107 protein-coding genes, 2 tRNA genes, 1 pseudogene and 1 riboswitch (2 of these 111 cut by a window edge) are annotated in these 112,221 nt (G+C 55.6%); of the genes and pseudogenes, 50 read left to right on the top strand and 60 right to left on the bottom strand.

All coding sequences use genetic code 11. From position 1 onward, the window contains the following. Nucleotides 1–210: the 5' portion of a TenA family protein gene (locus tag AC1RKC_RS09745; RefSeq protein WP_493092324.1), read on the bottom strand. The gene continues 471 nt to the left of window position 1, outside the view; the window shows 210 of its 681 coding nt (coding positions 1–210); it begins with the start codon at nucleotides 208–210; its stop codon lies beyond the left edge, outside the window. Nucleotides 211–275: 65 nt separating this feature from the next. Beyond that, a riboswitch (TPP riboswitch) is annotated at nucleotides 276–378 on the bottom strand. 157 nt (nucleotides 379–535) lie between these two features. Here AC1RKC_RS09745 and AC1RKC_RS09740 point away from each other — a divergent pair. The 3 genes from AC1RKC_RS09740 to gap all read left to right on the top strand — a co-directional run bounded on the left by AC1RKC_RS09740 (nucleotide 536) and on the right by gap (nucleotide 3,690). Then, on the top strand, nucleotides 536–1,558 hold the full coding sequence (locus AC1RKC_RS09740; protein WP_046373166.1) for an LLM class flavin-dependent oxidoreductase: 1,023 nt from the start codon (nucleotides 536–538) through the stop codon (nucleotides 1,556–1,558). Nucleotides 1,559–1,626: 68 nt separating this feature from the next. Beyond that, nucleotides 1,627–2,601, top strand: coding sequence for a GlxA family transcriptional regulator (locus AC1RKC_RS09735; RefSeq protein WP_176984310.1), 975 nt, complete (start codon nucleotides 1,627–1,629; stop codon nucleotides 2,599–2,601). A 78-nt stretch (nucleotides 2,602–2,679) separates the two neighbouring features. Then, nucleotides 2,680–3,690, top strand: a complete 1,011-nt coding sequence (gene gap / locus AC1RKC_RS09730; protein ID WP_044552338.1) for a type I glyceraldehyde-3-phosphate dehydrogenase — start codon at nucleotides 2,680–2,682, stop codon at nucleotides 3,688–3,690. Between the two features lie 237 nt (nucleotides 3,691–3,927). On the opposite strand, the gene AC1RKC_RS09725 is transcribed toward gap, so the two are convergent. The 4 genes from AC1RKC_RS09725 to AC1RKC_RS09710 form a co-directional block, all read right to left on the bottom strand. Next, on the bottom strand, nucleotides 3,928–4,716 hold the full coding sequence (locus tag AC1RKC_RS09725; RefSeq protein ID WP_197821119.1) for an inositol monophosphatase family protein: 789 nt from the start codon (nucleotides 4,714–4,716) through the stop codon (nucleotides 3,928–3,930). 24 nt (nucleotides 4,717–4,740) lie between these two features. Further along, the gene (locus tag AC1RKC_RS09720) at nucleotides 4,741–5,802 is read right to left on the bottom strand and encodes an ABC transporter ATP-binding protein (protein WP_122079807.1); all 1,062 of its coding nucleotides are present in this window, start codon (nucleotides 5,800–5,802) and stop codon (nucleotides 4,741–4,743) included. Next, nucleotides 5,799–8,027 carry an ABC transporter permease gene (locus AC1RKC_RS09715; protein WP_020827658.1) on the bottom strand — a complete coding sequence of 743 codons (2,229 nt, stop codon included), beginning with the start codon at nucleotides 8,025–8,027 and terminating at the stop codon, nucleotides 5,799–5,801. Before AC1RKC_RS09715 ends, AC1RKC_RS09720 begins: the two co-directional genes overlap by 4 nt. Nucleotides 8,028–8,133: 106 nt before the next feature. Next, a complete protein-coding gene (locus tag AC1RKC_RS09710; protein WP_020827657.1) occupies nucleotides 8,134–9,162 on the bottom strand; it encodes an ABC transporter substrate-binding protein in 1,029 nt (342 codons plus the stop codon). Between the two features lie 207 nt (nucleotides 9,163–9,369). Between AC1RKC_RS09710 and AC1RKC_RS09705 the strand changes: the two genes are divergently transcribed. Then, nucleotides 9,370–10,422 carry a LacI family DNA-binding transcriptional regulator gene (locus tag AC1RKC_RS09705; protein WP_081667707.1) on the top strand — a complete coding sequence of 351 codons (1,053 nt, stop codon included), beginning with the start codon at nucleotides 9,370–9,372 and terminating at the stop codon, nucleotides 10,420–10,422. Nucleotides 10,423–10,626: 204 nt separating this feature from the next. Here AC1RKC_RS09705 and AC1RKC_RS09700 read toward each other — a convergent pair whose 3' ends face one another. Continuing rightward, nucleotides 10,627–11,511 carry a LysR family transcriptional regulator gene (locus tag AC1RKC_RS09700; protein WP_020827655.1) on the bottom strand — a complete coding sequence of 295 codons (885 nt, stop codon included), beginning with the start codon at nucleotides 11,509–11,511 and terminating at the stop codon, nucleotides 10,627–10,629. Nucleotides 11,512–11,685: 174 nt separating this feature from the next. On the opposite strand from AC1RKC_RS09700, the gene AC1RKC_RS09695 reads away from it, so the two are divergent. The 3 genes from AC1RKC_RS09695 to AC1RKC_RS09685 all read left to right on the top strand — a co-directional run bounded on the left by AC1RKC_RS09695 (nucleotide 11,686) and on the right by AC1RKC_RS09685 (nucleotide 14,867). Next, nucleotides 11,686–12,822: an alpha/beta hydrolase gene (locus tag AC1RKC_RS09695; protein ID WP_201896241.1), complete on the top strand. Its 1,137-nt coding sequence runs from the start codon at nucleotides 11,686–11,688 to the stop codon at nucleotides 12,820–12,822. Nucleotides 12,823–12,965: 143 nt separating this feature from the next. Next, nucleotides 12,966–14,159 carry an MFS transporter gene (locus AC1RKC_RS09690; protein WP_041415494.1) on the top strand — a complete coding sequence of 398 codons (1,194 nt, stop codon included), beginning with the start codon at nucleotides 12,966–12,968 and terminating at the stop codon, nucleotides 14,157–14,159. 333 nt (nucleotides 14,160–14,492) lie between these two features. Next, complete coding sequence (locus AC1RKC_RS09685; protein WP_071888909.1) at nucleotides 14,493–14,867, top strand: cell envelope integrity TolA C-terminal domain-containing protein; 375 nt, start codon at nucleotides 14,493–14,495, stop codon at nucleotides 14,865–14,867. Nucleotides 14,868–14,964: 97 nt separating this feature from the next. On the opposite strand, the gene AC1RKC_RS09680 is transcribed toward AC1RKC_RS09685, so the two are convergent. Next, a complete protein-coding gene (locus tag AC1RKC_RS09680) occupies nucleotides 14,965–16,161 on the bottom strand; it encodes an MFS transporter (RefSeq protein ID WP_493092325.1) in 1,197 nt (398 codons plus the stop codon). A gap of 103 nt (nucleotides 16,162–16,264) precedes the next feature. On the opposite strand from AC1RKC_RS09680, the gene AC1RKC_RS09675 reads away from it, so the two are divergent. Together AC1RKC_RS09675 and AC1RKC_RS09670 are read left to right on the top strand one after the other, a co-directional pair. Next, on the top strand, nucleotides 16,265–17,182 hold the full coding sequence (locus AC1RKC_RS09675) for a LysR family transcriptional regulator (protein ID WP_020827651.1): 918 nt from the start codon (nucleotides 16,265–16,267) through the stop codon (nucleotides 17,180–17,182). A gap of 407 nt (nucleotides 17,183–17,589) precedes the next feature. Then, complete coding sequence (locus AC1RKC_RS09670) at nucleotides 17,590–18,207, top strand: dTMP kinase (RefSeq protein WP_261157236.1); 618 nt, start codon at nucleotides 17,590–17,592, stop codon at nucleotides 18,205–18,207. A 193-nt stretch (nucleotides 18,208–18,400) separates the two neighbouring features. Here AC1RKC_RS09670 and AC1RKC_RS09665 read toward each other — a convergent pair. After that, nucleotides 18,401–18,476, bottom strand: a tRNA-Asn gene (locus AC1RKC_RS09665). Between the two features lie 101 nt (nucleotides 18,477–18,577). Beyond that, nucleotides 18,578–19,366, bottom strand: coding sequence for a DgsA anti-repressor MtfA (mtfA, locus tag AC1RKC_RS09660; RefSeq protein ID WP_046373175.1), 789 nt, complete (start codon nucleotides 19,364–19,366; stop codon nucleotides 18,578–18,580). 92 nt (nucleotides 19,367–19,458) lie between these two features. Here mtfA and AC1RKC_RS09655 point away from each other — a divergent pair. After that, nucleotides 19,459–19,548 (top strand) — tRNA-Ser (locus tag AC1RKC_RS09655). A gap of 85 nt (nucleotides 19,549–19,633) precedes the next feature. Here the strand turns inward: AC1RKC_RS09655 and AC1RKC_RS09650 are convergent. Beyond that, entirely contained in the window at nucleotides 19,634–20,596 is a 963-nt protein-coding gene (locus AC1RKC_RS09650; protein WP_046373176.1) for a GlxA family transcriptional regulator, read from the bottom strand. Nucleotides 20,597–20,758: 162 nt separating this feature from the next. Between AC1RKC_RS09650 and AC1RKC_RS09645 the strand changes: the two genes are divergently transcribed. The 6 genes from AC1RKC_RS09645 to AC1RKC_RS09620 all read left to right on the top strand — a co-directional run bounded on the left by AC1RKC_RS09645 (nucleotide 20,759) and on the right by AC1RKC_RS09620 (nucleotide 27,214). Then, a complete protein-coding gene (locus AC1RKC_RS09645; protein ID WP_046373177.1) occupies nucleotides 20,759–21,445 on the top strand; it encodes a cysteine hydrolase family protein in 687 nt (228 codons plus the stop codon). Nucleotides 21,446–21,715: 270 nt separating this feature from the next. After that, entirely contained in the window at nucleotides 21,716–22,696 is a 981-nt protein-coding gene (locus tag AC1RKC_RS09640; protein ID WP_041414736.1) for an AraC family transcriptional regulator, read from the top strand. A gap of 331 nt (nucleotides 22,697–23,027) precedes the next feature. Beyond that, nucleotides 23,028–24,050 (top strand): DUF1254 domain-containing protein, encoded by a 1,023-nt coding sequence (locus AC1RKC_RS09635; RefSeq protein ID WP_115058534.1) that lies wholly within the window; start codon nucleotides 23,028–23,030, stop codon nucleotides 24,048–24,050. Nucleotides 24,051–24,266: 216 nt separating this feature from the next. Continuing rightward, nucleotides 24,267–25,094 carry an acid phosphatase gene (locus tag AC1RKC_RS09630; RefSeq protein WP_493092326.1) on the top strand — a complete coding sequence of 276 codons (828 nt, stop codon included), beginning with the start codon at nucleotides 24,267–24,269 and terminating at the stop codon, nucleotides 25,092–25,094. Nucleotides 25,095–25,101: 7 nt separating this feature from the next. Then, on the top strand, nucleotides 25,102–25,908 hold the full coding sequence (locus AC1RKC_RS09625) for a hypothetical protein (RefSeq protein ID WP_493092327.1): 807 nt from the start codon (nucleotides 25,102–25,104) through the stop codon (nucleotides 25,906–25,908). Nucleotides 25,909–26,344: 436 nt separating this feature from the next. After that, nucleotides 26,345–27,214, top strand: a complete 870-nt coding sequence (locus AC1RKC_RS09620; protein ID WP_020827642.1) for a MipA/OmpV family protein — start codon at nucleotides 26,345–26,347, stop codon at nucleotides 27,212–27,214. Nucleotides 27,215–27,273: 59 nt separating this feature from the next. On the opposite strand, the gene lptG is transcribed toward AC1RKC_RS09620, so the two are convergent. The 7 genes from lptG to AC1RKC_RS09585 all read right to left on the bottom strand — a co-directional run bounded on the left by lptG (nucleotide 27,274) and on the right by AC1RKC_RS09585 (nucleotide 34,232). Beyond that, nucleotides 27,274–28,353: an LPS export ABC transporter permease LptG gene (lptG, locus tag AC1RKC_RS09615; protein ID WP_128865326.1), complete on the bottom strand. Its 1,080-nt coding sequence runs from the start codon at nucleotides 28,351–28,353 to the stop codon at nucleotides 27,274–27,276. After that, complete coding sequence (gene lptF / locus AC1RKC_RS09610) at nucleotides 28,350–29,420, bottom strand: LPS export ABC transporter permease LptF (RefSeq protein WP_493092328.1); 1,071 nt, start codon at nucleotides 29,418–29,420, stop codon at nucleotides 28,350–28,352. The genes lptG and lptF overlap by 4 nt, the downstream gene beginning before the upstream one ends. Before the next feature lie 70 nt (nucleotides 29,421–29,490). Beyond that, a complete protein-coding gene (locus AC1RKC_RS09605; RefSeq protein ID WP_260628089.1) occupies nucleotides 29,491–30,057 on the bottom strand; it encodes a YtfJ family protein in 567 nt (188 codons plus the stop codon). 62 nt (nucleotides 30,058–30,119) lie between these two features. Then, a complete protein-coding gene (locus tag AC1RKC_RS09600; RefSeq protein ID WP_082144857.1) occupies nucleotides 30,120–30,956 on the bottom strand; it encodes a hypothetical protein in 837 nt (278 codons plus the stop codon). Next, on the bottom strand, nucleotides 30,953–32,290 hold the full coding sequence (locus AC1RKC_RS09595) for a lipopolysaccharide biosynthesis protein (protein WP_046375017.1): 1,338 nt from the start codon (nucleotides 32,288–32,290) through the stop codon (nucleotides 30,953–30,955). The genes AC1RKC_RS09600 and AC1RKC_RS09595 overlap by 4 nt, the downstream gene beginning before the upstream one ends. 445 nt (nucleotides 32,291–32,735) lie before the next feature. Continuing rightward, nucleotides 32,736–33,491 carry a nucleoside/nucleotide kinase family protein gene (locus tag AC1RKC_RS09590; protein ID WP_046373183.1) on the bottom strand — a complete coding sequence of 252 codons (756 nt, stop codon included), beginning with the start codon at nucleotides 33,489–33,491 and terminating at the stop codon, nucleotides 32,736–32,738. A 30-nt stretch (nucleotides 33,492–33,521) separates the two neighbouring features. Further along, on the bottom strand, nucleotides 33,522–34,232 hold the full coding sequence (locus tag AC1RKC_RS09585) for a nucleoside/nucleotide kinase family protein (RefSeq protein ID WP_218167484.1): 711 nt from the start codon (nucleotides 34,230–34,232) through the stop codon (nucleotides 33,522–33,524). 373 nt (nucleotides 34,233–34,605) lie between these two features. Between AC1RKC_RS09585 and AC1RKC_RS09580 the strand changes: the two genes are divergently transcribed. After that, the gene (locus AC1RKC_RS09580) at nucleotides 34,606–35,337 is read left to right on the top strand and encodes a nucleoside/nucleotide kinase family protein (protein ID WP_129983846.1); all 732 of its coding nucleotides are present in this window, start codon (nucleotides 34,606–34,608) and stop codon (nucleotides 35,335–35,337) included. 127 nt (nucleotides 35,338–35,464) lie between these two features. Here the strand turns inward: AC1RKC_RS09580 and spt are convergent, their stop codons facing one another. The 4 genes from spt to AC1RKC_RS09560 are packed head-to-tail and all read right to left on the bottom strand — an operon-like array spanning nucleotide 35,465 to nucleotide 39,567. Next, the gene (gene spt / locus AC1RKC_RS09575; protein ID WP_046373186.1) at nucleotides 35,465–36,637 is read right to left on the bottom strand and encodes a serine palmitoyltransferase; all 1,173 of its coding nucleotides are present in this window, start codon (nucleotides 36,635–36,637) and stop codon (nucleotides 35,465–35,467) included. Continuing rightward, nucleotides 36,624–36,884 carry an acyl carrier protein gene (locus tag AC1RKC_RS09570; RefSeq protein WP_020827632.1) on the bottom strand — a complete coding sequence of 87 codons (261 nt, stop codon included), beginning with the start codon at nucleotides 36,882–36,884 and terminating at the stop codon, nucleotides 36,624–36,626. The genes spt and AC1RKC_RS09570 overlap by 14 nt, the downstream gene beginning before the upstream one ends. A 32-nt stretch (nucleotides 36,885–36,916) precedes the next feature. Further along, complete coding sequence (locus tag AC1RKC_RS09565) at nucleotides 36,917–37,831, bottom strand: NAD-dependent epimerase/dehydratase family protein (RefSeq protein WP_260628100.1); 915 nt, start codon at nucleotides 37,829–37,831, stop codon at nucleotides 36,917–36,919. Beyond that, nucleotides 37,828–39,567 carry a fatty acyl-AMP ligase gene (locus AC1RKC_RS09560; protein WP_237142388.1) on the bottom strand — a complete coding sequence of 580 codons (1,740 nt, stop codon included), beginning with the start codon at nucleotides 39,565–39,567 and terminating at the stop codon, nucleotides 37,828–37,830. The genes AC1RKC_RS09565 and AC1RKC_RS09560 overlap by 4 nt, the downstream gene beginning before the upstream one ends. Nucleotides 39,568–40,357: 790 nt before the next feature. Here AC1RKC_RS09560 and AC1RKC_RS09555 point away from each other — a divergent pair. The 3 genes from AC1RKC_RS09555 (at nucleotide 40,358) to AC1RKC_RS09545 (ending at nucleotide 43,682) form a co-directional block, all read left to right on the top strand. Next, nucleotides 40,358–41,482 (top strand): hypothetical protein, encoded by a 1,125-nt coding sequence (locus tag AC1RKC_RS09555; RefSeq protein ID WP_044552281.1) that lies wholly within the window; start codon nucleotides 40,358–40,360, stop codon nucleotides 41,480–41,482. Between the two features lie 228 nt (nucleotides 41,483–41,710). Further along, nucleotides 41,711–42,073 carry a diacylglycerol kinase gene (locus AC1RKC_RS09550; RefSeq protein ID WP_020827628.1) on the top strand — a complete coding sequence of 121 codons (363 nt, stop codon included), beginning with the start codon at nucleotides 41,711–41,713 and terminating at the stop codon, nucleotides 42,071–42,073. 145 nt (nucleotides 42,074–42,218) lie between these two features. After that, nucleotides 42,219–43,682: an EmmdR/YeeO family multidrug/toxin efflux MATE transporter gene (locus AC1RKC_RS09545; protein WP_046373189.1), complete on the top strand. Its 1,464-nt coding sequence runs from the start codon at nucleotides 42,219–42,221 to the stop codon at nucleotides 43,680–43,682. A 3-nt stretch (nucleotides 43,683–43,685) separates the two neighbouring features. Here AC1RKC_RS09545 and AC1RKC_RS09540 read toward each other — a convergent pair whose 3' ends face one another. After that, nucleotides 43,686–44,543 carry an AraC family transcriptional regulator gene (locus tag AC1RKC_RS09540; RefSeq protein WP_020827626.1) on the bottom strand — a complete coding sequence of 286 codons (858 nt, stop codon included), beginning with the start codon at nucleotides 44,541–44,543 and terminating at the stop codon, nucleotides 43,686–43,688. A 200-nt stretch (nucleotides 44,544–44,743) separates the two neighbouring features. Between AC1RKC_RS09540 and AC1RKC_RS09535 the strand changes: the two genes are divergently transcribed. Both AC1RKC_RS09535 and AC1RKC_RS09530 read left to right on the top strand, forming a co-directional pair. Beyond that, complete coding sequence (locus tag AC1RKC_RS09535; protein ID WP_234530331.1) at nucleotides 44,744–46,051, top strand: alpha-glucosidase/alpha-galactosidase; 1,308 nt, start codon at nucleotides 44,744–44,746, stop codon at nucleotides 46,049–46,051. A gap of 81 nt (nucleotides 46,052–46,132) precedes the next feature. Continuing rightward, nucleotides 46,133–47,389: an MFS transporter gene (locus AC1RKC_RS09530; protein ID WP_020827624.1), complete on the top strand. Its 1,257-nt coding sequence runs from the start codon at nucleotides 46,133–46,135 to the stop codon at nucleotides 47,387–47,389. Nucleotides 47,390–47,401: 12 nt separating this feature from the next. Here AC1RKC_RS09530 and AC1RKC_RS09525 read toward each other — a convergent pair whose 3' ends face one another. Together AC1RKC_RS09525 and AC1RKC_RS09520 are read right to left on the bottom strand one after the other, a co-directional pair. After that, on the bottom strand, nucleotides 47,402–47,596 hold the full coding sequence (locus AC1RKC_RS09525) for a hypothetical protein (protein WP_116690216.1): 195 nt from the start codon (nucleotides 47,594–47,596) through the stop codon (nucleotides 47,402–47,404). A gap of 321 nt (nucleotides 47,597–47,917) precedes the next feature. Next, nucleotides 47,918–50,293: a glucose/quinate/shikimate family membrane-bound PQQ-dependent dehydrogenase gene (locus AC1RKC_RS09520; protein ID WP_020827622.1), complete on the bottom strand. Its 2,376-nt coding sequence runs from the start codon at nucleotides 50,291–50,293 to the stop codon at nucleotides 47,918–47,920. Nucleotides 50,294–50,751: 458 nt separating this feature from the next. Between AC1RKC_RS09520 and AC1RKC_RS09515 the strand changes: the two genes are divergently transcribed. Both AC1RKC_RS09515 and AC1RKC_RS09510 read left to right on the top strand, forming a co-directional pair. Next, a complete protein-coding gene (locus AC1RKC_RS09515) occupies nucleotides 50,752–51,741 on the top strand; it encodes an aldo/keto reductase (protein WP_046373192.1) in 990 nt (329 codons plus the stop codon). 120 nt (nucleotides 51,742–51,861) lie between these two features. Then, complete coding sequence (locus AC1RKC_RS09510; protein ID WP_046375018.1) at nucleotides 51,862–52,272, top strand: (R)-mandelonitrile lyase; 411 nt, start codon at nucleotides 51,862–51,864, stop codon at nucleotides 52,270–52,272. A gap of 12 nt (nucleotides 52,273–52,284) precedes the next feature. Here the strand turns inward: AC1RKC_RS09510 and AC1RKC_RS09505 are convergent, their stop codons facing one another. Next, entirely contained in the window at nucleotides 52,285–52,653 is a 369-nt protein-coding gene (locus tag AC1RKC_RS09505; RefSeq protein WP_020827619.1) for a glyoxalase superfamily protein, read from the bottom strand. 81 nt (nucleotides 52,654–52,734) lie between these two features. Beyond that, on the bottom strand, nucleotides 52,735–54,210 hold the full coding sequence (gene gabD / locus AC1RKC_RS09500) for an NADP-dependent succinate-semialdehyde dehydrogenase (RefSeq protein ID WP_142814943.1): 1,476 nt from the start codon (nucleotides 54,208–54,210) through the stop codon (nucleotides 52,735–52,737). Nucleotides 54,211–54,438: 228 nt separating this feature from the next. On the opposite strand from gabD, the gene AC1RKC_RS09495 reads away from it, so the two are divergent. Beyond that, the gene (locus AC1RKC_RS09495; RefSeq protein ID WP_020827617.1) at nucleotides 54,439–54,654 is read left to right on the top strand and encodes a glycogen synthase; all 216 of its coding nucleotides are present in this window, start codon (nucleotides 54,439–54,441) and stop codon (nucleotides 54,652–54,654) included. 30 nt (nucleotides 54,655–54,684) lie between these two features. On the opposite strand, the gene AC1RKC_RS09490 is transcribed toward AC1RKC_RS09495, so the two are convergent. Both AC1RKC_RS09490 and AC1RKC_RS09485 read right to left on the bottom strand, forming a co-directional pair. Further along, nucleotides 54,685–55,605 carry a pyridoxamine 5'-phosphate oxidase family protein gene (locus tag AC1RKC_RS09490; RefSeq protein WP_493092329.1) on the bottom strand — a complete coding sequence of 307 codons (921 nt, stop codon included), beginning with the start codon at nucleotides 55,603–55,605 and terminating at the stop codon, nucleotides 54,685–54,687. Between the two features lie 5 nt (nucleotides 55,606–55,610). Continuing rightward, nucleotides 55,611–56,228, bottom strand: a complete 618-nt coding sequence (locus AC1RKC_RS09485) for a glutathione S-transferase (RefSeq protein ID WP_493092330.1) — start codon at nucleotides 56,226–56,228, stop codon at nucleotides 55,611–55,613. A gap of 98 nt (nucleotides 56,229–56,326) precedes the next feature. Between AC1RKC_RS09485 and AC1RKC_RS09480 the strand changes: the two genes are divergently transcribed. The 6 genes from AC1RKC_RS09480 (at nucleotide 56,327) to AC1RKC_RS09455 (ending at nucleotide 62,235) form a co-directional block, all read left to right on the top strand. Beyond that, nucleotides 56,327–57,226, top strand: coding sequence for a LysR family transcriptional regulator (locus tag AC1RKC_RS09480; protein WP_493092331.1), 900 nt, complete (start codon nucleotides 56,327–56,329; stop codon nucleotides 57,224–57,226). 161 nt (nucleotides 57,227–57,387) lie between these two features. Then, nucleotides 57,388–58,182: an alpha/beta hydrolase gene (locus AC1RKC_RS09475; protein ID WP_493092332.1), complete on the top strand. Its 795-nt coding sequence runs from the start codon at nucleotides 57,388–57,390 to the stop codon at nucleotides 58,180–58,182. 3 nt (nucleotides 58,183–58,185) lie between these two features. Further along, a complete protein-coding gene (locus AC1RKC_RS09470; RefSeq protein WP_020827612.1) occupies nucleotides 58,186–58,557 on the top strand; it encodes a RidA family protein in 372 nt (123 codons plus the stop codon). Between the two features lie 59 nt (nucleotides 58,558–58,616). Further along, nucleotides 58,617–59,804, top strand: a complete 1,188-nt coding sequence (locus AC1RKC_RS09465; RefSeq protein WP_020827611.1) for an amino acid aminotransferase — start codon at nucleotides 58,617–58,619, stop codon at nucleotides 59,802–59,804. Between the two features lie 17 nt (nucleotides 59,805–59,821). Next, nucleotides 59,822–61,222, top strand: coding sequence for an amino acid permease (locus AC1RKC_RS09460; protein WP_493092333.1), 1,401 nt, complete (start codon nucleotides 59,822–59,824; stop codon nucleotides 61,220–61,222). 140 nt (nucleotides 61,223–61,362) lie between these two features. Further along, entirely contained in the window at nucleotides 61,363–62,235 is an 873-nt protein-coding gene (locus tag AC1RKC_RS09455) for a DMT family transporter (protein WP_261135706.1), read from the top strand. Nucleotides 62,236–62,260: 25 nt separating this feature from the next. On the opposite strand, the gene pdxR is transcribed toward AC1RKC_RS09455, so the two are convergent. From pdxR to paaA, 14 genes are all read right to left on the bottom strand, one after another. Further along, a complete protein-coding gene (gene pdxR, locus AC1RKC_RS09450; protein ID WP_493092334.1) occupies nucleotides 62,261–63,742 on the bottom strand; it encodes a MocR-like pyridoxine biosynthesis transcription factor PdxR in 1,482 nt (493 codons plus the stop codon). A gap of 81 nt (nucleotides 63,743–63,823) precedes the next feature. Continuing rightward, nucleotides 63,824–64,420 (bottom strand): phenylacetic acid degradation protein PaaY, encoded by a 597-nt coding sequence (paaY, locus tag AC1RKC_RS09445; RefSeq protein ID WP_020827607.1) that lies wholly within the window; start codon nucleotides 64,418–64,420, stop codon nucleotides 63,824–63,826. Nucleotides 64,421–64,432: 12 nt separating this feature from the next. Next, a complete protein-coding gene (gene paaX, locus AC1RKC_RS09440; RefSeq protein WP_020827606.1) occupies nucleotides 64,433–65,371 on the bottom strand; it encodes a phenylacetic acid degradation operon negative regulatory protein PaaX in 939 nt (312 codons plus the stop codon). Nucleotides 65,372–65,449: 78 nt separating this feature from the next. Next, on the bottom strand, nucleotides 65,450–66,757 hold the full coding sequence (gene paaK, locus AC1RKC_RS09435) for a phenylacetate--CoA ligase PaaK (RefSeq protein ID WP_041414726.1): 1,308 nt from the start codon (nucleotides 66,755–66,757) through the stop codon (nucleotides 65,450–65,452). A gap of 15 nt (nucleotides 66,758–66,772) precedes the next feature. Then, entirely contained in the window at nucleotides 66,773–67,978 is a 1,206-nt protein-coding gene (pcaF, locus tag AC1RKC_RS09430) for a 3-oxoadipyl-CoA thiolase (protein ID WP_493092335.1), read from the bottom strand. After that, nucleotides 67,975–68,415, bottom strand: coding sequence for a hydroxyphenylacetyl-CoA thioesterase PaaI (gene paaI, locus AC1RKC_RS09425; RefSeq protein WP_493092437.1), 441 nt, complete (start codon nucleotides 68,413–68,415; stop codon nucleotides 67,975–67,977). Before paaI ends, pcaF begins: the two co-directional genes overlap by 4 nt. Then, nucleotides 68,415–69,935 (bottom strand): 3-hydroxyacyl-CoA dehydrogenase, encoded by a 1,521-nt coding sequence (locus tag AC1RKC_RS09420; protein ID WP_493092336.1) that lies wholly within the window; start codon nucleotides 69,933–69,935, stop codon nucleotides 68,415–68,417. The genes paaI and AC1RKC_RS09420 overlap by 1 nt, the downstream gene beginning before the upstream one ends. A 2-nt stretch (nucleotides 69,936–69,937) precedes the next feature. Further along, entirely contained in the window at nucleotides 69,938–70,729 is a 792-nt protein-coding gene (paaG, locus tag AC1RKC_RS09415) for a 2-(1,2-epoxy-1,2-dihydrophenyl)acetyl-CoA isomerase PaaG (protein ID WP_046373204.1), read from the bottom strand. A gap of 3 nt (nucleotides 70,730–70,732) precedes the next feature. Further along, on the bottom strand, nucleotides 70,733–71,506 hold the full coding sequence (gene paaF / locus AC1RKC_RS09410; protein ID WP_020827600.1) for a 2,3-dehydroadipyl-CoA hydratase PaaF: 774 nt from the start codon (nucleotides 71,504–71,506) through the stop codon (nucleotides 70,733–70,735). A gap of 9 nt (nucleotides 71,507–71,515) precedes the next feature. Next, nucleotides 71,516–72,574, bottom strand: a complete 1,059-nt coding sequence (gene paaE, locus AC1RKC_RS09405; RefSeq protein WP_116690227.1) for a 1,2-phenylacetyl-CoA epoxidase subunit PaaE — start codon at nucleotides 72,572–72,574, stop codon at nucleotides 71,516–71,518. Between the two features lie 14 nt (nucleotides 72,575–72,588). After that, a complete protein-coding gene (gene paaD, locus AC1RKC_RS09400) occupies nucleotides 72,589–73,086 on the bottom strand; it encodes a 1,2-phenylacetyl-CoA epoxidase subunit PaaD (RefSeq protein ID WP_020827598.1) in 498 nt (165 codons plus the stop codon). A 9-nt stretch (nucleotides 73,087–73,095) separates the two neighbouring features. Then, complete coding sequence (gene paaC, locus AC1RKC_RS09395) at nucleotides 73,096–73,857, bottom strand: 1,2-phenylacetyl-CoA epoxidase subunit PaaC (RefSeq protein WP_128865346.1); 762 nt, start codon at nucleotides 73,855–73,857, stop codon at nucleotides 73,096–73,098. A gap of 8 nt (nucleotides 73,858–73,865) precedes the next feature. After that, nucleotides 73,866–74,153, bottom strand: coding sequence for a 1,2-phenylacetyl-CoA epoxidase subunit PaaB (gene paaB / locus AC1RKC_RS09390; protein ID WP_020827596.1), 288 nt, complete (start codon nucleotides 74,151–74,153; stop codon nucleotides 73,866–73,868). Between the two features lie 10 nt (nucleotides 74,154–74,163). After that, the gene (paaA, locus tag AC1RKC_RS09385) at nucleotides 74,164–75,102 is read right to left on the bottom strand and encodes a 1,2-phenylacetyl-CoA epoxidase subunit PaaA (protein ID WP_020827595.1); all 939 of its coding nucleotides are present in this window, start codon (nucleotides 75,100–75,102) and stop codon (nucleotides 74,164–74,166) included. 318 nt (nucleotides 75,103–75,420) lie between these two features. Between paaA and paaZ the strand changes: the two genes are divergently transcribed. Then, nucleotides 75,421–77,493 (top strand): phenylacetic acid degradation bifunctional protein PaaZ, encoded by a 2,073-nt coding sequence (gene paaZ / locus AC1RKC_RS09380; RefSeq protein ID WP_493092337.1) that lies wholly within the window; start codon nucleotides 75,421–75,423, stop codon nucleotides 77,491–77,493. 62 nt (nucleotides 77,494–77,555) lie between these two features. Further along, complete coding sequence (locus AC1RKC_RS09375; RefSeq protein WP_493092338.1) at nucleotides 77,556–78,650, top strand: AAA family ATPase; 1,095 nt, start codon at nucleotides 77,556–77,558, stop codon at nucleotides 78,648–78,650. Here the strand turns inward: AC1RKC_RS09375 and kdoO are convergent. Next, the gene (gene kdoO, locus AC1RKC_RS09370; protein ID WP_262259168.1) at nucleotides 78,647–79,543 is read right to left on the bottom strand and encodes a Kdo hydroxylase KdoO; all 897 of its coding nucleotides are present in this window, start codon (nucleotides 79,541–79,543) and stop codon (nucleotides 78,647–78,649) included. The two genes, AC1RKC_RS09375 and kdoO, sit on opposite strands and share 4 nt — an antisense overlap. 342 nt (nucleotides 79,544–79,885) lie before the next feature. Further along, nucleotides 79,886–81,436, bottom strand: a complete 1,551-nt coding sequence (locus tag AC1RKC_RS09365; protein WP_262258764.1) for a sensor domain-containing diguanylate cyclase — start codon at nucleotides 81,434–81,436, stop codon at nucleotides 79,886–79,888. 165 nt (nucleotides 81,437–81,601) lie between these two features. On the opposite strand from AC1RKC_RS09365, the gene AC1RKC_RS09360 reads away from it, so the two are divergent. Then, nucleotides 81,602–81,796, top strand: a complete 195-nt coding sequence (locus AC1RKC_RS09360; RefSeq protein ID WP_020827590.1) for a hypothetical protein — start codon at nucleotides 81,602–81,604, stop codon at nucleotides 81,794–81,796. Nucleotides 81,797–81,850: 54 nt separating this feature from the next. Here AC1RKC_RS09360 and yjdN read toward each other — a convergent pair whose 3' ends face one another. Then, nucleotides 81,851–82,267, bottom strand: a complete 417-nt coding sequence (gene yjdN / locus AC1RKC_RS09355; RefSeq protein WP_115058559.1) for a VOC family metalloprotein YjdN — start codon at nucleotides 82,265–82,267, stop codon at nucleotides 81,851–81,853. A gap of 267 nt (nucleotides 82,268–82,534) precedes the next feature. Between yjdN and AC1RKC_RS09350 the strand changes: the two genes are divergently transcribed. The 4 genes from AC1RKC_RS09350 (at nucleotide 82,535) to AC1RKC_RS09335 (ending at nucleotide 85,515) form a co-directional block, all read left to right on the top strand. Continuing rightward, on the top strand, nucleotides 82,535–83,308 hold the full coding sequence (locus AC1RKC_RS09350) for an SDR family oxidoreductase (RefSeq protein ID WP_046373211.1): 774 nt from the start codon (nucleotides 82,535–82,537) through the stop codon (nucleotides 83,306–83,308). Between the two features lie 53 nt (nucleotides 83,309–83,361). Beyond that, nucleotides 83,362–84,264, top strand: coding sequence for a LysR family transcriptional regulator (locus tag AC1RKC_RS09345; RefSeq protein WP_048760360.1), 903 nt, complete (start codon nucleotides 83,362–83,364; stop codon nucleotides 84,262–84,264). 523 nt (nucleotides 84,265–84,787) lie between these two features. Continuing rightward, entirely contained in the window at nucleotides 84,788–85,036 is a 249-nt protein-coding gene (locus AC1RKC_RS09340) for a GlsB/YeaQ/YmgE family stress response membrane protein (RefSeq protein WP_017893301.1), read from the top strand. 92 nt (nucleotides 85,037–85,128) lie between these two features. After that, nucleotides 85,129–85,515 carry a YidB family protein gene (locus AC1RKC_RS09335; protein WP_020827585.1) on the top strand — a complete coding sequence of 129 codons (387 nt, stop codon included), beginning with the start codon at nucleotides 85,129–85,131 and terminating at the stop codon, nucleotides 85,513–85,515. 3 nt (nucleotides 85,516–85,518) lie between these two features. Here AC1RKC_RS09335 and AC1RKC_RS09330 read toward each other — a convergent pair whose 3' ends face one another. Further along, nucleotides 85,519–86,451, bottom strand: coding sequence for a LysR family transcriptional regulator (locus AC1RKC_RS09330; protein WP_493092339.1), 933 nt, complete (start codon nucleotides 86,449–86,451; stop codon nucleotides 85,519–85,521). Nucleotides 86,452–86,564: 113 nt separating this feature from the next. Here AC1RKC_RS09330 and AC1RKC_RS09325 point away from each other — a divergent pair, with 113 nt between their 5' ends. Continuing rightward, complete coding sequence (locus AC1RKC_RS09325; RefSeq protein WP_493092340.1) at nucleotides 86,565–87,617, top strand: SDR family oxidoreductase; 1,053 nt, start codon at nucleotides 86,565–86,567, stop codon at nucleotides 87,615–87,617. 112 nt (nucleotides 87,618–87,729) lie between these two features. Beyond that, on the top strand, nucleotides 87,730–88,809 hold the full coding sequence (locus tag AC1RKC_RS09320) for an endonuclease/exonuclease/phosphatase family protein (protein WP_493092341.1): 1,080 nt from the start codon (nucleotides 87,730–87,732) through the stop codon (nucleotides 88,807–88,809). Nucleotides 88,810–88,843: 34 nt separating this feature from the next. On the opposite strand, the gene AC1RKC_RS09315 is transcribed toward AC1RKC_RS09320, so the two are convergent. The 3 genes from AC1RKC_RS09315 to AC1RKC_RS09305 all read right to left on the bottom strand — a co-directional run bounded on the left by AC1RKC_RS09315 (nucleotide 88,844) and on the right by AC1RKC_RS09305 (nucleotide 91,102). After that, nucleotides 88,844–89,851 (bottom strand): NAD(P)H-quinone oxidoreductase, encoded by a 1,008-nt coding sequence (locus AC1RKC_RS09315; protein ID WP_048760352.1) that lies wholly within the window; start codon nucleotides 89,849–89,851, stop codon nucleotides 88,844–88,846. Nucleotides 89,852–90,008: 157 nt separating this feature from the next. Further along, nucleotides 90,009–90,221, bottom strand: coding sequence for a hypothetical protein (locus AC1RKC_RS09310; protein ID WP_041415483.1), 213 nt, complete (start codon nucleotides 90,219–90,221; stop codon nucleotides 90,009–90,011). Between the two features lie 512 nt (nucleotides 90,222–90,733). Next, nucleotides 90,734–91,102 carry a hypothetical protein gene (locus AC1RKC_RS09305; RefSeq protein WP_041414720.1) on the bottom strand — a complete coding sequence of 123 codons (369 nt, stop codon included), beginning with the start codon at nucleotides 91,100–91,102 and terminating at the stop codon, nucleotides 90,734–90,736. Nucleotides 91,103–91,255: 153 nt separating this feature from the next. Between AC1RKC_RS09305 and AC1RKC_RS09300 the strand changes: the two genes are divergently transcribed. From AC1RKC_RS09300 to dsrB, 3 genes are all read left to right on the top strand, one after another. Then, on the top strand, nucleotides 91,256–92,122 hold the full coding sequence (locus tag AC1RKC_RS09300) for an ion transporter (protein ID WP_493092342.1): 867 nt from the start codon (nucleotides 91,256–91,258) through the stop codon (nucleotides 92,120–92,122). Between the two features lie 284 nt (nucleotides 92,123–92,406). Beyond that, complete coding sequence (gene cspE, locus AC1RKC_RS09295) at nucleotides 92,407–92,619, top strand: transcription antiterminator/RNA stability regulator CspE (RefSeq protein WP_004946278.1); 213 nt, start codon at nucleotides 92,407–92,409, stop codon at nucleotides 92,617–92,619. A 332-nt stretch (nucleotides 92,620–92,951) separates the two neighbouring features. Then, complete coding sequence (dsrB, locus tag AC1RKC_RS09290; protein WP_020827577.1) at nucleotides 92,952–93,152, top strand: protein DsrB; 201 nt, start codon at nucleotides 92,952–92,954, stop codon at nucleotides 93,150–93,152. A 233-nt stretch (nucleotides 93,153–93,385) separates the two neighbouring features. On the opposite strand, the gene rcsA is transcribed toward dsrB, so the two are convergent. Next, a complete protein-coding gene (rcsA, locus tag AC1RKC_RS09285; protein ID WP_044552189.1) occupies nucleotides 93,386–94,015 on the bottom strand; it encodes a transcriptional regulator RcsA in 630 nt (209 codons plus the stop codon). Between the two features lie 747 nt (nucleotides 94,016–94,762). Continuing rightward, nucleotides 94,763–96,178: a pyridoxal phosphate-dependent decarboxylase family protein gene (locus AC1RKC_RS09280; protein ID WP_115058566.1), complete on the bottom strand. Its 1,416-nt coding sequence runs from the start codon at nucleotides 96,176–96,178 to the stop codon at nucleotides 94,763–94,765. Between the two features lie 100 nt (nucleotides 96,179–96,278). Between AC1RKC_RS09280 and AC1RKC_RS09275 the strand changes: the two genes are divergently transcribed. Further along, on the top strand, nucleotides 96,279–97,151 hold the full coding sequence (locus AC1RKC_RS09275) for a LysR substrate-binding domain-containing protein (protein ID WP_115058567.1): 873 nt from the start codon (nucleotides 96,279–96,281) through the stop codon (nucleotides 97,149–97,151). Nucleotides 97,152–97,153: 2 nt separating this feature from the next. On the opposite strand, the gene AC1RKC_RS09270 is transcribed toward AC1RKC_RS09275, so the two are convergent. Next, on the bottom strand, nucleotides 97,154–98,539 hold the full coding sequence (locus tag AC1RKC_RS09270) for a CoA transferase (RefSeq protein ID WP_493092343.1): 1,386 nt from the start codon (nucleotides 98,537–98,539) through the stop codon (nucleotides 97,154–97,156). Between the two features lie 63 nt (nucleotides 98,540–98,602). Then, complete coding sequence (locus AC1RKC_RS09265) at nucleotides 98,603–100,786, bottom strand: glycoside hydrolase (protein WP_493092344.1); 2,184 nt, start codon at nucleotides 100,784–100,786, stop codon at nucleotides 98,603–98,605. 513 nt (nucleotides 100,787–101,299) lie between these two features. On the opposite strand from AC1RKC_RS09265, the gene AC1RKC_RS09260 reads away from it, so the two are divergent. After that, nucleotides 101,300–101,998 (top strand): MgtC family protein, encoded by a 699-nt coding sequence (locus tag AC1RKC_RS09260; RefSeq protein ID WP_044552178.1) that lies wholly within the window; start codon nucleotides 101,300–101,302, stop codon nucleotides 101,996–101,998. Between the two features lie 199 nt (nucleotides 101,999–102,197). Next, complete coding sequence (gene mgtA, locus AC1RKC_RS09255) at nucleotides 102,198–104,897, top strand: magnesium-translocating P-type ATPase (protein WP_046373219.1); 2,700 nt, start codon at nucleotides 102,198–102,200, stop codon at nucleotides 104,895–104,897. Nucleotides 104,898–104,933: 36 nt separating this feature from the next. On the opposite strand, the gene AC1RKC_RS09250 is transcribed toward mgtA, so the two are convergent. The 4 genes from AC1RKC_RS09250 to AC1RKC_RS09235 form a co-directional block, all read right to left on the bottom strand. Further along, the gene (locus tag AC1RKC_RS09250; protein WP_261139257.1) at nucleotides 104,934–105,707 is read right to left on the bottom strand and encodes a DUF3307 domain-containing protein; all 774 of its coding nucleotides are present in this window, start codon (nucleotides 105,705–105,707) and stop codon (nucleotides 104,934–104,936) included. A 2-nt stretch (nucleotides 105,708–105,709) separates the two neighbouring features. Beyond that, nucleotides 105,710–106,306, bottom strand: coding sequence for a SatD family protein (locus AC1RKC_RS09245; RefSeq protein ID WP_046373221.1), 597 nt, complete (start codon nucleotides 106,304–106,306; stop codon nucleotides 105,710–105,712). A 114-nt stretch (nucleotides 106,307–106,420) separates the two neighbouring features. Further along, nucleotides 106,421–106,885, bottom strand: a complete 465-nt coding sequence (locus AC1RKC_RS09240; protein WP_046373222.1) for a DMT family transporter — start codon at nucleotides 106,883–106,885, stop codon at nucleotides 106,421–106,423. Between the two features lie 5 nt (nucleotides 106,886–106,890). Continuing rightward, nucleotides 106,891–107,346, bottom strand: a complete 456-nt coding sequence (locus AC1RKC_RS09235; protein WP_020827566.1) for a DMT family transporter — start codon at nucleotides 107,344–107,346, stop codon at nucleotides 106,891–106,893. A 105-nt stretch (nucleotides 107,347–107,451) separates the two neighbouring features. Between AC1RKC_RS09235 and AC1RKC_RS09230 the strand changes: the two genes are divergently transcribed. Next, nucleotides 107,452–108,369: a LysR family transcriptional regulator gene (locus tag AC1RKC_RS09230; RefSeq protein WP_020827565.1), complete on the top strand. Its 918-nt coding sequence runs from the start codon at nucleotides 107,452–107,454 to the stop codon at nucleotides 108,367–108,369. A gap of 80 nt (nucleotides 108,370–108,449) precedes the next feature. Here AC1RKC_RS09230 and AC1RKC_RS09225 read toward each other — a convergent pair whose 3' ends face one another. Then, nucleotides 108,450–108,629, bottom strand: a complete 180-nt coding sequence (locus AC1RKC_RS09225) for a hypothetical protein (protein WP_020827564.1) — start codon at nucleotides 108,627–108,629, stop codon at nucleotides 108,450–108,452. Between the two features lie 252 nt (nucleotides 108,630–108,881). Between AC1RKC_RS09225 and AC1RKC_RS09220 the strand changes: the two genes are divergently transcribed. The 3 genes from AC1RKC_RS09220 (at nucleotide 108,882) to arsC (ending at nucleotide 111,017) form a co-directional block, all read left to right on the top strand. Continuing rightward, nucleotides 108,882–109,211, top strand: a complete 330-nt coding sequence (locus tag AC1RKC_RS09220; RefSeq protein WP_020827563.1) for a metalloregulator ArsR/SmtB family transcription factor — start codon at nucleotides 108,882–108,884, stop codon at nucleotides 109,209–109,211. A gap of 69 nt (nucleotides 109,212–109,280) precedes the next feature. Then, the gene (locus AC1RKC_RS09215; RefSeq protein ID WP_488765103.1) at nucleotides 109,281–110,564 is read left to right on the top strand and encodes an arsenic transporter; all 1,284 of its coding nucleotides are present in this window, start codon (nucleotides 109,281–109,283) and stop codon (nucleotides 110,562–110,564) included. A 21-nt stretch (nucleotides 110,565–110,585) separates the two neighbouring features. Then, a complete protein-coding gene (arsC, locus tag AC1RKC_RS09210; protein WP_020827561.1) occupies nucleotides 110,586–111,017 on the top strand; it encodes a glutaredoxin-dependent arsenate reductase in 432 nt (143 codons plus the stop codon). Nucleotides 111,018–111,055: 38 nt separating this feature from the next. Here arsC and AC1RKC_RS09205 read toward each other — a convergent pair. After that, nucleotides 111,056–111,319, bottom strand: a pseudogene (locus tag AC1RKC_RS09205) (arsenical resistance protein ArsH); the annotation flags it as partial. Nucleotides 111,320–111,394: 75 nt separating this feature from the next. Continuing rightward, nucleotides 111,395–112,221: the 3' portion of a Dyp-type peroxidase gene (locus tag AC1RKC_RS09200; RefSeq protein ID WP_149572739.1), read on the bottom strand. It continues 130 nt past the right edge of the window; the window shows 827 of its 957 coding nt (coding positions 131–957); the start codon falls outside the window, past its right edge; the stop codon is at nucleotides 111,395–111,397.

Here is a 112,221-nt window from a genome sequence, read left to right as displayed (position 1 = left end):
GCGCAGTTTGCTGACCAGCAGGGCATAGGCGCGGGCAAAGTGGATCAGGAACAGATAATCCTGCGTCAGGTAGCGGCGAAAAGCGGGTTCCGGCAGCGTACCGGCGGCCAGTTGCTGAATAAAGGGGTGTGCGACATAGTCCTGCCAGTAACCGCCGGCCTGTTGGCGCAGCTTGCCGTAAAGACCGTTATCGAATAAGGGAGTAAACATGGGACCTCCAAAAGTGAGTGGAGATCCGGGCGCGCTGAGGTGAGGTATGAACAGGCAACCGCCGTGAGGGGATTGCCGACCGTCCCTTCGCTGGCATGACCCAGATCAGGTTCAAAGGGTTCGGCTTGCGCCATCTCAGCCCGTAACAGGACACCCCTCGGAGGAGCCTGTTATACGATATTTACTTTTTGATTACAATGCTCAGGCAGTGTGGCGTTGTGGCGTAAAAGGATCCGTTTAGTGCGATCGGCCACGATATTTCTGGCCGGAAGGGGGCGATTTTTGTCACTGTAATCCGGTCATTAATGAATCTAAGGATCACCCCATGAAGAAAATCGGCTTCCTTTCTTTCGGCCACTGGACGCCTTCGTCGCAGTCGGGCACCCGTTCGGCGGCAGATGCGCTGCTGCAATCCATTGATCTTGCCGTTGCGGCAGAAGAGCTGGGGGCGGATGGGGCTTATTTTCGCGTACACCACTTTGCCCGCCAGCTTGCCTCGCCATTCCCGCTGTTGGCGGCCATCGGCGCCAAAACCCAGCGTATTGAGATCGGCACCGGCGTGATCGACATGCGCTATGAAAATCCGCTTTATATGGTCGAAGATGCCTGCGCCGCCGACCTGATTTCCGGCGGGCGGCTGCAACTGGGCATCAGCCGCGGTTCTCCCGAACAGGTGATTGATGGCTGGCGTTATTTTGGTTACACGCCTGCCGAAGGCGAGACCGAAGCCGATATGGCGCGCCGCCATACCGACGTCCTGTTGGAGGCGCTGCGTGGCGAAGGCTTTGCTGAACCTAACCCGCAACCGATGTTCCCGAACCCGCCGGGCTTGCTGCGGGTAGAACCTTTCTCCGCCGGGCTGCGCGATCGCATCTGGTGGGGCGCCAGCTCAAACGCCACGGCGATCTGGGCGGCGAAGCTGGGCATGAATCTGCAAAGCTCGACGCTGAAAAACGACGAAACCGGCGAGCCCTTCCACGTGCAGCAGGCCAAGCAGATCCGCGCTTATCGCGATGCCTGGAAGGCCGCGGGTCATGCACGCCAGCCGCGGGTGTCGGTCAGCCGCAGCATCTTTGCGCTGATGAACCAGCAGGATCGCAGCTATTTCGGCAACAGCGGTCAGGACAGCGATCAGGTGGGGTATATCGATCAGCAGACTCGCGCGGTATTCGGCCGTAGCTATGCCGCCGAGCCGGAACTGCTGATCAAGCAGTTGGCGCAGGACGAAGCGATTGCCGAAGCCGATACCTTGCTGCTGACCGTGCCCAACCAGTTGGGCGTTGACTACAACGCCCACGTGATTGAGTCGATCCTGACCCATGTCGCCCCGGCGCTGGGCTGGCGCTGATGAGAGAAAACGCTTCTCAAACCGGGAAGCGTTATTGACTTATTTTGTCGATTTTGTATTTTAAGGCCATGCATACATTTCTGATTATCGTCCCCGAAGGGGGCATGCTGTTCGAATCGGCGGGGATCGCCGACATCCTGATGCAGGCCAACCGCTTGCGGCCCGATGACGCGCCGCTCTACCAGATGGCGATAGTCACCACGCAAACTCACCGGGTGGTGCATGGCTTGTCCGGTTTGAATCTGTTGGCCGATCATCGCCTGGCGGATCTCGACCCTGAGGTGGAACGCGATACCATTATCGTTACCGGCAAAGGGGCGACCGAGGAAGAAAGCGCCTTTGTGGTGGATTGGCTCCGCCGTGCGGCCCCCAAAGCGCGGCGCGTGGCCTCCGTTTGCGGTGGGGCGATGCTGCTGGCCGAGGCCGGTCTGCTGGACGGCCGCCGGGCGACCACCCATTGGCGACTGCTGGAAACCTTGCAGGCCCGTTTCCCCAAAGTGAAGGTCGAAAATGGGCCGATTTACGTACAGGATGGTGCGGTCTGGACCTCTGGCGGCGTCAGCTCCGGGTTTGATCTCACGCTGGCGCTGGTGGAGGACGATTACGGTTTCGTGCAGGCCCGCGAAGTGGCGCAGGATTTGGTGATGTTTTTGCGCCGCCCCGGCGGGCAGGCGCAGTTCAGCCGTTACCCACTGAATCAGGCCAAAACACCGGGCCCTATCCGCGATCTGCAGAGCTGGATCCTGGAGAATCTGGCCGAGGATCTTTCCGTTGAGAAACTGGCCGAACGGGTTGCCATGAGTCCGCGCAACTTTACGCGCGTGTTCACGCGTGAAACCGGCATTTCACCCGCCAAATTTGTCGAAGAAGGGCGCTTGTACATCGCCCGTCAGCGTCTGGAACAGAGCTCACAAGGCATTGAACAAATCGCCACCAGCAGCGGTTTCGGCAATGCGCTCAATCTGCGCCGCGTTTTCGAACGGCATCTGCAACTGACCCCAACCGAATACCGCGATCGCTTCCATTCACGCACTTTGGCATAAATTGATCTATAAACGTCATTTACGACATGCTCCCTGCGGCTTAAATTTACACCAGAGCCAATAACGAAGGAGTAGATCATGGTCAAAGTAGGCATTAATGGATTCGGCAGAATCGGCAGGAATGTTTTGCGTGCTGCGTTAGGTCGCAGCGACTTTGAAGTTGTGGCGATCAATGATTTGACCGACAGCAAAACCCTGGCGCATCTGCTGAAATACGATTCGCTCTCGGGCCGGCTGGCGGCCAGCGTCGAGGCCGGTGAAAACCAGCTGCTGCTGGACGGCAGGCCAATTCATGTCTTCTCTGAAAGAGATCCGGGCGCCATTCCATGGAAAAGCGTGGGCGTAGACGTGGTGATCGAAGCGACCGGTTTTTTTGCCGACAAAGCCAAGGCGGAAGTGCACATCACGCGTGGTGGCGCCAAGCGAGTGATTATCTCTGCGCCGGCAAAAGACGACGACATTACGATAGTGATGGGTGTTAACCAGGATCAGTACGATCCGGCCAAGCATCGGGTGGTCAGCAACGGCAGTTGTACCACCAACGGTTTGGCGCCCGCCGCGCAGGTGCTGCATCAAGCCTTTGGTATTGAGTACGGCCTGATGAACACCACCCATGCCTACACCAACAGCCAGGCGCTGCACGATCAGCCGGAAAAAGATTTACGGGGCGCCCGTGCCGCCGCGGAGTCGATTGTGCCTTACTCCAGCGGTGCGGCGAAAGCGCTCGGTAAGGTGATCCCGAGCCTGGATGGCCGCCTGACCGGTTATTCGCTACGAGTGCCGGTGCCGGTGGTCTCTATCGTCGACCTGACGGTCACGCTGAAACGCGAAGTGACCAGCGAAGAAATCAACGCCGCTTTCCGCCAGGCTGCGGAGTCAGGGCCACTGAAGGGCATTCTCGGTTACAGCGATGAGCCTTTGGTGTCGAGCGATTATAAAGGCGACCCGCGCTCGTCGATTATTGATGGGCTTTCCACGCTGGTGATCGGCGGCAAGTTGGTCAAGGTGCTTGCCTGGTACGACAACGAGTGGGGGTTCTCTAACCGCCTGGTCGATCTGGCGGTGCTGATGGAAAAACGCGGGTTGTAAATGCCTCGCGGTCGAACATGTTCGTCCTTTCACTCAGGCAATAGCCCCCATCAGGGGCTATTAAGGCCGTTGACAAAGTGCTGTGTTGTTTAATGGTAGGGGCGCTGCATGCTGCGCCCGATAGCATAATCAATGCGTTAAATCGGGTCGAACATGTTCGACCCCTACCGGTTTAGCCTTTTCGAGTGTTTGTCAGTAGTCTGAATAGCCCCCTCCAGGGGGCTATTCAACGTCAATTCAGAGCTGTGCAATACGCATTAACTCTTCTTTCGCCCCAGGGGCCACCGCCAGCACCGGCCCGCCGCGCAGTAAACGTTCCCCTTCGGTATTGAACGGGTGGGTCCAGCCACCGGCTTCGTTCACCAGACAGTAACCTGCCAGACAGTCCCAGGCGTGCATGTAGGGTTCGTAATAGCCCACCAGCCGTCCTGCCGCCACCCAGGCCAACATCATGGCGCCGGAACCGTTGCGGAAGAAACTGCCGCCCACGGCGGTGATTGCGGCGGCAATTTCGCCGACGCGTTCCGGTTTAACATAGCTGTTGGCACCAAAACCGGTGACGTGGTTTTGCATGGTGCGCTTGGGATCCACCCGCAGTGGTTTGCCGTTGAGGGTAGCCCCCGCGCCGCGCGCGGCCTTAAAACACTCCTGCTGGCAGGGGGCAACAATTACGCCGATCACCGGCTCGCCCAGATGGATCACCGCCACGGACACGCACCAGTTCGGCATGCCGTTAACGAATGGGCTGGTGCCGTCGATCGGATCCACCACCCAGGTGTAACCGGAATCGCCGGGTTGCAGGCCAAACTCTTCGCCCAGAAAACCGTCTTGCGGGAATTGGCGGGCGATGTGTTCACGGATCAGCAGTTCAACCTCGCGATCGGCAATCGAAACCACGTCTTGCGCATCGCGTTTGGTTTCAATCACCAGGCTCTCGCGGCGGTTAAAATAATCCAGCGCCTTGGCTCCGGCTTCGCGGGCCGCCTGTTCTGCCAGCGTCAGGCGCTGAGTAATCTGTTCGTTCATCTTCATTCCTTAACGTTGTTAGGATCACTGGGCAATCAGTGCCAGACCCTGAGTTTTGAAGTCAATGGCCACACGGGTGGTCGGTGCCAATTGGCGTTCCATCTGCACATCGACAATAAACAGCGCGCCGAGATCGGTTTTTACTTCATATTCGATATGGTCCCCAAGCCAGGTGCTATGGGTGACTTCGCCGTTCAAGGCGCCGCTTTGCTCCGGCAGTAGGGTGATAAACTGCGGGCGTACCGACAGTTGCGCTGCGCCGGGACGCGCCTTGCCACCCGGTACCCGGTACTGGCGGCTGCCGAGGGTGATCAGCGCTTCGCCGCCGACCACTTGTTGTATGTCACAGGGCAGGATATTGGCCTCGCCCATAAAGTCGGCGATAAACACCGACGCCGGCGAATGGTAAAGCTCCTGCGGCGCGCCCTGTTGGGCAATATGCCCTTCTTTCATGACGATAATCTTATCGGAGACCGCCAGGGCTTCTTCCTGATCGTGGGTCACATAGACCGCCGTGAAGCCGAGGCGCTGCTGCAAATCGCGGATCTCGGTGCGGACGCGGCGACGCAGCCGTTCGTCAAGGTTGGATAAGGGTTCGTCGAGCAGCAGCACCTGCGGTTCCAGCACCAGGGCACGCGCCACGGCGATGCGCTGTTGCTGGCCGCCGGAGAGCTCAGAGGGCAGGCGTTGGCCCATGCTTTCCAGACCGACCAATTTCAGCCCTTCACGTGCCCGATCCTGTGCCTCTTTGCGCGACAGGCCGCTGGCGAGCAGGCCGTACATCACGTTATCCAGCGAGTTCATGTGCGGGAACAGCGCGTAGGATTGAAACACCATCGCGACGTCGCGCTCGTTGGCGGGCAGATGCGTGACCTCCTTGCCGCCAATCAGAATACGGCCTGAGGTCGGGTGTTCCAGACCGGCCAGCAGGCGCAGGGTAGTGGTCTTGCCGCAGCCGGAAGGGCCAAGCAGCGTCACCAGCGTGCCGGGCTCGACGGTGAGTGAAAGCCCGGGCAAGGCGGTGAAATCGGCAAACTGTTTGGTGACGTTCTCAAACACCACCGAGCCGGAACGAATGGCAGTCATACGGCATTCTCCTGATGTAAGGCCGGTGGTGGCGTCACCGGCGGTGTGGTAATACGGATGGCACGGCGCAGGCGACGTTCGCCCACCAGCAGTTGGAAAGTGAGGATCACCGCCAGCATCACCACGATAAGCACGGAGGAGTAGGCGATGGCCACGCCGTATTCCCCGTTTTCGACCAGCCCGACGATGTAGGAGGTGGCCATGTTGTACTGGGCGCTGACCAGGAAAATCACCGCGCTGATGGAGGTGATCGCGCGCACAAAGGCGTAAACCAGTGCCGCGCTGATGGCCGGTTTCAACAGCGGCAGGATCACTTTGCGCAGGGTGCGGAAACTGCTGGCGCGCAGGGTCAGCGAGGCTTCATCCAGGCTGCGATCCAACTGACTCATGGCGGCGATCCCACCCCGAACGCCGACCGGCATATTGCGGAACACAAAGCAGGCGACCAGGATCAGGGCGGTGCCGGTGATTTCCAGCGGCGGCAGGTTGTAGGCCATGATGTAACTGACGCCGATCACCGTGCCGGGGATGGCAAAGCTGAGCATCAACATAAACTCGAAGGTCTGGCGGCCGGCAAACTTCTGCCGCACGATCAGCCAGGCGGTGAGCAAGCCGACGATGGCCGTGAGCGGGGCGGCGATCAGCGCGATTTCCAACGTGGTCCAGAACGAGTTCCAGGCGACGCCGGTCCAGACGATCTGGCCGCTGTTCCAGTGGAAACCGAAGGCGCGAGCGTAATGGCCCAGCGTCAGGCTGCTGTCGAGTCCCCATGACTGCACGAAGCCGCCGATCAGGATCATGCCGTAGATAACCAGCGTGAACAGGCCCCAGGGGATCACCAACGCGTACACGCCGTAGCGCAAGCCCCGCGGCAATCCACAGTGGGTGCCGGAATCCCCTTTGCCGGTAACGGTGGCGAAGCTTTTCCCTGCCAACCACAGGCGCTGCAAAATAAAGGCGCTGAGGGTAAAGCACAGCAGGATAATCGCCAGCACGGCGGCGCGGCTCGGATCGTTTTGCGCGCCGACCACCGAGAAGAAGATTTCGGTCGACAGCACGCCGTGGCTGCCGCCCAGCACCATCGGGTTACCGAAGTCCGCCATGCTTTCGATAAAGCTGATCAGGAAGGCGTTGGCCAACCCGGGCGCCATCAGCGGCAGGGAAACGTAGCGGAAAGTGCGCCAGCGGTTGGCGCGCAGCGTTTGCGAAGCTTCTTCCAGCGAGGGGCTGACGCCTTCCACCACGCCAATCAACACCAGAAAGGCAATCGGGGTAAAGGAGAGCACCTGAGCAATCCAGATACCGGTCAGGCCATAAAGCCAGCGGCCGGGTTCAATGCCGAACACCCCGGCGAGCAGCTCGGTCACCACCCCGGCACGGCCAAACAGCAGCATCAACGCCAGGCCGATCACGAACGGCGGCGTAATGATCGGCAGCACCGTCAACATGCGCAGCCCTTTTTTGAACGGCAGTGGCGTGCGAGTGGCAGCCAGGGCAAAAGCCAGGCCGAGCAGCGTGGATCCGCTGGCGGTCATCAGCGCCAACGTCAGGGTGCGCCAGGCGGTACCGCAGCTGCCGCCCTTCAGGCAGCTCAGGCTCCAAATGGCCGGATCCTGCATATTAGCGATCAGGCCGTCGGGCTTGAACGATCCGTCCACGTCCTGCACCGAGGCGACAAACATGCTCAGCACCGGGTAAAGCACGAAAGTGGTGACCAGCGCGACCAGCAGCACAATGGCGGCGACCACAAAGGCATCTCCCTTCAGCACGCCGCGTTCGGCCAGCGCGAAAGAGAACAGCAGCAAAAATGTGGTGATCAGTAAAATAGCGCCGGCGCCAAAAGCGGGCTGGCCGTCGCTGAGTGCGCCGAACAGGTGTTCGCTCCACTGCCAGTTCCAGCCGCTATAACCAATGGCATGGCCTTCAAACAGCAGAAACACCACGCCGACCAGGCTGGCAGCGATCAGCAACTGCGAGCGAAAACGGCCAATTTTCAGCAGGCGAGCCAGTGCGCAAACCAGCAGCATCAGCAGGGCAATCGCCAGCCAGGGGCGTTGAAACGTCAGTATTTGCCACAGAGCGGGTGCACTCGCCTGATCCTGCCACAGCGTAGTTAGCCAGCCAAAGTCGAAGAACCCGGCTTCCTGGCTGTACCAGGGCAGCAACAACAGTGCCAGTGCGCCCAGCACGAGGGCCCCGTCAAGGCGGCGGTTTTGAGCATTCATCTTAACCTCGAGAGTTCATATGTCCTTCACCGCGCCCTGCATGGGCGAGCGTGACCTCGCCCGGTTTATTACAGAGCGCATCGCATGCGGGAGGGAAGGGCTTGAATTACTGGGCGCTGGCGCCGATCTCTTTATCCCAACGGCTGAGCAGGGCCTTGCGTTTTTCTGTCGCACCGTAGGTTTTAAAGTCGTAGTCGATCAGCTTGATGTTTTCGAAGCGCGGTGCGTATTCGGAAATTGCCGCGTTGCGATTTGACGGCAACTGGAAGGATTTGGCGTCTTTCATGTGCGATTGGGCGTCAGCGCTGAGCGCCCAGTCGTACCACACCTTGGCTTCCTTGAGGTTGCGCGCGCCTTTCACGATCGACATGGAGCCAATTTCAAACCCGGTCCCTTCGCAAGGTGCAACCGCCTTGATCGGGAAGCCATCGACCTGCATCGCGACGGCATCGTGCATAAAGACGATGCCGACGGTGGTTTCGCCGCGTGCCGCCGCTTTCACCGGTGCCGAGCCGGATTTGGTGTACTGCGAGATGTTGGCGTTAAGCTTTTTCAGGTAGTCGAAGGCCGGTTCTTCCCCCATGATTTGCACCAGCGTGGCGAGGGTGTTGTACGCGGTGCCGGAAGAGTTTGGGTTGGCCATTTGGATTTCGCCTTTGTAAGCCGGATCCAGCAGATCGCTCCAGCAGGCGGGCACCTTGAGTTTTTTCTCTGCCAGCAGTTTGGTGTTGTAGCCCCAGCCCAGTGCCCCGGCGTAGACGCCAACGGTACGGTAGCCGGCACTTTCGGCCTGTTTGCGCGCCCAGTCGTGCTGCTGATCCAGCAGCGGTGACTGGTAAGGCTGGGTTAACCCCTCGTCGGCGGCCTGCATATGCGGATCGCCAGTGCCTGCCCACCAAATATCGGTGCGCGGGTTGCGGGCTTCGGTACGAATACGTGCATAGGCTTCCCCGGCGGAGAGGCGCACCATACTGACTTTGATATCCGGGTGCTGTTTCTCAAACAGATTGGTCATTTGCTCACAGACCACCACGTCGGCGGAGCAGATCATATTCAGTTTCCCGGCAGCCTGAGCTGGCAGGGCAGAGAGTGCTGTGCCGGCGGCGAGGACCGCCATCAGAGTAACGCGTTGCATGGTGTTCTCCTTGGTTGTGTAGGGTGGCGATACGTTGTCGCCTATTCTTTTTGCACGTGTGTGCAAATAACTAGAGGATAAAAATTGCGCTGTCAATCGCGTGATGAAACAATTCAACCTACTCGTCACAAAAATGAAACAAATTGACCGCTAAAAATTTGCACAGCTTTGCAAAATGCGGCAAACTTTTCTCAGGGCGCGTAACGGATGGAAGTGAAGATGGCGATGGACAAGGCGATGATCAGTGCGAAAGACGTAGCGGAACTGGCCGGGGTCTCCCGTTCGGCGGTCTCGCGGACTTATACGCCCGGCGCAAGCGTGTCGGCGACAACCCGCGAAAGGGTGATGCGAGCGGCCGAAGAGCTGGGTTATCACGTTAATCATTTGGCGCGGGGACTGGTGCGCAACCGCAGTGGCATTGTCTGCCTGATCGTTTCGGAGCTGGCGACGCCTTATCGGGCCAGCCTGGTGCGATTACTGACCCAGCATCTGCAGGATGCGGGAAAAATCGCCATGTTGATTAACACCGATCGCTCCGATGACAGCGTGTCCCAGGCATTGCAGCAGGCGATTAACTTCCGCGCAGATGCTTCTTTTGTACTCTCCGGCATGCCGGACAGCGGCATCGCCCGCCTGTGTCACAAACACGGCCAGCGGCTGGTGCTGATCAACCGTAACGATACCTTGCCCGGCTCGCTCAGCATCCGGCTGGATAACGAAGAGGCGGCCGGCAGGGTGGTGATGGCGTTTGCCCGTGCGGGCTGCCGACGCATTGCATTCGCCAACTCATTGGCCGGTACACCAAGCCTGATGGCGCGTGAGCGCGGTTTTCTGCAGGCGGCGGAAGCTGCGGGGCTGGAGGTGAGCGTCGAGCGTTTTGGCACCACCTCTTATGAGAGCGGCCAGATCCTGGCGCACCGCTTGCTGACCCGGCGTGAACGCCCTGATGCGGTATTCTGCGTCACCGATTTGCTGGCCTGCGGTTTTATGGACGAGGCGCGCCATCGTTTTGGGCTACGTATTCCGCAAGATCTATGCGTCGCGGGCTACGACGATATTCCGCAGGCGGCGTGGTCCTCTTATAACCTCACCACCTTTACCCAGCCGGTGGCGTTATTTGCTCAGGATGCGGTTTCCTGGCTGATGGCGGAAGAGCAGAAGGAAGAAAATACGATGCCGACGCTGGGCCAGGAGATACCGGGTGAAACCCGGCTGTATCATGCCGATTTCGTCTGGCGCGGCACCATTCGCGGTGCCTGACACAAATCCGTTACCCATTCGGGCTTGTCATCTGTCGATCGTTCTACAATGTTCTCTGCATGCGAAGGGTAGCTAGAACGAGCCTCAAAAAGTTTGCGCGGAGTGGGATCGTATTCAAAGGGCTCTGACAGTCTGCTCGGTGCCAGGAGCGGGTGCTGTTTTCCAACTCTTACCCCAGCCTGCGTGTAACCTTATCTTCATCCCTTAAATTCTCAACGTATCGATAACTGCTCGCAGAGCGGGCGACACATTGCGGTGCGGATAATAGAGAAATGAGCCCTCCAGTCGCTGACTGTAGCGTTGTAAAACTCTGATGAGTGAACCCTGTTCTAAATCGTCTGACACTAACTCTTCCGGGACATAAGCCAGCCCCAAGCTCAGCCTGGCGGCTTTGGCTTCCATATAGCTGTCAGAAAACGCCCATTGACCCTGCGGCCGATGCGTGATTTTTTTGCCGCCCTGATTAAGTTCCCATGCGTACAGGCTGCCGTCGCCGAACTGATAAGCTATACAGGGATGAACAACTAAATCTGCGGGGACTTGCGGAAAGCCATAGCGACGAAAGTGATCTGGCGTACCGACAATGGTCATCTCCATGTCAGGGGAAATACGAACAGCAATCATGCCACTCCCAACTTCTGGCCCCAGACGTACACCGGCATCGAATCGCTCAGCGATAATATCGACAAACCGGCTTTCACTAATGAGTTCCAGTCGGATGTCGGGGTAGTGCTGCTTAAATATCGCAAGCTTCGGCAGGAGCACCTTATCAATCGCGTGCTGACTGGCATTGATGCGTACCGTACCTGATAGGGACTGGCGATAATTGGCCAGCGTGGCGAGTCCCATATCTAAAGCATCGAATCCTGACTCAAGGGTCCGGTAGAGTTGTTCACCGGCATGGGTAAGCGATAATCTGCGCGTGGTGCGCACCAGAAGTTGAACGCCCAGTCGTTCTTCAAGTTCGCGTACAGAGCGGCTGATTCCTGATTGTGCCAGGCCAAGGCGTTGTGCCGCGGCGGTAAAACTCCCTTCCCGCACCACCTGCATGAACAGGTATAAATCGTTATAGTTTCCCCGTTTAGCCATCATCCCTCCCTCGCTACCGGCGTTAATATTTAGAACAAAATGGTATTAATCTTAGCATTTTTCACCCCCTAATCAGCACTATTACTGCTAACTATAATGTGCGCATTAGCAGCAAAGCACAGCAGCGCTGTCCGTATGACACCTGTATCTATTACGTTTTATGAGGGGATTTTGATGACTGCTTTCACCAAAAAACTGACAGCCGCGATACCCGCCATGCTGCTATGCGCATCATTAAGTGGAGTCACAAATATGAGTTATGCCGATACAACTAATCCTAACGCGCCTGTTTCGCTGATCGTTAAATGGGATAAAACCTTTGCTGAAAGCACGAAAGTTGATCACCGTAAAGTGACCTTTCAGAACCGCTACGGGATCACCTTGGTCGGAGATCTCTACATTCCGAAGGATCGTGGCGAACGTAAGCTGTCGGCTATTGCCGTCAGCGGCCCCTTCGGTGCGGTGAAAGAGCAGTCCAGCGGCCTGTATGCGCAGACGCTGGCGGAACAGGGGTTTGTTACCCTGGCGTTCGACCCTTCTTATACGGGCGAGAGCGGTGGCTACCCGCGCAATGTCGCGTCTCCCGATATCAACACCGAGGATTTCAGCGCGGCGGTTGATTTCTTAGGCCTGCAAAATGAGGTGGATCGCCATCGTATCGGGCTGCTAGGTATTTGCGGCTGGGGCGGCATGGCCTTAAACGACGCCGTGATGGATACCCGCGTCAAAGCGGTGGCGACCAGCGTGATGTATGACATGAGCCGCGCGATGGGGCATGGCGTGGGCGATGGCAAAGACCGTTATACCACCGCCGATCGCCGTGCCGTTCTGCAATACCTGAACGCCCAGCGCTGGAAGGATGCGGAAAATGGTGCTTTCGCGCCCGGCGGGCATGATATCTATGTGGATGAGAAGGGCAACGTCAGTGCGTCGGATCGTATTTTGCCGGAAACGTTACCCGCCAATCCCAATCCTGTTCTGAAAGAGTTCTTCGATTATTATCGCATGCCTCGCGGTTTTCATCCGCGTTCGGTCAACTCAACCGGTGCCTGGAATGCAACCATGCCGCTGTCATTTATGAGTATGCCGCTGCTGAGTTATGCGAATGAAGTCACTATCCCTACACTCATCGTGACCGGCGAAAAAGCCCATTCACGCTATTTTGCTGAAGATGCCTTTAAGGCGATCGGCAGCAAAGAGAAAGAGTTAGTGATTGTCCCTGGGGCAAACCACGTCGATCTGTACGACAACGTTGCGGGTAAGATCCCGTTTGCTAAATTTGAGCACTTTTTCAAAACAAACTTAAGATAATGGCCTGAAGCCGTCTGATATTTGCAGGCGACTGTTCATCGCCCGCACTTCATTCTTAACCACGTTTTTGTCGTTATTCTCTGAATAACGTCTGTCCCGGCTGCGGCTGTATCTCGCCGGGGCGATATAAAGAGATGCTGATAATGTCCATAGTAAGTCTGAAAAAATCACCCAATAAAACAGATGCATACTGGGGGGGCGTATTTGCCATGACGCTTTGCGTGTTTGTGCTGATCGCTTCCGAGTTTATGCCGGTCAGTCTGCTTACGCTCATTGCCAGTGATTTACACATTACTGAAGGGCTGGCAGGGCAAGGAATTGCCATATCTGGCGCGCTGGCGGTACTGACCAGCCTGACTATCTCCCATGTTGCCGGAGATCTGAATCGAAAATATCTTCTGCTGGGGCTGACGGTCTTAATGGCCATATCGGGAATAGTTATCGCCATGGCGCCTAACTATCCGGTTTATATGCTGGGGAGGGCTCTGATTGGCGTCGTCATCGGTGGATTCTGGTCAATGTCGGCTGCAACTGCCATTCGGCTCGTGCCGCAGCACCAGGTTACCCGCGCGCTGGCGATTTTTAACGGCGGCAACGCGCTGGCTACCGTTGTGGCTGCCCCACTTGGTAGCTACCTGGGGACGACCGTCGGTTGGCGTGGGGCCTTTTTGTGCCTCGTCCCCCTTGCGATGGCCGCGTTCATATGGCTATGGGTCAGCCTACCTATGATGGATATCGATAAAAAACAAAAGCCACAGAGATCTGTGCTTCGTCTGTTCAGAGTTTCTATCGTACCAACGGGACTGATGGCCTGCGGACTGTTTTTCATGGGACAATTTGCCTTATTTACCTACGTGCGTCCCTTTCTTGAGACCGTAGCCCGCGTAGGTCCTTCCGGGCTCTCTCTGATTTTGCTCGCAATAGGCGTAGCAGGTTTTGTCGGTACAATGTTTGTATCGACGTTCCTGAACGCCAGGTTTTATCAGACCTTAATCATGATCCCCCTGCTTATGGCAGCGACTGCCGGCACGTTACTGTTGGTTGGACACAGCATCTGGGCTGTTGCCATTTTGCTAAGCCTGTGGGGGCTGCTGGCGACGGCTGCGCCAACGGGATGGTGGACGTGGATTGCACGGGCGTTGCCCGAAGATGCAGAGGCGGGTGGTGGTCTCATGGTTGCGGTGATCCAGTTCTCGATTGCGCTTGGTTCAACGGCTGGAGGTCTGATATTCGACAGTCTGGGATGGCGAAGTACTTTTGGTTTGAGTGGTTTTTTACTTCTGGGGGCGGTCGCGATGACATTTGTCACATCCCGTCAAAGCAGTAAAGCGTACTAGCATAATCCATTTATTTCTGGCGTGCTCTTTGTCATGGGATATGGCAGAGAGCCGAATGTCTGCTCTCGCTCATAGCAGACGCCATGTCCCTCGGGCCAGACCGTTTGGTACCTGGGCGGAGGTAAAAACCGGTTGTACTAATCATTAGGGAACAATCACAGCTTATTAGCCCCCTCTACATGCTCAGAAGACGCATTTGAAACATCCAGTTGATATAGATAAATACTGGTTGAAAAGGTGCCAGGAATGTCTGAATAATATTCCTGTTCTATTGATATTTAGGTGAATTTGGAGCAATAAGTGGGAGCGTCTGAAACAGTAAATAAAATCGTTATGCTGGTAGTTGTGGGCAGCCTTGCTACGGGGTGCGTGCCGTTACATCCTTCCGGCTGCCATAAGACTACGGCGACGGGAAGTTGCAGTTCTGGCCGCTGGGATGATCAGGATGAATGGGGCGCGCAAGCGCGTGCAATCAGGGCTGCAGTTAATGCCAAACTTGTTGAGCCAGAAAAGTGGAAGGGAAGGAAATGCCGGTTGCATATAGAATTTGAACAGGATGGCTCGGCTTCAAACATATCAACTAGTAACGGCGATAAAGCATATTGCGAGGCGGTAAAATCAGCGGCCCAAAATGCAAAATTCCCAGTTTTCACCAACCCGGAGCTATATCGAGATTTTCAAAAATCCGGCTTCGATATGCGTGGTTAACCACATAATGATCATCTCAATGTCCGCTCCTCGCTCTCACCAGACCTTCAGCGTCACGTGTTTGTCTGCCGCGTGCCAACAGCGGACATTATGCTAATCAATGATCAGGTTGGAGCGTGCGTTTAGCCAGTTTCTTTTGCAGAATGATAACGATAATTGGGAGCCCTGATGCGGAAATTGCACATATCGCCAGCAACGTGTTTATATTTTGTGGCGTCATGCCTTGATCAGGTAATAGAAAAGCGGACAGGAAAAATGCGACAGTTGTAATCAGATACATTATTGATGTCTGTAATGAAGAGAATCCCGCTCGATGCCCGTCATCAGGAAACTGAATCGTAACCGCCGAAGATGAAACCAGGCGACTGTAAGATGCGCCGAGAAACAAAGTGATAAATAGCGCCGCATGCGGATAGCCAAGGATGGGTATTAGCAAGCTCAGTATAAAGACGATGGTTGACCCTGTAGCCAGAATCAAAGTAGAAACACGGGAGGTTAACGCGCCTGTCATTTTTGTAGACAGGTACCCTGTAACACCTCCGCCGAAGAACAGCCAAGGCAACAGGTCTTGAGAAGCGCCCAATTGCTGTGTCATTAATGGTACCAGAATGGGAATGACCAGCATTGGACTAAACTGTACCAGCGCATTACTGGAAGCAAACAGTAAAGTATCCGCATCGAGAGGCAGCGCGTGGTGTGTGTCGAAATAGACTGGGTCTTTAGGGATGATGGAGACAATCAGTGGTAATGCCAAAAAACACAGTGTGCTGATTAACCACAAAGCGACATGCCAACCATAATGAGTGCACAAAAATAATATAGTGGGCATTCCTACAATGCTTACCATCGAAAATGACGCAATCACCGTTGCCAACATTTTTCCGCGCAAGTTAGTCGGTGCGTGATTTATCAATATACTGATACCCACACCCATAGTCGTACCTCCAACCAATCCTGCACAGAATCGTAATGTAAGCAGAAGACTAAAATTGGAGGTGAATGTAGTCAAAAGTGTCAGCAGGCCGAGTAGTGCCATATTGGCGATTAAAAAACGTTTCTTATTGAAACCACCAATCCAGTAAAAGGCGATAATTCCCGACAGGACTGCCCCTGATGTGTACATACCAGATACATAGCCTGAGAATGATACAGGAACTGAGAAATCTGCTGCCATAAAAGCAAAAACAGGGTTGAACATCATATATTCCAGCGCATTAGTGAACTGGATAAAAGCCATTACAATAGCTATCCGTATGAGGGTTTTATGATTCAATGGCTTTGAGAGCAGTAGCATAGCAAGCGACCTATAGATGAAAGATATCCGAGTTTAACTGCTATCAATAGTGCTCATTAGATGGTAAAAATGGCATTTATTATTATCATATATGGGATAATTAATGCGGTCGGCTCTTGATTTTAATACCCTCAAAGTGTTCATTGCTGTGGTTGAAAGAGAAAGTTTTGTTGGGGCAGCGAAAGTCCTTGAAATGCCGACATCCAATGTGAGTCGTTGTATTTCTCAGTTAGAAGAAAAACTGAATCTTCAGCTCATTGAGCGCAGCACCCGACATATGAAACTCACCCAGGCGGGGCACTTGCTCTATACCCGAGCGAAGCCATTACTGGAGGCGCTTGAGCAAACTGAGACAGAATTAACCTTGCGGCAAATGCAACTCAAGGGTCCATTACGCATCTGTATTCCCAATGAAATAGGTCCTGCATTGCTGGGTTCTGTTGTTGCCGATTTCGCCTGTCTGTACCCGGATCTGGAGATCAGCTGCGTTACAAATTTGTCCGGTTTTGAATCCCTGCGAGATGATCTGGATTTAGCTATCATTGTCAGCCGTGGTCAGATGGACGACAGTGACTATATAGCCCGTCATCTGGTGACTATCCCTTGCAGCATCGTTGCAGCCCCCTCCGTCATTGAGCGTTATGGCACCCCTTCGCGTATACAGCAATTTGAAGAATTACCCTGTATTACAACGGTAAGTGCACTGAAAGGTGCTCCCTGGCAGTTTGTTAATAACAAGGGGGGATTCGAGACTATTAAGGTCAAAAGCCATTATCGGGTAAACAGCGGAGAGATGGCAGGACGAGCGGCGATATCAGGTGTCGGCTTTGCCATTCTATCGAAACAAGCATGCCAACCCTACATCAACGATGGACGGTTAATCGAGATTGATTTTGAACAATCGGCAGCCCCATTGCAATTGTTCGCACTTTATTCAGATCGGCGTTACTTACCCGCTAAAACAAGAGCGCTCATTGATTTCATGCATCAGAAATTGAGTAACATATCCTTCGCAACATAAGGCCGCATTGAATAGTCACAGAGAGCCCCGTTGGCGCAATGAGCCTCAAAACACAGAACGCCTGCTTCCCCTCAAATTGCACATCAACGTCCGTCTGCTTTAAAAACAGGCTTGGCGGGGGATGCTTTCCGTTTTGTCAGCGGATCCCTTAAACTACCTTGCGCAGGTCACAACCTATGGGCTATGACCATGCACGGCCGTAATTCTGGGTTTTTAAACGGGTGAGTTAGCGCCATTGCCGGAATGTTCATCGGTGTCTGTTGATAGAATCCCTCGATCCGATTCGCGCTGACGCGCCAGGTGCCCCGACGAACCAAGAGGGAGGGCAGCTATTCATACCAAGGAAGTAAGATGTTTTTGCCAGATTCAAGCTTTACAAAAACCGTATATCAATCGTCATTTGCAGAATGAGTCGTCAGCTGTTTGTTGCTCTGGATGGGCCCAAGGGCGCCGGTAAAACCACACTGTTGGAAGCCATTACGAAAAGACTAAGGGCAGACAACAAGAAGGTGATCCGACTTTGTGAGAAAAAAAGCGATCCCTACAGGGCGGAAACCATGGCCCTTGTTAACAAACTCGCCAGAAATCCCACTCTGGATTTGGAACTGGAGGTCTGTGCGCGCTTTGCGGATAGCCGTGCATGGATTTCCCGGCATGTGCTGACTAAACAGCCACCGGACAGCATTATCTTGATGGATCGCTGGTATCCCTCGGATGCCGCGTTTCGTCGGATGCTTCCATTTGCCGAGATTTTACAGCTCAACATTGAACGAAACGTGCGAACGCCAGACCTGCATGTCGGGGTTGTTACTGCGCCTGAGATCTCATGGGCGAGGGCCGCGGCTCGGCCGCGTGGGCTAAGCAGTACGGTGATTCATAAGCTGGAAGAGCATGTTGCTTGTACCCATGCGTTCGAGAGAGAAATTGCAAACCACGGCTGGTTTTTATGCCGTAATGAAGGCCTACTCGAAGACGCAACGATGCAGGTGATTGCTGAGATCTACAAAGTGTCTGGATGCCCATAGTCATCGGTGGGCAGAGCTTGCGCCACTCTTCAACTCTGTGTGAGCCTCAGAAAAGCTATAGTGCTTCCTGGCCGAAAGCACTGAACACCGTTAACGCGGCATCGTTATGGATAACATCGGATTCTGTCAAAGATTCAGTAATCCCGAACAGCAAAAAGCCCGCTTAAGTTTCCTTAAGCGGGCTTCTCTAATATGGCTCCTCTGACTGGACTCGAACCAGTGACATACGGATTAACAGTCCGCCGTTCTACCGACTGAACTACAGAGGAATTGTCTGAACGGGGCGCATCATATCCAGCCACCTGGAGTGTGTCAACGCTAAATTCGCCGATTCGGTGTGACTGCTCAGCATCTGAGCAATGCGGCCGACTTAAGGCAGTTCCGTACCGGTATCGGCCTGAAGCCGTTGTAAACGCGCCAGCGGATCCTGCTTATAGAAGCGGGTGAAATGTTGGTACAGCGCTGGAAAGCGGTTGGCCAACAGCTCGGGTGCGCTGAAAAAATACTCCGACAGTACGGCGAAGCACTCGGCTGGATCGGTGGCGGCGTAAGCGTCCATGCTGGCGGCTTCTTCACCCACCATGTCGATCTCGTCCTGCAGATTTTCCATTGCTGCGTGCAAGTCATGTTCCCAGGCGGCAATGTCGCGCAGCGGAAGAGGGGGCACACCGGTGGCGCTGCCGCCGTTGCGCATATCCAGCTTGTGGACGGCTTCGTGGATCACCAGGTTAAAGCCGGAAAGATCGAACGAGTCCTGCACGTCCTGCCAGTTAAGCACGATCGGCCCCTGTTCCCAGCTTTGACCGGACTGCACCACCGGCCCGGAGTGCACCAGGCCGAAGTCGTCCTGCCATTCGTCCTCTACCACAAAGGGCGTTGGGTAGAGCAGGATCTCATTGAAACCGTCGAGGCATTCGGCACCCAGCTCAAGCACCGGCAGGGCGAACAGCAGGGCGATGCGTGCCTGCATCTGTGACGTCAACTGCAGCCCCTGCAAGGGGACGATGCTTTTTTGCTGTAAAATCTGCCCGGCAACGGCAATCAGCCGCTGTTGTTCCTGCTCATCCAAAGGAGAAAGCAGAGGGATTGCCAGCGCGTCTTGCCACTGGGCAAGCGTTTCCGCCTGCGGTTGTTGCGTTTTCCACGGCCATTTAATCATCGCGTTGCTCGTAAAATCGTCACTTGAACATTCGGCTGGAGGCTAACTCTGTAAAAATGCCGCAAAAAGGGGCATGATAGCAAGCACTTGAAGGAGAGATGCCGGAGCGGCTGAACGGACCAGTCTCGAAAACTGGAGTAGGGGCAACTCTACCGGGGGTTCAAATCCCCCTCTCTCCGCCATTATTCAATCACTTACAGATGATTTTGTCTGTGATCCACGCCTCACCCGTCCTCACGCAATAAAAAAACACCGCTGCCGTTATTCTTAATGATCCGTCACCCGAAACTCTTTGCGATATAAGGACGGGGACGTTTTGAACTGCCGTTGAAAATGCCTGCGCATTGACAGCGCAGTGGCGAAACCTGCAGCCTGTGCGATGCGTTCAACCGGCTGGTCAGTTTTCTCCAGGAAGCGCTGTGCCATCGCCAGTCGTTGGTTCAACAGCCACTGCATCACGCTGGTGCCGGTGGTTTGCTGAAAACGGCGGGTAAAGCTGCGGCGGCTCATGCAGGCTCTTTCCGCCAGTTGGTCCAGCGTCAGCGGCTGCTGCAGATTTTCTGTCGCCCAATTCAGCGTTTGCATAAATCTGTCCCCTCCGGCGGTGTTATACACCGGCTGCTCGATAAACTGCGCCTGGCCCCCTTGTCGATGCGGCGGCACCACCAACTGCCGGGCTACCGCATTGGCTGTCTCTGCGCCACAACGCTTGCGTACCAGATGCAGGCAGCAGTCGATGCTGGCGGCGGTTCCTGCCGAAGTGACGATATCGTCGTTATCCACGTACAGCACGTTCTTGTCTATGGAGACCTGCGGATAGCGCTGCAGGAAGTCCGACATCCACCGCCAATGGGTGGTTGCCGGTCGTCCATTGAGCAGCCCGGCTGCCGCCAGAACAAACGCCCCCATGCACAACCCGACCAGAGTAGCACCGCGCGCATGGGCACTGAGCAAGGCATCGATTAACTGTGTCGGTGGCAGGACTTCGGGATCGCTCCAGCTCGGTACTATCACCATATCGGCTTGTGCCAGCGCCGCCAGCCCATACTCCGCGATAATCGAGAAGCCGGCGTTGGTTTTCAATGGCCCAGGCTCGGTGGCGCAAATCAATAATTGATACGCCGGTTCGCCTTTGCCGTTTAACGCCTTCTCAAAGACCGCGCAGGGGACCGAAAGGTGAAACGGGATGATATTGTTAAAAACCACGATACCCACTTTAAGTGGCGACATACGGCTTCCTTTGATGGTTAAACGCCGGCAGGAAATTTGGCCTGATGGTATCGCTTTTGGGTGTTGCGCTATCTGTTATCACGCCCCCAAAACCCACAGAATTTATCCCGACCCTGGCAGGATATTGCCTGCTGTTTTCTGCTCTAACAAGGATAAATGAGAATGAAAAAACTGATGGCTTGCAGCGCATTGACGCTCTCGATGGTGGCTTCCAGCCTGGCTTTTTCCGCCGACACGCCAGCCGCACCGACCATTCGTACCCTGAGTGGTGCCCAGCCAACGCAATCCTTATCAGCCAATGCCACGGCGCTGTTAGTGATTGATTATCAAAATGAATATTTTATAGGCAAAATGCCGATCCCCGACGGCGTTAAGGCGTTGAAAAATACGCAGCGCTTAGTCAGTTTCGCCCATCAGCATAAGATGCCGGTGTTTTTTGTGCGTCATCTTGGCCCGGCGAATGGCCCTCTGTTTGCCGAAGGGAGCAAGTTCGCCGAATTCCATCCTGACCTGCAACCCTCTGGCGGCGATCGTATTATTACCAAAGCCACTCCCAGCTCGTTTGTCGGTACCGATCTGGATCGTCAACTTAAGCAGGCCGGTATCAAGCAGCTGGTGATCGGCGGTTTGATGACCCATATGTGTGTTTCATCAACGGCGCGCGACGCGGTACCGCTGGGGTATACGGTGATTATTCCTGAAGATGCCACCGCCACCCGCGATCTGGCTACCTGGGACAACCAAATTGTCGACCACGCCGTGCTGCAACGTGCCGCGCTGGCCGGGGTAGCCGATGTGTTTGCCGAAATCAAAACCACCGATCAGGTATTGGCGCTGCCGGTGAATTGAGCGGCTTAATGGAGTGCCGCTGTGCTCAAACAGACAGCGGCATTGCGGCTTCTGCGTGGGAGGGGAATGGAGCTGGGGGACTACGAATGAAACGCGTTACGCGAAGATATAGTTTTTTCTCCAAGGTCAGATATACTCCTCAAAATTGGTTATCCGTCGTACATAACGCTGCGATCAGAAGCTTGGGTTGGGCAATGTTTTTGCTCCGACGCTGCTCTGTGCGCTCAAACAGTTTCTCTTCGTAGGCCTTAATAACAGGTGCGAACGCCGATGACGAATATTACGCCTTCCATCAAGCTGAGAAGTTTTCTCCAGATGGCCCCTTATCTGGCCATGCGAGGGGTATCGTCGTTGGAGTTCTTTCAACGCCTTGGCATTTCCCCAAACATTTTCCAAAACCCCGATATCTGGATCCCGCGATCGGCCTGTTTTCGTATTGCCAATGAAATGGCTGCCATCACGCAGGATCCTTTTGGTGGCGCCTATGTGGGGCACCTGACCGAAATTCGTTCGCTTGGCGTTTGGGGCGAAATGATCATGAACTCAACGAATATCGCCCAGGCCTGTGCGCTGGCGGCAACCCACGCGGCCATGCTGCATCAGGGGGGAGAAGTAAACATTGTCACCGAAGGCCGTACGACGAAACTCATCCACCAATTCACCGGGCAATATGAAGCCGATCCGCGGCAATTTATCCTCGGCAGTTTGGCGGTGCTCAGAAAAGTTCCGCTGATGTCCGGCGAGCCTTCTTCCATCCGTGTTCACATCAAGTCCTCGAGGGAAAGAGGGGACGACGCGCTTGAAGAGTGCCTGGGGCCGAATCTGGTGATGAATTCGAACTACAACATGATTGAGTTCGACCGCGATTTGCTCGAGATCCCGCTGAAAAATATCCGTGATGAGGCCTGGAAAACTACCGAAGCCTTGCGGACGACGGTTGAAACGGCAGGCGCGTTAATCAAGCGGATCGCCGATCCGGAGCAGCCTAAACTTACCGTTATTTCCAAAAGCATCAGGCTGTCACCGAGAACCCTGCAGCGTCGTCTCAAGTATTGCGGTGTCGAATTCGAAGCCCTGCGTGATGAAACCCGTCGCTGCGAAGCTCTGCAGCTCATGGCCAGCGGCAAATACTCGGCGACGGAAATTGCCTATATGGTCGGTTACAGCGATCAGGCGCACTTTACTCGCGCTTTTAAACGCTGGACCGGAAGCACACCGTCGTTTTACCGCTCAGCCTCAAAGAAAGGGTGAGCGTCAACTTCCTCGCAGCCACAAACACGCCAAAGATTTCTCCCTCATTTTAATGCCTCCTGGGGTCATCCGACTCTGGGTGCTTTGCGTCACCAGCAATTTCTCCCAATCGATAACGCTCAGCAACAATAAAGCCCATCTCCCCTGTATTTTGCCTCCCTTATGCCTGCTGGCTTTATCTTTGGCGTCAAATGGCAAGTCTCTTTCGAGGCGTTCTTATACAGTCCGCTAAGACAATTCCTAGCGTCGCTGGCGATGTGTTCAGAGATCGCAAAATAAGAAAGGATTGGCATTGGGAAACTGTATTAATTCATACCATCAGGGGGGTTACATGACTTATCTATCCACGGCCAGCGTGGTCGCACTCACATTGGCAACATTGGCAAGTGCGAACGCTCAATCCGTCGCGGGCGAAGTGATGCCGGTGGGCGTCGATAATTTTATCCGTGCCGAGTCCGATCTCTATATGGGCAATATGGTGAAGGAGGGCGGTCTGGGACGGTTTGTGCATAGTCGCGAACCCGTTGCCATCGACGCGCAAAGTGTCATCCGCATGAATCGGGATACGCTTTATTCGAGTGCGGTATTCGATCTTGATGCCGGCCCGGTCACCATCAGCTTGCCTGAAGCGGGTAAAAGATTCATGTCGATGCTGGTGGTCAATGAAGATCACTACGTACCCGCCGTCTTTTACGGCGCCGGCAGCCGTACTTTAACCAAAGATGCGGTCGGCACTCGCTATGTTTTTGTCGCGATCCGTACGCTGGTCGATCCCTCCGATCGCAAAGACCTTGAGCAGGTACATGTACTGCAGGATGCCATCAAGGTCAGTCAGGCACGGGCAGGGGAATTCGTCGTACCGAAATGGGATCCGGTGAGTCAGAAAAAGATGCGCGATGCCCTATTGGTACTCGGTGCTACGCTCCCTAACTATAACCAGGCTTTTGGTACCAAGAGCTCGGTTGATCCTATTCAGCATTTGATTGCCACAGCTTCCGGCTGGGGCGGCAATCCGAGCAAGGACGCCATCTATCTCGGCGGCGTGATGCCGAAAAATGATGGGAAAACCGTTTATCGGCTCAAGGTCGGGCAGGTTCCGGTTAAAAGTTTCTGGTCCGTGAGCGTTTATAACGCCGCCGGTTATTTTGAAAAGAACCCCTATGATGCTTATTCGTTAAATAACCTCACCGCTAAAAAAAGTGATGATGGCTCGATTATGATCCAATTTGGGGGCTGCGACGGCAAGATCGCCAACTGTTTGCCGACAATGCCAGGCTGGAATTATACCGTCAGGCTTTATCAGCCTGGTAACGAAATTCTTAACGGTAAATGGCATTTCCCACAGCCGCAGTGATCCGTTTTATTTAGTCGAGGCGGCCAGCTTGCATGGTCGAAAATAATCGCCCCCGGTAGCGGTGGATTTATAACGTGGCCGGGGCAAGTATTCATGATTTGGCTGTTTTGGCGCGGCAGAGAATTCCGTCCTGAACCGAATAACACGGTGGGGGAATTACTGCGAGGCAATGAGAGTGCCATTCCCCTGCGGCATAAACCGAATCTGGAGGCAACAATGAAAAAATCATGTCATCCCTTATATCTGATCGCGCCGTTAGCCGGTCTGTTGTATTCCGGCATTGCGGCGGCGAATGACACGGGCCCGGTGATTACCGACCCCCATTTTAAGCTGGCGCCAGGCTACCTGGAACCCGCCAGCCTACCGGTGCATTTAGCCTTGCTGGGGGCACCGCCAAAACCGGACTCTGCGGCTTTCGCACGCGATGAAGAAGCCAGGCGGGCCGCATTGGCTTTACGCGGCAGCGCTCGTGAAAAGCTGGCCGCGACGGATGCCGAATTGACGTTCCCGGCCCCGGCTCAGGCGTTTTCGTGCTCGCTGGGCACTGACATCAACCAGAAAAATACCCCGCACCTCTACTCTATGATGCAGCGCGTATTGACGGATGCCGGTGGCTCAACCTATGCCGGAAAGAATGCCTATAACCGTACTCGCCCGTTTGTGCAGCACAACGAGGGAACTTGCCGCAAGGACATGGAGCCCCTGTTGAAAAATGACGGTTCCTGGCCGTCCGGGCACTCGGCGGCAGGCTGGGCGTGGGGATTGGTATTGGCCGAAATCCAGCCGGCACGGGCGACAGAGCTGTTGGCCCGCGGTTTGGCCTTTGGCCAAAGCCGTGTGATTTGTGATGCGCATTGGCAAAGTGACGTGGACGCGGGCCGCATCATGGGCGCCGCCACGGTAGCCGTTCTGCACGGCAATCCCGCTTTTATGGCAGATTTGGCTGCCGCGAAGCGCGAGGTGCAGGAGGCAACCAGGGCGAGCCTGAAACCTACCGAATCCTGCGCGGCTGAACGTGTTGCGCTCTCCCTGAGTATGCATTGAGAGGGCCATGGTCATGATGAACGGTGACAATCGATCAAACAGGTTTGCCGGACGCTTCCTGCCCGCTGCGTTATTAGCTTTTGGCGTTATCAGCTTCCCGGCAGAGGCGGTTCAACCGTTATCTGCGGGCTATCAGGCGGCGGACGAATGGCAGTTCACATTCGCGCCTTATGTATGGGCCGCAGGGATCCGGGGAGATATCGGCCACCGGTCGACCGGAACGCAGTTTATGAAAACCGATTTCTCCGACATCGCCCGCGATCTCGATGTGGCGGTGATGGGCATGGGGGTGGCGCGGAAAGGGCGTTACAGCCTGCTGGTGGACTTGATGTACATCGATACCACGACTCGTAACGATTTACCCGATGGCGCGCCGGCAGATCGCCTGAAGGTGGATAACAGGACGGTGTCAGGGTTCCTGGGCGGAGGATATACCCTGCTGGAAAAAGGCGGTGGTCGCCTTGATGCCGCGGGCGGTGCCAGGGTCTGGTACAGCAGCACCCGGTTAACTTTCCAGGGGGGAGATGCCGGCGGGATATCGGGTAGCGATCGAGCGACCTGGATAGATGCGGTCGCGGGATTGCGCGGGCACTATGCGCTGACGCCGACAGTCTGGCTGTCGGCCTGGGGATTGGCCGGGGGTGGGCAGTCCCGATTGGACTGGGATGTGGCAGGATTGGTGGGGTGGGAATTTATGTCGGGTTTCTCTGCGGTGGCCGGTTACCGGGCGATGGGGGTCGACTATCGTCATGACGGCTTCGTGTATGACGTGGTGCAGCAGGGGCCAATATTGGGGGTGAGCGGCAGATTTTAACAGGGGAAATATAACGATCTCTCTAAAGGCTTGTCAGCCTGCGTGCCGCCAAAAATAATTAATACTGCTCAGAGAGTGGAATAAAAAACCTTAATTTAAAAATAATATCATTGTGCCACTGGTAGCGTGAATTAAGTTGTGATTTTAAATTAACAGCTTGAGTAATTGTTTATCATTGAATTGTTTTGCAAGCCACTTTCACATGTTTAGTGGCTTTTGGGCTGGCTTCTATTTACAGGCAGAGAATAAGGGGGGCTATTTAAGAAACTGCTAGCAAGGTGAAAACCATTATTAATGGGGTTGGGTAAACTCGGATTTTAATTTTCCACTTTTAAAACAATAACCGGATGAGGCGTGTCCGGCGCTTATTTTCGCTTGCCGGAATAGAGGGCGACCAGACCGCGAAACAGACGAGTATTTAAGGAAGAATGACATTATGGCAATTAGCAAAAGAAAGCGGGTCCATGCTTTTTGGTTGATGGCTGCGCTACCGCTGTGTGCAAAGGCAGCTGCGCCGGTGGAGCAGGCGGTCAGTACCTCTGTTGCGCCACATTCGGCTGCAAGCGAGGCGATCCCTACCTTTGCGTTGGGGGCCGGGGTGGTGGTCAGCCCGCTGTATGAAGGCTCCTCGCGTTACGCGGTTTTCCCTTCACTGGTGGCGAAAGCCGTGATGCCGACGGAGAACTGGGGCACGTTTACGGCTGCATTTCCTGAAGGACTGCGGTGGGATCTGCCGAACCTGTCGACGTTCGGCGTAGCGCTGTTGGTGGGTTATGATCCTGGCCGCAAGGAAAAAATCCGTACCCTGGGGGGCCACAACAGCTACCTGAAGGGGATGGGGGATCTGGACAACTCAGCGATGGTGGGGGCGGAAGCCTACTGGGGGCTCTCCGCCAGCCGACTGTTTGTTCGCGGCTGGCAAGCGACCCGCAGCCGTGAATACGGTGGCGAGGATCTGGGGCACACGGCGTATCTTGAAGCGGGGGCCTCCAGCGCATTGCCGCTGTCTTCTGCGCTGACGCTGGACTCCGCGCTATACGGCACCTGGGGTGATAAGGACGACATGATGGCTCACTTCGGGGTGACAGGCGAACAGGCGGCACGTACCGATTTTCGTGAGTATCACACCGGTGGGGGCATGCGGGATGTGACGCTCAAAACCGGTCTGACCTGGCAACTGCAGCCTCACCTGGCGTTACAGGGCGGGATGAAGCTCTATGCCCTGACCGCAGGGGCACGCCGCAGCCCGTTGACCGATAACAGCGTCGGCGCAGGCTTTTACCTGAATGCCCTGTATCAATTCTGATTCTGTCTTTGGTTGAATCCTGTCCCTCGCCACCTTCAGGGTGGGCTGAGGGACAGGCCCTAGTGGTGTTTATCGAAGCGGTAAACCAAGGCTAAAGCTATCAGCAGCAGCAACAGCGGTGGGGCCAGCGTCGTGAGTGGAACATTGAGCGAAAACAGCAGCCCGAGGTTGAGGATAATCTGGTAGATAATGTAGGTCAGCAACCCCACGATCACCCCTACGGCTAAACGGCTGCCTAGCCCGGGTGCGCGAGGAATACTGAAGGTGAAGGGGATGGCCAATAAAATCATCGCCAGGACCAACAGGGGGCGGCCCAATTTTTGCCATAACGCGATCCGGTACTCGGTACTGGGTTGCTGCGAACTTTGCAGGTAGGTGATGTACTGTTTCAACTGTTTGATGGAGAAGCTGTCGGCAGGCAAGGTCAGCCCTTTGAGGTTCATTCCGGCAAAAAGGGATTGCCAGAGCAAAGTATCCTGGGTTTGTACGCTCTCTTTTTTGTTGTCCCATTTTTTCTGCATAACTTTATGCAGCGTCCACAGTCCGTTATCGGCCGTGGTGGCCGTCTCCGCATACACATAGGACTCCAGCGTGAGGTCGTCTTGGTAGCGGAATATCTCAATCCCGACGGGTTGGCTATGCTCGTCCAGAGATTTCACGGTAACAAATTCATTGCCCTTTCGGGCCCACAGGGCGTTACCCGCATCCGTGGCATTGCCGGTTTTTGCCAGGGCGCCGTCTTTAAGCTGCAATGCGCGTTGTTGCAGAGGGGAAGCGACCCATTCATCGAGTGCGCCTAACGACAGGTTGATAAACAGGCCAGCGTAGAGCGTTACCAGAGCAATGCGGAAAATTGAAAAACCGGCGGTGCGGATTGCCGTTAATTCCAGGCTTTTCGACATTTGGCCCAGCCCGATGATACCGCCAAGCAGCGCGATAAAAGGCCCCAGATCCACCAGGCTTCGGGGCAATGTCATCAACACCACCAGTAATGCCTGGTTCCAATGGTAGCCGTTAGGGGTGACGTCCTCGAGTTCATTGATCAGATTGAAGGTGGTAAACAACGGGATTAACAATCCGGCCGCGGCGGCAAAGCCGATAAAGAGATTACGGATCAAATAACGGCTGAAGATGTTCATCGCAAGGGTTTCCGCAGCAGGGAAAAATCGCGCGCAATCAGGATCAGCATCCCAGCCAGCATGAGTATCGGTACCAGCCAGACGCCCGGCGTGGTGGGGAGGGTCCCGTTAGCGACCAATGTCCGACAGATATTCCCGCCATAAAAAATGGCGGTAAACAGCACGGTCAGGGGCAGCAAGGTGGCATAACGCCCCTGACGGGGTTTGATGCGGCTAAAGGGGATAGCCAATAACACCATCAACAGAGTGGTGACGCCGCGGCTTTCTCGCCATTGTAATTCAGCCCGGTCTGCGGGATCCGATGAGCGCGATAATTCCCCCAGCGAGGCTGATTTGCGCTTCACTTCCAGGCTTTCGATAAAGGGCTTCAGTGATATCTTGAAGTTATTGTAATTCTGCATGTTGTCGTCGGTACCTTTGCGCTCCAGCACATAGGCCGTGCCCGTTTTCAGTATCACGGAGGGGCTTGAAGGCGAAGGATCTATGACCTCGACGGAATGAGCCCGATAGAGGCTGGTATTATTGGCCGAACGTGAATAAATCAATGCATCCGTCAGGTGGTTTGAGGCCGGGTCAATGCGTGAGGCCATGATCATTCGGCCGCTGCCATTAACGTTAAACTTGTTCGCCTGCAGATGGCTGACATCCAGCACCGATTGCGACTGGCGTTCCAACTGATAAATGTTGCCGTACGCCCAGGGTCTGCCATACAGGGACAGCAGGGTGACTAACAGGGCCAGCGGAATGGCGAGTACCAACACCGCCTTGTACAGCCGCCACGGGCTGGCACCTGAGGCGTGAATGGCGGTGATTTCGGAATCGCTGTAGAGCTGCCCCAGCGCCACCGCGACGGAAACATAGAGGCCTACCGGCAGCAGCATCTCCAGGGCAATCAATATTTTATAGCAGACAACGTCGAATACGATGTGCAGCGCCAGTGTGCCGTTGGCGGCCTCGGTGAGATAGCGCTGGGCCGAATAACTGGCAAACATGAAAATCAGAAAACCCACGATGATCATCACCAATCGGCGGATTTCAACCATGATATAGCGCTCAATCAACACCATAAGTTATAGACGTCCCTTATTATCAAACGCATGTTTTGCAGAGGAAGACCGGCTTTCAGCTTGTGTTTCATCATGATTGATCATGGTTAATCAGCTTTTGCAGCAGGGCGATGACCTGGTTAACCTCATCAGGGGTCAGAGCACCGTCTTTTGCCCATTGGACGCGGCCTTGTTTATCCAGCACCAAAATGGTTGAGTTCTCTTCTGGCAGTTGCCAGGCTTGACGTACCAGCCCATCGCTATCGACGATAAATTGCGCCCAGGGATAATGCCTTTTGTTTTTCTCAATTTTGCCGCGGACGAAAAAACCGGTACCGGGGATCGCATCGTCAGTATTGACGATGGTGGTGGGCTGAAAACGGTCGTTTGGAAAGTTGGCCTCTTTGACGGCGGTAATCAGCATCGAGTTCTTCTTTTTGGCCGAGGTACGGCCGGCGATGCACTGGATCACCCGCACTTTGCCTGCCAGTTCTGCACTGTCCCATTTCTTGTAGCTGAAAGTGTCATTTTCAAGCAGCAACTCACCCCGATCGGCGATGACAACCGGCACGACAGGCTTACCCTGAACAAAATTATGTGCGGATGCCATCAGCGGCAACAGCAGCAGTGGCAAGGGCAGTAACCTGCGTAGCATCATGAAAATAACCCTAATTTATCAATGGCTGTGGCCGGGGGAGCGGTAATCTCCCCCAGTAACAGTTACATAGGATAGCGCTCGAGAAGTAACTCCAGGCGTTGGCGGATATCGACATCCAGCATTGTGGGTTCGTCATAGGATTTCCCCCCCGCCAGCTTGTCCGCCACCATCACATCGTGGCGATCTCCCATTAGCCCGTTAATCGCGGCCAGGAATCTGGAGATCTGCAGAGCCTCGCGGTTGCCTGGATCTATCGATCTCAGCGTGTCGTAAAAAGAGACTTGCTGGCTGACGATTTTCCGCACGTCGTGGAACTGCTTTCCCGTGAGCTCTGGATTGACAATGAGCTCCTGGAGCGCGCGCATTTGTTCCTGCCGGTAGGCAATAAAATCACTCTCGGTTTCTAACTGAATATGTCGCAAAGCATAATTCACCAGCGACCAGACCGGCCTGCTGAGCAGCAGCCGAAGAAGATTGCCGTAGAATTTTAGGTTCTGTTGGTTGCCATTGCGAAACGCGTCCTGAAAATGGCCGAGCACCACGGTGGTGGTGTGAAAAAGGCGGCCGGCACTGTGCTTTTTGCTGTAAAGACGCTGGGCAAAGCGTAAATGTTTATAGCGCGCGCGAATATATTTGTAGCGCATGCGCGTCGCGGCGGGTAAGTCTGAATCCTTAAGAAAATCATTTACTAAGCCCAGGAGTTCTCGTCGGGTGAAACCGTCCTCCCAAAATTGCAGGCACAGGGCGTAATTATCCTGAATGCTCTCATAGGAACATTGCAAATCAATATGTTGTGGCAAACTGATATTTGCATCAACAATGTCATCCGTCTCTACGGCAATAAACAGTAACTGCGTAGTTTCAGCAGAGAATTTTTTCCCGTTGCTGCTATTCATCATTGATTACTCTCTCTGGATACATTGAATCCCAGTAAATAGCGATTACGGTAAGCGCCTATCGTCGGTATGAGCGTCAATAAAACGTCCAAACATTGGCCTGCCAGATAAGCGAAGGCCGCACCCTGCACACCAAACAGATGAGACATGCCCACCAGCAGCGCTATATAGGCGATCGCAGAAAAAGTCTGCACAATCAAGAAGGCCCGCTGTTTGCCCGCCATGAACAATAAGGATTCCTGCGGGAAGCCCAGCATGGAAACGATAATGGCGCCCAGCATGATTTGGATTAAATCATAGGCTTGCAAATATTGCTGGCCGAACACAAAGGAAATTAATGGCTTACCTACAACGATGACCAGCAGCGCCACGGCGAGACCTATGCCTCCAGCCAACAACGCTGATCTGAGGCCCAGCATCCAGGGTTTGCTGGTTCGGGGATCCAGACGCATGATCTCAGGGTAGAAGCTTTTTTCCAGCAGCTTGGCCGGGGTCCCCGTGGCATCAAAGAAGGTCATCGCGATTTTGAACAGCCCGGCGGCGGCCGGCCCCAAAACGACGCCGACTAACACCGTACTGCACGAGTTACGGGTAGCCCAAATAGTATGGGCAAAATTGGTGGTCCAGACGAAATTCCAGGCGCCTTCGATACGACGTGCGGTTTTGAATAGGCGTGGTTTCAATGCGTTATGAATATCTCTGCGGTGCAGTTCACGCGCGGCGAACCACCAAAATAGCGTGCCGCCGATCAAGTTGGAGGCATACCATGTGACGATGAACCCTGGAAATCCCCAATCAAAATAATAGGACAGCACGCTGCCGACGGCCTGCAGGAAGGGCTTGATGGCCTGCTGAACGGCAATCAGGTCGAAGCGATCAAACGCGCGTAAAATTCCCGTAGGGGTGGACGACGTCATCGACGGGATTAAGGTGCAGTAAAGGATCGCGAGCCAGAAACTTTCGGTATCCAACCCTAAGGCGTGCGAAAGGAAAGGGAGCAGCAACATGCCGCCCAGTACCGCAATGGTGCCGCTGGCAATATCCAGACCGAACGAAAATGAAATGACGTCACGAAAGCGTTGAATGTTTTGACGTTCCAGCGCCGGAGTCCCAAATTGGACAACGAATTGCCACGTCTGAAACTTGATAAAGTCGCTGACTGCTTTGGTATAGGCTTGAATAACAACCAGAACACCGAACATTTCAGGCGACATGCCTTTGCCGGCGCAAGAAAGCGCAAGCAGCCCGAGCAGGGCGCTGGCTACACTGCCGGAACCTAAATAAGCGGCGTTACGTAAGATGGAACGAAAAGCCCCATCGGAAAACCAATGCTTCATGGTAAAACCAGCCATACTGACCACTTCAGGTTATCAATAGCTCAGCGGACATAAGCTGGCCTTGCATACATATCCGGTACGACGAAACTCAAAGATATGTATCCGTTCATGGAGTGAAAAGTAAAGAATCGCCCGTTTTGCTTGGCGACACTCTCACCAGGATTGATAGCGGCTCAATCCCTATTTTACATTGCGAGCGACAGGCTCGGGTAAAACTTTCACACCTGAAATATAATCATGAAAATCTCTCCGATAATACTTTTCCAGGCTGAGAAAATTTTACCATTCAATGCTGTTTAGTCATCCTTCCGGTACTGGTATTCATTTTAAAACATGATCAAAAAGTGCGTTTTCCTGATTTTTTGGTAATAAACATTAGCGTTGTTTACCCCTGAATCTTAATAGTGAACGATATTATCGACATGTCTGTAGATGAATGAATTCGCTATCCGAGAGAAGCCTGGGGACGCGAAGGGATCATTGCGACGGAGGATATTGCATTCAGCGCTTTTTCCAGTACTTCATCGTAAGGCGCTTTAGCATCCAACTCTATAATTCTGGAACCATTATATTGCAGCCGAACCATGGCAGAGATTTTGTCCTTCAGTTCTTCGTAGCTGTGATCGGGCTTACGTGAAAAGGCGGTATCGACATCAATATCGAGGCGAATGATAAGTTCGGGGCGGCATAAGGCCATTGATTGATATAAACGTTTTTCGCGCGCCGCTAAGCGAGTCATTAACCAGCCTTTTGCCCGCTCTACGCCAATGCCCGGCCCGTCATAATAAAAACCGGAAATTTCAGCCTGCGGAAAACGGTCGCTAATCACCAGCACGCCGCTCTCTGCCAGACGCTGTACTTTGCGTAAATTAGCCGCACGCCACACTGAAAAACCATACATAATCAGGGCTGCCCAGAGTGCCGGCGGCTTATTGCTCATGCGCTGAGTCTTGTCGGACTTGGCGGCCAGGCGGCGTTCAAGCCAGACACCAATAACCGGCAGGCGCTTAATTTTGTCGCCATCTTCACCGGAGATCAGCCCTAAATAACGCCGTTCCGTTGCCCGGTATTTTTGCAGGTTTTTGACCAAATCGGCGGTAAGCGTGGATTTCCCCGTACCGTCACTGCCCACGACCGCAATCAGGCCGGTAATCACGGTCGATGAATCATCGCTGGCGGTATTTGATTTATCTGTTTGCATTTTTTTCAGTATTAATAAGTTATCGGCAGACTAAACCTTGGGTGTCGCCAGGGAGGTTCGAATGGCACGCAGCGATTCATCAAGAATTTTACCCGCCGGCTCTCGCCCATCTAAATCCAGTATGTTCGCGCCGTTAAAAGTAAGATGCGGAATGACGGCAATCTTTTCGCGCAGCGCAGAAAGTTTATGATCGGGTTTGCGCGAGAATGCGGTTTCTTCATCAATATCCAGACGAATCAATAAGAAAGGTGGATATGATGCCATCCACTGATACAGCCTTTTCTCATGTTTTCTCAACCAGCGTACCCAGCGATTACCGCCATCCGTTTTTGCCAGCTGCGGCCCATCAAAACGAAAACCCGCCACTTCCGCTTGCGGATAGCGATCGGTGACCAGTAATTGCCCTCTGCGGCTTTTTGCCAGCATGCGGCGAAACTTATAAACGCGCCAATATGACAACAAAAAGATCACCAGCGTGGTCAGATTACCCGGCGGTGTTGAAGGATGTTCATGAACGCGATCGGACTTCGCCAGTAAATAACGACCAAAGGGCGCGCCAATAATCGGCAAGTTGCTGATCCATTCCCCAATACGTCCCGAAGACTGGCCGAGATAAAGTAATTCTGTCGGTTCTTGCGATGAGAGATGATTGACCAGACTGGCAGCCAAGGTCGATTTTCCCGAGCCATCACAACCCGTTATTGCAATTACGCGCACGGGGGGATGATTAGCAATGGGCATTGTCTTTTGACTCACAATAATTGGTCCAACTCAAAGAAACTATTGTATTATAACCAGCCTTGGGTTCAAGATATTTATTGAGTATTATCTCAGTGCTATTCAAATTTGTTTGTTATTTGTGATTATGTTTTGGTGAGTCCGTCTTGTTTTTTTGTGCTAACCACAGCTGGGATTGTTCTTATAGCTCTTAATGCTAATTAGGCGTTGCCGCACCGGGTAATGGAACAGGTTTCTTCATTGTTTTCTTAATCTTTTGTGTGCTTTAGTCTGGGGGTGGCAATATTTATTCCCCATGGCTTTGATAACGTCATTAAGCGACTTTTTGTTTTCGAAATGGTACATTTTTACAGGTGTCTTAGAAGAGAATCTTATTATGAATTCAAAATTCCCGCCGCTTATTGCGGTAATTGGCAGCGATGGCTCGGGTAAGTCTACCGTTTGTGAATATCTCATTGAGTATGTGAAAAAATACGGTCCTGCAGTGAAGGTGCATCTGGGTAAGCAGGCAGGAAATGTCGGGCGTGCGGTTTCGCAACTCCCGCTGATGGGAAATTCTGTTGGCAAGGCCATCGAACGCAATACTAAAAAAGTGAAATCCAAAAAATCCACGGTGGGGCTGTTGCCGGGTTTGGTCATCATCACTTTCGTTTTGCGTCGGCTGCTGCGTTTTCGCCGGATGTTGGCTTTTCGTCGACAAGGTCTGATCGTATTAACCGACCGTTTCCCGCAGGTACAAATCCCCGGCGCCTACGATGGCACCGTATTTCCCGAAAATACTCAAGGCAGCCATTTTGTCAGATGGTTGGCGGGGCGCGAACGCAAAGCTTTTCAATGGATGGCGGATAATAAGCCAGACCTGGTGATCAAGTTGAATGTGGATCTGGACGTCGCTTGCGCACGTAAACCCGATCATCGCAAAGAAGCGTTAGCCAAAAAGATTGCCGTTACGCCACTGCTCACTTTTGAAGGTGCGGAAATTGCGGATGTCGATGCCAATAAACCGCTCGATGAAGTGTTATCCGCCGCTGAAAAAGCCGTCGCAGAGTTTATGCAAGCGCAGGGATATAGCTTTGTAGTCGAAGGCGAATCGGTAGCGACCCACTGATTATTTCAGTTCTCGCAGTCAGAAAGTTTGATTCCAGTGCCGATAACTTTTTCGGCACTGGCAGGCAAGGTGAAGAGTGTTTTCGATGGGAACACTGCCTTTGAGTTTTATGAGCAGCGGGACGTCATTATTTTTTTAGCGCGGCAAAAGCCCCAATGATCTTATCAATCTCTTCATCACTGTGCGCGGCGTTAACGCTGCATCGCAGGAGCGTTATGCCGGCCGGTGCTGCCGGAGGTAACACCAGATTGACATAAACACCTTTGGCGATCAGGTCGCGCCAGAATTGCAAACCCTCTTCTTTCGAACCAATCATCACCGGTACCACCGGGCTGATGCGCGGCCCCAGCTCGTAGCCCAGCTTGGCCAGTCCCTGATAGAGCCGATGCGCGTTACTCCAGAGTTTTTCCCGCAGTTCAGGATGTTGCGCGATCTTTTTCAAAGAAGCGCGCACCGAAGCGATACTGGATGGCGAAGGCGAAGCGGTAAAAATATAAGGACGACTGCTGTAGCGCAGCACTTCCATATCTTTGCCGCCCACGGCAAAGCCGCCGATAGAGGCCAGGCTTTTACTGAACGTGCCCAGAATAATATCAACATCTTGCTCAACGCCCAGCTCTTCAGCCAGACCTCGCCCGTGAGCCCCCATCACGCCGAATGAATGCGCTTCGTCTACCAGCAAATAACCGCCGAGCCGCCGTTTGATGTCGACGATTTCAACCAGCGGAGCAACGTCGCCCAGCATGCTGTAAATGCCTTCGACGATGATGATCGCGTCTCGGGCACGTTCGCCAAGGCGCACCATGCGACGTTCCAGATCTTTGGCATCGTTATGGCGGAAGCGAATGATTTCAGCGCCGCCCAGGGCGCAGGCATCATAAATACTGGCGTGGCTGTCCGCGTCGATCAGCACGACCGAGCCGGGGGTTGCCAGAGTACTGATGACCGCCAGGTTCGCGGTATAGCCGGTGGAAAAGACGATGGCGGTAGGGCGATCAAAGAACGCCATCAGCTCTTGCTCCAACTGCAAGTGAGAGCCATAGCTGCCGTTCGCCATGCGTGAGCCGGTTGTGCCGGTGCCCTGAGCGGCTAATGCCGCCTGACCCTCGGCAATAGCCTGCGCATCGAAGGTCAGGCCCAGGTAGTTATTGGTGCCCGCCAGAACAATTTTCTGATTGCCAATGCGGCCTTCGGTTGCCGAGTAAACCTCATCGATACAGGTGCCAAAGGGGTTCAGGCCATCGGCCTGGAATTGCTTACGATCCTGGGTAAGCCGCGAAAATTTATCATAAAGACCCATTGGTTTTCTCCAGGCGAGGGAGTAGAGCGTCAAGCAGCTGCTCTGGCGTTCTGACATCAAGCAATATATTGATAGGAATAGAAATATCGAATTCGTCTTCTAACATCATCAGCAGATCCAGGACTCTGATGGACTCCAGGCCAAGATCGTTGACGAGATCGCTATCAGGTTTGATTTCTAATCCGCCTTCGACCAGACCTTGCAGGCAAGTCAGAATATAATTCATAACAGCGTCGCGATTTCGCATAAAAATTTTTGGCAAACCTCTAATTTAGATAATTAAAATAAACCTTCACGCAGTGCGCGCTTCAAACTGACCTTGGGGACCCAATGAGTATCTTCGGACAGGCTTCGATTGTTTGCAGACCAGTCCGGATAGGTTAATTCCCGTATTTTGTTGTGGGTCAGCATCGGTTCTTTGTTGGTCAACCGGCTCAGCAACATGCTGCCATCGGCCAAAATTTTCAGCAGGGGCAGCGGGATCCCCACCAGCCTCACCGGGCCATTGCGGACGGTGGTCCCTATTTCCCGTAATCGCTGCCAGCTATAACCGCCGGCAACCCCGTCGCACAGTTCATACGTTTGCGTCTGCGGGCCAGGGGCCAATAGCCACTGGCTTACGGCTTCGGCTAAATCGCTCACGTGAAGGAACGTCAGCTTTGCTTCCGCTGCGCCCAGTCGTGGAAGCACGCCGCGCAGAAGCCAGCTGAATATCGGCTTAAGCTCTTTATCGCCGGGCCCGTAAACCGCGGTGGGGCGAAAAATGCCCAGTGAAATATCCGCAGCCATAGCGGTTAGCCGTTGTTCAGCAACGTGTTTTGAATTGGCATACCAGGACAGCTCAGGATGGCGAGCGGCAAGAGAAGAGATAAACAGGAAACGCTTGCAGCTGCCGCTTTGTCTGGCCGCCTGCATCAGGTGTTGGCTGCCGCTGACATTACACCGGGTGAAGGTTTCTTCCGTGCCTCCCCGCACCTGGCCCGCACAATGCACCACGAATTCAGCTCCGCGAACCAGCTCGATGAGCGAGTCCTGATCCTCCAGCTCCCCCTGGATCCAGGTCAGGTTAGGGGGGGCGATTTGACCTGCACGCCGGGTGAGGGCGCGCACGGTAAAACCACGGGAAAGCAGATTCTGAACGATATGCCGGCCAATAAAGCCGGTTACGCCAGTGACTGCCACGGTGCCTGTCATTGCGCAAAGCCTGCCAGTTGCTGCATCGACGGGCAGATGGAGGTGGTCAGCCAACGCTTCTTGGCCTCCGCACGGGCAGGTTTCCCCGAGGAGGTGCGGGGAATGCTGTGGGGTGGCAACAGCTCAATATCCACCGCAATGCCGAACTCGCTTTGAATTCGGGCGCTCAGCGTGTGGACGATTTGCTCCCGACGATCTTCAGAGCTGACCCGGCACTGGATTTGCAGAATAATTCTGGCGCCGTCACCGTGCTCTTCGGTCACGAAGGCAATGGCGTCGCCAGAGCGGATTTCCGGCTCGGACTCCGCAACATATTCAATATCCTGCGGCCAAATGTTACGACCACGAATGATGATCAAATCTTTCTTGCGGCCGGTGACGTACAGGTAGCCGTCCAGCAGATAGCCCAGGTCACCGGTATCCATCCAGCCGCTTGTCTGGATTTGCTGTTGAGACGCATCGTCGCGGAAATAGCCATTCATCAGGCTGGGGCCGGAGATACAAATACGGCCGACCTGCCGCTCTGGCAGCGGGAGCCCGGTTTCGCTGCGAATTTCGATACGGTGACCGGGCAGTGGCTTACCGCAATTGACAAAGGTCGATGTGACCCGCGTTTTTTTGCCGGGGGCTACCGCCTTACCTTCGTATTCCAAAATGTCGCGGTCGACCTGGTTGATGGGCGCACCGGAAGCTTCGTCATAGAAACTGACCGCCAGGGTGTTCTCGGCCAAACCATAGCAGGGCATCAGCGCCTTGCGGTCAAAGTTAAGATGGCCGAAGTGCTCAGCGAACTGAGAGAGTAAATCTGACGGAATAGGTTCAGCCCCTACGCCAGCCACGCGCCAACTGGAGAGATCCAACTCGGTGATCTCTTTGTTGTTGCTGTAGCGCAGGCATAAATCGTAGCCAAACGGCGGAGCGACCGACACGGTGCCGCGATTTTTGGCGATCAGTTTTAACCATTGCATTGGACGCATGGCAAAATCTTGCGTACGCAAATAGTCGACGGACAGCTGAGTCGCCACTGGGGTAAGCAGGAAACCGACCAGGCCCATATCGTGATAGAAGGGCAGCCAGGAAACGCAGCGATCGCCCGCGCGCAGTTTGATCCCATCATGGCTAATCACGCGCAGGTTAGACATCACCGCACGCTGGGTAATGATCACCCCGCGTGGAAAGCGAGTGCTGCCCGACGTGTATTGGAGATAGGCAATATCGTTGGGCGACGGTGCCTGCAGCTCCACATCCCGCTCAGGCAGAGCGTTAAAATCTGCGTCGCTGAGAATATGGGTTGGCGGTGCATCCAGGGTCGCAGAGCTGATCAGCGGTACCCATTCTTCGCTGCTGATAATGGCGGCAGGTTTACAGCTGTTGATCAGGCCCTGAAGCTTGATGGTATAAGAGTCCCGTTGCCCGACCCCCATAGGAATGGCCAGCGGGACAGCAACCAAACCGGCATATTGGCAGGCAAAAAAAGCCTCGACGAAACCGGCGCTGGTTTCCGCGATAAGTGCAACCCGATCGCCTTTATTGAGGTTCAGGGATAACAGGCGCCGCGCACCCACTATCGCGCGCTGTTTTAGCGTGCGATATTCCAGTACGGCCACGAGCTGATTACGACGATCGTAAAAGTTCATTCCTGTACTGCCCTGCGCTGCATAATCTAATGCCTCCACCAGAGTGGGGAAATCTGCATAACGCATTGGAAGAGAATGAGTGGAGCTTGTTTCAGACATATACAAATTAGCCATAGAGTAAAAATCACCAAAAGAGATAAACGACTATTGGCGAGAGAGTTAATGTTTTTACAATGAAAATGTATTGAATATATTTGTTATTCAATCATTTTCTTTCATTCCACAAACAGATCACCCTGGAATTAATAACCAGCATGTCTACTTAGAACTAAAGGCGAGGGATTAGCCGTGGATATTACCTGGTCTTTTTCACGTGAGGACCATGACAGAAGAACGGCGGATATAGGTGCTGTCACAGCCAGCTCCTGATATCTCCATCCTTTGCCCGACAGCCTTGACCGGGTGCCTGTTATCGACACATTTCCGGGAGGCAATAATCGGCGATTCATATGATCTGATCTTGCGCATGGCTATCTCCGTACTTAAACATATCCTAAACAGTATCCGGAAGACGGACAAAAGTGAAAGCCTCATTTAACCCCAGGGATAGAAAAAGCATTTAATGTTAAAATATGCCAATGCGTCTCCAGACCAGAATTAGTAAACTAAAAAACGATTGGTTTTTCTTTGCTGGAAATAGCACGAAATAATAAAAAGCATAATTTGCTCAGATCACTCACGCCCCTGTCTGGCATCACTTTTGATAAAGAACAGCACGTGTCAGTGGAAACTCTGCTCGGGTAACATCCTGCAGGATAATAGGTATTAATTGATTTTTCTTATCTCTTAAAGGGATAAGTCATAACCGAGAGCGGATCTCATTTCAGAAAATATCACTGGCGTTATAACGTTCTTTTTTTGAGCATGTCACTAAATTGTAAGGTTATTTATGATTCATATTGAGCAAGTCCTCGATAAGCGTGATCTTAAGGCATTTATCGCTTTTCCTTCCTCCCTGTTTCGTGACGATCCTAATTGGATTGACCCTTTGTATTTAGAGCGCGAAGAACATCTCTCTAAGAAGAATCCTGGGACTGACCATATAGAATGGCAGGCATGGGTAGCCAAAAAAGAGGGCAAGGTGGTCGGGCGGATAACCGCTCAAATTGACGCTTTGCACCGCGAACGCTACGGCGAGGATACCGGTCACTTTGGCATGATCGATGCCATCGAGGATCCGGCGGTTTTTAGCGCGTTATTTGCCGCGGCAGAAGCTTGGCTGAGGTCTAAGGGCGCATTAAAAATCACCGGTCCCTTCAGTCTTAATATCAATCAGGAAAGTGGCCTGTTGGTCGAAGGGTTTGATACGCCGCCGTCGGCGCTGATGACGCATGCCAAACCCTACTACGCAGCCAATCTGGAGCGCCAGGGGTATACGCAGGGCATAGATTTGTTGGCTTATTGGATGAAGCGCACGGACCTGCATTTTTCGCCTTCTCTGGCCAAAATGATGAGTCAGGTGCGTAAAAAAGTGACCCTTCGCCGCCTCAATCGCAAAAGGTTTAGCGAGGAAATGCAGGTGCTGCGCGAAATTTTCAATTCCGGTTGGCAGGATAACTGGGGATTTGTGCCTTTCACCGAGCATGAGTTTGCCACCATGGGCGATCAGCTGAAGTTCCTGGTGCCTGATGACATGATTTATATTGCCGAGGTCGATTCAGTACCCTGCGCTTTCATCGTCGGTTTGCCCAATATCAACGAGGCAATTGCCGATCTCAACGGCAGTTTATTTCCCTTTGGCTGGGCGAAGCTGTTGTGGCGTTTGAAAGTGAGCGGGGTGCGTACCGCGAGGGTGCCGCTGATGGGCGTTCGCCAGGAATATCAATTCAGCCGAATAGGGCCGATTATTGCACTATTGCTGATCGAAGCGTTACATGACCCCTTCGAGAAACGCGGTATTGATGCGCTGGAGATGTCCTGGATATTAGAGTCGAATACCGGCATGCGCACCATTCTGGAGCGAATTGGCGCGGTGCCTTACAAGCGTTATCGCTTATATGAAAAACAACTCTAACCCCTCGGCAAGACGCTGATTTTATCGGCCCTTCACAGGATGTAAAACGCACTGCGCTCAGAGAATACCTATGGCCAAAATTGCCTTTTGGTTGTTGGCGATTCAACGTTGCCGGAAAAACAATGTCACACGGGTGATTATTTAATTTCATTAACCAATTTCGTTATAAGTTACTGTGCGTTATTGATTGGTATTAAAAATCACCCGGTTTTTATAAGAGTAAGATGCATGTCCTTTGAAAAGAAAAAAGGAATAAATCGCTTAATAAGTAGCATAAAAAACTCACTGGCGGGCCTTGTTGATGCCGTTTTTACCGAAGATGCTTTCCGCCAATTACTGGTGATTAACGTAATATTACTGGTTGTTACATTTACTTTAGATATTACAAAAGTAGAAAGGATGTTATTGATTGCCAGCAGCTTCATTTTACTGGTTGTTGAGTTGCTTAATACTGCCATTGAGAGCGTTGTCGATCGCATTTCTCTGGAGATACATCCCTTATCCAAGCGGGCCAAGGATTTGGGCGGCGCTGCGCAGTTGGTTGCGGTGGTGATGACGATAATGCTTTGGCTGGTGGTCTTGTTGGGCTGATTAATACCCGCGGGGCACCCCGATTTTCCGGAAGAAACGCCAGCTTTCAGCTGCCTTCATCAAGGAAGCAAAATATTCTTTGCAGGATAACGTTCTGTCGCTCATTATTTGAAATGTTGTTTCACTTTTATCTCATGAGCCGATCTTGAACTTATACGCCGCCCTGCGCCAGCGCGTGGAAAATACGCCCTGGTATCCTAAACGCAAAAGCTATCGCGTGCTGTTTTGGCGTGAGATCACGCCGCTGGCGGTGCCGATCTTTATGGAGAACGCCTGCGTTCTGCTGATGGGGGTGCTGAGCACCTTTTTGGTGAGCTGGATCGGCAAAGAGGCGATGGCCGGGGTGGGGCTGGCGGACAGCTTCAACATGGTAATCATCTCGTTCTTCGCCGCGGTGGATCTGGGCACCACGGTGGTGGTGGCCTTTAGCCTCGGCAAGCGGGACAGAAAAAGAGCGCGAGCGGCTGCACGCCAGTCGCTGGTGCTAATGACCCTGGTGGCCTTTGCCTTGGCGATCGGCATTCATTTGGCGGGCGAACAGATTATTGATGTGATCGCCGGTGCCGCCACGCCGGAGGTAAAGGCGTTGGCGCTGTCTTATCTGCAAACCACGGTGTGGAGCTACCCGGCCGCCGCCATTGCCTTGATTGGCAGCGGGGCGTTGCGCGGTGCAGGCAACACCAAAATCCCGCTGTTGATCAACGGCGGCATGAATATTCTGAATATCATCATCAGCAGCATACTGATTTACGGCATGCTGGGCTGGCACGGGCTGGGGTTTGTCGGGGCCGGGCTGGGGTTAACCATTTCCCGCTATATTGGCGCCCTCGCGATCGTTTATGTCCTGATGATCGGCTTTAATCCGGCGCTGCACATCACGCTGAAAAGTTACTTTACCCCGTTGAAGCTGACCATCCTGTGGGAAGTGCTGGGGATAGGTATTCCTGCCAGCATCGAATCGGTGTTGTTCAACGGCGGCAAGTTATTGACCCAAATGTTTGTTGCCGGCATGGGCACCAACGTTATCGCCGGCAATTTCATCGCTTTTTCTGTCGCGTCGTTGATTAACCTTCCGGGCAACGCTCTGGGGTCGGCATCGACCATTATTGTGGGAAAACGGCTGGGCAAAGGGCAAATAGCTCAGGCGGAGCGCCAATTGCGCCACATTTTCTGGCTGGCAACGATTGGGCTGACGGTGATTGCCTGGGGCACGGCGCCCCTGGCGGGGGTATTCGCCTCGTTTTATACCCAACAAGACGACGTGAAGGAGGTGGTAAAGGTGTTGCTCTGGCTCAATGCCGCCTTTATGCCTATCTGGGCGGCGTCATGGGTGTTGCCTGCCGGTTTGAAGGGCGCGCGCGACGCCCGTTTTGCGATGTGGGTGTCGATGCTGGGCATGTGGGGTTGCCGCGTGGTTGCCGGTTATACGCTGGGCATCATGCTGGGCATGGGCGTGGTTGGGGTCTGGCTGGGGATGTTTATGGATTGGGCGGTACGCGGTGTCTTGTTCTACTGGCGTATGGTCAGCGGACGGTGGCTGTGGAAATACCCGCGCATAAAATCGAACTCGCTGGCGGAAAATATCCGCGCAGAGAAAAGCGGCGAGTAAGCATCAGGCGTTCGCTGTTACTTCGCCCGGCACCGATGATGCCTGACTATTTTCCAGACGCCATTTGGCCGGCGAGAGGCCGTGGACCTGTTTAAAGGCCTTGGAGAAGTGCAGTTGGTTTTCATACCCCACCGAAATTCCCACCACCTTGATTGACGTCTGGCTATTGCACAGCAGGCTGGCGGCGATGTTCATGCGGAAGTTCAGCAGATATTCCTTTGGCCCAATGCCGTAAGTGCCTTTAAACAGCCGACACAGGTAACTGCGGTTGATGTTGCAGTAGGCGGCCAGGCGCTCAATGGTGAGGGGTTCATGGTAGCGGTTTTCAATGAGTTTTACCGCCTTGCGCAGATGCTGCGCCTTGTCGCTTGGCGGCTCGGCGATGCTTTGCAAAGCGTTATCAATCAGCGAAGAAAAAAACAGATAGCTCAGGCCCAGCGTTTTTAACCGATGTTCATCACCATGGCTAATGAGTTGCCGCAGATAGCGCAGCGCCAGAGGGGCGTCTTCGTTCTGGCGGGGACGATAAATCGGCAACTGGCGGCTCAGGCGGCACTCTTCAAAAATCTTGCCGGCCACCAGCCCGTCGACTTCCAGCCACATATAATGCCAGGGATCTTTGGAGTCGGCGCGATAGGTGGTCACGTCGTGCGGGTGGATCAAAAAACCTTCTCCGGCCACCACCGGAAAAGAGCCATATTCGCTGCTCAGTACCCCGGTACCGCTTATCACATAATGAAATAAATAGTGTTGGCGTACCGCCGGTCCAAAGCTGTGCCCCTTGTCACAGTTCTCCTCGCCATACTGGTACAGGTTCAGCTCGATATTGTCGGTACGACTCAGAGTAAAACTCTTATGCATCAGTCATGACCCCTGTGTTTTCGCTTACTGTAGCAGTGTAGTCGTGGCACGGCGGTGGGGCGATCTTCAGATCCAGACCTGGCTCACAGTTTTCATGCTGCGTCATTTTTCGCCATAACAAGGTCACATTTATCCCTATATTGCGAATGCGTTGCCGCGTAGTTTCAGCTTATCGAAAACCACAGCAGCGGAGAAATACGATGATTAAAGTGACTTTTATGGGGGCAGGCAGCACCATTTTCGCCAAGAACGTTCTCGGCGATATCATGGCAACGCCGGCCCTGAAAGAGGTGGATATTGCGCTGTACGACATTGACAGCGCTCGTCTCAATGAATCTTTCGCCATGCTGAGCAATATCAACCGCAATATTAATGCGGGCAGGGCGAAGATCACCCCTTATCTCGGGGTAGAAAACCGCCGCGCGGCACTGAAAAACGCTAATTACGTGGTGAATGCCATTCAGGTCGGCGGCTACGATCCTTGCACCATTACCGATTTCACCATCGCCAGAAAGTACGGCCTGCAGCAGACCATTGCCGATACCCTGGGCATCGGCGGCATCTTCCGCGCGCTGCGTACCATTCCGGTGCTGTTTGACTTTGCCCGGGACATTGAGGCGGTCTGTCCGGATGCCTGGTTGCTGAACTACACCAACCCAATGGCGGCCTTAACCGGAGCCATGCTGCGCCATACCGGGGTGAAAACGGTGGGGTTATGTCACAGCGTTCAGGTATGCGCGGAGACCTTGCTGAAAAGCGTCGATATGCCTACCGACGACGTACAGTTTCACATTGCCGGCATCAACCACATGGCCTGGCTGCTGGACGTTCGCCGTCACGGCGAGGATCTGTACCCGGAAATCAAGCGTCGCGCCAACGCGCTGCAGGGCAAGCATGACGACATGGTACGCCATGAAATCATGAAAACCTTTGGTTATTACGTCACTGAATCTTCCGAGCATAATGCCGAATACATGCCGTATTGGATTAAACGTCATTATCCGGAACTGATTGAGCGCTTCAATATCCCTCTCGACGAGTATCCGCGCCGTTGTATCGAGCAAATCGACCAGTGGCAGCAACGCAAGCTGGCGTTGACCCACGACGCTAACCTGACGCATTCCCGTACCCACGAATATGCCTCATACATTATCGAAGCGATGGAGACCGACCGGCCGTACAAGATTGGCGGCAACGTGCTCAACACCGGTCTCATCACCAACTTGCCGGCAGAGGCCTGCGTAGAAGTGCCTTGTCTGGTGGATGGGCAGGGTATCAGCCCTTGTTACGTTGGCCATTTACCTGAGCAACTGGCGGCGCTGAACCGCACCAATATCAATACCCAGCTATTGACCATTGAAGCGGCGGTGACGGGCAAACGCGACGCGATTTACCATGCGGCGCTGTTGGACCCACATACCTCCGCCGAACTTTCCATTGATGATATACGTAAGCTGTGCGACGAGCTGATTGAGGCTCACGGCAACTGGCTCCCTGCCTATCACTGATCGTCGAATTTAACCGTATCTCCTCCTCAAAACGCACAAGGCGCGGGGCTTCCTGCGCCATCAAAAATAGGGTGGTGAGCCATGTTTTATTTGAGAAACAAGAATTTTTGGATCTTTGGGGCCTTCTGTTTTTTCTACTTTTTCATCATGGGGGCGGTGCTGCCGTTCTTTCCTATCTGGCTGCATGACGTCAACCAGCTTGACCAGCAGCAAACCGGGTTGGTGTTTGCCTGCATGGCGCTGTTTGCCCTGGTGTTTCAGCCGATTTTCGGTTTCGTCACCGACAAATTTGGCCTGAAGAAACACCTGCTGTGGATGATCATCTTCCTGCTGCTGTTTCTGGCGCCGCTGTTTATTTATGTGTTTTCGCCGCTGCTGCAAAGCCACTTTGTTTGGGGGGCCTTGCTGTGCGGGGTTTACCTGGGGCTGGTGTGCAGCGGCGGTTCACCGGCCATTGAAGCTTATATCGAAAAAGTGAGCCGACGCAGTCAGTTCGAGTATGGCCGCGCCCGGTTGTTCGGCTGTATCGGCTGGGCCATCTGCGCCTCGATCGTCGGCTATATGTTTACCATCAACAACCAGTTCGCGTTTTGGTTGGCTTCCAGCTTTGCGCTGATCCTGGCCGGTTTGCTGTATTTGTTCAAACCCGATCAGAACAGCACGCTGGCGGTGGCGGACGGTTTGGCGTTAAACCACAAACCCATCAAGTTAAAGGCGGCGTTGAACCTGCTGAAAATGCGCAAATTCTGGTGTCTGGTGATGTATATCGTGGGCGTGGCCTGCGTGTATGACGTCTTTGATCAGCAGTTTGCCAACTTCTTTACGTCGTTTTTCAGCGACCGACATGCGGGAACGCAGGCGTTTGGTTATGTAACGACGCTGGGCGAGTTTCTTAACGCTTTCATCATGTTCTTTGCGCCGTTGATCATTAATCGCATTGGCGGCAAGAACGCGCTGTTGATCGCTGGGGTGATTATGTCGGTGCGGATTATTGGTTCATCGCAGGCGGATTCGGTCACCGCGGTCATTATTCTCAAAACCCTGCATATGTTTGAGGTGCCGTTCCTGTTGGTGGGCATTTTCAAATACATCACCACCCAGTTTAACGTTAACCTTTCGGCGTCGATATACCTGTGGGGCTTTTGCTTCTTCAAGCAGCTCTCGGCAATCGGTATGTCCTATGCGGCAGGCCTGATGTACGTCAATTACGGTTTCAAAACCTCTTACCTGATCCTCGGCTGCATTGCGTTGCTGTTCACGTTGATTTCAGCCTTTGCCCTTAGCGGTAAGGTCGCGGTAGTCAAGCAGGAGGGCACACTGCCGGTTGCGGCGAATTAGTGCCGGCTCAACTCAATACAGCAGCGTCATAAGGCTAAAAAACAGCAGCGTCAGGACAATGATAAACCCGGTCTGCAGCGTCTTGCGCATCAGGCGACTGTGGCCCCAGCGGGTGGCGCTCAGACGGCTATCGATGACGAACAGTGCCGGAACCATCAGCAGCACGTAAATCAACATCAGCATGGCGGTTAACGGCTGCTGGCTCATTCTGGCGTCTCCGCGCTGAGGTAGACAGGGGGGGCCCGCAGGGGGGCGATGCTGCTTTGTTTCCGGTGTTTGTGCTCGACCATGTGCCTCCAAATAGGGCCGCCCGAAGGCGGCCGCCGGTTACTGCTTGCGATATGAAGATGATTGCCGGCCACTGCCGGGGCCAACGTAGACATAATATTGCGAATGATAATCATTATCAATACTTGGCGTGAAATTTTATTGCAGGATGAGGATGGGCGGTGGGAAAGCTTTTACTGTGGTTTTAAAGTGACAGAGCACGCCATCCGGCGTGCTCTGTGACAAGACTATCCTCTGCGATTATTTCTCGTCTGGCAAGGCGTAAGCGACAATATAGTCACCCAGCTTGGTGCCGAACGAACCATGACCGCCGGCGGAAATCACCACGTACTGCTTGCCGTTGACCTCATAGGTCATTGGCGTTGCCTGGCCACCGGCCGGCAGCCGCGCTTCCCACAGTTTTTCACCGTTGGTCACGCTGAAGGCGCGCAGATAGTTGTCCGCGGTTGCGCCAATGAAGAAGACGTTACCGGCGGTGGACACCGGCCCGCCCAACATCGGCATGCCCATTTTGAACGGTAACGGCAGCGGAGAACTGTCGCGTACGGTACCGATACGTTTTTTCCACACGATGTCGTTGGTTTTCAGGTCCACGGCGGAAATATAGCCCCAGGCCGGCTGTTTGCACGGCAGGCCAAACGGCGACAGGAACGGATTCAGCGTTACGCCGAACGGCACGCCATACTGCGGTTGAACGCCGGACTCGGTGCCAGATCCGCCTTTGTCATTTTCGTCAGGCTCGATCGGGTTGCCCGGACCGCGTGGGATCAGTTTGGAAACAAACGGCAAGGCGATAGGGTTGGCGATAGCCACCTGACGGTCGGTATCTACAGACAGACCACCCCATTCGAACATGCCCAGGTTACCCGGGAACACCAGCGTGCCCTGCTCGGAAGGCGGCGTGAAGGTGCCTTCGTAACGCAGGCTGTGGAACATCACCCGGCAAACCAGTTGGTCATAAATGGTGGCACCCCACATGTCCGCGCCGGTCAGCTTTTTCTCTGGACGGAAAGTCAGCTCAGAGAAAGGCTGGGTCGGTGACAGACGGTCGCCCTTGGCTGGCCCCTGAGGAACCGGTTTTTCCGGCGCCGGAACCACCAACTCGCCATTGGTGCGATTCAGAACGAAAATGTTACCGGTTTTGGTCGGCACATAAATCACCGGCACCTTGTTACCGTTTTTATCGGTAATGTCCGCCAGCGTCGGCTGTGCCGGTACGTCCATATCCCACAGGTCATGGTGCACCGTCTGATAGAACCAGACCAGTTTGCCGGTGGTGGCGTTCAGCGCCAGCAGGCCACTGGCATAACGCTCCATTTCCGGCGTGCGATCGCCGCCCCAGATGTCCGGCGTGGTGACGCCCATCGGCAGGTAAACGATATCCAGCTTGGCATCGTAGGCTGAAGGGGCCCAGGAGTTAGGGGAGTTCGGGGTGAAGTGGTGCTCGTCCGCCGGAATGGCGTTCGGATCTTTCGCGCCCGGATCGAAGGCCCACAGCAGCTTGCCGCTGTTGACGTCAAAACCGCGGATCACGCCCGAAGGCTCGCGGTTGGAGTAGTTGTCGGTCACTGCACCGGCTATCACAATCACCTTGTCGGTGATCACCGGCGGCGACGTTGGCTCATAATGGCCCGGCGTCGCATACGGCATATTGCTTTGCAGGTTGAGCTCGCCGTTATTGGCGAAGTCGGCGCAAGGCTTGCCGCTATCGGCATCCAGTGCGAACAAACGACCGTCATTTACCGGCAGGATAATGCGTCGTGCACACAGCGCCGGGGAGGCATCTGCGGCTGCACCTGTGGCGGCAGGCGTTTCATGATACGAGACGCCACGGCAGGTGATGTGCTGGAAGGTCGGGTTAAATTTCAACTGAGGATCGAACTGCCACTTTTGCTTGCCGGTGGCGGCGTCCAGTGCGAACAGCTTCTGGTGCGGGGTGCACAGATAGAGCGTGTCGCGGATTTTAATCGGGGTCACTTCGTTGGTGATTTCCCCCGGATCGTTGGCGGTTTTCAGGTCGCCGGTCTGGAAAGTCCAGGCTTCCTTGAGTTTGCCGACGTTCTTATCATTGATTTGGCTCAGTGGAGAGTAACGCGTGCCTTCCTGGGTGCGGCCATAGGCCGGCCAGTCGGCGTCTGACGCCTGAGGTTCGACTTTTACCTGCGCAGGTTCGAGGGTGCCGTTGATCTCTTGTGGATCATTAAACACCGCATAGGCCAGCGCCACCACGGTGACGACCAGCGCCAGGCTCAACGCGCTGTAGGCCAGCTTGCCCCTGGCGTGCAGCTTGCGATAGATAAAAGGCAGTACCAGCCACAGGCCGAAGAAGAAGGTGACGTCCAGACGCGGTGTCAGTGCCCAGAAGTCGGGCCCCACTTCCCACAGCGCCCAAATTGTGGTGCCGAGTAAAAAGATGGCGTACAGCAATAGAGCGGTTGCACGACGGCGGACCAGTAACCAGGCGGTGATCAGCAGCACCAGGCCGGCGATGATGTAGTACAGCGAGCCGCCGAGCTTGGCCAGCCAGATGCCGCCTCCCAGCAGATAGAGCCCACTCAACGCGGCGAACAGTGCCGTGATGATGATGAGCGGCGATGATGACGCTTTATTTTGCATAGTATTATCCTTACCAAAATGAAAAGTCCCCGATTTAGAGATTAAGCCATATCCAAAAAAACACGCGGTTTCTCCCCAAAAATCCATCCCCGGTGTCTGGCATATCCCCCTGTTGCCAAGGCTAAAAGGCAGCGGCAATCAAAAATAAGGCGGACAGTTTTGGACGTTGAATAAACGCTCTCGTCAGAGATAAAGCCCAAACGGGCTGAATCAGGCGTAGCCGTTTCGATGATGTTGCGCGGATGTGACGGCGCCGCCCAAAGCGCGGCTAGGTTACTCTAATTATTCTGCTTTTATTGAATACCTTGTGCTTTTTTTTAGCGCGTTGCGGGTTTATGAATTGAGCTCATAAGCTCATGCATATTCAGCGCGTAGTTATTTGCCCGGTTGCCTCTTACAGTGATCGCACCTGGTCGCCCCGCACAAGCGGTGACCCATTCGTACACATCGGAGGAAAAATGCAAAAACGTAAGCTGGGTAATAGTGGGCTGGAAGTATCAGCGTTGGGACTGGGCTGCATGGGGCTTAGCTTTGGCTATGGCCCAGCCACCGACAAACAGCAGGCGATTGGCTTGATCCGAGCCGCTGTGGATCAGGGCGTGACCTTTTTCGATACCGCAGAAGTTTATGGCCCCTTCACCAATGAGTCACTGGTGGGCGAGGCGCTGGCGCCGGTACGCGATCGGGTCGTAATAGCCACCAAGTTTGGTTTTGAACTGCCGCAGCCGGATGGCAAACAGGTGCTCAACAGCCGACCGGAACATATCCGCCAGGCGGTGGAAGGGTCGTTAAAGCGTCTTAACGTCGAAACGATCGATCTGCTTTATCAGCACCGGGTGGATCCCAATGTGCCGATTGAAGACGTCGCCGGTACGGTGAAGGCGCTGATCCAGGAAGGGAAGGTGAAGCACTTTGGCCTGTCCGAGGCGGGGGCACAGACGCTGCGCCGTGCCCATGCGGTGCAGCCGGTGACGGCGTTGCAAAGTGAATATTCGCTGTGGTGGCGGGAGCCCGAGCAGGAAATCTTGCCGACGCTGCAAGAGTTAGGCATTGGGTTTGTTCCTTTCAGCCCGTTGGGGAAAGGTTTTCTCACCGGGGCGATCAACGAAAATACCACCTTCGACAGCAGCGACTTCCGCAATGTGGTGCCGCGTTTCAGCGAGCAGGCGCGCAGGGCCAACCAGGGGCTGGTGGACGTGCTGGGTCAGATAGCTCAGCAAAAAGGGGTCACCCCGGCACAGATAGCGCTGGCCTGGCTGCTGGCACAGCAACCCTGGATTGTGCCGATCCCGGGGACCACTAAACAGCATCGCCTGCAGGAAAATCTCGGGGCCGCGTCGCTGTCATTGTCGTCGGAAGAACTGCGCAGCATTGAAGCGGCACTCGCGGTTATTGAGGTTCAGGGCGATCGCTATCCGGCGCATTTGCAACAAAACGTCGGACGTTGATGCGGCCGTTGCCCGTGGTAGCTTTTGAACCGCCGTCACTGACCGGCGAAAAGGCGCGCACGCTCTACAATTATCCTGTCAATGTTAACGTCGGCAGCCTCTGCCGAACTGGAGAAACAAGTGAAAATTCAACGCAGCGGTTCCCAACCTTCTCGTCCGGGGCCAGAAGAGTACTTTACCGGCAAAGTTCGCATCGATGCGCCTTTTGCCGGTAGCGAACCGGCCCGCGTGGGCGGCGCCACCGTGACCTTTGAGCCCGGAGCCCGTACCGCCTGGCACACCCATCCGCTCGGCCAGACGCTGATCGTGACTCAGGGGCGCGGTTGGATCCAGCTGTGGGGTGAAGAGATCCAGGAAATGAACCAGGGCGATATTGTGTGGATCCCGGAAGACGTCAAACACTGGCACGGTGCGACGCCGGACACCGCCATGACCCACATCGCCATCGCCGAATCGTTAAACGGCAGCCCGGTAGACTGGATGGAGAAGGTCAGCGACGCGCAGTACCACAAGCCTGCCCTGAACGGCTAGCCGCCAAAAGGGTCAGGCGTCGCCGATTTGCTGGCAAAAACGCAGCCGGTTGCCAAAGGGGTCGGTGAGGTTCAGCTCTTTCCCCCAGTCGAGGGTTTCAACGCCTGGCCGGGCATAGCGGTACTGCCTGGCTGATAGCTCCTGGTGCAACGCGTCGATATCCTCGGTGGGAATAAACACCGCGGAACCCGGCGTGCTGTCACCATAGTGCTCACTGAGATGCAACCTCAGACCGGAACGCGTGATCTGCATGTACAGCGGCAGATCTTCACTGAAACGGTGCTCCCAATCCAACGTGAAACCGAGAAAATCCAGATAAAACTCCCGGGCCTTTTCAACCGAAAAGATGCGAAGAATGGGAACGGCAGGGGATAACTCCATTGTTGACCTCGTTTAAGCGGCTGCTAAAGGTAATCGGGCTTGACCGGCCCGCGTGAGCGGGCCGCATAAAAGCGTCGGGGGCTAGATCCCTAATCCGCCCAGGCACAGATACTTTATCTCGAGATAATCTTCGATACCGTACTTCGATCCTTCACGCCCCAGTCCGGAGTTTTTAACCCCGCCGAAGGGGGCCACTTCGGTGGATATCAGCCCTTCATTGATGCCTACGATGCCGTATTCCAGCGCTTCGGCAACCCGCATTACCCGGCCAATGTCGCGACTGTAGAAATAAGAAGCCAGACCGAAAGGGGTATCGTTGGCCAACTCAATGGCTTCGGCTTCGCTGTCGAAGCGGATCAGCGGCGCTACCGGGCCAAAGGTCTCTTCATGGAAGATTTTGGCCTGCCGCGGCACGTTGGTCAGAATGGTCGGCGTAAAGAAGTTATTGCCCAGCTCATGGGGCTTGCCCCCCAGCAGTATTGAGGCGCCGTGCTGCACCGCGTCGGCGATATGCTCGCTGACTTTTTCCACGGCGGCCGAATTAATCAACGGGCCGATGGTGACACCATCATCCATGCCATTACCGACTTTCAGCTTGGCTACTGCCACCTTCAGCTTTTCGGCAAAGGCGTCGTAAATACCGTCCTGTACCAGGAAGCGGTTGGTGCAAACGCAGGTCTGGCCGGCGTTGCGATATTTGGACGCGACGGCACCGGCGACGGCGGCGTCCAGATCGGCATCGTCAAACACGATAAACGGCGCATTGCCGCCCAGTTCCATACTGGTTTTTTTGATGGTCGGGGCACACTGCGCCAGCAGTTGCGCACCCACTTCGGTGCTGCCGGTAAAGGAGAGTTTGCGTACGTCCGGGTTGGCGGTCAGTTCGCCACCGATAGCCTGGCTTGGGCCGGTGATCACATTGCACACGCCGGCCGGTAAACCTGCACGTTCGGCCAGCACGGCGAGCGCCAACGCCGAGAAGGGGGTCTGACTGGCGGGACGGATCACCCCGGTACAGCCTGCCGCCCAGCCGGGACCGGCCTTGCGGGTGATCATTGCCGCCGGAAAATTCCACGGCGTAATGGCGGCGAAAACGCCAATCGGCTCTTTCTGCACGATAATGCGGCGACCGGACAGATTCTGCGGGATGGTGTCGCCGTAAACCCGCTTGCCTTCTTCGGCGAACCACTCGATGAAGGAGGCGGCGTAGGCAATTTCACCCCGGCTTTCCGCCAACGGCTTGCCTTGCTCGGCGGTCATGATGATGGCCAGATCCTCCTGGTTTTCCATCATCAGTTCGAACAGTTTGCGCAGCTTGCCGGCACGCTCTTTGGCCGTCAGCGCGCGCCAACCAGGCTGGGCTTTTTTGGCGGCGGCGATCGCCTGCGCGGTTTCTTTGGCACCCAAAGCCGGCACCTGACCGACCAGCTCGCCGGTGGCGGGGTTGTGGATCTTGATAGTTTGGTCGCCTTTGGCCGCCAACCACTGTCCATCGATGTAGTTGGCTTCGCGGAACAGCGTGGGATCTTTCAGGCGGGCGGAGAAGTTAGTGCTCATCGGTTATCTTCCTTTTTCAGAATTCAACACGGGTTGACCTACCCCAAACGGCTACCCTTTACCCTAGCAAATTTTTCCGCCTTCATTTGCCCGATCCTTGGCAACCGATCAATTTATCGCCATTCGCACCTTCTGTACAAAAAATGCCCGCGCTCAGGCCGATACTGAAATCAGCAGGCATATGACCCTTTTTGAAATGACCCTAAGACCCTGAAAGGAGCGTGCAGCATGATGACTTCAGTGAGTCGGCACCTTGCGGCCTACAGCAGCAACATGGATTTTTTGGCTTCCAGCATTGCGCTGATGGAGTGGCAGGGGCGCGAAATCGACGCCGGCAAGGTGGCGGGCAACATGTCCGAAGCGCAAAGCCGCTTGTTCTTTGAACGCCTGAGCTATTTCCGCCAGCTTTATCAGGCCGCCGCGACGGCGGAACACAGCGTATAAATTTACCTAACCCCGCCTCTGCGGGGTTTTTTATGCCGGCTGTGACCACACGCCGGTGCTCAGCGTGGCCGGCGAATACGTCAGATTGCGCCCGCGCCACGGCAGGGCCTGTGAAAAACGCCACGCGCTGCGGATATCGAAGCGCCAGTAACGTTCCGCCCCCGTGACTCCCTGGCCGATTTGCGCCTGCCAGAGGATCTGCGTTTCTCCCTGCAAGTGCAGAACATCACCGCGCTCAAAATCGATAAACAGCAGCGCAGCCTTGGGTTCCGCCAGCAGGTTCCCCAGCGTGTTCATATAGCGGTTGCCGCGAAAATCCGGTATCCACAGGCTGTGATCCTGAAGATGAATAAATCCCGGTTTGCCACCCCGGTGTGAGATATCCACGCCACCTTGTTCCAGTGAGCTGTGGGCGCAGCTGGCGACGAAGCAGGTATCCGCCTGGCGAATCAATGCCTGTGCCGCCGCGTCCAGCGTCGCGAGATGCTCAATCGGCGCGGGATGGGTGGCTACCGGATACAGCTCGCGTTGCTGGATATACTGCGGACAATTGCCGAAGCTCTGACTGACGGCAATTTCCAGGCGGTTTTTATCGGTGCGCGTAATGTGACCGTTGGCTCGATTGCGTCGGCGGTTGCTGAAGTCCAGCCCTAACGCTCCCACCAGACTCCCGGTTTGCAAGGCTGCCTGCGCCGGGTCGTCCTGGCGACGCGGGGTGCTGATGCGCAGGTGGTTGCTGTCCGGCGTGCGTAAAAATCCAGGGGGGCCGTTGAACAGCGTGGCCACCGGCCAGCCCTGCTCGTCCAGGGTGGCGACGAACAGGTAAGGCAGCGCGGCGAAAAATTCGCGGTGCTGCTCGGGCATGCTGGTGTAAATGTTGCCGCCGACGCGGTCAAAACCGGCCAATGCCTGGGCGCGCAGTTCGTCAGGGTGAAACATCGGCTGGGTCATAGGATTTACCTTTGCGCAGGGTGCGGCAATGCGGGCATCGCAAAGAAACCGGGCAGTGCGGCGATGCGCGCCACCCAGCGCCGGATGGCCGGATAGGGCGCCAGGGAGATACCGCCCTCCGGTGCCACCGCCACATAGCTGAAGCAGGCCAGATCGGCGATGGTGGGCTGCTCTGTCGCCAGGTAATCACGGTCGCTCAGATGCAGCTCCATCTGCGGCAAGAAACGCGTGCTAATCGCCAACGCAACCCTGTCGTCCTCCGGTACGGAAAATTGGGCGATCAGGCGACAGGACGCCGGACCGTAGCGTACTTCTCCGGCCGCTTTGGACAACCACGCCTGCACCTGCGCCGCCGCCAGTGGCGTCTCCGGCAGCCAGTGGCTGCCCGGCGCGTAGTTTTTCGCCAGATAAACCAGAATGGCATTGCTGTCGGCCAGCGTTAAATCGCCGTCCACCAGTACCGGGATCTGGCCGAGAGGATTAAGGCGGCGAAACGCTTCGCTTTGGCGAACCTCGGCCGGGGATTCAATAAATTCGTAGAGCAGCTCCAGCATGCTTAGCAGTAATGCCACGCGGTGGACGTGGCCGGAAAGCGGGGTGCCGTACAGTTTGAGCTTGTGCATGGTCAGACTCCTGAAGAATTTTTACCAGCATACTCTTGCAGTCAGCGAGCGGAATCCGGCAATGTAGAAATTGATAATTTCACTTTTTGGAACAGTCTATGGATCGCCTGGACGAATTGGCTATTTTTGTGGCGGTAGTCCAACACGGCAGTCTGGCGGCGGCGGGGCGCAAGCTGCGACGCTCCGCACCTGCCGTCACCCGGGCTATCGCTTCGCTGGAACAGCGCTTTGGTGCCCGCTTGGTCGAACGCACCACCCGAAGGTTAGCGCCGACAGAGGCAGGGTTGCGGTTGGCGGAGCGTGCGCACTTGCTGCTTACTGACTATCAGGCCGCGGTGCTGGACACGGCGGACACTCAGCTCACCGGATTATTGCGTATTACCTCGCCGGTGCAGTTCGGGCGTAAGCATGTGGCACCGGTGGTGATGGCGTTTCTTGACCGGTACCCGCAGATGCAGATTGAAATGGTCCTCAACGATCGCAACCTGGACTTGATTGACGAGGGGCTGGACGTCGCGGTGCGCATTGGTCATTTGCAGGATTCTTCGCGGGTGGCGCGTCGGTTGGGGCAGGTGTCCCGGGTGACCGTCGCCAGCCCGGACTATCTGGCGCGGCGCGGCGAACCGCAGGAGCCGGCGCAACTGGCGGAGCATGACACCATCGTGGGTACCCAGCGGGCATCGCTGCGCGAATGGCGCTTTGGCCCGCAGGAGAATGGCGAGCGGGTACGGCTAACGCCACGCTTGTTGCTCAATGACGTCGAAACGCAGTTACTGGCGGTGCGAGCGGGCAAGGGCATCGCCCGGCTATTGTCGTATCAGGTGGCAGACGATTTGGCCGCGGGGATGTTGGTACGCCTGTTACCGGCGTTTGAACCTTTGCCGATGCCGGTGCAGTTGGTGGCGCAAAACATGCAGCGCATGCCGCTCAAGGTACGCACCTTCTGGGATTATGCCTGGCAGGAATTAAGCCAATTAGCGCAAATTCAGGCGCGATAAAAATAGGTATTGGCGCCAAATAAGTTTCACTGGTTAAACTTATTTGGCGCGAAAAAAGATTTATATTACCGGGCGCGCATTGCTGTAACGCCTCTCTTGACAATATTTTGACGACTGCTAATAGTTAACGCATATCTTAAATAATAAACGAAGTTTAATATATGAAACTTGTTGCGGGGAGTTACGACAACGGTAGCACGGTGGATAATGAAGATGAGATCCTCAACTCATTTCAAATCCGCAGTCAGGCGGTTTATCAAAAAACTCGCAATGAGTGCAATATTGCCTATGGAAATTCACCGCAAGAAGTTTTTGACTGGTTATATTCCGACAAGCCGGGTAAAGGGACCTTAATATTTATTCATGGTGGCTATTGGCAGTTTTGTCGTAAGGATGATTTTGCTTTTATTGCGCAGGTGCCGTTGTCGTTAGGTTTTGACGTCGTGCTGGTGGAATATACGTTGGCGCCCGAGGCCCGGCTTGACGATATTTGCCGGCAAACCGGTGCGGCGCTGGACGCCATTCAACAACGGCTTTCCGTCTGTCAGCCGGCGCCAGTGTACCTGTGCGGCCACTCTGCCGGCGGGCATCTTGCCAGCGTCTGGCAGCATCACCCGGTGGTCGACGCGACCTTACCGATCAGCGGCATTTTCGAACTGGAGCCGCTATTAAACACCTACGTTAACCGACGACTGCAGTTGACCAAGCAACAAATTACCCAACTGAGTCCGGTGCGACATATTCCGCAGCGTATCAAGCCGATGACGCTGTTTTACGGTGCCAATGAGCTGCCGGAATTGATTGGTCAGTCAAGGCACTATTACGCTGCGCTGAAGGAAAAAAGCCAGCCTGTCACCCTGGTCGCCGTCGCCGGCGCCAACCATTATAACGTGCTGGATGCCTTGTTCGCCTGGGATGGCGCCCTGACTCACCTGCTAACCACTACGGGGAAATAAACCATGCGCACCATCATTGACACCGGCCTGCCGGAAATCGGTCAACCTTTCTCCTGGGCCACCCAGGGCGGCGGCATGTTGTTCACCGCCCATGGCCCGGTCAGAGCCGACGGCAGTATTGAAACCGGCGCGCCGGAAAAGCAGATCGCCCTGACATTCGATAATTTGGCTCAAACCCTGAAAGCGGCAAATAGCCACAGCGATAAGGTATTACAGGTCATTATTTATCTGACCGATGTCAATGACGTTAAATTACTCGATGAAATTTACAAAAAATACTTTAACTTCCCTTACCCCAATCGTTCAACGGTGATAGTCGATAAACTGGTGGTGCCAGGAATGAAAATAGAAATAACCGTTAGCGCCACCGTCTGATTTATCTATTACTTAATTCCCACCTGCTCATTCATTCAATAATGAATAAAGGAATCGCTATGTTTAATCACATTGGCCGTTCGGCGGCCGATCCTATTATGTCGTTGATGGAAGCTTATTTACAGGATGGAAATAGCCAGAAAGTGAATCTGGGCATTGGCCTTTATTACGATCGGCAGGGCAGGATCCCGCTGATGCAGGCGGTGGAGGCGGCGGAGCAGCGCCTGCTTGAGCGGCGCAGCCCGCACGGCTATCCGCCAATCGAAGGTTCAGCGCTGTTTGCCCAACAGGTGCAGGCATTGTTGTTTGGCGAGGCGGCAATAGCGTCGATAGCTACGGTACAAACCGTCGGCGGCTCCGGTGCACTGAAGCTGGCGGCGGATTTTATTCATCACTTTCTGTCGCGCCGTGACATCTGGGTCTCTGATCCCACCTGGGCCAATCACTGGGCCATCTTTGAGGGGGCCGGGCTGAAGGTGCACACCTATCCGTACTTCGATGAGGCCAACGGCGGGCTGCGCTTTGACGCGATGCTGGATACGTTAGGCAGTCTGCCGGAAGGCAGCGTGGTGCTGCTGCACCCCTGCTGCCATAACCCGACCGGCACCGATCTCAGCCAGGCACAGTGGCGTGCCACCCTCGAAGTGCTGCAGCGCCGCCGCCTGTTGCCGTTGTTCGATATTGCCTACCAAGGGTTTGGCGAGGGGTTGGATGAAGACTGCTTTGCCCTGCGTGAGGCGCTGAAAACGGATCTGGAATTTATGGTCGCCAACTCATTTTCGAAAAATGTCGCCCTCTATGGTCAACGGCTGGGTGGGCTTTCGGTTCGTTGCGCCGGCCCAGAGAGTGCGGAGAACGTCAAAGGCGCATTAAAAACGCTGATCCGCCGCAGTTACTCCTGCCCGCCGACCCATGGCAGCCAGATTGTGGAAACCCTGCTGACGGACCCCGAATTGCGTCAACAGTGGGAGAGCGAACTGGCGGACATGCGTCAACGCATTCAACAGATGCGCCAAATTCTTTCCGCCGGCTTGGAGCAGGGGGGATCGCAACTGGACTACCGTCGCATCCGTGACCAAAAAGGGATGTTCAGCTACACCGGCCTGAACCCCCAGCAGCTTGAACGACTGCGGCAACATTACGCCATCTATCTGGTGGCGCCTGGCCGCATGTGCCTGCCGGGCCTGAACCAAAACAATGTCGACTACGTTACTGCCGCCATTCTGGACGTCACCCGCACTGCATGAAAAGGTAGGAGACTGCTATGAAACAGATAAAAGGTTTTGACGAAATCGCCCGGCGGCAAGGCGGGTTGCAGAAACAGCTCACCGCCGGGCAGATGTCGATGCTGGCGATCGGCGGCGCTATCGGTACCGGGCTGTTTCTCGGCAGTGCCTATGCCATTCAGATGGCCGGGCCCAGCGTATTGCTGAGCTATTTTATCGGCGGCATCGTGGCGTTATTACTGATGGGATGCCTGGCGGAAATGACCTCAGAACACCCGACGCCGGGCTCGTTTGGCGACTATGCCGAATTTTACATCAGTCCGCTGTTTGGTTTTCTGGTGCGTTATTCTTACTGGTCCTGCGTGGTATTGGCGGTGGGGACCGAGGTGACAGCCATCGGCATGTATATGCAGTTCTGGTTCCCGACCACGCCAATCTGGCCCTGGGTGCTGTTGTTCTCTGCGGCGGTGATCCTGATTAACGTGATTGGCGTTAAATCGTTCGGTCAGGTGGAATATGCGCTGTCGACCATCAAGGTGGTGGCCATTGCCGCCTTTATCGCCATCGGCATCGGTATTCTGATGTTTTCTGCCAACCCGGCCTTTGGTCTGCAAAACTTTACTGCCAACGGTGGCTTCTTCCCGTTTGGCGTGAAAGGCATGTGGTTTGCGGTGATCGTGTCGATTTTCAGCTACCTGAGCATCGAGATGATCGCCGTCGCCGCCGGTGAGGCCAAGAACCCGGTGATTGCGGTAAAAACCGCGTTCAAGGGCACCATTTTACGACTGTTCATTTTCTACATGCTGTCGATTGCGCTGATGCTGGCAATCGTTCCTTGGCGGCAGTCCGGTACCGGCGAAAGTCCGTTCCAGGTGGCGATGAACGTCATCCACCTGCCTGCCGCCGCCGGTATCTTCAACTTTATCGTTCTGGTGGCCGCGCTGTCGGCGATGAACAGCCAACTGTATATCACCACCCGCATGATGTTCTCGCTGTCACGCGCTGGGCAAGCTCCGGCTGCGCTGGGCCGGGTCAGTAAACGCGGTATCCCGGTAAGCGCGCTGGCGATGTCCTGCATCGGCATCGTGGTGTCGATCGTGTTGAGTCTGGTCTACCCGCAAAAATCTTTTGCCGCCATGATGTCTATTTCGGTGTACGGTGCCTGCTTTACCTGGCTGATGATTTTTGTCACGCACCTGTTTTTCCGCCGTCAGCACCGGCAAACCCACCTTAAATTTCGCATGTGGGGCTTTCCTTACACCACGCTGGCCGGTGCCGGTTTGATGGCCGCGTTGCTGATCTCGACGGCGTTCACCGAATTTTTCAGGATGACGCTGTGGTTTGGCATTCCGTTTACCCTGCTGTTGGTGGCTATCTACTTCTTCTACAGCCGTCATCAGCCCGTACCCGCGGTAATGGAAACACCGAGCGTGGAGTAAACCGGTTCACTGAAAATGTGAATATGTGGCTCTGGTGATAAACCACTTTATCCGGAGAATAAGCCTTTTCTGGGGTTATGGAGTGGTTTGCAATGAGCAGTGGGACAGAAAAACGGCGCCTTATTGGCTGTAGCAACAGTATGCCGGTGGCCAGGCATTCGGCGCAGGGATGGATCAACGGCTTTCTGGGCATGTTGATTTTCAGCGGTTCTTTGCCTGCCACTCGCGTGGCGGTGCAAGAGTTTGATCCCATGTTTCTCACCGCGATGCGCGCGGTGCTAGCGGCCTTGCTGGCTCTGAGTGCATTGACGCTGATGCGCCAGCGTTGGCCGCAGCGCCGCGACCTGGCGCCGTTGGCACTCACCGCGCTCGGGGTGGTGATCGGTTTTCCTTTGCTCACGGCGCTAGCCTTGCAGCACACCACCTCGGCGCATGCGCTGGTGTATATCGGGCTGTTGCCGCTGGCTACCGCCTGCTTCGGTGTACTGCGGGGCGGTGAGCGGCCCAAAGCCGCTTTCTGGCTGTTTTCGGTGTTGGGGAGCCTGCTGGTTGGCGCTTTTGCGTTAAGCCAGGGGGCGACTGGCTCCTGGCTTGGCGATCTGCTGATGGTGGCCGCGGTGCTGCTTTGTGGCCTGGGCTATGCGGAAGGCGCCGTGCTGACGCGTAAGCGTGGCGGCTGGCAGGTGATCTCCTGGGCGCTGGTGGTGGCTTTGCCGTTGACGGCAGCGGCGGCCGTGGTGACGGCCCCGCCAGCCTGGCCACAGGTCAGCGTCGGCGCCTGGTGTTCTCTGGGCTACATTTCGCTGTTCAGCATGTGGATTGGCTTTATCTTTTGGTATCGCGGTTTGGCGCAGGGGGGCATCGCCGCCGTGGGACAGCTGCAATTGCTGCAGCCGTTTTTTGGTCTGGCGCTGGCCGGGCTGGTGCTGCATGAAAGCATTCAACCTTCAATGATTGCGGTAATGGTCGGCGTATTGGTGTGCGTATACGGCGCCAAGCGTTTTTCGCGGTAAGTAATAAGACGGGGTAAGGCCTGCCTTACCCCGTAGCCAAGGTCGCCAGCACCCGGTTCAGCTTTTGGGCCGCCTGGTGGATCTGCTGTTCCGTGTAGCCTCCCAGCCCGAGTATCAATCCGTTTTTCCCGCTGCCGGGGCTATACATCGGCGAAAGTGCACCGACGGCTATCCCGGCCTCGGCGGCTTTGCAGGCAACCTGCCGATCGTCCAAATCCGCTTTTAACCACAGCAGCATATGCATGCCCTGATCGCTGGGGTGCAGAGTGGCCAGCTCGGCAGAAACCTGCGCGTTGATGGCGTCGGTCAGCACTCGCCTTTTTTCCGCATACACGCCGCGCATTTTACGAATGTGGCGATCCAGATGCCCCTGCGCCATAAAACTGGCCAGAACGTATTGATCGGCACTGGGAGAATGGCGATCCATCAGCACTCGCGCACCGCAGAAGGCATTCACCAGGGGCTGAGGAACGATGGCGTAGCCCAGACGCAGCGAAGGGAACAGCACCTTGCTGAAGGTTCCCAGGTAGATAACCCTGGCCGGATCCAACCCCTGCAACGAAGGAAACGGGTGCCCGGAATAACGCATTTCACTGTCGTAATCGTCTTCGACGATCCAGGCTTGCTGCGCTTTGGCCCATGCCAGCAGCTCAAGCCGGCGCGACATGCTCATGAACATACACAAGGGGTACTGATGAGAGGGAGTGACAAAGGCGGCTCTGGCCTGCGGCGCGATTTTCCTGCCTGCCGCGACCGCTATGCCTTCGCTGTCCACCGGCACTCTGGCCATTTTCCGGTCTCTGAAGACGGTATTAAAAATGGCGGTAATGCCATGATAAGCGGGATCTTCAACCCAGGCGGTCTCACCGGCATCCAGCAGAATCTGCGTGGCGAGATAGAGCCCCTGCTGTGTGCCGGAGGTGATGATCACCTGTTCCGGCGTGCAGTGCACCGAACGGGACTTGCGAACGTATTCGCATATCGCCTCACGCAGCGGCAATGCGCCCTGCGGTTCGCCATAACCGGCGGGGGCGCCGGGGCCTCTGGCGCGGATACGGTTGCCGAGCCTGCGCCAAACGTCGTCGGGCGCGGTATCGTTGATCGGTACCGAGACGGTGAAGGGGACCGGTGGCAGAGGGCGCAACTGGGCGGCAAAGTGCTCCAGGGCCAGCGCCTGATCGGAAAGCGGCATGTCGCCGGCGTCCGGGTGTTTGACCGGCGCGGGGGCTGGGCGGGTGAGCGACAACGCCACCCGAGTGCCCGAACCGGGCTGCGCTTCGAGAAATCCTTCCGCCGTCAGTTGTTCGAAGGCGGCCAGCACCGTTCCTCTGGCAAGCTGTAATGCGCCCGCCAGTACGCGGGTTGAGGGCAGCAGATCGCCCGGTTTAAGTTCGCCTTTGCCTATGGCAGCGCGCAGCGCCTGGGCAAGTTGCAGGCTAAGCTGCCCCGCATGGCGATCAAGCTCGCCGATAGCGGGGACTTCAACCGTTTTGGCCGTTCTGGGCATCTATTCCGGTCCAGATAAAAGTGGGTTAACAGGGTGTTTACTGTAAACCACTTTTGGTCTGAATAGCGGTTTTCGACAGGATTAAAGCTGGCTTTTCGGGATCAGGTGGTCGCCAAAGCTCAGGCGTTGACGGCCCGGTTCAATGGCGGTCAGTGGCGCAACCTCCTGCAGCGAGGATTTACAGCGTTCAACCAGATCGTGGTATTCGCGCGTACCGGCGACTTTCCACGCCAACTCCTGTTCGGTCAGGTCACGCAATACCCGCGCCGGGCTGCCGACCACCAGCTTATTGGCCTCGATCACCGCGGCGGCCTTGACGAATGCCATGGCGCCGACGATGGTGTTTTCGCCGATCTCTGCACCGTCCATGATCACCGCGTTCATGCCGACCATGGCGTTACGGCGGATGCGGCAACCGTGCAAGATGGCGCCGTGGCCGATGTGCCCGTCCTGCTCCACCACGGTGTCCTGCTGCGGAAAACCGTGCATCACGCAGTTGTCCTGAATATTGGCGCCATCGCTAATCACCAGCCGGCCAAAGTCGCCGCGCAGGCTGGCGTTGGGGCCGATATAAACCCGTTTGCCGACGATCACATCGCCAATCAGTACGGCGGTAGGGTGTACGTAACTGCTGGGATCGATCACTGGCGTCAGGCCGTCAATCTGATACACGGGCATAGCAAAGTTTCCTTATACTGTAGGGTCGCGTGGCAGGCCGCCGAAACGCCGATAATAGCCGGCTGCCGGGGCAGGCAGAGCGCCGATAGTGGTCTCGGCCATGGCGCTGACATACTCGGTCGCTGCGCGGTCTACCCGCTGATAAATATTGATGCACAGGTTACGGGCAATCTGTCCTTCCCACTGCGCCGGCAGCAGGGCGTCCGGCAGCAGAGGATCTTTGAGCACCACGCGCCGGAAGAAGTGGATCAATAATAGCTTAATCTGGAAACAGCGCTGGGGCGTCAGCAGCGCTTCATCGGCTTCGCGCAGCAGCGCCATCAGGGGGCGGAAAGAGACGATAAATTCGTGATAATCGGCAGCGACGTCAGCCAGCGCCCAGCAGTTGGCCACCAGCTGTTGCAGGGTTTTCTCCGAGCGGTTATAGGGATAGTCGGCGCGGAAGTAGATCACCTGTTCGCTGGCGTTAAGTTCGCCGAGCAGGGCGGTGACGTCGGTTTGCGCGTGGGTGGGGGCCGCCATCAGATTGCTGGCTATTTGGCCGAAGCCCAGCCAACCCAGCTCTTTTTTCAACCGTGCCCGCTCCTCCTTTTCCGCGCTTTCCAGCAACAGCAAATCCCATTTCCCGTCCCAGGCGGGCGGTTCGCTGAGATAGATTTTCGACTCGGCATGGCGGAACTGACGCATACCCTGATCGGTCACCCGATAGAAGCTGCGACGGCCGATTTTTTCAACCTCCAGCCAGCCCTCTTTCTGCAGGCGAAATACCGAGGTACGCACGAAGCGGTCACCAAAACCCAGGGCCTCCAGCAGCGCGCTCAGGCTGCCAAGCCAGACTTCGCCGCCCCGGTGGCTCAGCGCATCGCCGTAGAGGGAGATAATCAGCGAGGTGCCGCTGATCGGCTGAGCCTCTATAGCATGGCGGATAAACTCATCCAGTTTATGTTCCATATTTTTCCATGGGTTAGCCGACGGTGAAGCACAACATTACCACAAATCATTCGGGCGTCATCCGTGACGCCGGGGCAATCAGCGAGGCCGCAGATCGACCACGCGCTGGGCCTTGCCTTCTGAACGCGGGATATCGCCGCAGTTGGCGATGCTGACATCGGTGCTGACGCCGATAATCGACTTGATATGGTGGCGTAACTGGTGGCAAATCTCACAGCGTTGCTGGTGGCTGAGGCTGAGCGCCGCTTCCTTCAATTCAACGCGCACCGCCAGAGTATCCAGGTGCCCGCTGCGGCTGACCTGCAGCTGATAGTGTGGCGACAGCTGTTCGAACTGCATGATTTGCTCTTCCACCTGCGACGGGAACACGTTGACGCCGCGGATGATCAGCATGTCGTCGGAGCGGCCGGTAATTTTCCCCATGCGACGCATCTGGCGTGCGTCGCCCGGCAGCAGGCGAGTGAGGTCGCGGGTACGGTAGCGGATCACCGGCAGCGCTTCTTTGGTCAGCGTGGTAAACACCAGCTCGCCGTGTTGGCCGTCCTGCAGCGTCACGCCGGTTTCCGGACAGATGATTTCCGGCAGGAAATGGTCTTCCCAGATGGTCGGGCCGCCGCCGCTTTCGGCGCATTCCATCGCCACGCCCGGCCCCATCACTTCGGACAGGCCGTAAATATCCAGCGCCTTGATGCCCATGCGGCTTTCAATTTCATGCCGCAGCGCTTCGGTCCAGGGTTCGGCACCAAAGACGCCGAGGCGCAGCGAGCAGCCACGGGCGTCGCCGCCCATTTTGCGTTCCAGCTCGTCGATCAGCGTCAGGCAGTAGGACGGTGTCACCATGATCACATCGGGTTTGAAATCCAGGATCAGCTGCGCCTGTCTTTCGGTTTGTCCACCGGACATCGGGATCACCGTCGCCCCGAGTCGCTCCGCGCCGTAATGAGCCCCCAGCCCGCCGGTGAACAGACCATAGCCGTATGCCACGTGCACCTTGTCTTTGGCGGTAGCGCCGGCGGCACGCAGGCTGCGCGCGACGATATCGGCCCAATTATCGATATCCCGCTGGGTGTAGCCGACCACCGTCGGTCGGCCGGTGGTCCCTGACGAGGCATGAATACGCACCACCTGTTCCATCGGCACGGCGAAGGTGTCGAACGGGTAGTTGTCGCGCAGATCCTGCTTGGTGGTATAGGGGAAGCGAGCCAGATCGCTCAACTGTTTGAGATCGTCGGGATGGACGCCCGCCTGATCGAACTTGCGTCGGTACATCGGCACATTGTTGTAGGCGTGGTGCAGCGTCCATTTAAGGCGCTCCAGTTGCAGCGCCTCAATCTCATCGCGCGAGGCGAACTCAATGGCGTCGAGTGGCTGTGGATTCATTGTCATAGTTAGCCTCGGGGGTCAGACTCGCTCAATAATCATGGCGATGCCCTGGCCGACGCCGATGCACATGGTGCAAAGCGCGTAGCGGCCGGAACGCCGTTCCAGTTCGAACAGGGCAGCTAACGCCAGACGCGCGCCGCTCATGCCCAGCGGATGGCCAAGGGCGATCGCGCCGCCGTTGGGGTTCACCTGCGGGGCGTCGTCAGGCAACCCAAGCTGGCGCAATACTGCCAGCGCCTGGGCGGCAAAAGCCTCGTTCAGTTCAATGACATCTATTTGCGCCAGGCTCAGCCCGGCCAGTTCCAGCACTTTACGGGTGGCCGGTAGCGGACCTATGCCCATTAAACCGGGTTCGACGCCGCAGGTTGCCGTCGCGACGATGCGCGCACGCGGTGTTAACCCCTGACTCACTGCCATTGCCTCCGAGGCGACGATCAGCGCCGCTGCGCCGTCGTTCAGGCCAGAGGCGTTGCCGGCGGTCACCGTGCCGGGTTGGCGGAATGGGGTTTTCAGCGCCTGCAGCTGTTCCAGCCGCGTATCTGCACGCGGGTGTTCGTCCTGGTCAAACAGGGGGACCGCGCCTTTCTTGCCGCTGAGGCTGACCGGCACGATCTCCTGCGCGAATATCCCCAACGTTTGCGCTCGCGCGGCCCGTTGCTGGCTGCGCAGAGCGAAGGCGTCCTGATCGGCGCGGCTGACGTTGAATTTTTCCGCTACGTTTTCGGCGGTTTCGGGCATGGATTCGGTGCCGTATTGCGACTGCATCAGCGGGTTGATAAACCGCCAGCCGAGCGTGGTGTCATACAGCTGTGTCTGACGGCTGAAGGCGCTGTCGGCCTTACCCATCACCAACGGGGCCCGGGTCATCGATTCTGCGCCGCCGGCCAATACCAAACCGGCTTCACCGGCCTTGATGCTGCGGGCCGCCGTCGCCAGCGCGTCCAATCCCGAGCCGCACAGGCGGTTGAGGGTGGTGCCGGAAACGTTAACCGGCAGGCCCGCCAGCAATGCTGCCATACGGGCCAAATTGCGGTTGTCTTCCCCGGCCTGATTGGCGCAGCCGAGGATCACGTCGTCCACCCTCGACCAGTCCACCTGCGAGTGGCGGGCCAACAGGGCGCGCAGCGGCAGTGCGGCCAAGTCATCGGCGCGGACGTTGGCCAGGGCGCCGCCGTAACGGCCAATCGGCGTGCGGACGCCGTCGCAGATAAAAGCCTGGTTCATGCTTGATCCCCTAAAATGGCGTGACCGAGCCGATGTGCGCGGCCGCGGAACCAGGCGACGGTTTTGCCCAGTTGATTGACAATCTCCACGTCATACAGACCGGTGGTTTTGCCCTGATGGCGCACCTCAGCGCTGGCCGTCAGGCGATCGCCGGCCAGCGCCGGGCGGATAAAGTCTATGCTGCAGCCGGACGCTACCGCCGCCAGCCCCTGGCTGTTGCAGGCGTAGGCGAAAGCGGTGTCCGCCAGGCTGAACAGTTGCCCGCCGTGGCAGGTCTGGTGGCCGTTGAGCATCTGCGACCCGACGGTCATGCTGACTTTTGCGAACCCGGTGTCGACGGCATCCACCCGCATGCCCATCGCCTGGGCGCAGGTGTCCTGCTGAAACATCTGTTCGGCGCAGCGTTGCGCCAGCGCGTGGGGCGTATTGGCATTCATCATTGGGCTCCTGAAGAAAGGGATGCGTAGTGGCGCAGCAACGGCATCGGGCGATAGCGGGGTTCGCCGTAGAAGCGTTGCAGATTTTCCAGCGTGGTCAGGATGTGTCGCCAGCCTAATGACGCACCCCATTCCAGCGGGCCGCGCGGGTAGTTAACCCCGCAGCGCATGGCGTGGTCGGTATCGGCGGCGCTGGCGACGCCCTTGTTCACCACGTCGAGCGCTTCATTCGCCAACATGGCGAGGGTGCGCATCACCAGCAGGCCCGGGTAGTCCGGCAACAGGATCACTTTCTTGCCAAGGGATTGCAGCAGACGTACCACAGTAGCGTTGTGTCGGGCATCGTTTTGCGCCGCGCAGCTGATGGCGACGGTGGAGGCCTGGGCATACTGAGCTGACAGATCAAACAGCACCACGGGGGTTCCGGTTTCATCGGCGACCTGGCTGGCTGTTTTACCATTTGTTAACATAAATGTAACTTCATCGATCTGGGCAAAAGCACTGGTCTGGCCGGGTTGTATGATCGCCTCCGCATTTCCTGCCAGTAACTCGGCCAGCAGAGTGACGCCTGCCGCGTCGCCGTGCAGCTTAATGCTGTGCGGCAATTCCGCTGAGGATGCAGGTAACCCGGCGACAATTTGAGGCGGCGTTTGTTTGTCGTAGCGATAAAAGCCGCACCCGCTTTTGCGGCCCAGACGCCCGGCGGCCACCCGTTCCTGCTGCACCAAAGACGGCGTGAAGCGCGGATCCTGGAAGAAGGCCTGAAACACTGATTCAGTGACGGCGTAATTGATGTCCTGACCAATCATATCGGTCAGTTGCAGTGGCCCCATGGCGAAGCCGCCTGCGTCGCGCATTACCGCATCCAGCGTGGCGGCGTCGGCAACTTGTTCTTCGAGCGCGCGCAGGGTTTCGGCGTAAAAAGGTCGCGCCACGCGGTTAACGATAAAGCCGGGCGTGGAACGGCACAGCACGCTTTGTTTGCCCCATTGCCGGGTCAGCGCCTGCAGTTCGGCAACGGTTTCGGCGCTGGTGTCCAACCCGCTGACGATCTCGACCAGCTTCATCACCGGGGCCGGGTTGAAGAAGTGCAAACCGGCCAGGCGCTGTGGATGGTGCAGTGCACCGCCGATGGCAGTAATCGACAGCGATGAAGTGTTGCTGGCGAACAGTGCGGCGGGGGAACACAGCGCTTCCAGCTCACGAAACAGGCTCTGTTTGATCGCCAGTTTTTCCGCCACTGCTTCTATCACCAGTGCGCTGTCGGCCAACTGGTCAAGCGACTCGACCGGCTGAATACGGCCCAGCAGGGCCTCGGTGGCATCGGCGTCGGCCTTGCCGGACTCGACCCTTTGGCGCAGGCGTTGGCCTAACGCATCGAGTGCCTGCCGGGCGGCGGCGGCATCGATATCAAACAGCCACACCGGATGCCCGGCTCCGGCCGCCACCTGGGCGATGCCGATGCCCATGGTGCCGGCACCAATCACGGCGACCCTTGCGTAGACGTTCGGCAGGTTCATGATTATTTTCCGCTGAAATTAGGGGTGCGTTTGGCGAAGAAGGCGCTGACGCCTTCGCGGTAGTCGTCGCTGCGGCCGCCGAGGCGCTGCAGGTCGCGTTCCAGATCGAGCTGCTGATCGAGGGTATTGTTCGCCGAGCTGTAGAGGGCTTTTTTAATCAGCCCCAGCCCGTAAGTGGGTTGGGTGGCCAGGTGTTGTGCCAGCGTTTGGCTGGTGGCGGCCAGTTGGTCCGCCGCTACCACCTGCCAGATCATGCCCCATGCCAGCGCCTGTTGTGCGCTGACTTTATCTCCCAGCAGCGCCATGCCCATGGCGCGGGCGTGGCCTGCCAAACGGGGCAGGAACCAGCTGCCGCCGGAGTCCGGCACCAGCCCCAGGCGGCAGAAAGACTGAATAAAATTGGCGTTATCGGCGGCGATCACGATATCGCAGGCCAGCGCCAGCGCAGCGCCGGCCCCCGCCGCGACACCGTTGACGGCGCACACCACCGGCTTTGGCAGGGCGGTCAGACGACGGATCAGCGGATTGTAAAAACGCTCTACCGACAGGCCGAGATCCGGCGCCTGCTGTTCGACGCTGACGTTGCGATCGTTCAGATCCTGCCCGGCGCAAAAGCCACGTCCCGCACCGGTGATCAGCAGGCAGCGTACGGTTTCGTCCCGCTCGGCGAGGGTCAAGGCTTCGCTCAGTTGGCGGTGCATCTCGTCGTTGAAGCTATTGAGCCGGTCTGGCCGATTGAGGGTCAGCGTCAGCACCCCGGCTTCAAGGTGGGTGAGAATCAATGCGTTTTCCATAAATCAGCGCCCCTGATAGTTTGGCGTACGTTTTTCGAAGAAGGCGGCGATGCCCTCGCGGCGATCGTCGGTGGCGGCCAGGGTGGCAAACTGCTGGCGTTCGATGAGCAGCCCTTGGCTAAGGCCGGTTTCCTCAGCCTGTTTCAGCGCCTGTTTGGCGGCGCGCAGTGCCAGCGGTGCCTGCCTGCTGATGTGCTCGGCGATCTGCTGTGCGCGTTCCAGCGTCAGGGCGTCGACGCACACTTCACTGACCAACCCGCACTGCAATGCGCGCGAGGCGTTAATGGCTTCGCCACTCAGCACCATCTGACTGGCGAAGGACTTGCCGACGCAGCGAATCAAGCGCTGAGTGCCGCCGGCCCCTGGCATCAGGCCGAGGGTGATTTCCGGCAGGCCAAAGCGGGCGCTTTCGCCGCAAATGACAATGTCGCAGGCCAGCGCCAGCTCGCAGCCGGCGCCGAGCGCATAGCCGTTCACTGCCGCCAGCAGCGGTTTACTGAACTGCGCCAGCCGTTGCCACAACAGCGGGCGGCGATCCGTCAGCGTAGCGGGCAGGTCTTGCCGTTGCAGTTCGTGCAGATCGGCACCGGCGGCAAAGAAACGCGTTGTGCCGGTGATCACTACTGCGCCAATGGCGGTATCGGCATCGGCCTGTTCCAGTAAATAAACCAGCTGCTCCAGACAGGGTGTGTTCAGGGCATTGCGCGCTTGTGGACGGTGCAGTTCCAGCGTCAGCACGCGCGCCTGGCGATGTTGCAGGATCAAAGGGGTTTCCATTGGCGGCTCCTATACGTCAAAGTCCAGCACCACACCGTCACCGCGTGGCCACGACTGGCAGCTCAATACGTAGCCTGCCGCGAGTTGATCCGGCTCCAGGCTGTAGTTGACGGCCATGTCCACCTGACCGGCTTTTAACCGGCACTTGCAGGTGGCGCACACGCCGCCTTTGCAGGCATAGGGAAGATCGGCACCCTGACGCAGCGCCGCGTCCAGAATGCTGTCGTCCTGCGAGCCAACCTCGATATCCAACCGGCGGCCATCGAGCAAAATCGCCACTCGCGTGGCGTTGCGCGGGGTGTCGTTGACCGGGCGGGCGACCACGCCGCTGGTGTTAAAGCGCTCGCTGTGGATACGCTCGGCGGCTACGCCAGCCTGTTCCAGCACGCTTTGGGCGTCGTCCATCATGGTTTGCGGGCCGCAGATAAAGGCATGGTCATAGTCGCGGTAATCCAGCAGCGCGCCGCCGATCGCCAACAGGCGCTCGCGGTCGATGCGCCCACTGAGCAGCGGGCTGTCGAGGCTCTCCTGGCTGAACAGATACAGCGGCTGAAAACGTTGTGGATAGCGGTTTTTCAGATCGGACAGCGTCTCCTTGAACATCACCGAACGGCTGCTGCGGTTGCCGTAAATCAGCGTGAAGCTGCTGTTTGGTTCAAGTTGCAGGGTGGCTTTGATGATAGACAGCATCGGCGTGATGCCGGAACCGGCGGCAATCGCCAGATAGTTGCCGCTGTTTTCCGCCTGTGGCTGGTAGCCGAAACGGCCCTGCGGCACCATCACCTCCAGCGCGTCGCCGACTTTCAGTAGCCGATTAACGAACGAGGAAAAGCGGCCCTGATGGATAGCTTTAACGCCGATCTGCAGCAGCCCTTCCTGAGGAGCGCTGCAGATGGAGTAGCAGCGGCGCAGCTCTTCGCCATCCACCTGCGCCTTTAGCGTCAGATGTTGGCCGGGGGTGTAGCAGTAATGACTTTTCAGCTCTTCGGGCACGCGCAGAGTGATAGCTACGGCGTCCGGCGTTTCGCGCTCGATGGCGGCGACGTTCAGGCGATGGAAGACCGTCATGGTTTTCTGCGCTCCTAAATGCATTTGAAATAGTCGAAGGGTTCGCGGCAATCGCAGCAGCGATACAGCGCTTTGCAGGCGGTGGAGCCGAATTCGCTGATTTTTTCGCTGTGGGTGCTGCCGCAGCGCGGGCAGGGCACCGGGCCTGCAGCCTGCGGTTTGTCGCAGGTATGGCCCTGTGGCGGTGCGACGCCGTATTCACGCAGCCGTTCACGCGCCGAGGCGTTCATCCAGTCGGTGGTCCACGCCGGGCTGAGGCGAATGTCCACTTTGACCGGGGCAAAGCCGGCCTCGGCCAGCCGCTGCTCGATGGCTTCGAGCAGGAACTCGGTGGCGGGGCAGCCGGAGTAGGTTGGCGTAAAGGTAATGCGCCAGCCGTCGCCGTCGGCTTCAACGTCGCGAACCATGCCCAGATCGGTAATCGACAGCACCGGCAGTTCCGGATCGCTGATCTGTTGCAGGCAGTGCCAGATTTGCGGAATTTCCGCGGCCTGCAGCCGGGTAATGTTCATAGCGGCCCCTTACCAGTTTGCGTTGGGATAGGCGCGTTGCAGAAACTGCATCTCGGCCAGCAGCGGACCGAGATGTTCGCTGTGCCGACCCTGTTTACCGCCGTGGCGGAACGCCTGCTCTGCCGGCAGCGTCAGGGTGGCCTGTTGCAGCGTTTCTTCAACCAGCGCCAGCCACGGAGCCTCAAGCTGGCGCGGATCGGCGGCGATGCCCTGTTCTGCCAACTGCAGTTCAAGCTCGTCGGCATGGAACAGTTCGGCGGTAAAACGCCACAGGCCATCCAGCGACTGCTGCATTTTTTGGTGGCTGACGGGGCTGCCGTCACCCAGACGGATCATCCAGCCACGGCTGAAACGCAGGTGGTAATGCGCCTCTTTCAGTGACTTGGCGGCGATGGCGGCGAGTTGCGCATCGCGACTTTGGCTCAAGGCCTGATGCAGCTGCACGTGGTAGGCGTCCATCAGGAACTGCCGCACCAGAGTGTCGTTGAAGCCGCCGTTGGGCTGTTCCGCCAGCAGCAGGTTATGGAACTCACGTTCGTCTCGGCCGAAGGCCAGTCGGTCTTCGCTGAATTGCGGCCCGGCCAGTTCGGCGGCATAACCGAGAAAGTTGCGTGCCTGGCCGAGTAGGTCCAGGCCGATGTTGGCCAGCGCCAGGTCGATCTCCAGTTCCGGCGCGTGGCCGCACCAGGCGCACAAGCGCTGGGCGAGGATCAGTGGCGTATCGCCCTGACGCAGGACATAGGTGACGAGTGGATCGTTATTGAAGGTCATGGTCGCCCCTACATGTTCTTGATGCCGTCGGGAATGGTGTAGAACGTCGGATGACGGTAGATCTTGTCATCGGACGGATCGAAAAAGGCTTCGCGATCTTCCGGCTGCGAGGCGATCAGGTGGCTGGATTGCACCACCCAGATTGAGCAGCCTTCGTTGCGGCGAGTATAGGCATCGCGGGCGTTTTCCAGCGCCATCTGGTCGTCGGCGGCGTGCAGGCTGCCGACGTGACGGTGCGCCAGCCCTTGTTTGCTGCGGATAAACACTTCATACAGTGGCCATTGGGCATGTGTCATCATCGGTTCCTTATGCGGCGGTTGAGGTGTTTTTTGACGCGTGGGCCAGAGCGCCATCGCGTACCCAGGCTCCGTCCTCCCAGGCGCGGCGTTTGGCTTGCAGCCGTTCGTGGTTACATTGGCCGCGCCCCTTGATCACCTCATGCAGTTCACTCCAGTCGATTTCGCCAAAGCGGTAGTGGCCGGTGGCTTCGTCCCAGGCCAAATCGGCGTCCGGTGCGACCATGCCCAGGGCTTCCAACTGGGGAACGGTGTTGTCGACAAATTTCTGCCGTAACTCATCGTTGCTGTGGCGTTTGATTTTCCAGGCCATGCTCTGCGCGCTGTGCGGTGAATCGGTATCGCTGGGGCCAAACATCATCAGTACCGGCCACCAGAAGCGGTTAATCGCATCTTGCAGCATGGCTTTCTGTTGTTCGCTGCCGTTAGCCATCGCCATGACAGCTTCGTAACCCTGGCGCTGGTGGAAGCTCTCTTCCTTGCAAATTTTCACCATCGCCCGCGCATAGGGGCCGTAGGACGCACGACACAGCGCCACCTGGTTGACGATGGCCGCGCCGTCCACCAACCAGCCGATCACCCCGATATCCGCCCAGTTGAGCGTCGGGTAATTGAAGATCGAGGAGTATTTCATCTTGCCGTCGAGCATCTTCTGGTAGATATCCTGACGAGAGCAGCCCAGGGTTTCCGCGGCGCTGTACAGGTACAGGCCGTGCCCCGCTTCGTCCTGCACCTTGGCTAACAACACCGCTTTGCGGCGCAGGGTAGGTGCGCGCGTCAACCAGTTGGCTTCCGGTAACATGCCGACCACTTCGGAATGGGCATGTTGGCCAATCTGGCGGATCAGGTTTTGGCGGTAGGCGTCCGGCATCCAGTCTTTGGCCTCAATCGAGGTATCCGCCGCAATTTTGTCGTCGAAGTGCTGCTGATGTTGCGCGTCAGTTGTCATGCGTGCCTCTTGGTGATTCGTATTTTTCACATTAAATATAAAAATGTGAATCACGTTAACTAACCATAAGGCTACAAACTGATAACAAAAAGATCAAACGGCATTTGTGTGGTTTTGCGAGGGTGCTCACAAGGAGTGTTGTTATAATATTGTTTTTAAATGACATTAAAAATTAATCCATGAGGGTAAAACGCCTGTCTGAGCGCTTTCAATGTCTGGTTGTTTTTATTTTGTTAAATTTCATTCTGGTGAAAACTGGACAATATGTGATACGTAATTAATCCTTGTGGTGTAAATTTATGAATTCCGGAGGAGCAAATGCAGCAGCTACACAGTTATCTTTCTGGCGCCTGGGTGTACGGCCAGGGCAAAGCCCGTGAAATCCACCATGCCGTCACCGGCCAATCGCTGTATCAGGTTTGTTCCGACGGGCTACCGCTGGCCGCCAGTCTGGAGTATGCGCGCAGCAAGGGCGGCAAGGCGCTGGCACAGATGACCTTCCAGCAGCGCGCGCAAATGATGAAAGCGGTGGCTAAGCACCTGCTGGCCAACAAAGAAACGCTGTATGAGATTTCGTACCAGACCGGCGCGACTCGCAGTGACGGCTGGGTGGATATCGAAGGCGGTATCGCCACGCTATTTGCCTATGCCGGGCTGGCAGGGCGCGAGCTGCCGGACGATACCCTGTGGCCGGAAGACGAACTGATCCCGCTGTCCAAACAGGCGCAGTTTGCCGCCCGACACGTGCTGACTTCACGCCCTGGCGTGGCGTTGCATATTAATGCTTTTAACTTTCCCTGCTGGGGGATGCTGGAAAAACTGGCGCCCACCTGGTTGGCCGGCATGCCGGCGATCATCAAACCGGCGACCGCCACGGCGCAGCTGACGCAGGCGATGGTCAGACTGATTATCGACAGCGGTCTGGTGCCAGAGGGCGCGTTGCAACTGGTATGCGGTGGCGTCGGCGATATGTTTGAACATCTGGATTATCAGGATGCGGTGACCTTTACCGGCTCGGCGCAGACCGGTCAGCAGCTGCGTGCGCACCCGCGCCTGTTGCAAAAGTCGATTGCTTTCACCATGGAGGCAGACTCGCTCAACTGCTGCGTGCTTGGCGAGGACGTTACGCCGCAGATGCCGGAGTTTGCGCTGTTTATCAAAGAAGTGTGCCGCGAGATGACCGCCAAGGCCGGGCAAAAATGTACCGCAATCCGGCGGATTATCGTGCCGGCGAAACGGGTGGCAGAGGTACAGCAGGCGCTGTTGCAGCGGCTGAGTGGCGTCACGGTGGGCGATCCTAAACTGGAACAGGTGCGGATGGGGGCCTTGGTCAGCCGCGAGCAGCGCGACGATGTGCAACAGAAGGTGGATTACCTGCTGCATAACGGTTGCGAACCGTTGTGCGGCGCGAGAACGGATAACCTGGAGGTGAGCGGGGAAGGCGTGCAGCAGGGGGCATTTTATCCGGCCACGCTGTTGTACTGTGCCGATCCCTTTAGCCATCAGGCGGTGCATGGCACCGAAGCATTCGGCCCGGTAGCGACGCTGATGCCCTATCAGCATACCGAACAGGCGATTGAGCTGGCGTTAATGGGCCAGGGGAGTCTGGCTGGCTCACTGGTGACCGCCGATGAGGCGCTGGCGACGCGCTTTATCCGCGCCACCGCCTGCGCGCATGGCCGAATGCTGATCCTGGATCAACAGGCGGCGGTGGAGTCCACCGGCCACGGTTCTCCGTTGCCAATGCTGGTGCACGGCGGGCCAGGGCGAGCCGGTGGCGGTGAAGAATTGGGGGGGCTACGCGCGGTAAAACACTATATGCAACGCACGGCCATTCAGGGCAGTCCGGCTATGCTGGCGGCAATCGGCCGTGAGTGGGTGCGCGGCGCGACGGTGATTGAAGAGCCGGTACATCCGTTCCGCAAATATTTCGAGCAACTGCGCCTTGGCGAAAGCCTGCTGACGGCGCGGCGTACCGTGACCGAGGCCGATATCGTCAATTTTGCCTGCCTGAGTGGCGACCACTTCTATGCCCATATGGACAAGATCGGCGCGGCCGAATCGCTGTTTGGCGAGCGGGTCGCGCACGGCTACTTTGTGGTTTCTGCCGCCGCCGGGCTGTTTGTTGATCCGGGCGTCGGGCCAGTGATTGCCAACTACGGTATGGAAAACCTGCGCTTTATCGAGCCGGTGAAGATTGGCGATACCCTTCAGGTACGGCTGACCTGCAAAAAGAAAATCCGTAAGCCGCAGAAAACGGCGGAGGATCGTCCACACGGCGTGGTGGTATGGGATGTTCAGGTACTCAACCAACATCAGCAGGCGGTGGCGCTGTACAGTATCCTGACGTTGGTGGCGCGGCAGGAAGGGGACTTCGGTCCGACAAGCTAAAGGCCGGTGAGATGGTGCCATGGTAAGATGCACCATCTCCTGACACAGAGTTTGTGGTGACGATGATCCAACAACTCCAACTGAGCGGTTTTCGCTCCATACGTAATTTGCAGCTGCAATTGGGCCGTCTGAATGTGATCAGCGGCCCGAACGGTTGCGGAAAATCTAACCTGTATAAAGCGGTGCGATTGATCCACGAGGCCGCCTGTGGGCGGCTTTCTGCTGCGTTGGCTGAAGAGGGGGGCATTCAGAAGGCGATGTGGGCCGGGGGATTGCGACCGGGTGATCGCCGGGGCGATCCGAAACGGATGCTGTTGTCAGCCACTCTGGATGATTTCGACTATCAGCTGCAGCTAGGCTTCCCTGAGCCGACCGGCAGCCTGTTTCAACTCGACCCGCTGGTCAAAGAGGAGTCACTGTGGATCTCGGGCCACGGTCGTCGCCCCTCAACCCGGGTACTCGAAAGGCGCAACCAGAGTGCATTCCTGACGAATATTCAGGGCGAACGCGCCACTTATCCTGCCAGTCTCCATGCGGAGGAATCGGTATTTGGTCAGCTTGCCGATCCGCATCTGTATCCTGAAGTGTCCCAGGTACGAGAGAATCTGCGGCAGTGGCGTTTTTACCACGAGTTTGCCGTGTGGCCCGGTTCACCGTTGCGAGCGCCGCAGGTGGGTATTCGCGCGCCGGTACTGGCGCATGACGGCAGTAATCTGGCGGCCGCTTTTGAAACCATCTGCGAGATCGGCAACGGCGAGTTGCTGCGCGACATTCTGGCGCAGGCGTTTCCCGACAGCGAATTTGAAATTCAGGCCCCTCAGGGACGCTTCCAGCTATTGATGCACCGTGCCGGCATTTTACGCCCCTTGGACAGTGCCGAACTTTCCGACGGCACGCTGCGTTTCCTCTGTTTGGCGGTAGCGATGCTCAGCCCGCGTCCGCCGGCATTTATGGCATTCAATGAACCTGAAAACAGTCTGCATCCGCAACTGTTGCCGGCATTGGCCATGTTGATCGCCGAAGCCAGCCGTTATAGCCAATTGTGGATCACCAGCCACTCACCGCAGCTTGCCGAACTGATTGGCCGCCATAGCGAGGTTACCCACTATCAACTGGCACAGCAGCAGGGTGAAACCCTGCTGGCGGAACCGGATTAGATCAAGGGCTGGTGTAGCAGGGTTTCCAGTACCTTGAGCGGTGATTGCTGTGGATTCTTCATTGCGGTGACGGGCAACAGGAAAGTTTGCTCCAGCATAAACTGACCCGCCATCGCCGCGTGTGGCGTCTGATCGGAGAAACAGATCCAACTGCTGCCCGGCGGCAAGTCGAGCGCCAACTGCGGGCCCTGTTGCTGATAGTGCTGGTCGGCTTTCATGGCATCATGCAGTTGCAGCATCAGGTGGTCGTAATGACTGCGGCGCCGTTTGGTGATGCCGACCTTGTGCTGCAGCCAGCTGTTCAGCGGTGAATAGCGGCCCAGGCGCGGCATAAAGCGTTGCGCCAGTTGAGGAAAGGGTTCGCCGATGCGCCATTGGCGAAGTTCGCCATTGGGGTTGATGTTGGTGAAGATGCGCAGAATGCGCTCACCATAGTTCGGGCGCGACGGGAAGGCATCGACGTGCAGCCGGCTATCATCCTTGCGCCATGAGCTGGTCTTGCGCCAGGCCGCAACCGGATGCAGGCGCAGGGTGTTGACCGGCGAATGCAGGGCTTGTTGGTAGTGGGGGAGCAGGGTGGCAACCAGTTGAAGGCAGGCTTGATAATAGCGTGACAGCAACGTCTCGACCTGTGGCTGCTGCGCGGCTATCGCCACGCCGGATAATTTGCTCGTTTCTGGCCAGTAGCTGATGTTTTTACGTTTTGTATCGACCAACGCGGGATCCAGCAGCGCCATTTCACCGGCTAACAAGGGAAACGCCAGTTCGGGCAAAAATACCAGCTTGCCTTGCTCAAGCGCTTCGACGGCTGAGGGGGAAAAGGGCGTCGGAGCACTATCCCACTGCTGCTGTGGCAACGTTACTAACGCCTGCTCCGGCGTCAGGTTTTCCATGCGCATAATATCTCCTTGCGAAGGGGATGTTTTGATTGTTTTTATTTGAAAGGAATATATAACCAGCGGGAATTATTGTTGAATTGAACTAGTTGATGCTAATAGCTGGATTGAATTATCCTAGCACTATTAAAATGCGCCAAAAAGTAAACAGATATTAAACGACGCGCTAATGGCACGAATGGATAAAAATAGATTTAATCGCTATTAATTAATTTATCAGCGAAAGTAGATTAACGATTTAAATTAAATTTAGTTTTATGATCAGCGGGTTGATTTTGATTTTCCGAGCCGAAAAAAAACAAATTCAGGGGCCGCCTCCGGGGGAGACGGCCCAATGGGTCAGGCGGGATAAATGCGGTTTTTCCCCTGGGCTTTGGCTTGATACAGGGCGCTGTCGGCCTGATTAATAAAGCCGATTGGCGTGTCGTTATACATATGCGGCACTTTGGCGAAGATGCCAATACTGATGGTGACAATACCGTGAGGGTTGCCCGTATGCGGTATTTTCAGCTCACGCACCGATTCAATCACCCGTTCGGCGAAAATCAGTGCGCCCTGAGTGTCGGTATCCGGCAGAATAATGGCCATTTCCTCACCGCCATAGCGGGCCATAATATCGTTGCTGCGGCACGCCAGCCCTTTCAACGTTTGTCCAATCTGTTGCAGACACTGATCGCCGGCTACGTGACCGTAGATGTCGTTATATTGTTTGAAACAGTCGATATCCAGCATCAGCAACGCCACGCTGCGGTAATTGCGTGAAGCGCGCATCAGTTCGTTCTTCATGGCAATATCAAACTGACGGCGGTTGGCCAGGCCGGTTAACCCGTCCAGCAAAGCCAACTCTTCCAACGTTCGGTTGATGGTAGTGAGCTGATCGCGGGTGCGCATCAGTTCAGCTTCGGTGCGTACGCTGTGGTTAATCTGGCGCATCAGTACCAGACCCATCGCCAGTAAAATGATTAACAGCGTCGCGCCACCCAGGGCAAACACGCCGGTATCATTACGCCAGTCGGACAGCGCATCTTCCTTCGACAGTCCGGCAGCTATCACCAGCGGATAGCGATTAACCCGCGAATAACCGTAGATCCGTTCCACCTTGTCGTACCGCGAAGTGATGGTGGCATTGCCGAACTCAGAGTGGGGTAGAATTTCGCGGAACAACACGCCTTCCGAAATATTTTTGCCAATCGCGGCAATGGAGTAGGGGCGGCGGTAGAGAATGGTGCCGTCCGCCAACAGCAGGTTGAGCGAGGCGTCACTGTTCAATGCGAAGGTGTCGTAAAATTGGCGGAAATAATCGACATACAGCGTGGCCAGTACCACCCCATTAAAGCTACCGTCCGGGTTGTTGATCCGGCGTGAGACCGGAATGATTAAATCACCGGTAGAGCGGCTGCGTACCACTTTGCCGATAAATATCGCGTTGCTGTTGTGGCTCAGGTGGAATTTGAAATACTCACGATCGGCATTGTTGGCATTTTGTATGAACCGGCCCGATGAGGTGACGATCCAGTTCCCTTGAGCATCGTAAACAAACAGGCCATGCAACTGGGGCAGGTTGCCAACCTGCGTTTGCATCACTTTCTGTAGTCGCAGCTGTTGCGGTTGGCCCAGGCCGTCGGTCTGAATGCGTTCGGTCAGATCGGACAGCGTAGTGTCGGTCTGCATAAAGGTGTCATCGGCATGCTGTGCCAGAGAGCGGGCCAGGTTGGCCGATTCATTTTCGGCACTTTGCAAGTCGCGCTGGTGCGCATTCCAAATCTGCCAGCCGTTAAACAGAATCAGCGTGACGGCAACGATGACGACAAATACGCCGGCCTGAAAAAGTAACGGGGAATTTTTACCGTTGGGTGGCCGTTCGGCATCCTGTGGTTGCTGCTGTGTCATGTCACCCTTGTTATAAAGTCTTTAAATCGTGTTAAGAACAATCTTACATCTTATTCGTTAATCACGCCGACCACTACTCCCTTAACATCAAAAATGCATGAGCCACTCAAGCGGAGTGTTACAATTCGCCGCAAAACCGGCATAGAAAATACAGGGTTCACGCATATGTCTGACTACATCATTATTACTTTGCTGACGCTGGTGGTTTATTACCCGCTGACCTTGGGTGTGCTGGCGCTAATGATGATTTTTGCCTGGCGGCAGCGTAAATCGCCCTATTGGCGTTTGGGACTGGTGCTGTTGACGGTGCTGTTTGTGCTGTTCGCGATGGCGGCTTATGACTGGTATCACTACCGTTGATCTTGGCACCAGGGTATCCGCTGTCGGTGGCGGACACCCTGGCGGGATGACGGGTTATTCAACGTTAATCATCCAATTGACCCCGAACTGGTCGGTCAGCATGCCAAAACCCTTGGCCCAGAAGGTGGCCTGGTATGGCATGGTGACCTGACCGCCCTGCGCCAGCTTCTCGAATAATGCTCGGCCTTGTTCCACGTCGCTCGGATCCAGCGACAGGGCAAATCCTTTATGCGAAGCTTCGCCGCCGTCCTGCGGACACCCATCGGAGGCCATCAGCGCCGTTTCGCCAATCAGTAAACGGGCATGCATGATGGACTCTGGATTGACGTCCTGAGGACTGCCTTGCTTGGCCTCCTCGGGCATATCTTTGTAGCGCATAATCATTTCGATTCTGGCGCCCAGCTGCTGCTGGTAGAAGTTGATCGCCTGTTCACAGTTACCGTTAAAAAAAAGATAGGGTTGAATCAACATGACATTGACCTCTGTTGTGGCCCGTCAGGCGTTTTGCATCCCACGGGCGAGGAACAATAGTTTCTGGTTGTGACTATTGCTGCCGGGAACTTACAAGTGTAGTGCGATTTACGCCGAATGCCCGGCGGGCGATCACGCTGTGGAAATTAACGGCCTGATCGTTGCTATTGACCGAAAAAGCGGGATGGTTCATCCCAATTTGGACAGATTATCTGAGCGGTCACAGTTTCTATACTCGTTGCAACCTTCACTAACGGAGTCACTGTAATGAGCAAGCAATCTTTGAATGGAAAAGTGGTGTTGATCGCCGGCGGCGCCAAGAACCTGGGTGGCCTGGTGGCGCGTGATTTGGCCGCCAACGGCGCGGCGGCCGTGGTGGTGCACTACAACAGCGACGCCACTCGTGCTGCCGCGGAGGAAACGTTGCAGGCGGTTAAGGCGGCAGGTGCCCAGGCGATTGCGGTGCAGGGCGATCTCACCCAGCCGGCTAACGTGGCGCTGCTGTTTGAGGAGGCCGTCAAGGCGTTTGGCAAGGTGGACATTGCCATCAATACCGCCGGTCTGGTGATTAAAAAACCGATTGCCGAAGTGACCGAAGCCGATTACGACAGCAGTTTCGACATCAATGCCAAAGCGGCATTTTTCTTTATCCAGCAGGCCGGTAAACATTTGGCCGATAACGGCCGAATTGTGACCATTGTCAGCTCGCTGTTGGCGGCCTATACGCCGTTTTATGCGGTCTATCCGGGCAGCAAGGCGCCGGTGGAGCACTTTACCCGCGCGGCTTCCAAGGAGTTTGGCGAACGCGGTATCAGCGTGAACGCCATTGGTCCGGGACCAATGGATACGCCGTTCTTCTATGGCCAGGAAAGCAAGGAGGCGGTGGCGTACCACAGCAGTGCCGCCGCGCTGAGCAAGTTCTCGAAAACCGGTCTGACCGATATCGAGGACATTGCGCCGATCGTTAAATTTTTGGTCACTGACGGCTGGTGGATCACCGGGCAGACGCTGTTCGCCAACGGTGGCTATACTACCCGTTAACCTTAATTCTGCTGCGGCCCGGGCCGCAGCCTGTTAATCAGGACGCACAACCGGTGGATAAAATAGGGAGATTACGGGTTTTTATCCAGGTTGCTGAGGTGGGCAGTTTCATCCGCGCTTCGCAAATCCTGTTGATGCCAAAAACCACGGTTTCGGCGGCGATACAACAACTGGAACACGAAATGGGTGCCCGCCTGTTTCATCGCACCACTCGCCGGGTGCAATTGACCAGCGACGGTGAGCTGTTGCTCGAAAAAGCGCGCAGCCTGTTGTTCGACGTTCAAACACTGGAAGGCCTGTTTCATCGGCAAAACGGCCCGATCGACGGTCGTTTGACGGTCGATGTGCCCAGTCGTATAGCCCGGCGAATGATAGTGCCTGCGCTGCCGGACTTTTTTGTGCAGTACCCCGACATTCAACTGTTTCTCAGCGCCAGCGACCGTTCGATCGATTTGATCCAGGAAGGGATCGACTGCGTGGTGCGCGTCGGCAGTCTCAGCGACAGTAGCCTGGTCAGCCAGCCGCTGGGGCGATTAAGCATGATCAACTGCGCCAGCCCGGACTATTTGCAATGTTACGGCACGCCGGAGCATCCCGAGCAGTTGGCGGGGCATTGGGGTGTAGGGTACGCGCAGCCGACTTTGGCCGGGGCAGATACCTGGGTTTGGCAGCGGGGCGATCAGCACATGGAAAAAATCTTGCGTAGCCGGGTCACGGTAAACAATGCGGAAAATTATATTGGGTGCTGTCTGGCAGGATTAGGGATGATTCAGATACCGCGCTTTGATGTTCAGCACTACCTGGACAACGGGAGCTTATGTGAGGTTTTGCCGCAGGCCCGGCCACCGGCAATGGGCATTGCGTTGCTTTATCCTCACCGCCGCCAACGTTCGGCACGTTTAACCGCCTTTGCCGAGTGGTTCAGCCACCTTATCAAGCCCTTTTGCGAAAATTGAGGCCCGGTAGCCAATGGGATTTTTATTCAAACTGCTCGCTATTTGTCATTATTTTTCAACTGATTAAATTTGCAGACAAAACAAGACACATTTAAAACCACTCGAAAAGTGACAAAGCGCGTGTAACATCACTGGAACAACAAGGCGGCAGAACCGTCCCAGGCGGCGGCCAGCGCATAGATTGCAGCCAGTATCAGCAGAAACGGTGTGTTGGTCATGGTCTGTCCCCTGCAGCAATATTCACCTGTTGTTATAGCGCGGAGTAATGACAGTTTGATGAATGCGGTTGATTTTTGCACAGCTAAATTCAGACACACGGAAATGGGTAAACTGCTGATATTTGTCTATAGTAACAGTGTGAATATGCGTGTTTATCAAGATTCACCCTGCATCGCGCTGCCGTTAACGGTCAGCACAGGGCAACAGGATTGTGGTTGTGAAAGTATCGTCAGGGTTGGATCAGGCGCCGACGCGGGCCTGAAAACAGAGTTTCTTTGGGCAAAAAGTAATAGGGAGAGTAAAAATGGGCATCATTTCCTGGATCATTTTTGGGTTAATCGCCGGTATCTTGGCTAAATGGATTATGCCGGGCAAAGACGGCGGCGGCTTTATCGTAACCGTTATTCTGGGGATCATCGGTGCGGTTGTCGGCGGCTATATCAGTACCTTCTTCGGTATGGGCCGTGTTGATGGCTTCAACCTGGGCAGCTTTGTTGTCGCGGTCATCGGTGCCCTGGTGGTGCTTTTTGTCTACAGAAAGATCAGAAATTAATCAGTTGCTGATCAACAGGGTCGCTGCGGCGGCCCTTTTTCGTTAAATCACTGCGGTCGAGCGGCAGAGCCGACGATCGGAAGGGGAATACCATGGGTCTGTTTGATAGCGTATTGGGCAACATTCTGGGCGGTGCCAACGGTAAGGGCATTGATTACGTCGCCATTATGCAATGGGTTGAGCAGCAGGGTGGCCTGCAGGCGATTCTGGACAAGTTCCGCCAGGGTCAATTCGGCGATGTGGTCGGCTCGTGGCTGGGCAACGGTGAAAACCAGCAGATTAGCGGCGATCACGTGCAGCAAGCGCTGGGCAGCGATGCCATCAACCAACTGGCGGAAAAGCTGGGGATCGATCCGGCTCAGGCTTCAGCCACCATTGCACAGTTCCTGCCAACGGTCGCTGACGCGGCCTCGCCAAATGGCGAAGTGCAGTCGAACAGCAACGAACTGGGTGACATGGTCGGTAAACTGTTCAAATAATCTTTATGCCCCTGGCACCTTGTCGGGGGCTTTGTTCACCTTAATTCCCTCAATACTCCCCAACGCCGCCAGCAAATAATCTACCCAGGCCCGGACTTTACCGGGAATAAACCGCGCTGCGGGGTAAACCGCATGCAGCGCCATCGGCGGATAATGCCAGGCCGTTAACACCGGTACCAGGCTGCCGTGGGCCAGTTGCCGACCAATCAGCGGGCGCTGTGCTCCGCCAATACCCAATCCTGATTCGATGGCCGCCAGCAGCGAAAACGTATTGTTGGCGCGAAAGACCGGGCGCAGGTTCACTACCTCGGCACCCTGAGGGCCAATTAAGGTCAGCGCATCCCCGTCACTCAAGCCGCTATAGCGGATATGCGGATGTCTCGCCAGCTCTGCGGGAGTTTGCGGCTCGCCCTGCGCTGCCAGATAGGCCGGGGAAGCCACTAAAATACGCTGTAATTCCCCCAGCCGGCGCGCCACCGTGCCCGGCGTATTTATTTCGCCAAAGCGGATTGCCACGTCGATACCTTCACCGATCACGTCAGCCCGGCGATCGTCGAGCAACAGTTCGATATTCAATTCCGGATGCTGTTGCTGAAAAGCTATCGCCAGCGGCGTCAGGTGCTGTTGACCGAAGCCGGTCGGGGCGTGGATGCGCAAGGGGCCCTGCAGGCGCAGCTGCATGCCGTGCAGCGCTTCCTCTGCTTCACTCACCGCCGCCAGAATCGGTTTGATTTGCCGATAATAGCCACCGCCGGCGTCGGTCAGCGTGACGGAGCGGGTGCTGCGAAACAGCAACTGCACGCCCAGTTGTTGTTCCAGACCGGTAATCTGCTGGCTGACCGCCGGCTGCGTCAGGCCCAAGTCGCGGGCCGCTGCCGAGAGGCTGCCCAGTTCCACGACTCGCATGAAAGTCTTCATGGCGTTCAGCTTGTCCATCAGCGCTCCAGTTATAGGTTTTACTTATAAGTGTTAGTAACACTACGCCTCTACCGCAAGCTTTGCTAATCACTCACAGTGAAGGCCTCAAACAAAAGCGAGCGGGGTGACCTATGCAAAATGAAAAGCTGGCGTTGGTAGTCGGGGCTAACGGCGTGATTGGCGGCAAGCTGATTGAAGAACTGGAACGGCAAGGTTGGCCGGTGGTTGGCCTGTCACGACGCGGGGGCGTCAATCGGCCGCAAGTGCGCTATGTGGCGGTCGATCTGTTGGATGCTCAGGCGACGCGCAATGCCTTGCGCCCGCTAACCGAGGTCAGCCATATTTTCTATGCCGCTTATCAGGATGCGCCGGACTGGGCTGGGCTGGTTGCACCGAATCTGGCGATGTTGGCCAATGTGGTGGAGGCGCTGGAGCCGGTAGCGCATGGGTTGGAGCACATCAGTCTGATGCAGGGCTATAAAGTTTACGGCGCGCATCTGGGGCCGTTCAAGACGCCGGCGCGGGAAAGCGATGCCGGGCACATGCCGCCGGAGTTTAATCTTGAGCAGCAGAGCTATCTTGAACGGCGTCAGCAGGGCAAAAATTGGCGCTGGAGCGCGATCCGGCCCAGCGTGGTGGGGGGCTTCTCGCTCGGCAATCCGATGAATCTGGCCCTGACTATCGCGGTCTATGCCTCTATCAGCAAGTCTCTGGGGTTGCCGCTGCGATTCCCCGGCAAGCCGGGGGCCTATCACAGCCTGCTGGAAATGACCGATGCGGGTCTGCTGGCGCGCGCCACGCTATGGGCTGCGACGGAACCGGCGGCGGCCAATCAGGCGTTTAATATCAACAATGGCGATCTGTTTCGCTGGAGTGAGATGTGGCCGAAAATTGCCGGCTACTTTGGTCTGGAAGTGGCGCCGCCGCTGCCTATGCCGCTGACGTCGGTGATGGCAGACAAAAGCGAGTTGTGGCAGGCGCTGGCGCAGCAGCATGGCCTGGCCGAAGCGGATTATCGCGCGGTGGCGAGCTGGCGCTTCGCGGACTTTGTTTTCTCGTGGGATTACGACATGTTTGCCGACGGCAGCAAGGCGCGCCGCTCTGGCTTTCATCAGTTTGTCGACACCGAAGCGATGCTGTTCGCACTGTTTGACGAGTTTCGTCGTCGCAAGATTATTCCTTAAGCCCGCTGGCGGGGGATAGGTTTTTTATGGCAATCTTTGGCTGCCGCCAGATACGGCAGCCAAGAGGCCGTCATCCCGACAGGCCCAGGCCGATGAGAATGAGGAAATAAACGTGACAGTGATTACCGCCATACTGACGCTTTTGCTGGCGCTGGTGACTATTGCGCCGCTTTCAAAGCATGCAGCCTGGTGGATTCGGGTGTGGGATTTTCCCCGCCTGCAGATACTGGCGCTTTCGCTACTGGTGTTGTTGCTTAACCTGCTGTTTGTGCCGCTGTCGCCTTGGGTGTGGGGCATGATGGCGCTGAACCTGGCCTGTGTGGTTTACCAGGCTGCCTGGATTTACCCTTACACCCGGCTGAGCAAACCGCAGGTGCTGGACTTTACCGGCTATCAAAAAAAGCCGCGTATCCGCATTCTGGTGTCCAATGTGTTAACACCCAATCGCCAGGCGGATAAGCTGCTGGCGTTGGTGGCGACCGAGCGTCCGGACGTGCTGGTGGCGGTGGAAACCGACCGCTGGTGGGAACAGCAGCTCTCGGTACTGGAGCAGGATTATCCCCATACGTTGAAATGCCCGTTGGATAATCTGTATGGCATGCACGTTTATTCGCGGCTGAAACTCAGCGATGCGCAGATCCAATATCTGGTGGATGATCAGATCCCGTCGATGCACATGATGGTGCATTTGGATCAGGGGCCGCAGGTGCGTCTGCACTGTGTGCACCCGATGCCGCCGAGCCCGACTGAAAACGAGGAATCGGAAGACCGCGACGCCGAACTGGTGATGGTCGGGAAAAGTGCGGCCAAATCGGAGTTTCCGGTGATTGTGACCGGCGATCTGAATGACGTGGCTTGGTCGACCACCACCCGTTTGTTCCTTAAAGTCAGCGGTTTGTTGGATCCGCGCCGTGGTCGGGGCATGTTCAGCACCTTTCATGCCGGTTATCCGTTCCTGCGTTGGCCATTGGATCACGTGTTCCACAGCGATGATTTCGTGCTCGGATCGCTGCGTCGGTTGACCAGCGTCGGTTCAGATCACTTCCCGATTATGGTGGAGTTGGTGTATTCGCCGAAGCAGGGGGCGCAGCAGGAAAGCCTGGAGAAAGACAGCGAAGATGAAGCGCTGGCGCAGGAAAAGTTAGACAGTACCGACTCAACGCCTGAAGACGTACATACGCCAGGCAGATGAAACAGGCCCCGCAGCCTAGGCTGCGGGGCACAGATTAGAGGGTCAGCATGATCTTGCCGATGTGCTGGCTCGACTCCATCAACGCATGGGCTTCGGCTGCTTGTTCCAGCGGGTAGGTTTTAAAGATCTGCGGTTTTAACGCACCGCGATCCAGCAATGGCCAAACCTTTTGCAGCAAATCGGCGGCAATACCCGCTTTGTCTTCAACGCTTCGCGAACGCAGCGTGGAACCGGTGTGGGTCAGACGTTTGAGCAGCAGCGGCATCAGGTTCAACTCCTTCACCACGCCATTCTGGGTGCCAATTTGCACAATGCGGCCATCCATCGCTGCCGCCTGGTAGTTTTTCGCCAGGTAGTCGCCGGCGATCAAATCGACAATCACGTCAGCCCCTTTGCCGTTAGTTGCGTGCCGGGTCTGCTCGACAAAATCCTCGTCGCGATAGTTGATCGACACATCGGCCCCCAAGGCCAGGCTGGCCTGACGCTTCTCTTCCGAGCCAACGGTGGTAATCACATGAGCACAGAAGGCTTTCGCCAGCAGGGTGGCGACGGTACCAATGCCGGAAGTGCCGCCGTGGATCAAAACGGTTTCGCCAGCTTTCAGGTTGCCGCGCTGGAACACATTGACCCACACGGTAAAGAAGGTTTCCGGGATGGCTGCTGCCTCAACCAGGCTAAATCCTTTGGGGACCGGCAGCGCATTGCTTTCATGCACCTTGCAGTATTCGGCATAGCCGCCACCGGCAATCAGGGCGCATACGCTATCGCCAACGGCATAATTTTGCACGCCGACGCCGGTGGCGACCACCACGCCAGCGATCTCCAGGCCTGGGATATCCGATGCGCCGGGAGGCGGTGCGTATTGGCCGCGGCGTTGCAACACGTCAGGGCGGTTAACCCCGGCGGCGGCGACCTTCACCAGGATCTCCCCTTGTTGCAGGGACGGCAGCGGCCGCTGTGCGACAACCAAAACTTCCGGTTCGCCGGGCTGGCTGATCTCAATGGCTTTCATGGTGCTGGGCAGTTGCGGGTTCGCAGACATGACGATTCTCCTCGGTTGGCATTCAGGCGCAGTGACCCATCTAGGTAACCAGCTGCAGTAATTGATGATTTATCTTACTGAAATGCTAAGGAGAGAGTGTAGCTCACAGGGCGATTTTTTCGGGGGAAGGGGGCGCCGCCGCAAGGGCGGCATAACATCAATCATTTGGCGGGATGCGAAAACCTTTTAGCGAGACGATAAAGTGTTCTTTCCCTTTGGAAATTTTGGCACCTCTATCACACCACAGGCTGGCGAGCTGGAAAAAATCATCGCTGTCGATGTCATAGGCCAGTTCGATTTTTTTCGCCGTGCCGTAGCGGATCAGCTTTTCGGCTTCCTGGTGGTTTGTTGCTTTAATCATGGTGGTCATAACGAAATCCTTGGTGTTGAGCCAGTGCGGATAATCGCCGACCATGATATGGCTATATTGTGACAATTTTGTGATAAAAAAATGACAAAGTGCGGTTATGTGGTTTGGGGCACAGCATTGATGTCATTCCCCAAACCACCGTTGCATCAACGGTCGTGCGGACGCAGCAGGGTACTTTTCTTCAGTGATTTAAAGTGTTTATACAATGCAAACCCTGCAATGCCAGTTAATACGACCAGCAAAGATAAATATTCAGTCGCCATCTGACTAACCTCCGATAAAGCGTGGCTTAAGAGGCGTTATTTGTGACAGCCATCACATTGAGCTGCAATGAGACCATTCTGTAAGGTTGTAACTGGCTGATATTCAGACATAAAAAAAGCGCCTATAAGGAGGCGCATAAAAAATTGCAACACAGCTTGTTGTGTCCAGCACCAGGAGGAGTGGTGAACAGGAAGCCATTGTATGAAGTGTGCGTTGCTGCCGATATAGGGATAACTCTTAAAGCACGGTCACCATTGATAACCCATATTCACGCTGTACTCAGGATCCTGATTGGTGGAATAGGGATCAGACTGGCGACGGCGGTCGGTTTTTTTCACCGGGCTGTTCAGCGACGAATACGGTTTGGTGCGCTTCTGGCTACACCCGGGGTGATCGCATTCCAGATCGACGCGAAAACCGGTTTTATCTTCTGACTCCGACCAGACCACGGGCGCCTTGGCAGTTTTTTCCGCAGGGCCGAGCGCGGTTTTGGGTGCGGGTGCGGGTTTAATACTGGGCTCGGGTGCCTTGTAGGACAGGTCCAGTGCCTGAGCTGGAGCGCCCAACAATAATAGTGTGGTGCAGCAAAATGCTGCCAGCGTATGCCCTCTAAGCATGATCAACCTCCCTTTATAGTTACGCAGCGCAACTATAAATTACTCAGGCGAGAATTACTATCATTTGTAGCCGCTGAAGAAGGGGCGGAGAGTTGGCGGCGTTAAGGTTCAGGTCTAGTATATGAGCAACTTCCCGTTATAAGACATTGGACTATGACTACTGACACCGCGGCGCTCAGTTGGCGCCAGCGCAGCTATCGGCTGCTGTTCGACAACCATTCGCGCATCGGCCGCAGGATGGAAACCTTTTGGGTCGCTACCGCGTTGCTGAGCGTGATTTTGTTGTTCCTCGAACCAGGGGGCAGTGCCCTTTACGCGCCCGGACGGCAGGCCATTTATCTGTTCTTCTGGGCCGAGGTGGTATTTACCTTCATTTTTACTCTCGAGTATCTGTTGCGCCTGTGGAGTACGCCGCGTGAGCAGCACTATGCCCTGAGCTTTTTCGGCATGGTCGATTTGTTGACGGTACTGCCGCTGTACATCATCTGGTTGTTCCCGCATATGACGGTGGAATTTGTGATGCTGCTGCGTGTCCTGAGGATATTACGGGTATTGCGGGTATTGAAACTGCTGCGTTACATGAGCGAAATGGGCATGATTTGGCGCAGCATCAAGCTGGCGCGCCATAAGCTGGCAATGTTTTTTGGCTTTGTCGCCGTGGTGTTGTGCGTGTTTGGCGGTTTGATGTATGCGATAGAGGGCGGTAGCGGCGGGTTTACCAGCCTGGCGGCGTCTATCTATTGGGCAGTCGTCACGCTGACCACCGTAGGCTACGGCGATATCGTTCCCCATACTCCGTTGGGCCGATTATTGACCTCGGTCCTAATCCTGGTGGGCTATTCGATCATTGCGGTACCGACCGGTATTCTGACAGCTTACATGTCGCAAGAACTGCAACGCAGTCGTGAAAGGCGAAATTGTGAACAATGTCAACGAGGTGGCCACGAGACGGAGGCAATATTTTGCAAATATTGCGGCAGCCGATTGCCCCCATTATCGGGTAAACAGAACCAGAAATGACCAAAAAACAAGCAAAATGGGTTAAATCCTGTGCGTTTAGCCCCGTTTCCACCGAGGGGCTAACAAAAAGAGTTGCTATTAAAGTCCCATCATGAGTTAATGCTTCTCGGCCTGTGGTACAGACCTATTTATGCACGACATTTTGAGTAAAGTAGTTCAAATTTAAAGCGTTATCCTAGATAGCTCTTCACTGACGAATTTCCTTTCTAGTGCCTCCATAAGTAACTGATGACCGGCTATATCTTGCCCATGGTGGCTTACATTTAATATTGAAGGAATTAGACATGTCTAACATGATCAAAGGTCAAGTGAAGTGGTTCAACGAGTCTAAAGGTTTTGGTTTCATCACTCCAGCAGACGGCAGCAAAGACGTGTTCGTACACTTCTCTGCTATCCAGGATCAAGGCTTCAAGACCCTGGCTGAAGGCCAGAACGTACAGTTCTCTATCGAGAACGGTGCTAAAGGTCCGTCAGCGGCTAACGTTACCGCTATCTAATCGGCTTCTGCTGATTAATAAAAACCCGCCAAGGCGGGTTTTTTTGTGCCTGTAATTTGGCGCAGGCAAAAAAAAGCCCGCAAGTCTGCGGGCAAAAGTTCCTTGTTACTTCTTCATTTGCTGATACTTCTCTGGGGGGAAGCACCAGGAAACAGACTAACCGTTGTGCGCTTAAGATTCTGCGGACAAAACGTTAAGAAAGTGAAAAGCCGTTGGGCTGCTACGCTTTAGCAGGATCCATACAGGTTGATGCCGGATTAACTACCGGCGCGGTATTTTTCTCACCTCATTTTGTAATACACTGACATCACTGATAAATGATGGGGTACGGCATGAAAGTTAACGATCTGGTCACGGTAAAGACGGATGGCAAACAACGGCGTGAAGGGGTGATCCTGGCGGTAGAAGAGTTTAACGAAGGGATCATGTACCTGGTTTCTTTGCCGGACTACCCAGCCGGTGTTTGGTTCTTTAACGAGATTGACAGCCGTGATGGTACCTTTGTTGAACTCCGGCAGGCGGATCCCAAGTAATAGCCTGACAATGGCCGTTACTTCACTGGCGCATTAATTTAATTCGCAAAATTTCCGTTGGGTAATTATCCCGGAAAGGGAGGAAAGCTCTGTTTTTAAAACGGGAATACCCGTCGCGGCCGAGAGTATCGTCGCGAGCAGGTATTTAGGTTATTTAAATGCGCGGTTTCCAGCAGGACACTCTGAAAGACATTTAAAACCAACGTTTGGCAGACTAAACGACAAACCTTTATCTAGCGGCTATTGACAAATATTCCACTGGTCAGGGTGTCGGTCAAACGAACAACATGGTAAATAATCTGCTTGTTGTGCGTTTTAATTTTTCTTTTGATATTTCCCTTATGGGAAGACACGGTTTTGGCCTTAATTTGCATCTGGTCGGAGATCTGGATAGTACCCTGACCCGACATCCACATGCGCAGCATGTTTGACTCGGTTTGGCTCAGCGTAACGGGAGTCTGATCAAATGAGGTTTTTTCCGTGCGGGGCGCTTTTCTCTCCAGATAGTGACTAAGTAGTTGATTCATAGTCTCTGGTTTGATTGATTTTGACGAGATGATGACATTTTTACGAACATATAAATAATCGTCGAAATGTACGTTGGTGATGGCCATAAAGATGAAGAATAAGGTGTCAGGGTGTAGTGAAATCACCCCTTTTATACGTTCCGTAGCGTTCGCTTCGTGTATAAAGCAGTCTTCATTAATAAAAACCAGGCTGGGTTTCAGCTTGCTGCACTTTTCGTGCAGATCGTCGATATCGTTGATGGCATTAATCTGGCGTTTTTTTACTCCGTGTGTTGTCAGGTAGTCTGTCAAACCTAATCTGGTATAGCTGCATGAATCCATAATGATCGTTGGCATATCGCACCCCCACTTAAATCCGTTTTACCGCGGTAACAAAAAGAAAAAGCCTGAAGCCTAAAAGGCAAAAAAAAGGAACAAAAAATTCACGTAGAAGCAGTGTTCTATCAATAAACACGGCTGTACTCAACGATATTTTATTACTAAACTAATTAACACTGTGAATCTATAAGTTTAGCTTAAGTCAGAATAATCTGCTGGCGTAGGAATTGCCGTGAGGTAACGCCAATTTGTGCTTGAACCGCGTGCCTGCTGGTCTTTTTATCATTGATTCAACCCATCATGTCACGAAACGAAATTTTAGATTGCTAGGAAAATTCTTAAAAAAAATTCATGTGTTGTTTTTTTAACATTTTTTAGCTTATTTATTGATCACAGAGAATGTTGTTTTATTTGTATGACTTAATATTTAATAATATTATCATAGTGTTATGTTTTATTCTTTTGTTTTTGATAATGATTATTCTTCCAGTCCTTATCACTTGTGATAATCAATAATCACATAGAGTTAACATTAATGCGTTTTTTTGTTAAAAAAACCGGTGGTATAACAACGAGTTGATGTGACCAATCGTGCTATTTCGACAAATGTGAAAAATGTCAGTAAGTGATTAATTGGTTTTGCTGAACTATTTCTTCGTAGTTACGGGCTGTCAATTATAAATTATTGATAAAGGTTTACGGCCGTTGACTCCCGGCCGTAATAATAGAGCGTCCCACGCAAGGAATAGCCTTCACTTTTCCCGATTAGCCAAGGTCCGGCAAACAGAACTTCATCGATTCCAGGGTCAAATGAATATCGCTTTCCTGCGTCATCCAATTGACCAGCGCAGCACGGATCCCCGGCTGCCCATTGTAGCGAGTAGGGGTACAACGCACGATGCCATGCCGATCCAGGCGGGCGATAAAACGATCGCGTGCCGCAACGGCATCGCCTTCGGTATTTTTAAGGGCAAAGCACACTACGTTTAAATTGACCGGTGCCAGCAGGTGGAAACCCTCGCTGGCCGTCAGCTCTTGGCCCAATAGTTTTGCCAGTCGGACATTACGTTCCACCATATCCTGCATGCCGCTGCGACCATAGGCTTTCAGCGCCATCCATAAAGGGAGTGCCCGGAAGCGCCGCGAGTTTTCAGGGGTCAGATGCAGATAGTTGTCCGGTCGTAACGTGGGGGCTTCCAGATAGGCCGAATGGTTTTGGAACACCTGCATCTGCAATGCCAGATGACGGCTGAATTGAATAGCGCTGTCATAGGGCACGTTCAACCATTTATGCGCGTCAACGGTGATGGAATCCGCCTGCTGCCAGCCTGCCAGGCGCGCTGCATAAAGCGGCGAACAGGCCGCCACGCCGCCAAAGGCCGCGTCGACATGTAGCCAGAACGGGTAACGTTCCCGCAGCGCCAGCAGGTGCTGAAGGTCGTCGAAGGCCACCGTATTCACCGTGCCCGCACTGGCCAAAACCAGGGTTGGCATACCGACGCTGGCGGCCAGGTGCCGCTCCAGCGCCGCCGGATCTATAGCTTCCGAGTCTGGCAGGCTGTCGATAATTTTCAGCGCATCACGACCGATCCCCAGCATGCTGAGTGCTTTTACGCTACTGGCATGAGGATTCGCCGACAGCACCTGTACGGGGCCCAGGGCCGCAACCCCCTGCGCGGCGACGTCGATGCCGCGTTGCTGCCCGAGCCACTGGCGGCCAATGGCGATACCGACAAAGTTGGCCATGGTAGCCCCACTGACAAAACTGCCATTGAAGGTTTCCGGCAGCCCCAGCAAGGTTTTTAGCTGGTCTACCGTCGCCAATTCAATCGCTGCGGCAACGGTATCCTGGCTCAATTGACTATTTTGGTCGATAGCGCTAACCAGCCAATCCGCCGCCAGTGCCGCCGGGGTTGCTCCTCCGGTCACAAAGCCAAAGTAACGCGGTCCGGCGCTGGCGGAGATTCCTTCGGCATAACGCTGCCAGAAGTGGTCCAGTGCCGCTATCGCGCCCTTGCCACCTTCGGCCAGTTGGTCATCACCCGGCTGAAGTTGCTGTGCATCCAAGGGCGGGCAAACCGGGCGCTGTTTTATGCCGCCCAGAAACGTTTCGGCCAACTGACGGGTGTGATCGAGGATCTGTGGAAACTGGTCAAGGTCTTGCTGCAAACGTGGGTGCATCGATAACTCCGGACGTAAAGGGGAATAGTGACACCCTAAACTCTTTACTTTGGCGCGAAAATCGATGAAAAATACCCTTTTTGGATAGCAAGGCTAACCAATGTTCGATGAGCGTATTCCTTTACACTTTCTGCCGACCTTTGTAATTGCCGCCCGGCTAGAGAACCTGCGCGCCACCGCCCAGCAAGTGCACCTTACCCACGGTGCCGTTAGCCAGCAGATCCAGCAGCTTGAACAGGCGATGGGCTGTCCGTTGTTTGAACGGCAGGGGCGGGGGCTGCGTCTGAACGCTGCCGGGCGCGAGCTGTTGGCGGTGGCCGAACCAACGCTGGAAGCATTGCAACAGGGGATTGGCCGGGTCAGGCGCGTTGCGCAAAGTCAGGCTCTGCGTATCAGCGTCTTGCCTTCTTTCGCTCATTACTGGTTAATGCCGCGGCTGTCGTCTTTTCACGCGGCCTGTGCCGATATTACGTTGGATATCGATGCCTCGCTGGCGGTGCAGGATCTGACGCGCAAAGGTTTTGATGCGGCTATTCGTCTCGGCAATGGGCAATGGGCGGATATGCAGGCGCAACTTATTGCCAGGGGAGAGGTGGTGCCGGTCGCAACCCCTGCGTTGGCGCGCCAATGGCAGGCGGCCTTCGACGAAGGTACGCCAGGCATACCGCTGCTGGAGCATGATGTTACGCCATGGCGCAGTTGGTTTTTGGTGCATCAGCAGAGGGAGTATGGCAGGCCTCTGGCGTCGTTCAATGACGCTGGCTTGTTGATCCGCGCGGCCGAACAGGGATTTGGTATCGCGCTGGTGAAAAGACTTTTGGTGAGCGATGCGCTGACCGAGGGCCGACTGGTGGCGTTGGCTGCGGCTCGGCAACTTGAACCGGTTGATTTTTATCTGGTCTGGCCGCAAAACTCCGGGTTGACGCCGGCGGTTGAAGCCTTGTTACATTGGTTGCAGCGTCAATTGGCCTGAGTTCAGCGTCGTAGCCAGGCCGGTTGCGAGCGGCCGAGCGGGGTGGCCGGCAGTGCCCAAAGTAGCGCGGTGCCATTGAGCCATAACGCGGGGTTTAGACGTTGCGCCGGGCCCCAGCAGGTCAGTTCGGTTTCCGGGTTTTCATCCGTGGCTGCGACAGATGCCAAGGGCTCCAACCGGTGTTGTGGCGGGTAAGGATGACGCAACAGCAGCTCTGCCGTTCGGGCCAGCGACAGCCGGGCGCTGTAGCCGGTGCCATTTTGCAGACGTTGGCGGATGCCCTGCAGCACCGCCGTGGCCATCAGGTAACCGGTGGCGTGATCCAGCGCCTGAACCGGCAAGGGTACCGGTATCGCGGCGTCTTTCCATTTCATGCCCGCCTCTGCCAGACCACAACTCATCTGTACCAGACTGTCGAAACCGCGCCGCCCACGCCACGGGCCGCTCCAGCCATAGGCATTAAGGCAAACGTCGATCAATCCCGGAGATAAAGCCTGTCGTTGTTCCGCGCCATAACCCAGTTTTTCCAAGGCTCCGGCGCGATATCCGTGCACGATAACATCGGCGTTTTTCAGCAGATGTTCAAAGGTATGGCGATCGTGGGCGTTGGTCAGGTTCAATCGTGCACTGCGTTTGCCGAGCATCACCTCATGCTCAACAGCCGTTTCGTCCCAGCCGTAGGGATCGATACGTAATACGTCCGCCCCTAAACCGGCGAGAAAACGGGTGGCTACCGGGCCGGCGATAATCCGCGTCAGATCCAGCACCCGTACGCCGTGCAGCGGCCTGGCGCTGGGCAGCGTCCAGACTGGCGTCGCAGCTTCCTGAAGTTGCGTCTGATGGATCAGCGGTTCCAGGGCAACGCTTTTACCCTGGGTATGCTGCCGCCACGCTTCGACAGAAAGCATTTGCGCCGCGCAGCCACCGGCCTCTATCACCGCCTGCTCCAGCTCGTTTTTTTTCCATGCCAGCACCTTTTGCGCCAACCCATTTTTATCCTGATTCGGACCGAGCACTTGCTCTACGGCTTTACGGTGATGCGGTGCATTGGTATGCAGGCGGATCCAACCGTCGCTGGTGGCATAATCGCCCGCCAACGCGTCCCAGGCCGCAGGCAATGACCAACCTAGTGGACGTAGCGTCCAACCGAACCACAATGATGCCAACCGTCGATCGACAAACACCTGCGGTGCTGCGCTGCGATTCTGTTGCAGCAGTCTGGCGCCGGCCAGCCCGGCGGCGGCCCAGCAGGCGGTCGCCAATTCGCTGACCGGGAATGCGCTGCTCAGCACACCTTCACCGCTGACCGTCACCGACCCCGTCGAGAAGGCTTCGTGACCAAAGCTTTGCCCGATCTCTGCGAGCAGCGTTTGAGTAAGGCTATCCATTATCAACTCCAGCGGTGACGGTCAGGGGACTGAACCTAGCGTAGTTCACCCCGACCGGTGTTGCTATGGCGTAACGTTCAGGGTGCGACCACCCGCCAGTTTGGCACGCAGACTCTGGGCGGCTATGCCGTCGAACGGTTGCTCGCCAAAATTGGCGGTCAGCGTGGTGCCGTCGCTGAAGGTGGTTTGCTGCACCCACCCGGCTTTATCCAGCCAGCGGAAATCGATCAGCGCTTTATCCCAAAGGGCCTGATGCAGCGGACGGAAGGCGGCGTCGGCCTGTTTGATCTGCGGCAGGCGCGCCTGCAGCGTGGCACGGCTGAGATGGAACATCGGCGCGGTATTGTAGAGCTGGCTCAGCAGGCTGCGGGTGGTTTTGACATCGCTGAATTTCAGGTTGTCGTAGTTCCAGTGGTGGCTGCTGATCACCGCGTCGTGGAACACCGCCTGATACATGGGCAGGCGATAGCGCGGATCGAATTCCACCGTGCGGTAGGGTTCCTTCACCTTGGCCGGGCTGAAGAAGAAGGCCGGTTGGGCATTGGGCCACCAGGCACCCAGGTAATAAGGGGAGGACTTATCGTGATTCATCTGCTTATCGCCCCAGCCAAATCCCCAGGTTTCCATGCCGTGGGCAAACATGATGTGGCGTGCGGTCACCGCATTACCATCTTCGGAGCCGAGCGGCAGGCGAAGGGTATTGCTGAACCAGGCCAGTCGCGCATTGCGAGCCTGCGCCATTTTCTCGGCACCGGTCGGGTGGTTGGGCTGATAATCGTCAGAGACCATCCCGGTACCGTCAACGTCGAGGAACAGGCTGTTCAGCCCGGCCAGTCGCACCAGTTCGGTCATGCGCTGTTGAGAGTAAGGCAGTACGCAGCCTGGATTAAGGTAGTAGCCTTGTTTGCCGAAGCCGGGTTTCTTACTACCGTCGGCACGCACGATGGCGCACTTTTCTCGCAGGGACGTCGGCAATTGGGCGGTTAACCAGCTGTCATTGACTCCACGTGGAATGGCGGTGTCGTAAGAATCGTAGCTGGCGATCAGGTATCCCGCCTTTTTGGCGCTTTCTACCGCATGCGGGTGCAGAAACTCGGCGGTCCAGTTGTCGGTACCCAACCACAGCCGAGGCAGGCCGGCCTGCTGCAGCGACTCGACCAGGGGGCTAGCCAGCCCCTGTCCCCAGCTCTCCGGCGCAGTCAGATAGGGCCCGAGTCGCTGTAGCGCCAATGCTCGGATATCCGCGGCCTGTTGGCGTTGCGCCGATAAGAAGTCGGCGTCATCCGGCGTCGCCTTGAGCGGTGTCAGTGTCACCAGCGCCTGATTAAGGGCATCAATCAGCGCTTGCTGTTGCCAGCCCTGCGGCGTTTTTCCCGCCAGCGTGCGCACGGTTTTTTGGCTATCGGCATCCATTTTCCGCCACAGAACTTCACCCTTGGGGGTGATAAGCCAGGCCAACAGACCCGGCCAATCTTTCACGTCGTTCGCCGCCAGCAGTTTGTCCCCCCACAGATAAATGTGCGTAGCACCAATCAGCTTTTCGCCTTCCGGCGCGATGCGGATTTTATCTCGCAGGCTGCTGAACTGACCGCTTTGTTGCAGGTATTCACGGTAACGGCGCGCGCCGGACAGCGGCGTGTCTCCCACGTGCAGCAGCACCTCGAAAGCCTGCTGCTGATTAAAGCGGTTGAACTCATGACTACTGCGCATGGCGAGTCCCTTTCCTGCGCTGGCGAAGGTTACCTGGTTGCTGAATGGGGTTAGCAGTAACCAACTGTAGACCTTGCCTTGCTGTTGCTGGCTCCACAGCGGCAGTTTCAGATCCCAGTTGGTATCCAGCGGCGTCATTTCCTTGACCAGATAATTCCGCCAGGCGGGATTGTCCAGCGGGATGCGGCTACCTTCGCCAATCGGCAGCAGCAGGGTCGTTGCCTGCGGCGGCAGCCTGAACCAATTCAGGGTTTGTGCCCGCTTGCTGCTGAAACTCAAACGCAGATCGCCACCCTCCAATCTGGCGGTAACCTGCATGGCGCGGTTGGGCCATTGCCAGCTTGCCTGCGTCGATGTGCTTTGCAGTTCAGCCACGGTTTGCCCAGCCAGTGCCTGGTTAACCTGGCTTTTTCCCGCAACGATTTGCAGCGTGGCAGGATCGATATCAAAACGGGTTTCGCCCTGTTGCAAGAGCAGGGCCTGAGCGGGAAAACCGGCAAGCAGGGCGAGGCTGATGGAAAGGCGAAGCAGGTTCATTGAATGCGTGTCCTTGAGGATGATTGTCCTGTTGAAGCTCAAGCTTATCGGTAATTAGCCAATTGCCCAATGCCAATAAGTTATAATCGTGTGACTCATCAAATATTGGGGCTATTGAGTTTAATTTCCGTTTAATAAATTCGCCTTTACATCGTCACTCTGCGTCACTATACTCAGCCAAAATTTCAAAGAGGAAACACAATTGGACAGTTTTAGTTGCAGTGATATAAATAAGGCAAGCTGACCAATCCTCTTCTGATTTGTTGCTTGCCGAAAACGGCGGGCAGCACCCCTCTCTGGTTATTCTGAGCTGTGCAAACCCGAATCTGACTGTTGTTCCTGAGGCCAAATGGCATCGGGTGAATTGATTTGGACGTAATTATGGTTATTTGCAGCCACAGCCTATTCCCTCCTGGCACTTATACGCTCAATCGCTGATTTATTATCGGCGCGATTTCGCGTGTGCTAAAAAGCACATGATTTTATCTCCTGTGGTTATTTAAGGGGAAAGTCATGGCTATGACTCCTTTTGTTTTAAATTTATTACTGGCGATGAGCTTGGGCGCCGTTATTGGCGCAGAACGGCAATGGCGCCAGCGTATGGCCGGCCTGCGTACCAATGCACTGGTGGCGACCGGGGCGGCGGTATTTATCCTCAGCTCCATGTCTACCGACCCTTCCAGCGCCGGCCGGGTTGCGGCACAAATTGTCTCTGGCATCGGCTTTTTGGGAGCCGGGGTGATCATGCGTGAAGGCCTGAATATCCGCGGCCTTAATACGGCGGCCACGCTCTGGTGCTCAGCCGCAATAGGCGTGCTGTGCGGCCTGGGGCAGTATTGGAACGCGGTGCTGGCGACGCTGGTGATCCTGTGCGCCAATATTCTGCTGCGCGAAGCGGCGCAGCGCATCAATCTGCAGCCGCAACAACAGGCGACCGATCTGGAGGTGTGCTACCGCATACAGGTCACCTGCGGCGAGCAGGACGAAATACTGGTACGCACCCTGATATTACAGGCGCTAAATGGCGTGGCATTAAGATTACAATCATTGCGCAGTGCCGATATTGCTATTCCCGGCCAGCTGGAGGTTTGCGCGGAAATAACCGCTAACCCTTCGGTGCAAAAAGAGATTGAGGGTATTGTCTGTCGCGTCAGTCTGGAAAAAAGCGTCAGTGCTGTACGTTGGCGTATCGCTTCTGAATTGCCTGTCTAATAAGTCATTAATGTTTCACTGTACTCAGTGATAAGGAGGCGTCATGGACGGTGACCCCGAAAGCTTAATTATTCAGCGTGCACGACGCGGCAATAATTCGCGTTAATCACGCCAACTAAATAAATTCCATTCTGTGCTTATTCACCTGTTAATCAGGCGGGGTATCCCTGTGCGCAGAGTAAGATAAGAGAATTGCATTATGACCTATATTAATGAAACCGTACGTCGCCGGGATAAAAAATCGACGCCATACGCCATCGCACAAGAGGCGAAAAACAGCGTTGACCAGACGCTGGCAAATTTAAAATGCAACCGTAATGGATTAACCCAGGAGGATGTTGATGAACGCCTGACGCAGTTTGGTATTAATCAGGTAGCTCATGAGAAGGCTCCGCACGCGTTGGTGCAGTTGTTCAGCGCCTTTAATAACCCGTTTATCTATGTACTGATGGTGCTGGCTGCGATCAGTTTCTTTACCGATTACTGGCTGCCTGCCCGGCGCGGTGAAGAAACCGATCTCACCGGTGTCATCATCATTCTGGTGATGGTGTCACTCAGCGGGCTGCTGCGCTTCTGGCAGGAATACCGCACCAACAAGGCGGCGGAAACGCTGAAGTCGATGGTGCGAACCACCGCAACGGTGATGCGTCGCAGCAGCTACAGCGCACATCCGCTGACGCTGGAGGTCCCGATCCGCGAACTGGTGCCGGGCGATATTATTCAGCTCTCTGCCGGGGATATGGTACCGGCGGACGTTCGCCTGTTGGCGTCGCGCGATCTGTTTATCAGCCAGGCCATTCTGACCGGCGAGGCGATCCCGATTGAGAAATACGACGTTATGGGCAACGTCAGCCAAAAATCGAGTGAGGACGAAGTCTCCAGCGAACATGCGCTGTTGGAGCTGTCGAACATCTGCCTCATGGGCACTAACGTCGCCAGTGGTACCGCCACGGCGGTGGTGGTGGCAACCGGCGGACGCACCTATTTCGGGTCGCTGGCGAAGTCGATTGTCGGCACTCGTTCGCAAACCGCGTTTGATCGTGGGGTTAACAGCGTCAGTTGGCTGCTGATCCGCTTTATGTTGGTGATGGTGCCCATTGTGTTGCTGATCAACGGGTTCACCAAAGGCGACTGGAGCGAAGCCGCTCTGTTTGCCCTGGCGGTGGCGGTTGGGTTGACGCCAGAAATGCTGCCGATGATCGTCAGTTCCAATCTGGCGAAGGGCGCTATCGCCATGTCGCGACGCAAAGTGGTGGTCAAGCGCTTGAACGCCATTCAGAACTTTGGCGCGATGGACGTGTTGTGCACCGACAAAACCGGCACCCTGACGCAGGATCGCATCATCCTTGAGCACCATCTGGATGCCAGCGGGACCAAAGACAATGAGGTGCTGCACCTGGCCTGGTTGAACAGCTTCCACCAGAGCGGAATGAAAAACCTGATGGACCAGGCGGTGATCCGTTTTGGTCGCGGCAAGCCGGGCATCGAGGCGTTGGGCCGCTACAGCAAGGTCGATGAGCTGCCCTTTGATTTTATACGCCGCCGTTTATCGATCGTGGTGGCGGATGAAAATGGCCAACAACGCCTGATTTGCAAAGGGGCGGTGGAGGAAATGCTCGAAATTGCCACCCATGTGCGCGACGGGCAGCAGATTTTACCGCTGGATCAGGCTCGGCGTGAGGCGTTGCAGGCGCTTGCCGCTCAATATAACGAAGAGGGATTCCGCGTGCTGGTACTGGCAACGCGAGATCTGGGCGAACAGAAAAATGCTCTGCCGCTGAGTATTATCGATGAACGCGATATGGTGATCCAGGGCGTTCTGACCTTCCTCGATCCACCGAAGGAGAGCGCACAGGAAGCGATCGCCGCCCTGCAGGAAAACGGCGTAGCGATTAAGGTTTTGACCGGTGATAACCCGGTGATCACCTGCAAAATCTGCCGCGATGTTGGCCTGGAGCCGGGTGAACCGCTTTCCGGTCCGCAAATTGAGCAGATGGACGACGCCACGCTGGCGCAAGAAGTGGAACAGCGCACGGTCTTCACCAAACTGACGCCGCTGCAGAAGTCGCGAGTGTTGAAAATGCTGCAGGCGAATGGCCATACCGTCGGGTTCCTCGGCGACGGCATTAACGATGCGCCGGCGCTGCGCGATGCCGACGTGGGCATTTCGGTCGACACCGGTACGGACATCGCCAAAGAGTCGGCAGACATCATTTTGCTGGAAAAAAATTTGATGGTGCTGGAAGAGGGGGTGATCAAGGGACGGGAGACTTTCGGCAATATCATCAAGTACCTGAACATGACCGCCAGCTCCAACTTCGGCAACGTGTTTTCGGTGCTGGTGGCCAGCGCCTTTATTCCGTTCTTGCCGATGCTGGCGATCCACCTGCTGATCCAGAACCTGATGTACGATATCTCTCAGCTGTCGCTGCCGTGGGACAAGATGGACAAAGAGTTCCTGCGCAAGCCGCGCAAGTGGGATGCGAAAAACATTGGCCGCTTTATGCTGTGGATTGGGCCAACGTCGTCCATCTTTGATATCACTACCTATGCGCTGATGTGGTTTGTTTTCGCCGCCAACAGCGTAGAGCATCAGGCGTTGTTCCAGTCCGGCTGGTTTATTGAAGGTTTGCTGTCGCAAACCCTGGTGGTGCATATGCTGCGCACCCAGAAGATCCCGTTTATTCAGAGCACCGCCGCGCTGCCGGTGTTGCTGACCACGGCGCTGGTGATGGGGCTGGGTATCTATCTGCCGTTCTCGCCGCTGGGCGCACTGGTTGGGTTGCAGCCGTTGCCGTGGGAATACTTCCCGTGGCTGGCAGGTACCTTGGTGAGCTACTGCGTGGTGGCGCAGCTGATGAAGCGTTTCTATATTCGCCGCTTCGGTGAGTGGTTGTAATAAGTGCCGGCTGTAGGGGCGAAATATTATCCGTCTCTACAGCATTTTTTTCACCAGCAGACCCAGCATGATGGTCAGGGTAAAGGAAAACAGCGTACCCAGTAGCACATACTCGGTACGCATTTTGTCATCGCTCTGGCGCAAATCGCCAAAGCGAAAGATTGACTTGGCTGCCAGCAAAAAACCGACCGCCGGGATTTGGCCGATCAGCACAAAGGTCAGGATCAGCGTTCTTTCCAGATAGCCAATTTGCTTGCCCGCACGTAATAACGAGTCGTTATCGGCTTTGGCTGAAGGAGGCATCTGCGGTGCCCAGTGAGCCAAAAGCTGGCCAATAAGCACGCCCATCGGCATGTAAATCACCAAATACGTCACCACAACCAGCCCAGCCTGCCAACCGGCAATGGCCGCTCCCAGCGCGCTAAGCAGGCCATGGGCATTGGGCGTCAGCGACAGCCACAGCAGTGCAATCACCGTAAGATGCAGGCCTTGATCGAGCAGAAAACCGCCCGCTTGACTGATGCGCGTCAATAACGTGACCTTCAACAGGTCAATCAGCCAGTGGCTGATGGCGATAACCAACAGGGCGGTCAGCACCTGGCCGGAAGAGAGTCCGCCATGCAGCAACGCAAAACCGGCCACCACCCAGGCGGCCAGCACGCCGTGCAGTAAGGCATGCAGCAACAGGAAACGAGAACGTGCGCGGTGACGAGCCTTATCCTCGACCCAACTGCGCGGCTGCAGCGGGAAGTCGGCAAGCAGGTGAACCACCAGCAACCAGGTCAGCAACGGCGCGTAGCTCAAATCCATATTCAGGTGATCCTGTTAATCGCGTGAATAAATCGCATAATTTCCTCGTAGGCCGCGCGTTTCAGCGTTGCAGAAACGGTGGAGGCGGCCTTTTGCAGCTTTTCCGCTACCTCTTGGCTGGTGTCGGCGAAGAAACGTGCCTGGACGACCTGCGCTTCGGTCTGTGAAAGGCGGCTAATCACATGATCTAACATCGGCAATAGATCGCTGACAATGGCATTTGTCTGCTCATTGTCATTTTTCAGAGCCAGTCGGCAATTTTTCATCAAAGCGTCCAGGGCCTGGCCAGAATTCACAAAGGCGCTGCCATAACCGGCGGTTTGTCCCTGGTCGCTGCCGAGGCCAACGGCGATGCGGGCATCCCAATGGCGTGAGTCCATCGCTCTAAGCGCAATACGGATATACACCGCCAGCAGCAAACCGGATTGCGGTTCGGCCACCGCTTGAAAAGCATCGCCACGGAAAATCTCGAATCGCTCAATAAGCGTAGCCCGTTGCAATTGACTCAGCAGGGCATTTAACCCGGTAATGTAGTGAGTGGTGTCTAATTGCCGTGAATTGACCAGATCGCCGGTGATCACGCTAACTTGTGCTGGCATCTCTTTTTCTACTCTGAAGCGGGAGTTATCGGTAAATTTCGCACCTCAAGGCGAATATGTCAATAATTCGTATCTGAGTGCGAATATGGTAAATATTCGTCTCTCAAGGCGAAATCAACGCCGCCGCTGAATAGGCTCAAGCATCAGCTTAAGCAGCGATTTCTCCATCCGGGCCACATAGACGCCCAGCAGGATCAGCCCCACGCCCAAGATCTGCGCGCTGATGGTATCGCCACTGTCGCGCAGGCGGTCGATAACCACACCTGCCAGCATTTGGCCACTGATAATCAGTAGTGCGGCGCGCAGGGTGCCGAGACGCGGCAGAACATAGCTATTCAGCGCGACAAACAACGCCCCGATGACACCGCCAAGGTAGGCACCCCACGGGGCCTGGCCGAAGGTTGCACCGTTGACGCTGCCGGTTGCTACCAGCAGCAGGCTGAGGAACAAAAAACCGACGATATGATTGCAAAGTGAGGCATGAAAAGCGCCACGATCCAGCGCCAGACGACCGTTGATTGCGCGGCTGAGGCCGATACAGACGCCGTTGAGTAGAGCGAGGACTATCAGGGTAAACATGGGCGTTACCTCAGGAAAATGAGCAGAGCGCAGCCGCAGAGGATCAGCAGCGTGGCGACGATATCGTTGAGACTCAAACGGCGTTTAAGCGAGCCAAACCAGCCGCAGCTGTCGGCGAGCATGCCGAACAAAACCTGACCGGTGAGCATCAGCGCCAGGCTGCCGGAAAGCGCCAGCGGGCTGTTGACCGTAATGGCGGCCAGCACCACCGTCAAGGCACCGGGCAGACCGCCCAAATAAGCCCAGCGAGGCGTCCTGGCCGATGAGGGCGCGCGGCGCGGAGTACGACGGTTCAGCAGGAGCAGCAGCAACCAGGCGGTGATGGCGCCCATACCGTGAGCCAACCACGAGGCCAGCAAGGGGGAGTTATAGCTGGCCAGCAGGCTGTTGATGGCAATCATCAGGGCTAATAGGGCACCGGCGCCCAGCGCCAGCAGAGGATCGGAAAAACGTTCACGCATCAGGGTTTCAACTTCAAAATTAATTTGAAGAGCAGCCTATATTGTTTTTGTTTAAAGCTTAATCCACTAAAATGGAAACTCATTGTTGAGAAAAGTTGACTGATAATGAACGATCGCTTTGCAGCAATCCCGGTATTTGTGGCGGTGGTGGAATGCGAAAGCTTTTCTGCCGCCGCCGAGCGACTAGGCATCACCAAATCGGCAGTAAGCAAACGCATCACCCAGCTGGAACGCTCGCTGGGCGTGCAATTATTGCAGCGAACCACCCGCAGTTTGAGCCTGACCGAGGCCGGTGAGCAGTATTTTGGCTATGCACGCAATGCCTGTGCCGTAGCGCAAGAGGGAGAGGATGCGGTCACCCGTTTGCAGGGACAGCCTCAGGGCTGCCTGAGGATCAGCGTACCTATGGTGTTTGGTCGTTTGCATATTGCCCCGTTGATCCCCCGTTTCCTGGCAGCTTATCCGGCGGTGGAGATCAACATGATGATGGATGACCAACTGGTCGATTTGGTCGAAGGGGGCTATGACCTGGCGATCCGCATCGGTCGACTGGCCGACTCGAGTCTGATAGCCCGGCGTATTGCGCCGTGCAACAGCGTCTTGTGCGCAGCACCCTCCTATCTGGCGCGCTGTGGAACACCGACGGACATGGAGCAATTAGCGAAGCATAACTGTTTGTTTTACAGCTATTTCCGCGGGGGGAGCGAATGGCAGTTCGACGGGCCTGCGGGGGCTGTACGTTTCCAACCCAGAGGCAATTACCAGGTGAATAACAGCGAGGCGTTGCGTGAAGCGTTGATCGCCGGTTTGGGGATTTGTCAGATGCCGACTTTCATCGTTGGAGACGATATTGCGCAGGGGCGACTGCTTGAGTTGATGCCGGACTATCGGCTGCCCGAGCATGCCATTTATGCCGTCTATCCACAGCGCAAATACTTACCGGCTAAGGTATCGGCCTTTGTCGATTTTCTACTGGCTCAGCTCGGAGGAGAGCGGCCTTATTGGGATACCCCGGATCGCTGATAACACCCCGTCGCCATTCGACCGGGAATACGCGTGCCTATAGGTACGCCACCGGCGAAGGGAGATTAAGGTGCGGGGTGTTAGAAACTTTTCACCAGCACTTCGCGCGGCTGTTCGTTGCCGTGCTTCAACAGATAGTCGAAAGATTTCTCGCTACTTTTCAGCTGCTGCAGAAATTCCTGCGGTGACAGGTCGTGTTTTTTGCCGCTCATATAAGCCAGCGCCAGTTCTTTTGCCTGATAACGTGAGAAGTTGTACATAAGAGCCCTCTAAACGGTGGATTTCACGCTAGAGATTGTAACGAAAGAGCACATAATGAACAGTCGCTTTGGCGTATGGAATCAATAGCTGAAACTTAACTCAGGTTGAGTGAGCGTTTTCACCGGGCCATCGCGAAAGTGAGCCATTCTGCGCAATCTCCACAAACATTAATATTCACTAATTCATATATGTTTCTTGGCGTTTTTCCTCCTTCGGCTTATGATGGCGGTTATCGTAAAAGGAGGATCCCCATGACATCACTGACACCACTGGCATTGTTTAAAAATCTGTCGGAGGAAACTCGCCTCACGCTGGTGCTTTTGCTGCGCCAGGCGGGTGAGCTGTGCGTGTGCGAATTGGTCAGCGCATTGGAGGAATCGCAACCCAAAGTTTCTCGTCACCTCGCGATGTTACGTGAAAGTGGTCTGCTGATCGATCGTCGCGAGGGCAAGTGGATTTACTACCGCCTGTCGCCGCATATGCCGGCCTGGGCGGCGGCAATCATCGAACAGGCTTACCTTAGCCGGCAACAGCAGGTGACCGAGCTGGCGCAGCGCGCGTTAGGGGCGGTCTGCCGGTAACGCTAAAAAATTTAAATCAATATATTCGAAATAACATATATGTTTGATGTGAGAGACTAAGGAGTTGTGATGGTGTTGGCCGGGGCAATATTTATCCTGACGATCGTTTTGGTGATCTGGCAGCCGAAAGGCTTGGGCATAGGCTGGAGTGCCTGTTTCGGCGCGCTGTTGGCATTGCTGACCGGTGTGGTACAGGTCGGTGATATTCCGCTGGTCTGGCAGATCGTCTGGAACGCTACCGCGACCTTTATCGCGGTGATCATTATCAGCCTGCTGCTGGATGAATCCGGCTTCTTTGAATGGGCCGCGCTGCATGTTGCGCGCTGGGGCAAGGGCAAAGGGCGCTGGTTGTTCACCTATATTGTGCTGCTGGGCGCCGCGGTGGCGGCGTTGTTTGCCAATGACGGGGCAGCGCTGATCCTGACGCCGATAGTGATTGCGATGCTGCTGGCGTTGGGGTTCAGTTCAGGGGCAACGCTGGCCTTCGTGATGGCGGCGGGATTTATCGCCGATACCGCCAGCCTGCCGCTGGTGGTGTCCAATTTGGTGAATATCGTCTCCGCTGATTTCTTTCAACTGGGTTTCACGCAGTATGCGGCGGTGATGGTGCCGGTGAACCTTGCCGCCATCGTCGCCACGCTGGTGATGTTGCACCTGTTCTTTCGCAAGGACATTCCGCGCAGCTATGACCTGAGGTTGCTGCGGCCACCGCGTGAGGCCATTCGCGATTTGCCGACGTTTAGAGCCGGTTGGGGCGTATTGGTGTTGCTGCTGGTGGGGTTTTTTGGGCTTGAGCCGCTGGGCGTGCCGGTTAGCCTGGTCGCCGCCGTTGGTGCGTTAATCCTGCTGCTGGTGGCGAAAAAGGGGCAGGCCATCGACACTGCTAAAGTGTTGCGGGGTGCCCCCTGGCAGATCGTGGTCTTCTCACTGGGGATGTATCTGGTGGTCTACGGGCTGCGTAATGCGGGGCTGACCGATACCCTGGCCGGTGTGCTTGATTTTCTGGCCGAGCGCGGAATTTGGGCAGCTACGCTGGGCACCGGTTTCCTGACGGCATTTTTGTCCTCGGTGATGAACAACATGCCGACGGTGTTGGTAGGGGCCTTGTCGATTGACGGCAGCAATACCGAAGGCGTAATTAAACAGGCAATGATTTATGCCAATGTCATAGGCAGCGATCTTGGGCCGAAAATTACGCCGATCGGTAGCCTGGCCACGCTGTTGTGGCTGCACGTGTTGTCGAAGAAAAGCATCGTCATAAGCTGGGGATACTATTTCCGGGTCGGGGTAGTAATGACCCTGCCGGTGCTGTTGGTTGCGCTGACCGCCCTGGCCCTGCGCCTGTCGCTTTAGCCATAACTCAGAGAGAACGCCATGAGTAACATCAAGATTTACCACAACCCGGCTTGCGGCACATCGCGCAATACGTTGGCACTGATCCGCAACAGTGGTGTGGAACCGACGGTGATTTTGTATCTGGAGACACCGCCCGACCGCGAGCAATTGATCAGGCTGATCGCCGATATGGGAATATCTGCGCGAGCCTTACTGCGTAAAAACGTCGAGCCTTATGAATCGTTGGGGCTGGCAGATGCAGGCTGGAGTGACGAACAATTGATCGACTTTATGTTGCAACAACCGATATTGATTAATCGACCTATTGTGGTGACACCCTTGGGCACCCGTCTGTGTCGACCGTCGGAAGCCGTGCTGGATATCCTGCCGGATCCGCAGCAAGGCCCTTTCACCAAGGAAGACGGCGAGCCTGTGATCGATGCGCAAGGGCGGCGAATTTCGGTGAAATGAGCATTAAAGGCCCGCGATTGGATTGCGGGCCTGACTTTTTAGATGCTGCGTTGATTGACTCGTGCAGACAGTTCAGCCGCGCGCTCTTTTCTCTTGCTGTAACGGTCGACCAGATACCTGGCATTGCCTCGCGTCAGAAGGGTAAACTTCATCAGTTCTTCCATCACGTCAACGATTCGATCATCGTAGGCGGAAGGTTTCATGCGGCCATCTTCTTCAAACTCTTGCCACGTCTTGGCAATAGAAGAGGGGTTGGGGATAGTGAGCATTCGTATCCAGCGCCCTGAAATACGTATCTGATGCGGGCGTCGACAGCCGATGTTGCAGTTGGCAGAACTGCCCCCCAACCGACCGGGGCAGTCATTGCTCATCGGGGATTATTGTGGGGCGTCACGCTCAGCCAAGGCTTCCAGCAGGGTTGCCGATGGCGTAAAGAACAGGCTGCCGGTGACCGCGCGGCTGAAATCCAACAGGCGATCATAATTGCCGGCTGGCCGACCAACAAACATGTTCTCCAGCATTTGCTCGATGGGCTGAGGGGAACGCGCGTAGCCGATGAAGTAAGTGCCGAACTCCCCCATGCCGGGTTTCCCGAACGGCATATTGTCACGCAATATTTTGACTTCATTGCCTTTTTCATCGGTCAGCGTCGTCAGGGAACTGTGGGATGACGAAGGCTTGACGTCTTCATCCAGTTCAATATTGGATTGCTTGTGGCGACCAATAATGCGTTCTTGCGTTTCAACGCTCAATGAATTCCAGCCTTTCATGTCATGCAGGTATTTTTGTACCAGCACGTAGCTGCCGCCTGAAAACTCAGCGTCTTCCTCGCCAATCACCGTATAGTCGAAGGCTTCGTGCCCTTCGGGGTTTTCTGTACCATCGACAAAACCAATCATTGCCCGCTGATCGAAGTAGCGGAAACCGTGCACTTCCTCTATTACCGTCACGGCATCGCCAAGCTTGTTCATCAACTGTGTGGCGAGTTCGAAGCACAAATCCATCTCGTCGGCGCGAATGTGTAGCAGGATATCGCCAGGGGTCGAAACGGCAACGCGGTCGCCGGTGCCTATCTCACGAAAAGGATGAAGCAGCGCCGGACGGGGCTGGCCGAACAGCCGATCCCAGGCCGTAGAGCCAAATCCGCAGACGCAGGACAGATTGCCCGCCGGGGATCTTTTGCCGACGGAACGGATTACGCCGC

The organism is Serratia sp. GW822-FHT06E05 (genome assembly GCF_058799445.1).
Note: the sequence above shows the minus strand (reverse complement) of the source record. Positions and strands in the feature narration are given on the sequence as shown.

Bases quoted from the DNA above. Each gene is read 5' to 3' on its own strand.
- AC1RKC_RS09740 (WP_046373166.1), top strand. From the start codon at position 536: ATGAAGAAAATCGGCTTCCTTTCTTTCGGCCACTGGACGCCTTCGTCG.
- AC1RKC_RS09735 (WP_176984310.1), top strand. From the start codon at position 1,627: ATGCATACATTTCTGATTATCGTCCCCGAAGGGGGCATGCTGTTCGAA.
- gap (WP_044552338.1), top strand. From the start codon at position 2,680: ATGGTCAAAGTAGGCATTAATGGATTCGGCAGAATCGGCAGGAATGTT.
- AC1RKC_RS09725 (WP_197821119.1), bottom strand. From the start codon at position 4,716: ATGAACGAACAGATTACTCAGCGCCTGACGCTGGCAGAACAGGCGGCC.
- AC1RKC_RS09720 (WP_122079807.1), bottom strand. From the start codon at position 5,802: ATGACTGCCATTCGTTCCGGCTCGGTGGTGTTTGAGAACGTCACCAAA.
- AC1RKC_RS09715 (WP_020827658.1), bottom strand. From the start codon at position 8,027: ATGAATGCTCAAAACCGCCGCCTTGACGGGGCCCTCGTGCTGGGCGCA.
- AC1RKC_RS09710 (WP_020827657.1), bottom strand. From the start codon at position 9,162: ATGCAACGCGTTACTCTGATGGCGGTCCTCGCCGCCGGCACAGCACTC.
- AC1RKC_RS09705 (WP_081667707.1), top strand. From the start codon at position 9,370: ATGGAAGTGAAGATGGCGATGGACAAGGCGATGATCAGTGCGAAAGAC.
- AC1RKC_RS09700 (WP_020827655.1), bottom strand. From the start codon at position 11,511: ATGGCTAAACGGGGAAACTATAACGATTTATACCTGTTCATGCAGGTG.
- AC1RKC_RS09695 (WP_201896241.1), top strand. From the start codon at position 11,686: ATGACTGCTTTCACCAAAAAACTGACAGCCGCGATACCCGCCATGCTG.
- AC1RKC_RS09690 (WP_041415494.1), top strand. From the start codon at position 12,966: ATGTCCATAGTAAGTCTGAAAAAATCACCCAATAAAACAGATGCATAC.
- AC1RKC_RS09685 (WP_071888909.1), top strand. From the start codon at position 14,493: ATGCTGGTAGTTGTGGGCAGCCTTGCTACGGGGTGCGTGCCGTTACAT.
- AC1RKC_RS09680 (WP_493092325.1), bottom strand. From the start codon at position 16,161: ATGCTACTGCTCTCAAAGCCATTGAATCATAAAACCCTCATACGGATA.
- AC1RKC_RS09675 (WP_020827651.1), top strand. From the start codon at position 16,265: ATGCGGTCGGCTCTTGATTTTAATACCCTCAAAGTGTTCATTGCTGTG.
- AC1RKC_RS09670 (WP_261157236.1), top strand. From the start codon at position 17,590: ATGAGTCGTCAGCTGTTTGTTGCTCTGGATGGGCCCAAGGGCGCCGGT.
- mtfA (WP_046373175.1), bottom strand. From the start codon at position 19,366: ATGATTAAATGGCCGTGGAAAACGCAACAACCGCAGGCGGAAACGCTT.
- AC1RKC_RS09650 (WP_046373176.1), bottom strand. From the start codon at position 20,596: ATGTCGCCACTTAAAGTGGGTATCGTGGTTTTTAACAATATCATCCCG.
- AC1RKC_RS09645 (WP_046373177.1), top strand. From the start codon at position 20,759: ATGAAAAAACTGATGGCTTGCAGCGCATTGACGCTCTCGATGGTGGCT.
- AC1RKC_RS09640 (WP_041414736.1), top strand. From the start codon at position 21,716: ATGACGAATATTACGCCTTCCATCAAGCTGAGAAGTTTTCTCCAGATG.
- AC1RKC_RS09635 (WP_115058534.1), top strand. From the start codon at position 23,028: ATGACTTATCTATCCACGGCCAGCGTGGTCGCACTCACATTGGCAACA.
- AC1RKC_RS09630 (WP_493092326.1), top strand. From the start codon at position 24,267: ATGAAAAAATCATGTCATCCCTTATATCTGATCGCGCCGTTAGCCGGT.
- AC1RKC_RS09625 (WP_493092327.1), top strand. From the start codon at position 25,102: ATGGTCATGATGAACGGTGACAATCGATCAAACAGGTTTGCCGGACGC.
- AC1RKC_RS09620 (WP_020827642.1), top strand. From the start codon at position 26,345: ATGGCAATTAGCAAAAGAAAGCGGGTCCATGCTTTTTGGTTGATGGCT.
- lptG (WP_128865326.1), bottom strand. From the start codon at position 28,353: ATGAACATCTTCAGCCGTTATTTGATCCGTAATCTCTTTATCGGCTTT.
- lptF (WP_493092328.1), bottom strand. From the start codon at position 29,420: ATGGTGTTGATTGAGCGCTATATCATGGTTGAAATCCGCCGATTGGTG.
- AC1RKC_RS09605 (WP_260628089.1), bottom strand. From the start codon at position 30,057: ATGATGCTACGCAGGTTACTGCCCTTGCCACTGCTGCTGTTGCCGCTG.
- AC1RKC_RS09600 (WP_082144857.1), bottom strand. From the start codon at position 30,956: ATGATGAATAGCAGCAACGGGAAAAAATTCTCTGCTGAAACTACGCAG.
- AC1RKC_RS09595 (WP_046375017.1), bottom strand. From the start codon at position 32,290: ATGAAGCATTGGTTTTCCGATGGGGCTTTTCGTTCCATCTTACGTAAC.
- AC1RKC_RS09590 (WP_046373183.1), bottom strand. From the start codon at position 33,491: ATGCAAACAGATAAATCAAATACCGCCAGCGATGATTCATCGACCGTG.
- AC1RKC_RS09585 (WP_218167484.1), bottom strand. From the start codon at position 34,232: ATGCCCATTGCTAATCATCCCCCCGTGCGCGTAATTGCAATAACGGGT.
- AC1RKC_RS09580 (WP_129983846.1), top strand. From the start codon at position 34,606: ATGAATTCAAAATTCCCGCCGCTTATTGCGGTAATTGGCAGCGATGGC.
- spt (WP_046373186.1), bottom strand. From the start codon at position 36,637: ATGGGTCTTTATGATAAATTTTCGCGGCTTACCCAGGATCGTAAGCAA.
- AC1RKC_RS09570 (WP_020827632.1), bottom strand. From the start codon at position 36,884: ATGCGAAATCGCGACGCTGTTATGAATTATATTCTGACTTGCCTGCAA.
- AC1RKC_RS09565 (WP_260628100.1), bottom strand. From the start codon at position 37,831: ATGACAGGCACCGTGGCAGTCACTGGCGTAACCGGCTTTATTGGCCGG.
- AC1RKC_RS09560 (WP_237142388.1), bottom strand. From the start codon at position 39,567: ATGTCTGAAACAAGCTCCACTCATTCTCTTCCAATGCGTTATGCAGAT.
- AC1RKC_RS09555 (WP_044552281.1), top strand. From the start codon at position 40,358: ATGATTCATATTGAGCAAGTCCTCGATAAGCGTGATCTTAAGGCATTT.
- AC1RKC_RS09550 (WP_020827628.1), top strand. From the start codon at position 41,711: ATGTCCTTTGAAAAGAAAAAAGGAATAAATCGCTTAATAAGTAGCATA.
- AC1RKC_RS09540 (WP_020827626.1), bottom strand. From the start codon at position 44,543: ATGCATAAGAGTTTTACTCTGAGTCGTACCGACAATATCGAGCTGAAC.
- AC1RKC_RS09535 (WP_234530331.1), top strand. From the start codon at position 44,744: ATGATTAAAGTGACTTTTATGGGGGCAGGCAGCACCATTTTCGCCAAG.
- AC1RKC_RS09530 (WP_020827624.1), top strand. From the start codon at position 46,133: ATGTTTTATTTGAGAAACAAGAATTTTTGGATCTTTGGGGCCTTCTGT.
- AC1RKC_RS09525 (WP_116690216.1), bottom strand. From the start codon at position 47,596: ATGAGCCAGCAGCCGTTAACCGCCATGCTGATGTTGATTTACGTGCTG.
- AC1RKC_RS09520 (WP_020827622.1), bottom strand. From the start codon at position 50,293: ATGCAAAATAAAGCGTCATCATCGCCGCTCATCATCATCACGGCACTG.
- AC1RKC_RS09515 (WP_046373192.1), top strand. From the start codon at position 50,752: ATGCAAAAACGTAAGCTGGGTAATAGTGGGCTGGAAGTATCAGCGTTG.
- AC1RKC_RS09505 (WP_020827619.1), bottom strand. From the start codon at position 52,653: ATGGAGTTATCCCCTGCCGTTCCCATTCTTCGCATCTTTTCGGTTGAA.
- gabD (WP_142814943.1), bottom strand. From the start codon at position 54,210: ATGAGCACTAACTTCTCCGCCCGCCTGAAAGATCCCACGCTGTTCCGC.
- AC1RKC_RS09495 (WP_020827617.1), top strand. From the start codon at position 54,439: ATGATGACTTCAGTGAGTCGGCACCTTGCGGCCTACAGCAGCAACATG.
- AC1RKC_RS09490 (WP_493092329.1), bottom strand. From the start codon at position 55,605: ATGACCCAGCCGATGTTTCACCCTGACGAACTGCGCGCCCAGGCATTG.
- AC1RKC_RS09485 (WP_493092330.1), bottom strand. From the start codon at position 56,228: ATGCACAAGCTCAAACTGTACGGCACCCCGCTTTCCGGCCACGTCCAC.
- AC1RKC_RS09480 (WP_493092331.1), top strand. From the start codon at position 56,327: ATGGATCGCCTGGACGAATTGGCTATTTTTGTGGCGGTAGTCCAACAC.
- AC1RKC_RS09475 (WP_493092332.1), top strand. From the start codon at position 57,388: ATGAAACTTGTTGCGGGGAGTTACGACAACGGTAGCACGGTGGATAAT.
- AC1RKC_RS09470 (WP_020827612.1), top strand. From the start codon at position 58,186: ATGCGCACCATCATTGACACCGGCCTGCCGGAAATCGGTCAACCTTTC.
- AC1RKC_RS09465 (WP_020827611.1), top strand. From the start codon at position 58,617: ATGTTTAATCACATTGGCCGTTCGGCGGCCGATCCTATTATGTCGTTG.
- AC1RKC_RS09460 (WP_493092333.1), top strand. From the start codon at position 59,822: ATGAAACAGATAAAAGGTTTTGACGAAATCGCCCGGCGGCAAGGCGGG.
- AC1RKC_RS09455 (WP_261135706.1), top strand. From the start codon at position 61,363: ATGCCGGTGGCCAGGCATTCGGCGCAGGGATGGATCAACGGCTTTCTG.
- pdxR (WP_493092334.1), bottom strand. From the start codon at position 63,742: ATGCCCAGAACGGCCAAAACGGTTGAAGTCCCCGCTATCGGCGAGCTT.
- paaY (WP_020827607.1), bottom strand. From the start codon at position 64,420: ATGCCCGTGTATCAGATTGACGGCCTGACGCCAGTGATCGATCCCAGC.
- paaX (WP_020827606.1), bottom strand. From the start codon at position 65,371: ATGGAACATAAACTGGATGAGTTTATCCGCCATGCTATAGAGGCTCAG.
- paaK (WP_041414726.1), bottom strand. From the start codon at position 66,757: ATGACAATGAATCCACAGCCACTCGACGCCATTGAGTTCGCCTCGCGC.
- pcaF (WP_493092335.1), bottom strand. From the start codon at position 67,978: ATGAACCAGGCTTTTATCTGCGACGGCGTCCGCACGCCGATTGGCCGT.
- paaI (WP_493092437.1), bottom strand. From the start codon at position 68,415: ATGAATGCCAATACGCCCCACGCGCTGGCGCAACGCTGCGCCGAACAG.
- AC1RKC_RS09420 (WP_493092336.1), bottom strand. From the start codon at position 69,935: ATGAACCTGCCGAACGTCTACGCAAGGGTCGCCGTGATTGGTGCCGGC.
- paaG (WP_046373204.1), bottom strand. From the start codon at position 70,729: ATGGAAAACGCATTGATTCTCACCCACCTTGAAGCCGGGGTGCTGACG.
- paaF (WP_020827600.1), bottom strand. From the start codon at position 71,506: ATGGAAACCCCTTTGATCCTGCAACATCGCCAGGCGCGCGTGCTGACG.
- paaE (WP_116690227.1), bottom strand. From the start codon at position 72,574: ATGACGGTCTTCCATCGCCTGAACGTCGCCGCCATCGAGCGCGAAACG.
- paaD (WP_020827598.1), bottom strand. From the start codon at position 73,086: ATGAACATTACCCGGCTGCAGGCCGCGGAAATTCCGCAAATCTGGCAC.
- paaC (WP_128865346.1), bottom strand. From the start codon at position 73,857: ATGACCTTCAATAACGATCCACTCGTCACCTATGTCCTGCGTCAGGGC.
- paaB (WP_020827596.1), bottom strand. From the start codon at position 74,153: ATGACACATGCCCAATGGCCACTGTATGAAGTGTTTATCCGCAGCAAA.
- paaA (WP_020827595.1), bottom strand. From the start codon at position 75,102: ATGACAACTGACGCGCAACATCAGCAGCACTTCGACGACAAAATTGCG.
- paaZ (WP_493092337.1), top strand. From the start codon at position 75,421: ATGCAGCAGCTACACAGTTATCTTTCTGGCGCCTGGGTGTACGGCCAG.
- AC1RKC_RS09375 (WP_493092338.1), top strand. From the start codon at position 77,556: ATGATCCAACAACTCCAACTGAGCGGTTTTCGCTCCATACGTAATTTG.
- kdoO (WP_262259168.1), bottom strand. From the start codon at position 79,543: ATGGAAAACCTGACGCCGGAGCAGGCGTTAGTAACGTTGCCACAGCAG.
- AC1RKC_RS09365 (WP_262258764.1), bottom strand. From the start codon at position 81,436: ATGACACAGCAGCAACCACAGGATGCCGAACGGCCACCCAACGGTAAA.
- AC1RKC_RS09360 (WP_020827590.1), top strand. From the start codon at position 81,602: ATGTCTGACTACATCATTATTACTTTGCTGACGCTGGTGGTTTATTAC.
- yjdN (WP_115058559.1), bottom strand. From the start codon at position 82,267: ATGTTGATTCAACCCTATCTTTTTTTTAACGGTAACTGTGAACAGGCG.
- AC1RKC_RS09350 (WP_046373211.1), top strand. From the start codon at position 82,535: ATGAGCAAGCAATCTTTGAATGGAAAAGTGGTGTTGATCGCCGGCGGC.
- AC1RKC_RS09340 (WP_017893301.1), top strand. From the start codon at position 84,788: ATGGGCATCATTTCCTGGATCATTTTTGGGTTAATCGCCGGTATCTTG.
- AC1RKC_RS09335 (WP_020827585.1), top strand. From the start codon at position 85,129: ATGGGTCTGTTTGATAGCGTATTGGGCAACATTCTGGGCGGTGCCAAC.
- AC1RKC_RS09330 (WP_493092339.1), bottom strand. From the start codon at position 86,451: ATGGACAAGCTGAACGCCATGAAGACTTTCATGCGAGTCGTGGAACTG.
- AC1RKC_RS09325 (WP_493092340.1), top strand. From the start codon at position 86,565: ATGCAAAATGAAAAGCTGGCGTTGGTAGTCGGGGCTAACGGCGTGATT.
- AC1RKC_RS09315 (WP_048760352.1), bottom strand. From the start codon at position 89,851: ATGTCTGCGAACCCGCAACTGCCCAGCACCATGAAAGCCATTGAGATC.
- AC1RKC_RS09310 (WP_041415483.1), bottom strand. From the start codon at position 90,221: ATGACCACCATGATTAAAGCAACAAACCACCAGGAAGCCGAAAAGCTG.
- AC1RKC_RS09305 (WP_041414720.1), bottom strand. From the start codon at position 91,102: ATGCTTAGAGGGCATACGCTGGCAGCATTTTGCTGCACCACACTATTA.
- AC1RKC_RS09300 (WP_493092342.1), top strand. From the start codon at position 91,256: ATGACTACTGACACCGCGGCGCTCAGTTGGCGCCAGCGCAGCTATCGG.
- cspE (WP_004946278.1), top strand. From the start codon at position 92,407: ATGTCTAACATGATCAAAGGTCAAGTGAAGTGGTTCAACGAGTCTAAA.
- dsrB (WP_020827577.1), top strand. From the start codon at position 92,952: ATGAAAGTTAACGATCTGGTCACGGTAAAGACGGATGGCAAACAACGG.
- rcsA (WP_044552189.1), bottom strand. From the start codon at position 94,015: ATGCCAACGATCATTATGGATTCATGCAGCTATACCAGATTAGGTTTG.
- AC1RKC_RS09280 (WP_115058566.1), bottom strand. From the start codon at position 96,178: ATGCACCCACGTTTGCAGCAAGACCTTGACCAGTTTCCACAGATCCTC.
- AC1RKC_RS09275 (WP_115058567.1), top strand. From the start codon at position 96,279: ATGTTCGATGAGCGTATTCCTTTACACTTTCTGCCGACCTTTGTAATT.
- AC1RKC_RS09270 (WP_493092343.1), bottom strand. From the start codon at position 98,539: ATGGATAGCCTTACTCAAACGCTGCTCGCAGAGATCGGGCAAAGCTTT.
- AC1RKC_RS09265 (WP_493092344.1), bottom strand. From the start codon at position 100,786: ATGAACCTGCTTCGCCTTTCCATCAGCCTCGCCCTGCTTGCCGGTTTT.
- AC1RKC_RS09260 (WP_044552178.1), top strand. From the start codon at position 101,300: ATGGCTATGACTCCTTTTGTTTTAAATTTATTACTGGCGATGAGCTTG.
- mgtA (WP_046373219.1), top strand. From the start codon at position 102,198: ATGACCTATATTAATGAAACCGTACGTCGCCGGGATAAAAAATCGACG.
- AC1RKC_RS09250 (WP_261139257.1), bottom strand. From the start codon at position 105,707: ATGGATTTGAGCTACGCGCCGTTGCTGACCTGGTTGCTGGTGGTTCAC.
- AC1RKC_RS09245 (WP_046373221.1), bottom strand. From the start codon at position 106,306: ATGCCAGCACAAGTTAGCGTGATCACCGGCGATCTGGTCAATTCACGG.
- AC1RKC_RS09240 (WP_046373222.1), bottom strand. From the start codon at position 106,885: ATGTTTACCCTGATAGTCCTCGCTCTACTCAACGGCGTCTGTATCGGC.
- AC1RKC_RS09235 (WP_020827566.1), bottom strand. From the start codon at position 107,346: ATGCGTGAACGTTTTTCCGATCCTCTGCTGGCGCTGGGCGCCGGTGCC.
- AC1RKC_RS09230 (WP_020827565.1), top strand. From the start codon at position 107,452: ATGAACGATCGCTTTGCAGCAATCCCGGTATTTGTGGCGGTGGTGGAA.
- AC1RKC_RS09225 (WP_020827564.1), bottom strand. From the start codon at position 108,629: ATGTACAACTTCTCACGTTATCAGGCAAAAGAACTGGCGCTGGCTTAT.
- AC1RKC_RS09220 (WP_020827563.1), top strand. From the start codon at position 108,882: ATGACATCACTGACACCACTGGCATTGTTTAAAAATCTGTCGGAGGAA.
- AC1RKC_RS09215 (WP_488765103.1), top strand. From the start codon at position 109,281: ATGGTGTTGGCCGGGGCAATATTTATCCTGACGATCGTTTTGGTGATC.
- arsC (WP_020827561.1), top strand. From the start codon at position 110,586: ATGAGTAACATCAAGATTTACCACAACCCGGCTTGCGGCACATCGCGC.